Source organism: Cellvibrio polysaccharolyticus, from assembly GCF_015182315.1.
Classification (GTDB): Bacteria; Pseudomonadota; Gammaproteobacteria; order Pseudomonadales; family Cellvibrionaceae; genus Cellvibrio; species Cellvibrio polysaccharolyticus.
The window spans coordinates 1,381,501-1,496,843 of the sequence record NZ_PRDL01000001.1; the positions used below are offsets into that span (position 1 = coordinate 1,381,501).

Below are 115,343 nucleotides of genomic sequence, written 5' to 3' on the forward strand. Positions count from 1 at the left end.
AGCGCAATCACTGGTTTCATGTCAGTATCTCCCGGTGTGGGCCGGTGCAAACGGGTGGGGGCGGACGGTTCACAACATAACAGCTTGTTTATAAGGCAGCGAGCCTTAACCTGACCTGAATGATGCTGTGTTTTTGACCACCAAAATCCGGATCTGTGCCCCGCTTTTGCAAAGAAAGCCATTTCGCCTCCCGGGTCTGTATTGACTAATCACACATGCCCCTGATAATGGCGACCTTTCATTATTCCGGTTGTCAGCAGGTAATAAAGCATGGTGGATGTCAGTTTTCAGCTCAAAGGCAGTGCAATTTCAGTGGTTATTCTGGCCTTGCAAACGTATGACCCCGACCGGTTAATCGACGAGCTGAAAGAAAAAATTGATCAGGCGCCGCAATTTTTTGTGAACTCGCCAGTATTGATCAGTTTTGAAAAACTTGATAATCCGGCTGCTTGCACCAGACTGTTGGAGTCTTGCGAGCCGCTGCTGCAACAGGTTCGCTCACTGACGTTGCAGCCGATCGGTTTTACCGCCGTACCGGATGCGCTGCTCGCCTCGGTACAAGCGACCGGATTGGCGATTTTATCGCGCCCCGGTGAGCGGGCTTTAAAAATGCCGGCCGCCGAAGCGCCAGCACCCAAAGTGCAGGTTGAAACCGTTATTGAAGAGCGATTGATCCAGCGTACCAGCAAGGTGATTACGCGCCCGGTCAGATCCGGTCAGCAAATATATGCAGAAGGGGCTGATTTGATTGTGCTGGCGCAGGTTAGCGAAGGCGCTGAAGTGCTGGCTGATGGCCATATCCATGTTTATGGCGCTTTGCGCGGAAGAGCACTGGCCGGTGTGAGAGGCGATCAAAGCGCTCGCATTTTTTGCCAGAACATGGAAGCCGAACTGGTTTCCATTGCAGGAAATTTTTTACTGCGGGATTCATTTTCGGCAGATGTATTAAAAAAACCGGTACAAATTTCCCTGGACGGCGAAAGCGTCATTGTCGAAAAACTGGCCGGTTGATATTGTTGTCAATTGCTTAACAAAATCATTCTATTAACAATCAAGAGGGGAGCCAATTTTGGCCAGGATAATCGTTGTTACGTCTGGAAAGGGCGGTGTAGGTAAAACCACGAGCAGCGCTGCAATCAGTACCGGCCTGGCTCAGCGTGGACACAAAACCGTGGTTATCGATTTTGATGTCGGCCTGAGAAATCTTGATTTGATCATGGGCTGTGAACGCCGAGTGGTCTATGATTTTGTTAATGTCATTAAAGGTGAAGCGACCCTCAGCCAAACCCTGATTAAAGATAAACGTACCGAAGGCTTGTTCATTCTGCCAGCCTCGCAAACCCGTGATAAAGATGCGCTTACACCGGAAGGTGTTGAAGCGGTACTGAACGAGCTTGCCAAAGATTTTGAATATATCGTTTGCGACTCACCGGCCGGTATTGAAAAAGGTGCGCAAATGGCTCTTTATTTTGCCGACATCGCGGTAGTGGTAACCAACCCGGAAGTTTCCTCGGTGCGTGACTCGGATCGTATTCTGGGTATTTTGCAAAGCAAATCCCGTCGCGCTGAACGCGGTGAGGATGCGATCAAGGAACATCTGTTGTTGACTCGTTACAATCCGGACCGGGTCGAGAAAGGTGAAATGCTCAGCGTTGCTGATGTAGAAGAAATTCTGGCAATTCCGCTACTGGGTGTCATACCGGAATCCGAAGCGGTGCTGAAGGCCTCCAACCAGGGGCAGCCGGTTATTCTGGATGCAGAAACCCAGGCGGGGCAAGCTTACAGTGATGCTGTGGATCGTTTGCTGGGCAAGGATATTCCTCACCGTTTTCTCGAAGTGCAAAAGAAAAGTTTTCTCCAGCGTCTGTTGGGAGGTAAATAGAGCGTGAGCATTTTCGATTATTTGCGCAAGAAGCGCGCCCCATCGACGGCTTCTGTCGCCAAGGAGCGATTGCAGATTATTGTCGCGCACGAGCGCAACAAGCGTAATCAACCGGATTATCTGCCGCAAATGCAGCAGGAAATTATTGATGTGATTCGTAAGTACATCAATATCAATTCCGATCAGGTAGCGGTAAAGCTGGATGATTCGGAAAACTGTTCAGTGCTTGAGCTGAACATTACGCTGCCCGAATAACCTGTCTTTAACCCGGAGGGTTTCCTGGTAAACCCTCCGGCGCTTCCTTTTTTGCCTGGCGTTCCCTGACAATGATAACAACACGTCCTGCCAACTCTGTGGTCGTTTTTGACTTTGAAACCAGTGGCCTCTCACCCGCACAGGGGCACCGCACCATTGAGGTGGGCGCGGTGTTGCTGGAAAACGGCAGGATCACCGATCGTTTCCAGGCGCTGATGAACCCCGGTATTCGCATTGACAACTTCATCGAAAATTACACCGGCATCACCAACGCCATGCTGGCAGACGCCGAACCTGCGGCGGTAGTGATGTCGCGCTTCAGCGATTTTATTGAAGGGCACAATCTGGTTGCCCACAACGCCTCCTTTGACCAGCGTTTTTTGCAGGCAGAATTGCAACGCTTGCAGCGAACCAGCCGACATGCTTTTTCCTGCTCACTACTGGCCGCACGGCGCATCTACCAAACAGCACCCGGCCACAGCCTGGCGGCACTGGTGGCGTTCAAGCAGTTACCGCAAGAGGGCGACTTTCACCGGGCGCTGGGCGATGCGCAAATGACCGCCCACCTCTGGCTGGCGCTGCTGGACGATATTCATCGCGGTTACCAGTTCAGCGATATGACCTTTGCCACCATGCAACAACTCACCACCATTCCCAAGCGCTCGGTACTGCCTTTTTTTCAGGCACTTCGTCGTCAGAAAGAGGCACAATCGCTTCCGGCAGGATAGAATCCCAACGAAACTTCATAACCTCAGGAGCGCAGGTGTATGTCAGATCATCGGATATTGCTGGGAGGCTATCCCGACTGTCAGGTTTCACTTAACTTGCCCATGGCCAATCGCCATGGTTTGATTGCCGGAGCCACTGGTACCGGCAAAACGGTCACCCTGCAAATTCTCGCCGAAGGTTTTTCCCGCGAAGGTGTGCCGGTATTTATGGCCGACATCAAAGGCGATCTCTCCGGGCTGGCGCAGCCTGGCAAACCCCACCCGAAAGTCGATGAACGTATTGCTACGATTGGCGTGCAAGGCTATCGCAGCCGGGCATTTCCCTGTGTGTTCTGGGATGTGTACGGTGAGCAGGGGCACGCGGTGCGCGCCACCATTTCGGATTTCGGCCCCTTGTTGCTGGCCAACTTTCTTGAGCTGAATGAAACGCAAACCGGCGTGCTGCATGCCGCCTTTAAAATTGCCGATGATCAGGGCATGTTGCTGCTGGATTTGAAAGACCTGCAAGCCATGCTGAACCTGATGAAAGACCAACGTGCAGATCTTGAAGGTGAATACGGCGCGATGAGCGGCTCCAGCGTCGCGGCGATTCAGCGCCGTTTGATGATGCTGGAGCAACAGGGCGCGGATCAGTTTTTTGGTGAACCGGCATTGAATCTTCAACATCTGATGCAGACCACGCTCGATGGCGCTGGCGTGGTCAATATTTTTGATGCGACAAAACTCATTCATCAACCCCGGCTCTACGCCATCTTTTTGCTCTGGCTGATCTCTGAATTGTTTGAAAACTTGCCGGAGCAGGGCGATAGCGACAAACCGAAACTGGTTTTCTTTTTCGATGAAGCCCATTTGTTGTTTAACGGTGCCCCGAAAATTCTTGTCGAAAAAATCGAGCAAGTGGTAAGGCTGATTCGCTCCAAAGGTGTAGGTATTTATTTTATTACCCAAAGCCCGTCCGATGTGCCGGACAGTGTGCTGGGGCAATTGGGCAACCGGGTGCAGCATGCCCTGCGTGCGTTTACCCCGAAAGATCAAAAAGCGGTGAAAACCGCAGCACAAACCTTTCGCGCCAACCCGGCGTTTTCTACCGAAGAAGCCATTACCAACCTGGGTACCGGTGAAGCACTGGTATCGGTATTGAACCACGATGGATCTCCCACCCCGGTAGAACGGGTTTTGATTGTTCCTCCGGAATCCTGCATCGGGCCGTTAACGGTGGAGGAGCGTGCAGCAGTCATGGCGCGCTCGCCTTATCAGGGGCTTTATGCACAGGTGATTGACCGTGAATCGGCGTATGAAATTTTGAAAGCGCGAGCTGCAAAGCAACAGGCGGTCGTGGAAAATAAAAAAGCGGAGCCGCCTGCGCCTAAAGGTCGGCCTCGCCAGAGCACTATTGAAGCCATGACCAAAAGCGCTGCCCGCACTATCGGCAGTTCGCTGGGCCGGCAAATTGTGCGTGGTATTCTCGGCTCGTTATTTGGTGGAAAGCGTTAGGGTAGATGTGTGATCACTGCACTGTACGGTAAGTGCCATTCTGTCCGTTTGGCGTTGGGATGTTTGTTCCAAAAGCGCATGAATACATTCCCTGTAGCTCCGACGAGTCATCCCTGACTCGACGGTTTTGGAACAAACATCCCAACGCCAAACTCGTATTGTGCCGGTCGGTGAGTTGTCAGCAGTATGAGCTGTCACTCAGGGTCGGCTTTTTTGAAAAGGAAATCTGCAGGAGCATGCTATGAAGTGGCGAGTTGGCGCCGGATTGTTGTTGGTATTCATTCTTTTCTTCTGGTGGCGCCATGAGCGCTTGCTGCCGGAAGATCTTATAACCGGCCATGTTGAGGCCGGTAGTGTCTATTTCCCCGCCCAAAATTGGGATACAGCCACCCGGGAATTTATCGCCTTTACCTCGTTTGGTTCACGCATTCTGCCTTATCGCTGGTTTCTCGCCCTGGAACACGCCGACGGCCAACGCTTATTGCGTGATGATGACGTATTAAGCGAGCTGGGTTTTATTACCGCGCCGGCAAGCCCATTGAACCCGGACGCGCTGCCCATAGGATTCAGCCGTGACCTCGATAACCTTGACCCGCGCGAGTGGCTGGGCCTGACTTGCGCCGCCTGCCATACCGGGCAAATACAGGTGAACGGCAAGGATGTTCGCCTCGAAGGCGGACAGGCGCTGATAGATTACACTGCGTTTGAACAGGCATTACTGGCGTCACTGCAACTGACCGCAACAGATACTGCTCGCTTCAGCCGTTTTATCAGCCGACTGGGGATGGCCGATGTGGACACCCAACCCCTGCGTGATGAGTTGCAGCAACTGATCGCCTTTTTTGAAAAGCGCTATGCCATCAATGCCGTGGAGGTGCCTTACGGTGCCGGTCGCCTGGATGCCTTCGGGCAAATTTTCAATGCCATAGCGGTGGAAGCCTTGCAGCAGCCAGAGAATATTCGCGCCCCGGATGCGCCAACCAGTTTTCCGGTGCTGTGGGATGCATCGCATATGGACGTGGTGCAATGGAATGGTTCGGCGCCCAATATAGAACCGGGGCCGCTGTTTCAGAACGCCACCACGGCATTGGCAGTGTATGGCAAGGTCAGTGTAAACGCCCATGAGCGCTTTTATCCATCCAGCATCCGGCTGGATAACCTCGGCCGGATTCAGGCGCATTTGTACCAGCTGGCCTCGCCCTTGTGGCCGACATTTGCTGCCGGTGACCTGGATGCCGAGCGGGTAGGGCGCGGGGAAGCGCTTTATCAGCAGCATTGCCTGGAGTGCCACACGCTGGTGGACAGACGCAAAGCCAACCGGCAAATAAAAGCGGTATTAACCCCGCTGGATGACATCGGTACCGACCGGCGCATGGCCGAAAACTTCGTAAACGCCAGGGTGAAAACCGGCCCGCTGGCGGGCAAAAAGCAATGGGTGCTGGTAGGTAGTGCGATGCCGGAAGAGGCTGCCACGCTGGATGTGGTTATGCACGTAACTGTCGGTGCCTTGATGAAAAACCCCTGGCAGACGTTTAAAGCGATTTGGCAGGAGTTTGCCTTTAACGCCTTGCCGCCGAGCCATGACAATCGCGTTTATAAAGGGCGGCCATTGAACGGTATCTGGAGTTCTGCTCCGTACCTGCACAATGGTTCTGTGCCTACCCTTTACGACCTGTTGCTGCCACCACAAGAGCGCCCGGTGGAGTTTTATCTGGGTAATTGGGATATGGACGTTTTTCGGGTGGGGTTGAAGGTGGATAGCGGTTCGTTTTTGTTCGATACCCGCCTGGCCGGTAACAGCAATAGCGGCCATGAATATGGTATTGAGCTTGCGCACGCTGATCGGCTGGCGTTGCTGGAATACCTGAAAAGCCTCTAGCGGCTTCCGGGTTGGCGGGCAAACTGAATGAAATTCCGGTTGCGCATGAGTTTTTTGCGTGGAAGCGGCTTTGTTGAATGATGTACAATCCACGCCTATTTTTCTACCCGTTTCCGTTAACCAGGCAGGGCCTACACCATGTTTGACAAAAGCCAGACAATCGCAGCTTTCGATCCGGACATCTGGAATGCTATCCAGGATGAAGATCGTCGTCAGGAAGATCACATTGAGCTGATCGCATCCGAAAACTACACCAGCCCGCTGGTGATTGCTGCCCAGGGCACCCAGCTGACCAACAAGTACGCCGAAGGTTATCCGGGCAAGCGTTACTACGGTGGTTGTGAGCATGTAGACGTTATTGAATCGCTGGCAATCGAGCGTGCCAAGGCCCTGTTCGGCGCAGATTACGCCAACGTTCAACCACACGCCGGTTCCCAGGCCAACCAGGCGGTTTACGCAGCACTGTGTTCTCCGGGCGATACCATTCTGGGCATGAGCCTGGCGCACGGCGGTCACCTGACTCACGGTGCCAAGGTCAGCTCTTCCGGTAAATACTACAACGCTATCCAGTACGGTCTGAACCCGGAAACCGGTTTGATCGATTACGAAGAAGTAGAGCGTCTGGCCGTTGAGCACAAGCCAAAAGTGATCGTTGCCGGTTTCTCTGCCTACTCGCAAATCGTGGATTGGCAGCGTTTCCGCGACATCGCTGACAAAGTCGGTGCTTATCTGTTTGTCGACATGGCGCACGTTGCCGGTCTGGTTGCCGCTGGCCTGTACCCCAACCCGGTGCAAATTGCTGACGTAACCACCACCACCACTCACAAAACCTTGCGCGGTCCACGCGGTGGCTTGATTCTGGCCAAAGCCAACGAAGAACTTGAGAAAAAACTCAATTCTGCGGTATTCCCGGGTGGCCAGGGCGGTCCTTTGATGCACGTTATCGCTGCCAAAGCGATCTGCTTCAAAGAAGCCATGACCCCTGAATACAAAGAATACCAGGCGCAGGTTGCCAAAAACGCCAAAGCAATGGCTAAAACCTTTATCGCTCGTGGCATCAACATTGTTTCCGGCGGTACTGAAAACCACCTGATGCTGGTTGACCTGATTGGCAAGCCGTACAGCGGTAAAGACGCTGACGAAGCACTGGGTCGTGCGCACATTACCGTGAACAAAAACGCCGTACCTAACGACCCGCGTTCTCCGTTCGTAACCTCCGGTATTCGTGTAGGTACTCCGGCCATTACGACCCGTGGTTTCGGTGAAACCGAATCGGCTGACCTGGCTAACTGGATCTGCGATATCTTTGATGCGCTGGAAGCCGGTACCGCTGACGCCGTTATTGAAACCGTGAAGGGCAAAGTATCTGCTCTGTGCAAGCGCTTCCCGGTATACGGTTAATGACAGGCGGCTGGTCGCCGGGCTTTGTCCGGTTGTTAGCCGCTGCTGTTTTTCCGTAAACGGTTACATGAAACCCGGGCTTGCCCGGGTTTTTTGCTTTCTGCCTTCGGGGTGTTAATGGCACCAGTAATTGCTGATGTAACTCCTGTCTATTGTTTTTATAAAATACGTTATAGTGCCCTCAATCCAGCGCGTTTGAGGTATGCATGTCCCAGCAGTCTGATCCGGAGAGTCCTTCTCCATCCCTTGTTTCCTCATCCGAACGACACCAGGCGCCTCCGCTTGCAGATAAAAAGACACGTTTTATTACTTACGTGATTGATTGCCTGATGCTTGGAATCATGGACTATATTCTGATCTTGCTAGTGACAATAGTGGGTGGTACCGGAGCGGTCGAAAAACTGAATAATGTTCCCGGTCTGATACTCGGTATTGCTTTAACTTTGCTGTTTTATGTCACCCAGGAATCGCTGCTGGGTAGAACCGTCGGCAAAATTATTATGGGCACCCGCGTGGTGGACTATACGGGCCGACACCCGACCTTTTCCCGTATTCTGTTGCGTACCTTTTGTCGGTTTATTCCGTTTGAACAGTTTTCTTTTCTGTTTACTGACGGGCGTGGCTGGCATGATCGTTTTTCAGGGACTTACGTCATTAACACCCGGGCTTGACCCTCCTATATTTTAATAAAATGCATTTGCGGGGGTTCCCCTGTGTATAAAAAGTACAGTGTTCCAGGTTTGATCGGTTTGTTGTTGGCGGTCGGGTTTATCGGCACCAGCCTGTCCAGCTATCTGGTATCGAAAAGTCAGGTGCGGCACACCCTGGTTGAGCAGGGGTTACCGCAGACCGGCGATACCGTTTATTCGGAAATTCAAAAAGAAATTCTCCGACCTACCTTTATTGCCTCCATGATGGCTCGCGATACGTTTTTGCGCGAGTGGATGCTGGACGGCGAAACAGACGTTACGCGAATATCCCGCTACCTGCATGAAATTACAGAAAGCTACGGCATGGTCGCCAGCTTTCTGGTGTCGGTAAAAACCGCCCATTATTATTACCCCGAAGGAATTCTCAAACAGGTCTCGCCCAACGAACCGCGCGATGTCTGGTTTTACCGTTCGCAACTGATGGATAGCCCTTACGAAATCAATATTGATGTGGATCTTTCCAATCGCGATACCGTTACTTTTTTTGTGAATCACAAAGTTTTTGATTTTAATAACAAGTTGATTGGCGTGGCCGGTGTCGGTTTAACCCTCGACAGTTTTTCCCGATTAATTGACGATGCCCAACTGCGCTTCAATCGCACTATTTATTTTGTCAATGACGAGGGCGTGGTAACCGCTGCAGACCGGGGCGAAAAAAGTGGTCAATTATCCCTGAGCGATATGACCGGTGGTGCCGATATTCAGGCGGCTATTCGCTCGCGTTCTATTATGCCGGTGCAGTTAACTTATCAGCGCGACGGGCGAGAGGTTATCGTCAGCTCCCGTTACATTCCTGAATTGAATTGGTATCTGGTGGTCGAGCAGGATGACGCCCAAGACGTGTTGCCACTGCAGCGTATTTTTTATCTCAATCTGCTGATCAGTTTAATGATCATGATTGCGGTGATGAGCAGTATTTTTTACGTCATCAACCGCTTTCGTCGCCGTCTGGAAAATGCAGCGGCAACCGATCCCATGACCGGTTTATTGAATCGCCAGGCATTCGGATTGGTATTTCGCCAGGCCGTAGCCGAGCAGGCGCGGCAGGGCGGTGACATGGCGGTGATGCTGTTGGACATTGATCATTTCAAGCAGGTTAATGACTCCTTTGGTCACGCCAGCGGCGATCAGGTTATCGCTTTTGTGGTACAGCATCTGCGACAGACGGTGCGCGAGATGGACATGATTGCCCGTTGGGGCGGCGATGAGTTTTTTATTCTGCTCAAGCAATGCAACGTGGCCCAGGCAGAAAAATTGGCAGAGAAATTATGCCGTGCCGTGGAGCGGCATCCTTTGCAAATGGACGCCGGTGACTGCTCTGTCTCGGTCAGTATCGGCGTTGCCGACTATGTGCCAGGAGAAAGTTTATCGCTGGTATTTGCTCGCGCCGACAAAGGTTTGTATGCCGCCAAAGCGTCTGGCCGTAATTGCGTGATAACCGGTGAATAAGCGCTCTTCGTTCCGTCGTAGCATAGCGTGTGCAGCAGTGCTGTTGCTGATTGGCTGTTTTTTTAACGTCAGTCAGGTTGTTGCTGATGATGAAATTGAACTCACCTGGTTGATATCGCCCCTGGAGTCAGAGCCCTTTCAGGTGGTTATCTCGGACGACCCGGCTGCGCCGCGCGGCATCATTGCCGATATTTTGCATGAAGCTCTGGCATCCACCCCGCTTACCTTGAAATTAATCGAGCGCCCCTTCAAGCGCATTCGTCGGGAGTTGCTCGAAGGGCAGTATGACAACTGGATCAGTTATGGTTCGCCGGTATGGCAGTATCAGCCGCTGCTTGAAATTGGTGAGTATGTTCAGGTGCCGTTGCTGACCTCGGATTATTGGCTGATTTCCCGCACGCAGGATGCGCGTGATCCTCATGATGACAAGGCCTTTTTCCAGCGCAAAGTCATTGTGATTAATGGCTTTGATTACCATCCGGATTTTCACCGCTGGGTGAATGCGCAGCAAATCACCCTGATTGCTGCGCCGTCTCCCCGCCATGCGTTGGCCATGCTGGAGAAAAAGCGCGGCGATTTTTTCCTGGTCGAGAACTGGCGCTATCTCTGGCATGTAAAACGCTACACCGATAATCCCTCGGCGTTTGCCGGGGTAGACGTCTCGCATATCCACCCCTCAGCCACATTGTTTTTGCTGGTTGATCGTCGTTTGCCCGCAGCGGTCCGTCAGTTGTTATATGAGCAATTGGCAGCGATGCGCCAGCAAGGGCGTCTTGAGGCGATTCTCGAAGCCTACCGCTAGCTTTCCATTCCTTCAGTCAACTCGTCAGAAGCGCTTTTTATGGTAAGATGCGCGCAATTTTGCGGATGATGAGGCCCGTACATGCACTGTCCCTTTTGTAGTGCCGAAGATACCAAAGTGATCGACTCACGGCTGGTTGCCGAAGGTGATCAGGTGCGTCGGCGTCGGGAGTGTCTATCGTGCCACGAGCGCTTCACGACCTACGAAATTGCCGAATTGGTGATGCCGCGAATCATTAAACAGGATGGTACCCGCCAACCGTTTGATGAAGAAAAATTACGCGCCGGATTGTTGCGCGCCCTGGAAAAACGTCCGGTCAGCACCGAAGACATTGAATCTTCCATTATTCAGATCAAACACTTTTTGCAAGCTACCGGCGAGCGTGAAGTGAAGTCCCTGACGGTAGGCGAAAAAGTCATGGAGCAATTGCAAAAGCTCGATGAAGTCGCTTACGTCCGCTTTGCATCGGTGTATCGCCGCTTCAAAGATCTCAACGAATTTCGCAAGGAAATTGACCGGCTTGAGCAACAACCTGACAGTAAATAACAGCGCAACCAAACCGACCGCCGAAGATGCTGCCTTTATGGCGCAAGCCTTGCGGTTGGCCGAGCGCGGTTGGTTAACCACCATGCCGAACCCGCGGGTTGGTTGTGTGCTGGTGCGCGATGGCGACGTCATCGCGCAAGGGTGGCACTACCGTGCCGGTGAGGCCCACGCCGAAGTGCACGCTTTGCGTCAGGCCGGAGAGCAAGCTCGCGGTGCTACCGCTTATGTCACGTTGGAGCCTTGTAGTCATACCGGCAAAACCGGCCCCTGTTGCGAAGCGCTGGTCGCTGCTGGCGTTGCCCGTGTGGTTTTCGCTATGGAAGATCCCAACCCTTCTGTGGCTGGCCGTGGTATCGAGCATTTGCGCCAGGCCGGTATCGCCGTCAGTGGCCCTTTGCTGGAAGACGATGCCCGGGCGCTCAACCCCGGTTTTCTAAAACGTATGGAACGCGGCTTGCCCTGGGTGCGTTGCAAGCTGGCAATGAGCCTGGATGGACGCACAGCCATGGCTGACGGCCGTTCCAAATGGGTCACCAGCCGCAAATCCCGTGAAGATGTACAGCAGTTGCGCGCAGCTTCCTGTGCCATCATCAGCGGTATCGACACGGTGCTGCTGGATAATGCCGCGCTCACGGTTCGCGCTGCGGATTTGCGTGTAGACAATGCAATGGATGCTGCAGAGAAACAACCCTTGCGGGTTGTTCTTGATTCACGGTTGCGCCTTACCCGCGATGCGGAAATTCTGCGTCAAGCTACGCCCATCTGGCTGGTGCATAATGGCGAGCCTGACAATGCGCAGCGCCTTCACGATTGGCCTGCCCATGTGCAGGTTATCGCGCTGCCGGCAGCGGATGGTCGTATTGATTTACTGGCGCTGTTAAAAGCGTTGGCGCAACAGCAGTGCAACGAGGTGCTGGTAGAGGCCGGCGCTACCCTGGCGGGCAGCTTCCTGCGTCGCGGCCTGCTGGATGAAGTGATCGTTTATATGGCACCGAAATTGCTCGGCAGCAGCGCCCGACCGCTGTTTGATTTGCCACTGGATACCATGTCGGCAGCATTACCGCTGAAAATACGCGATATCCGGGCCGTCGGCGAAGATTGGCGCATTACGGCTGTGCCTGATATGGAACACTGAGTGTTCGTGCGCTGTTGCAAATACAGCAACCCCGGTCTGTCTTTCAGGAGTTCACATGTTTACCGGAATTATTGAAGCTGTAGGTAAAGTGGTTGCCGTCACCCCGGTGAATGGCGATATTCGCCTGCGGATTGACAGCGGCAATCTGGATCTTGCCGACGTTCAGCTGGGCGATTCCATTGCCACCAACGGGGTTTGCCTTACGGTGGTGGAGTTGACGGGTAAAGGTTACTGGGCCGATGTGTCTCGCGAAACCCTCGCCAATACCACCATTCCTGACTGGAAAATCGGTTTGCCGGTCAACCTCGAAAAAGCCCTGACACCGCGCACCCGTCTGGGTGGGCATATTGTCAGTGGTCATGTCGATGGCGTGGGCGAAGTGCTGCAACGCCATGCCGATGCCCGTTCCGAACGGTTTCGCTTGCGAGCGCCGGCAACCCTGGCGAAATATATTGCTCACAAAGGTTCCATCACTATTGATGGCACAAGCCTTACCGTGAATGCGGTAGACGGCGATGTTTTTGAATTGAATATTGTGCCGCATACCCTGCAGCACACCATAATGGGACATTACACCACTGGCTCCCGTGTGAATCTGGAGGTGGATGTTCTGGCGCGTTATCTCGAGCGTTTGCTGCTCGGCGATCGCGCTGCTGAAGGACAAGCCGGCAACGGCAACCAGGGGCTGACGCTGGAATTTCTGGCGCAGCACGGCTTCCATCGCTAACCTGTTTTATTAGGCTTTTAACCGGAATTTGCTATGCAACTCAATACCATTGATGAGCTGATTGAAGATATGCGTCAGGGCAAGATGATTGTTCTGATGGACGATGAAGACCGCGAGAATGAAGGCGATCTGATTATGATCGCCGAACTGGTGCGACCGGAAGACATCAACTTCATGGTCACCCACGCGCGCGGTCTGGTGTGTTTGCCGCTGACGCGGGAAATTTGCGAGCGACTGGCGTTGCCGTTGATGGTGTCGGACAACAAGTCCCAATATTCCACCAACTTCACCGTTTCCATCGAAGCGTCTGAAGGTGTTTCTACCGGTATTTCTGCTCAGGATCGGGCCCGCACTATTCTGGCTGCGGTGAATCCGGATGCGAAGCCGTCCGATCTGGCCCAGCCCGGTCATATTTTTCCGCTGATGTCCCAGCCGGGCGGCGTTATGAGCCGTGCCGGTCATACGGAAGCCGCTTGTGATCTCGCTCGTCTGGCCGGTTTCTCACCTGCCGGTGTATTGATCGAGATTATGAATGAAGACGGTTCCATGGCGCGCCGTCCGGATCTGGAGCGTTTTGCCCGTCAGCACAACTTGAAAATCGGCACTATTGCCGATCTGATTCATTACCGTGCGGTAAAAGAAAAAACTGTTGAGTGCATTAATACCCGCACCGTGGATACACTCTACGGCGAGTTTGAATTGCGCACTTACCGCGACCAGGCGCTGGGCAACCTGCACTTTGTGATGTCAAAGGGCGATATCAAGCCTGACGAGCCAACACTGGTGCGGGTGCATGTGATGGATATCGCCCACGATATTCTTTCGCTCAAGCGCCAATCCATTGCTGGCGGTGCCTCCTGGACCTACCAGAGCGCCCTGCAACGCGTCGCTGAAGAAGGCAAGGGCGTGGTGTTGCTGATTTGCTACGACGAAACCACCCGCGATATGGAAGAAAGTATTGACTGGCTGATCGCCGGCAAGCAACAGCGCCGCAGTAATGAAGTGCTCTACAAGCAAGTCGGCACCGGCTCGCAAATTCTGCGCGATCTCGGCATTGGCAAAATGCGTGTGATGTCGGCACCGATGCGCTTTTCGGCGCTGTCCGGTTTTGATCTGGAAGTGGTGGAATATGTCAGCCCGGACGATGCTCAGGGTTAATTGACGTTTTATCAGGTTATTTTTTGAAGAGATTGGATTATGAGCAATATTCAGGTAGTTGAAGGCACCTTTACCGCCAACAAAGGCAAGTACGCGTTGATCGTCAGCCGTTGGAACAGCTTCGTCGTAGAAAGCCTGAAAGACGGCGCGCTGGATACCCTGCGTCGTCACGGCATTCCGGATGAAAACATCGTTGTTTATTACGCACCGGGTGCTTTCGAGTTTCCGTTGGTCGCGCAACGCATTGCCGCCCGCAAGGAATTTGATGCCATCATCGCGCTGGGCGCGGTGATTCGCGGCGGTACACCGCACTTCGATTATGTTGCCGGTGAGTGCACCAAAGGTTTGGCGCAAGTATCGATGAACGAAAATATCCCGGTCACTTTCGGTGTATTGACCGTCGATTCCATCGAGCAGGCGATTGAGCGCTCCGGTACCAAGGCCGGTAACAAAGGCGTTGAAGCGGCTTCGACCGCACTGGAAATGGTTTCCCTGCTGGGTCATATCTGATTATTGCCGGCAGCGGGTCGAAAAAGTATTTGATCGCGCTGCTGCCAAACCGTCAGAATACGCATTTTGCTTCCCGGACCGGATGCCGATTACGGCCTCCGGTTGTTTTTTTATTTAAGTCCATGCTCTTTTCAGGTACGCGTTAATGAACAATCCACACCAGTCCTCTGCACCCAAAGCGCCTTCTGCTGCCACTCGCCGCATGGCTCGCCATTACGGGATGCAGGCGCTGTATCAATGGCAAATGGCCGGCTCCAGCCTGAATGCTATCGAGGCAGAATTTCGCACCGATAACGACATGAAGAATGTAGATGTCGACTATTTTCATGATCTTCTTCATGGTGTGCCTGAGCATCTGAGTGAAATTGAAGCGCTGTTTCAGCCGTATCTGGTTGAACGTGCGTTGGACGAGCTGGACCCGGTAACCGAGTCGCTGCTGCGTCTGGCTTGTTACGAACTGCGTTTCCGTATTGATGTGCCTTATAAAGTAGTCATCAATGAGGCCGTTTCACTGGCCAAAAAATTTGGTGCCGAAGACAGCCATAAATTTATCAATGGCGTGTTGGACAAGGTCTCCGCACAGGTGCGGGCGCCTGAATTCAATGCCAATCGCCAGCGTTAATGTCATTTTCGCCGGTGGCTGATCAGGGGAAGGTAATGGGCGAATTTGAACTGATAAGAAAGTTTTTTCAGCGCGAACAAGCCGAAAATCCAGCTCCCGGTGTCATTCAGGGGATTGGCGACGATTGCGCCATCCTCGCCTTGCCGACCGCGCAACATCTGGCCATTTCTGTCGATACCCTGGTAGAAGGGGTGCACTTTCCGGTGGGGGCAGATCCCGAGTTGCTTGCCGAACGTGCGCTGCGCACCAACCTCAGTGATCTGGCTGCCAGTGGTGCCAGCCCTTTGTGGTTTACCCTGGCGCTTACCTTGCCGACCGTTGAAGAAGACTGGTTGCGTTTGTTCAGTCGGGGTCTGTTTGCTGCAGCCAATGAATATGGTTGTGTGCTGGTAGGCGGCGATACCACCAAAGGCCCTCTGACCGTTACCGTGCAGATTATGGGCAGTGTTGAGCCGCATCTCGCGCTGCGTCGCGACGGTGCCAGCGCCGGTGATTTTGTGCTGGTCACCAATACCATTGGTGATGGCGCTGCAGCGCTGGCTGCTATTCAGGAGCGCATTGCGCTAACTGACGAGCATCGCGCCTGGTTGCAGGAAAAATTTTACCGGCCGGTGCCGCGTCTCAAGGAATCGGCATTATTACGGGGCATCGCCAGCGCCGCGCTGGATATTTCCGATGGCTTGCTGGCTGACCTTGGCCATATTTGTCATGCCAGTGATGTCGGGGCGGTGATTGATGTGGCCAGCCTGCCGTTCTCGGCCGCCATGCAATCACTCAACGATATTGAACAGGCACGCGCCTGGGCGCTGGGCGGCGGCGATGACTACGAACTTTGTTTTACGGTATCGCCGGATGCCATGCCGGACCTCGCGCTGTTGATCGCCCGGGGCGAACTGCAAGCGACCATCGTCGGTGAGCTGGTGCCCGGTGCCGGTGTGGTTTGCGAACTGGACGGCGAACTCTATCGACCCGCTCAACAAGGCTACCAGCATTTCTCATGAGTGATTCTTCAGTAAAACCCTCGGCGAAAACTGTTTTCAGTAACCCTGACCATTTTTTTGCGTTCGGTTTTGGCAGTGGCCTCGCGCCCAAAGCGCCAGGTACTTTTGGTACGCTTGCCGCTATCCCTATCTTTTTATTGATTCAGGATTTGAGCTGGCCGCTGTATGTATTCTGGTTGGTCATCACCTTTTGTGTGGGCGTTTACTGGTGTGACCGCAGCTCGCGTGCGCTGGGTGTGCATGATCACGGTGGTATTGTCTGGGATGAAATGGTGGGCTACTGGCTGACCATGTTTCTGGCTCCGGCCGGCTGGCAGTGGATGTTGGCCGGTTTTGTTTTGTTTCGTATTTTCGATATCGTCAAACCCTGGCCTATCAATGTGATTGATCGCAAAGTGGGTGGCGGTTTCGGCATCATGGTTGATGATGTGTTGGCGGCGGTTTATGCCTGGCTGGTATTGCAAGGCTTTGCCTGGTGGCTGCTGTAAAGGATTTTTTGCGGTCAGGAGATGGCCTATGTTGCGCTGGATGATGGCGGTTTGCGTTGTGGTTTTTTCATTACAGGCCAGTGCGGTTGATGTCCGGGTACTGATGTTATCGGAACAAAAAGCCCTGTTATCGATTGATGGCAAGCAACGCATGGTTCAGGAGGGCAGCAAAACGCCGGAAGGTGTACTGCTGGTTTCTGCCAACCAGCAACGAGCGGTGATCGAGTGGCAGGGCGAGCGTAAAACCTTGCAGTTGAACCGGCAAATTGCCAGCCGTTTTAACGGCGCCGAAAAATCGCAGGTCAGTATCGCTTCCAACAAAAGCGGGCACCATGTCACACCGGGGCGTATTAACGGTTTTCCGGTAGATTTTATGGTCGATACCGGCGCCACCCTGGTGTCAATGAATTATTTGACCGCCGAGCGCCTGGGTATTGATTACCGCGCTGGTCGACCGGTAAAAATTCACACCGCCAATGGTGTGGCCGATGCATTTCGGGTGGTGCTCAACCGTGTTGCGGTGGGCACCATCGAGTTAAATCAGATTGATGGCGTTGTCAGCACCACCTCATCGCCGGAAGTTATTTTGCTGGGCAACAGTTACCTCGGCAAAGTGGACTTGCGGGTAGAGGGTGGTGTTATGTTTCTGCAACAAAAATAGTGGAACAGGTTGCAGGCTGTTTTTGCTTCAACGGTCGCCAGACGGTTCGTGCTGTTGATTGTTTATTGTTAGAGGTTTGTCTGTGACTATTCGTTTTGTAGCGTCCTCGAAATTACCCACCGCGATGGGCATGTTCACCATGCACGGTTTCGCTGATGATGAAACCGATAAAGAGCATGTGGTGTTGACCATGGGCGATCTGTCGGGTGATGAGCCGGTGTTGGCGCGCGTGCACTCCGAGTGTTTGACCGGCGATGCGCTGTTCAGTTTGCGTTGCGATTGCGGCCCGCAGTTGCAGGCCGCTATGCATAAAATCGCGCTGGAAGGTCGTGGGGTGATTTTCTATTTGCGTCAGGAAGGTCGCGGCATTGGATTGTTGAATAAAATCCGTGCTTACCATTTGCAAGACAGTGGTGCCGACACCGTTGAAGCCAATGAAGAGTTGGGTTTCGGTGCTGACATGCGCGATTACTCCATCCTCAAGCCGATGCTGGAACATTTGCAGATCCACACCCTGAAACTGCTGACCAACAATCCGCGCAAGGTAAAAGCTTTGCAGGATATGGGCATTGCTATTGCCGAGCGCCTGCCGCACCAGACTGGCCGCAATCCGCACAATGCCCATTATCTGGAGACTAAAAAAGGTAAACTCGGACATATGTTCGAATTTGTAGAAAATAACCCGCAGGACGAAAAATAACCGTCATTGATGCGATAATGCGCCCCAGGGCCGTAGTGGAAACGTGTATGACTTTAAGAATTGCCATTGCCGGTGCAGCCGGTCGTATGGGAAAAGCCCTGATTGAAGCCACCCATGCGGCTTCATTTGCTTCACTAACCGCGGCGACGGTTCGCCCCGGAAGTTCGCTGACCGGCGCCGATGCGGGTGAGTTGGCCAGTGTTGGCAAGCTGAATGTATTTTTGGTTAACGATTTGGCCGCAGTTATTGACCAGTTCGATGTGTTGATTGATTTCAGCTCTACCTCGGCCACGCTGGCCAATCTGGCGTTGTGTGCTGAACACGGCAAGCCGGTGGTGATTGGTACGACCGGTTTTAATGAACAGGAAAAAGCCGAGGTGCTCGCCTGGCAGAGCCGCATTCCTTTGTGTTTGTCTGCCAACTACAGTACCGGCGTGAATCTTTGCTTCAAGTTGCTCGATATCGCCGCTCGCGTTATGGCAGAAGATGCCGACGTGGAAGTGTACGAAGCGCACCATCGCCACAAAGTGGATGCTCCGTCGGGAACCGCTTTGCGGATGGGCGAAGTACTGGCTAATGCGCTGGGCCGCGATTTGAATAAAGTGGCGGTGTATGGCCGTGAAGGTCAAACCGGTGCGCGCGACCGCGACACCATCGGTTTTGCTACCGTACGCGGTGGCGATGTCGTGGGTGATCACACCGTGATGTTCCTGTCGGAAGGCGAGCGCGTGGAAATTACCCACAAAGCCTCCAGCCGTCAGGCATTTGCCCGTGGTGCGGTACGCGCTGCGCAGTGGTTGTCTGAACAACAGCCAGGCTTGTTTGATATGCAGGACGTACTCGGTTTGCGCGAATAAGCGGGCGGCGCAGAGTTTGATTGGCCGCCAATGAACCATGCAAGGCTTTGGCGGTCAGTAAGGCAGTTCCGATTGACTCGAATAACGGTTCAGGTTCAGTGCATGAACACTGTTCCTCCAGACAGACAGAATCGCCGGTTGGCGACTACTTGGGAAAATGCTGCATGAATAAAGATTGTTTCTGGCGCTCATTGAATCGCAGCGCATTATTGGTGTCTCTGGTTGCCGGTTCATTGGTGCTCGCCGCATGCGGTGGTAGCAGCAGTAATAAATCCTCCTCTTCCAGTAGCAGCGTTGTCTCTTCATCGTCCAGTAGCTCATCCATTGTGCCTCCGGGCAGCGGTGTGTGGCCGGAACTGAATGTGACTTCGGCTAATCCTGGCAGCCTTACCATCAAGTGGTCTGCCGTCAGTGGCGCTACCCATTACAATCTGCTGAAAAATGCAGACGGTGGCAGTGGTTACGAAACCGTTGCCGAAAACCTCACCGAAACCACCGCTACCGATTTTATCAGTGTGCATTTGCATGACTGGGTTAACGCCAGCTATCTGGTTGAAGCTTGTAATGCAGGCTCCTGCCAAACATCCACACCGGCCTTTACCGCGTCGGCGATGCTGGATTCCATTGCTTATCTCAAAGCTTCCAACACCGATGCCAACGACTGGTTTGGCTGGAGTCTGGCGCTGTCTGACGATGGCTCTACGCTCGCTGTCGGTGCGCCGGCAGAAGATAGCCGCGCAACCGGTGTTAATGGCGACCAGGCGGATAACAGCAGCCGTGCTTCCGGCGCGGTGTATGTGTTTGTGAAAGAAAATGGTTTGTGGGCGCAGCAGGCTTACATTAAGGCTTCCAATACTGAACAACCGACCGAAGATGTCACCCAATATCTGCCAAACGACCGTTTTGGTTATCGCGTAGCTTTGTCTGCTGACGGTAATCGCCTGATCGTTTCAGCCTACAACGAAGACAGTGGCGCTGCCGGTGTCAACTGTGACCAGGGCAACTTCCTGACTACTGTGACTACCAGCAGCGAAAGCTCCAAGGTTGTTCATGCTGATATCAACACTGGTGCGGTTTATGTGTTTACCCGTACCGATAGCGAGTGGGAACAGGAGGCGTATATCAAGCCTTCAAATACCTGGGCCGGGCAGAATTTTGGCCACAGCCTGGCCATTTCCGGAGACGGTAATCTGCTGGCAGTTTCCATGCCGACTGAAGCGCTTAACCTGACTGGTGTGCAAGCTACCAGCAGCGAAAGCAGTGTTTGTGTGCCGGCCAACCAGGTACCAAGCAGCATCAGTTCTACTTCGAGTAGCTCCAGCTCTTCCAGCAGCGTATCTACCAGCAGTACATCCAGCTCGAGCAGTGCGATTTTTGCTGAAAATTCCGGTGCTGTTTATATCTACGAGCGTAGCGAAGACGGACAATGGACTCAGCAGTTTTATGTGAAAGCCTCCAACACTGGCGCTGGCGATGCGTTTGGCGCAAGTGTAGCGCTGGCTCGTGATGGCTCTACGTTGGCTGTGGGTGCTACCGGTGAAGACAGCTCTGCCACCGGTATTAATGGTGCGCAAACTGATAGCACATTTGCATACCGGGCGCCGAGCGCCTATTTCGCTTCTAATTATCCCTACAATGCCGGTGCTGTGTATGTGTTCCGTCGTGCTGATAGTGGCTGGGCACAGCAAGCTTATGTAAAACCGGGTAATGTCATGCCTAATCAGGCATTTGGTGTCAGTGTGTCGCTGTCTGATAACGGTGATCGTTTGGCGGTCGGTGCGCCAGGTGATGCCAGCAGGTCTACCGGTGTTAATGGCGATGCAGCAAATTATGAAATGGTAAACGCTGCACACGACGGCAGCTGGGCTGGAATTACCGGTTACGGGGCAGCCTATATTTTCGACTTTAACGGTAGCGCCTGGGCTCAGGCGGCCTACGTCAAAGCATCCAATGCCAACGCCGATGATAACTTCGGGATGAATGTTTCCTTGTCGGCGGATGGTTCCGCACTGGCTGTTGGCACCTCTGCCGAGCAAAGTCTGGCCAAAGGTATCAATGGTAACGAAACCGAAAGATCTGGCAGTACGGTAGGTGCGGTCTATGTCTACCGCTTGGATGCAGGCAATTGGGCGCAAACTTCCTATGTGAAACCGTCCAATACCCGCGCCGGTCATCGCTTCGGAACCAGTTTGTCTCTTTCTGAAGATGGCAAAGCTATGGCGGTTGGTACCCATCGTGATGCCTCTGCGGCAACCGGTACAGGTGGCGACCAGGAAGACACATCGGCCCCTTCAGCAGGTGCGGTCTACGTTTATTGATCCTCCCCAACGGCAGCCTTCGGGCTGCCGTTTTTCTTTCCCTCCCGTATTCCTGCTGATTACTCCACGCTCTGATAACGCTCAATTAAAGTTGTTTGCATTCGATGTTTTTTTACTTTGAATAATTATAATAAAGCGCTTTATAAAATAAAGTAATTGTCGTACATTGCTGTTGTTGCTGCAGAAAGATGGTGTTTCGATTGTTATTACGAGTCGAGAAAGGTGGGCAAGGAATACATTCAGTGGAGAAAAATATGGCAGATTTATCGCAATTAAAGGCTGATGTGGATTTTATGAAATCCATGGCCGTTGAAGGAGGGCAGGTGCCGTTGAACGGTGGCTGGCCGCTTTTCCTGGCTGGTTTGATCTTTGGCGCCGCAGCTTTGGTGCATTATGTGAGTGTGTCGTTTGAGACTATTTCCGGTCTAACGACGCTGGCTATCTGGGGCGGCGCCCTGTTGGTGTATGCACTGTTCGGGATTTTGTGGGGCATAAAAAATCGTGCTGTATTGAAAGTTCAGGGAAATAAAAATCGACTGGTCGGCGCGACCTGGGGTGGGGTTGGTTTCTCAATTTTTGTTTTCAGTGTAGCGCTGGCTATTTGTTCCTGGCGTTTGCAAAATTCGGGGCTGGGAACACTGATGATGCCAATGGTGTTGGTGCTGTACGGACTGGGCTGGATTATTACGGCTGAAGTGTCTGCGCAACGCTGGATGACCTGGGTGGGAGTGGGCTGTTTTATTATCACGCCGCTGATTGCCTGGCTGTCATTACAGCCGGAACAATTGCTGGTTTACGCGCTGGCACTGGTTTGCTCTGCATTGATACCCGGATGGATCCTGATGGCCAGAGAGAAGGCTCCGCGATGAGCGAGTTATTCTCACTCGACTCGGTTGATGACGTTATTCATGGTCGTTTACGGCTGGGAATTATGGCCTACCTGCTTGGCTCGGGCGACACTGACTTCGCACAACTGAAAGCCAAAACCGCAGCGACTGATGGCAATTTGTCCGTCCAATTGCGCAAGCTTGAAGAGGCTGGATACGTCGAGATTAGCAAAGGTTTTGTCGGCAAGAAAACGGTAACCGGCGTGACCTTGACGGAGCAGGGCAGGCAAGCGTTTATTCGTTATCTGGACAACATGCAAAACCTGATTAACGAAGCAACCGGTACAGTTTAGGTCATTGTGATGCATGATTCTTACTGGCTGATGCCGGATTTATGCCGCTTGCCTATTCAGGTGAGCGGCTTTTTTCAGTATTTGCGTTACAGCCTGTCCGGCTTGGAAAAATGTTGATTGGAAAGGCGTTGAGAAATCCCGCCAAAGCAGATAAATTAATGCATATTTATCTGATATATATGGTTAAAAAGTATGCAGGATTTTTCTGTTAATGAGCACCCGCATCGGCGTTTGAATCCGTTGACCGGTGAATGGCTGCTGGTGTCGCCCCATCGCACCAGGCGTCCCTGGCAAGGGCAGCAGGAAGCCAACGCCTGGCCAAACTCGCCATCGCATGATGCCGGTTGTTACTTGTGTCCGGGCAATGAGCGGGCGGACGGTTCTCGCAATCCGGTTTATAACAGTACCTTTGTATTCACCAATGACTTTGCCGCGTTAATGCCGGAAGTACCTTCGGCTGGGGTGGTGGACGATCCTCTGTTTACCATTCATGAAGAGTCCGGCACCAGCCGGGTAATCTGTTTTTCTCCCGACCATAGCAAAACCCTGCCGTTACTTTCGGATGAAGAAATTCAAGCGGTGGTCGCTACCTGGATTGAACAATCGCGCGAGCTGGGTGCGCTCTATCCGTCGGTGCAAATTTTCGAAAATAAAGGTGCGGTGATGGGCTGCTCCAACCCGCACCCGCATGGTCAGATCTGGGCGCAATCCAGTGTGCCTACGCTGATCAGCCGTGAAGACGAGGGGCAAAAAAACTACTTTCAGCGCACTGGCTCTCCCTTGCTGCTGGACTACGCCCAAAAAGAAATCGCCAGAGCAGAGCGCCTGGTTGTTGAGAATGAAGACTGGGTAGTGGTAGTGCCGTTTTGGGCCGCCTGGCCTTACGAAACCTTGCTGTTGCCCAAAGCGCATCGTCCGAGAATGACAGATCTGTCTGCCAGCGAACAAAAAAGCCTCGGCGATATTCTGCGTAACCTGACAGCACGCTACGACAATCTTTTTGAATGTTCTTTTCCCTATTCCATGGGTTGGCACGGCGCACCTTTTGCCGTGAAGGGGCAGGCAGACAATGCCGAATACTGGCAATTGCATGCTCATTTTTACCCGCCGTTGTTGCGTAGCGCCACGGTAAAAAAATTTATGGTGGGCTATGAAATGCTGGCTGAGCCACAACGGGACTTATCACCCGAGCAGGCGGCCGAGCGTTTGCGCGCACAACATCCTGTTCATTTCCGGTTGAGGTAACTCCCTTGAGCAAATTAGATCAGCAGGCCATTCAGGATCTGTTTACGGCATTTTATGGTCAACCACCGGAGCACACGGTCAGCGCTCCCGGGCGTGTCAATTTGATTGGCGAGCACACCGACTACAACGGCGGCTTTGTATTACCTGCTGCGATTAACTACCACACCTGGATTAGCGCTGCGGCCGAAAACAGCCGCCAACTGGAAGTGGTTGCCTGGAATTTTGATAATCAACGGGTATTGATTGATCTCGACCAGCCGATGGTGGCCGACCCGGATATTCTTTGGTCCAACTATGTTCGCGGTGTGATTCAGCAATTGTTAAAACACGGGCTGCGATTGACCGGTGGCAAGCTGTACATCGCCGGTGATGTTCCGGCGGGTGCCGGTTTGAGCAGCTCGGCGTCGCTGGAGATGGCGGTAATTCGCGCACTGACCGCAATGAGCGGTGAGACGATTGACCCCACTCAGGCCGCCCTGCTGGGACAGGCCGCTGAAAACCATTTTGTAGGCTGTAACTGCGGCATTATGGATCAGCTGATTTCTGCCTGCGGTGAAGAAAACCATGCGCTGTTGATTGATTGCCATGACTTATCAACCCGTGCGGTCTCCATTCCGCAAGACTGGGAAATTCTGATTGTTCACAGCGGCGTAAAACGCGGCCTGGTGGATAGCGAATACAATCAGCGCCGGCAGCAATGCGAAGCAGCCGCGGCGACTTTTGGCGCTACCAGTTTGCGTGACGTGTCTTTAACGCAGTTGCTGGAAAAACAAGCGGATATGGACCCCCTGGCATTTCGCCGCGCTCGCCATGTGCTGACCGAAAACGCCCGCACTCTGAAAGCGGCTGAAGCCCTGGCCGCTGCGGATATCGCTGCGCTGATGCCGGTAATGGCTGAATCCCATGCTTCCATGCGTGATGATTTCAACATCACGGTGCCTGCCATTGATACGCTGGTAGACATTCTCACCCGCGCCGGCAATGGCAAGGCGGGTGCCCGTATGACCGGTGGTGGCTTCGGCGGTTGTGTGGTGGCGATTGCTCCTGCGGTAGTCATTCCTGCATTGATGCAGGCGGTAAACACTGATTATCAACGGCTCACCGGTTGCGAACCTACCTTGATTCGCGCCAAAGCCAGCGGCGGTGCTTTTCAGTAAGCAGAACCCGGGCCATTATTCATGGCAATTTCAGGTTGCGGGAAGCATATGGCGTGCACAATCCGGGTTTGACGTTAGAGCAGTTGTTCCAAAACCGTCGAGTCATGGATGACTCGTCGGAGCTGCATGGATGCATTTATGTGTTTTTGGAACAACTGCTCTAACGTCAAACGGACAGAAGTGCACCGGGTCTTTCATCTAAAAAGGTGACGGTTGTGGGGCTTAAACTCTTTCCTGAGCAGGTCTGATGATTCCTGCATTGGCTTTCCTTGTTCCAGGTCAACAATCCTTCTGTCTTTCCGGTTAAAATACTCGCCTTTTTAATGCCCGATTCGTTGTATGGTGCAGATCCTATCTGACCCAGGAGCTACCCTATGAAGCCGGTTGAAACCGAAATTATCACCCTGCTAACCCGGGATTTGCAGCCCACTCATCTCGAAGTGATCAACGAAAGCCATATGCACAGTGTGCCACCCGGCTCCGAAAGCCACTTTAAAGTCGTGCTGGTTTCCGAGCTCTTTGAAGGAAAGCGTCAGGTGGCGCGCCACCAGGCTATTTATGCCGCGTTGCGCCCGGTGTTTGAAAATGGGCTGCACGCGCTGGCGTTGCACACCCACAGCCCTGCTGAGTGGCAACAATCAGGCGTTGTGCCTGATTCGCCATCCTGCATGGGTGGCAGCAAGCATGATCAGGCACGGCATCAGTGATTAAAAACGCACCCACCATCAGGCTGACAGGCATGGTGGGCACATTAATTGTTTAAATTTCGAACAGCATCTATATAATGCTCACCCGTTAAACTGACCGGATCAAGATTGCCATTATGAGTTCTACTGTTGTTGCCGCACTCTACAAATTTGTCGCACTGCCTGACTATCAGGACATTGCCCCTGTATTGAAAGCCCACTGCGATGCTATTGGCCTCAAAGGGACGCTGTTGCTGGCGCACGAAGGTATTAATGGCACGGTAGCGGGTACGCGTGAAGCGATTGATGCGCTGGTGGCCTGGTTCGCGAAGGACGCCCGTTTTGACCATATGAGCTTTAAAGAGTCTTTTTTTGAAGGCACGCCTTTCTATCGTATGAAGGTAAAGCTCAAGAAAGAAATCGTCACCATGGGTGTAGAAGACATTGATCCGCGCCAGATCGTTGGCACCTATGTAAAACCGCAAGACTGGAATGCCCTGATCAGCGACCCGGAAGTGGTGGTGGTTGATACGCGCAATTCCTACGAGTATTCCATTGGTACTTTTGAGCGGGCGATTGATCCGGTTACCGAGACTTTTCGCGAATTTCCGGCTTACGTGGCTGAAAATCTCGACCCTGCCAGGCATAAAAAAGTGGCTATGTTTTGCACCGGTGGTATTCGCTGCGAGAAGTCGACGGCCTATCTCAAACAACAAGGTTTTGAAGAGGTTTACCACCTTGAAGGCGGCATTCTGAAATACCTCGAAGAGGTGCCGGAAGAAGAAAGCTTGTGGCGCGGTCAGTGTTTCGTTTTTGATAACCGCGTGGCAGTCAATCACAGCCTGCAAAAAGGTGATTACGATCAGTGCCACGGTTGTCGCCACCCGATTACTGAAGATGACAAACTGGCCGCTGAATATGTACCGGGGGTCAGCTGCCCGAAATGTTTCGACAAGCTGACACCGGATCAAAAATTGCGTTTTAAAGAGCGTCAGAAGCAAATTGAGTTGGCAAAACAGCGCAATGAAGTGCATATTGGCGCTTTGCCGCCGGAGCGTCAGCAACGGGCAGAAAAACAGTCAGCCACAGGCTGATATTCACATAATTACAGCCCCGCTATCCTTAACAGTAGTGAATGGCGGGGTGTTACATCATTCGAGCAGGTTGTATGAACTTTGATGACTGGGTTGCGGATGTTGCAGCAGGTACTGCGACACATAGTAGTGGTTTTGTGCTCAGGGTAGAGGGTAATCCCGCTGATCCGAGTGCGGTTGAGCCAGGCAAGTTTCCCACGGATTTAAACTTTATTGATCAGGCTCGGCTGTTGCGTTGCGGGCTGGAATTTTTGGCCAAAGCCTCAAAAACCAACGGTTATTCCTCCGGCTACAGCACCCGCGCTGATGATCCGAAAATGGCTGCTATCCGCGAGCGGGAAGCCCAGGCAAAACGTTTTGCCGAGCGTGAAGACAAGCCGCAACGCAGCGTGTTGTCATTGAAAAAGAAAGCCCCCGCCAATTCTGACAGCACTTCGTAAATAAAAAAGGCATCCAGGGATGCCTTTTTTATTTTATAACAAACCGCGTAACTGCAAATCTGTGCGGTGGTGATCCAGTTGGCGGAACATTTGTTCAAACCGCTGCCTGGCAATTTCTGTCAGGGTCATGCTGTCTTCATTGGCGGACGCCGGGATACCTATCAAACGATTCAGTTCTTCCGATACCTGGCCAATGGTATGAAAGATTTGATCGCTGGTTTCCTTGCTGCGAAATAACCGCCCCTGCATGGTCAACGTCAGATACTGATCGCACTCGTTTAACCACTCCCGGCGTTGCTCCAGAAAATTGCGAATATTGCGAATGCCGCCGCGATGCGCGGTATTCAGTCGCTCATCGTGGTAATGCTGCAAACTCTTCCGCGCATTCAACAGAAAATCAATACTGGTATTTCGGCAGTACTGGCTGTCGAGATAGGTCGGGAATTTTATATTGTGGGTTTTCATCGCCTGCTCGCGTAAACAGCTTTCATCACATGCCAGAGCGGTAGCGGACAGACAGAATAGTGCCAATAACGTCATTATTTTTTTCATGGGGGCGCCAGTCAATTATTAGAGTTTATGGAAGTATCCAACACCTGGAGTGTGATATAGATCACTTCGTAACTGACGTCAATAGCGTGTTATGAAAAAGGTCTCGATAATAACTTTTAGAGATATAAGGGGAATTTTTATTCGGATAATCTATTAATGTGTGGCGAGACGCCACACATTAATAGAAACGGGCAGGTTACAACGGCATCGGGTTTTTGGTGATGGCAACGCTGACAATATAGATAAACACCAGCAGTGCAGCAACCCAGGCAGATTTACGCACGGCAGGGGAGCGATGTTTAAACGCTACGACACCGAGGCCAATGTAAACCACCAGGGCGATCATTTTGCTCAGCAGCCAGGGATGTTCTGACGGTTTGAAGCCCAGGTAAACCGCAACGGTTACACCGGTGATCAATAAAAAGGTGTCGATTACGTGAGGCAGAATTTTTACCAGTTTCTTTTGCAGGCAGGCCGAGCCTCGCCACATCCAGATTCCGCGGACAAAAAAGCTGATAAAAGTGAGTAATGCCAGTGTCATATGCAGGTGTTTCAGCATCAGGTACATCGGGTCTTCTCCATTGCGTGGCTATTTGTAAGTCTTATAAATGTTGGCAGCTCTGCGGCTGTTAAACGCGTGCCGCCGGGGTGAAGCCGGCGGTGAATATTTTTCAAAGGATTGGTTGCGCTGGCGGGGCCTTAATGTACCGGTTTGTCGCCCGGTGTCAGGGCTTTGCCAATCAACGTTAGCATTGCTTCGTCAAAAGGCAATTGCAGGGCTGCTTTATGGCCGTTTTCCGACATCTTGTTCCAGGTTTTGCGAATGATGTCGATCAGCTTGTCTTCAGCGTGTTTGTTGGCGAAATCGGCCAGATAAAACTCCAGAAAAACCAGGCAGGCAATATCTTCCAGCGTCTGGGCGTCATTATCGCGTTTGAGATTTCTCTTTAGCAGCAGGTCAGCCACGCGAGTAATGTCGTCTTCGGCGTAGCCGTGCTCGCTCATTAATTTTCCGGTGATTTCGCCATGCAGGCGTGCCAGATCAGTGCGCCAGCGTTTGTAGCCCTGGCGATCCATCGGGTAATCGCTGCGGGGAATTTTCCAGCGGCCAATATGTTGCGCGCGCACAGCAATTTGCAGCAGTTCGTCAGCGTCCGGACGGAAGGCGGCGAGTTGTGCGCTCATGCGCTGGCCGTAAAGCCATTCATTGGCTACCGGTTTGCCCTCTACCAGGGTGGTATTGGGGTCTTCATGATTGAGTTTATCAATGGCGGAAAAGACAAGCTGCAAGCGTTGGTCAGTGTTTACCACGGGTCAATGATTCTCGGTTGAAAGCGTAGTCAGGGCTGGCAAATCCAGAATAGTAATTTCTTTTTTATCCACGGCGAGAACGCCCTGTTTTTGCAAGCGTGAAAAAATCCGGCTGACCGTTTCAATGGTCAAACCTAAAAAGTTACCCATATCGGTACGGGACATGGGCAGGTGAAATTGTGTTGCCGACAATTGGCGGCGGCTGTTACGACTGGAAATGCTCAGCAGCAGGGCGGCGATACGGGTTTCTGCACTGCTTTTACTGAGCAGAGCAATGATGTGCTGATCCTGGGTAATTTCACGGCTCAGCAATTGGAAAAAGTGTCGCTGCAAGCTGGGAATTTGCAGGCTCAGGTCTTCCATGCGGCTGAAAGGGATTTCACAAACAGAAGACGTTTCCAGCGCGATAACCGAGTTGGTGTAGCGGTTATCGGCAATACCGTCCATGCCCACCACTTCGCCCGGCAGATAAAAGCCGGTGATTTGTTCGCTGCCGCTATCACTCAGCGTGAGGGCTTTTACCGCACCGGATCGAATTGCAAACACTGATTGGAACGTGTCGTTGGCGCGGTAGAGATATTCGCCTTTTTGTAGCGGCCGGCCGCGCTGGATAATGTCATTGAGGCGATCAATGTCATCCACATGAAAAGTAATGGGCAGGCAGATCGTGTTCAGGCGGCAGTTACCGCAGGATACCCGCTTGTCATGAGGGCAGGTGGCGTTGTTTTTGGCGGGAGTACTGGTCATGGCTAAACCTGTGACAAACCAAAAAGGCTTGCTTTGAGTGAGACTACTGAGGGGAATTGTTGCAGCTTTACAATCGGGGGTAAATAGTTGATTAGGATCAATTAACCGCTGGTATGGCTGTTTGCTGCGATTCACCACCTGTTCTGTGTAAAACAGGTGGTGAAGAGTGAGATGTTTACTGAGGGTGGTCGCTGTCCAGTTGCGCGGTCAGCCATGCAATGACGTCGGCATAGTTGTCGGGCAAATGGTTTTGCAGGGCAGACAACGAGGTTTTCAGGCCGGCGCTGTTGCCGCAAAAATTGATGTGGCCCACTTTGCGCCCCGGGCGCACTTCCTTGCCATACCAGATTTGCTCGGCGCCTTGTACGGCCAGCCAGGCGGTTTGTTGTTCGGTGCCGACCAGGTTAACCATCACATTGGTGCCTTTGATCACCGGCGAGCCCAGTGGCAAACCGCTGACGCCGCGCAAATGCAACTCAAACTGGTTAATGCTGGCGCCGGCCTGGGTCCAGTGGCCGCTGTTGTGTACGCGGGGTGCCAGCTCGTTGATCATCAGGTGATCGCCGGTGCGGAAACACTCCATGGCCATCACACCCACATAATTCAGCTTGTTGAGCAGGGCAGAAAGCATGTGTTCTGCCTGTGCCTGCAAGTGAGCAAGGCGGTTCAGGGGGGCAACAGAGCCGAGCAAAATACCGTTAACGTGCAGATTCAGCGTCAATGGATAGAAAACACAGTTACCTTGCGCATCACGGGCGCCAACCAGAGACACTTCTTCATCAAAAGCGATGGCCTGTTCGGCAATCGCCTGACCATACCAGTCGCTCGGGATGGTGTCCTGTTGCGGTTGACGCAGCCAGTGTTGTCCGCGGCCATCGTAGCCACCGGTGCGGCGTTTTAACAGTACGCGCTCACCCAGACGGGTGTGCAATGCTGCTTCGGTGGTGTTTGCTTCCACCGCTTGCCAGGGAGCCGTTGCCAGGTGCAGTTCATCAATCAGGGATTTTTGGGTTTTGCGGTCGGCCAGTAACCCGAAAACATCGCGGTTGACGAAACGGGCGTGTGCGGCCAGTGCGTCAGTCGCAATCGAGGCGGGCCATTGTTCGCGCTCGGCAGTGACCAGATCGTCCGGTTGCAGCGCCGGAGCGCTGGCCGATTCGATATCTACCGGGCGAACATCCAGATTCAGGGGACGACCAGCGGTTTGCAGCATGGCGCCCAGTTGTCCGGCGCCCAGCACCCAAATAGTAGAAGAACTGCTCATGGTTTACTCAACACTCGGATCGGGATTGTCCAGTACGGCCTGGGTTTGCGCATGTCTGAATGCTTCCAGACGCTCTGCCAGTGCCGGGTCGGTTACTGCCAGAATCTGGCTGGCCAGTAAACCGGCATTGAAAGCACCGGCAACACCGATGGCCAGCGTACCCACGGCAATACCTTTGGGCATTTGCACAATGGATAACAGGCTGTCCATACCGTTCAGCGCCTTGCTTTGTACCGGCACGCCCAAGACCGGCAAGCGGGTGTGAGCGGCGATCATGCCTGGCAAATGCGCAGCACCGCCAGCGCCGGCGATAATGACCGCATAGCCCTGGTCTACCGCCTGTTCAGCGAACTCGGTGAGTTTCTGCGGAGTGCGATGGGCGGAAACCACTTCAGTGTGGTAACTCACGCCCAGCTGCTGCAGAATTTCTACCGCAGACTGCATGGTGGACCAATCACTTTTGGAGCCCATGATCACAGCGACTTTATTGCTCATAACAGATTACCTGTATGTCGGCATATCAGAAAAAAGGCGCGCATCTTACCATAAGCATGGCGCTAACCCCAGTCTCTTGCCGGTTAACCGGAGGCCTTAAACAGCGGGCTCTTTTTCGCCACCAAACGCGTGTAATAGCGAGTTGATAAAGCTCTTCAATTCCAGCGTCATGATGGAAAAATCCGCGTCGAATTGTTCGGCGTAGCTTTCCGGGTTGCGGTCGTTGGCCTGGTCGTAAATCTTGTCGTCGAACTTGACCCGTTTAATGGCCAGCTCTTCATCAATAATGCAGTGGATAGCTTCGTTCCAGCTGATAGCGACCTTGTTGGCGAACATGCCTCCATCGAGGTGACGAATGATTTCTTCGGCTTGCAGATCCAGCTTCTTGCAGCGAATAACCCGTTCGTCCTTACTGGCTTTCAGCTCGCACTCGTCACCCAACTGGATGTCCTGAGGCAATTCATCCGAACGCAGCCAATGGGTCATAACCTGTGGCGGGGCGTTTTTGGTGGTCAGCGGCAGGGTGCGCAGGCTTCCCAGCGCTTCACGCAGGGCGCTTAACATATCTTCGGCGCGCTTGGCTGAAGACGCATTGACCACAATCAGGTCATCCTGCGGGGCGATGTAGGCAAAATCCTGAGAGGTGCGGGTAAATGCACGTGGCAACAGGGAAAAGATAATTTCATCTTTCAATTCCTGACGCTCTTTGCGGCCCACTTTGCGCGATTCTGCTTCGCTGAGTGCAACCACTTTTTGTTCCAGCTGCTCGTTGATAACCGAGGCTGGCAGGATTTTTTCCTGTTTTTGCGCGCAAATCATGATGTAGCCGTTAGTGACATGCACCAGCTCGCTGCCGTGGCGTCCCAGCGGCGCAACCCAGCCGTAGCGCATCGGGTCGAGGCTGCCACAAGGGTTGAAAATAAAAGGCTCAAGCGCGCTGTGCAACTCTTCAGGCGACAGGGTCCACTTTTCGGTAAGACGGTATAAACGCAGGTTTTTAAACCACATGGCAATAGTCCGAACAACAAACAGAAGGGAAGATAATATTCGGGAAGGCGATACCCGGCACATTACTGCGCCGGGTATCCGGCTTATCAGCCAACGATGTCGAGCAACTCAACATCAAAAATCAGGGTGGAGAAAGGGCCGATAGCGGCACCGGCGCCACGCTCACCGTAGGCGAGGTTGTAAGGAACGTACAAGCGCCACTTGGAACCAACCGGCATCAATTGCAGGGCTTCAGTCCAACCGGCAATCACGCCGTTAACCGCGAAATCAATTGGCTGACCACGGTCGTAGGAAGAATCGAATACCGTGCCGTCAATCAGGGTGCCGTGGTAATGGGTTTTTACGCGAGAGGTGGCGGTAGGTTTGGCACCTTCGCCCTCGGTAATAACTTCGTACTGCAAGCCGGATGCGGTGGTGGTAATACCCGCTTTTTTAGCATTCTCGGCCAGGAAGGCTTCACCGGCACCGGCCAGTTCTTTGGCTTTGGCAGCCTGTACTTCCTGCATGCGCTGGCTGATAACACCAAAAGCAGCTTCCAGGTCAGCACGGGAAACGGTGCTTTCCTTGCCTTCCAGCGCATCAATCAGGCCGGCGGCAACGGCGCTGTTAACAACGCCTTCAAATGGATTGGCGGCGAGTTGTTCGCCCATTTGACGACCAATGCCGTAGCTGGCTTTGGCTTCCGGAGTGAGATATTGCTCAGTCATGCGTTATGTCCATTGATGGTAAAAAAGGCCGGGAAGTGTAACAGAACCGTCCCCGGCTGTTGATTCGATTGCCTCGTAAAACCGCCAACCCGGCAAAATTGATACTGCTTGAAATGCAAAGCCCCGCATCAGGCGGGGCTTTGAACGCAGAGCCGGCTCGGGGTCAGATGGCGCCGGGCGGCGGCAGTGGCGGGCCGGCTTCTTCCGGGGCGGGTGCAGCGGGTTCCGGTTCTTTTCTCTGGAACTCGTGCATAAAAATACCCCAGAAAGCGATGAAGAGTGCCGCAATCACCGGCCCCATAACAAAGCCGCTGATGCCGAACAAGGCTATACCGCCCAAAGTGGTGAGCAGGATCAGGTAATCCGGCATGCGGGTGTCGCGGCCTACCAGAATCGGGCGCAGAATATTGTCAACCAGGCCGATAACGATCGCCCCGAAGGCGATAAGAATCAGACCATTAGTGACCTGATCGGTCGCCAATAAATAGACCGCGAAAGGAATCCATACCAGCGAGGCGCCCACTGCCGGCAGTAATGACAGAAAAGCCATCAACACCCCCCACAGGATAGCCGCCTGAATATTGAGCAGCCAGAAAATCAGGCCGCCGAGGCTGCCTTGCACAATGGCGACGACCAGGTTGCCTTTAATGGTGGCCCGGGTGACTTCGGCAAATTTGGTAAACAGTTGGCGTTCGCGTGCATCGCCCAGCGGCAGTGCGCGAATCAGCAGGTTAACCAGCTTGTCGCCATCGCGCAGGAAGAAGAACGTCATATACAGCATCAGCGCGATGTTGATTAAAAAGCTGAATGCATTCTGGCCGATGCTGAAGGTGTGTTGGGCAAGAAACTTACCGCTGGCAATGGCGGCATCGCCGGCCTGGTCGGTGAGGTTATCCAGCTCGATATTAAAGCGTTCGAGGGTTTGTTCCAGCAGGGGGAAGGCAGAGCGCACCTGTTCAATGTACACCGCCGGATTAACCTCGCCGGATTGCAGTTTTTCATAGAGCGAGACACCTTCGGCAACCACCGAAGAAACAATAAATATCACCGGTAATATCACCACCAGGATGCACAGTAACAAGGTTGCCAGTGCGGTAAGGTTGCGGCGACCTTTGAATTTTCTTAGCAACCGCTGGTTCAGTGGATGAAAAATAACCGTAATGGCGCAGGCCCAGAAAACCGCTCCGAAAAAAGGTTTGAGTACCCAGAAAAAAGCGATAGTGACGAGGACGAGAAAGAGTAAAAACGCTCGAATCTCCAGTTTGTCGTGCATGAAAGTAGTACCGTTATTAAAGTAGAGTGGTGGCCGTAGCGATTGACTATACGGTATGGCAGGAGTCCTGTTAAGGCGCGATCAAATAATCTTCTTATGCCTGGCTTACCGGCGGATCACCGGCATAGCTGCTGAAACTGCAACAACTGTGGAAAATATTTTCAGGAGGGTGAAACCGGTCAGATCACCAGGTTATCCTCCACGACAGGGTATTGTCGATTGGAGTATAGTTTCCTCCCTATCGGCACGGCATAAATTTTTTAACCGCTGCTTGTGTGGGTGCAATTGCCAGCGGGTAGCTGTTGCGGCAGACCGTATCGCCAAAGGGAGAGGAATGTGCGTTCAGGCAAACGCTTTATCGGCGTGTTGACAGTGTGGTTAATCAGTAACCTGGCTTGGGCGGCGGAGCCGCGTCAGGTGGTTATTGATATCCCTACCTTTGATAACTCCGAACCTCAAAACTACTATCTGGATTTGCTGCGTTTGGCCTTGGAAGAAAGTAAGGCGCCGGACGAGGAGATTGTTTTTCGCTATGCGCGCTGGCCTTATTCCCAGGCGCGCTGGGTCTATCTGTTACAACACGATACCGGCAATCAGGTGATCTGGACGATGACCAGCAAGCACCGGGAATCGCTGTTGCTGCCGGTGCGTATTCCTTTATTTCGCGGTTTGTTTGGCAAGCGGGTTTTTATCATCCGCAAGCAGGATCAGGCGCGCTTCGACAAGATCAATACGCTGGAAGATCTCAGCCAGCTGGTGGCAGGTCAGGGGATGCATTGGCCCGATGTTGATGTGCTGCAAGCCAACAACCTGCGCGTAACCACCGCCAATCGCTCCGGCTCACTGATCAAAATGTTGAAGGCAGAGCGGTTTGACTATTATCCGCGCGCTGTTACCGAAGCCTGGCACGAGCTGTCCAGTCTGGATGATGACGAGCTGGTCGTTGAGCGGGGTTTAATGCTCGAATATCCTACCGCCGTCTACTATTTTGTCAGCCCTAAAAATACCGCGCTGGCCGAGCGTATTGAAAGCGGGTTGGTGAGCCTGATAAAAGACGGCCGGTTTGATACATTTTTTAATGAACATCCGCGGGTCAAGCAGGGGTTGGCAGAGCTGAACGCCGGGCCCCGGCGATTGATCCAGCTTGAAAACCCCGGCTTGCCGGATGTCTGGCCACCGCCGGGTGCGCGCTACTGGATAGATAAAGATGGCCCTGTGGAAGCGCGCACTGATCGTGGCGGTGTATCAAGGTAAGCTGGCAGCCCGAGTGAGTCGGGGCCAGACAGCGTTGCAAAATGAACTCGTTAAACGACGTTTTGTCCTACTCTTCATCTTTGTGCTGTGTCTTATTGTGGCGTAGCGCAACTTGTCCAAATTCTACTGTGCAAGGAATTTTGTATGACCCGTGATTCCGGTGACCGTTCTGTCAAAACCATGCTGCTGCTGGTTGCTCTGGCAGCCCTGGGGGTGATGGCTTTTTTCTATCTCAATGGCCGTGGCGAGCAGGAGCAACCCGAATTTCAGTTGCTGCCTGTTGAGCCTGAGCAAACCGGTGTACTGCCGCCCCGTACCGATCCCGCCGTGACCAATGAAGAACCTCCGGTCTATGAGCCACCGGCGCCGGTAGTGCAGGCAGAGCCGTTGCCCGGGTTGAATGAAAGTGACACCAGTGTGCTGGCCGCATTGCAAAACCTCTCTGCCCAGACGTTGGCCTTTGTCGTGCCGCAGGAAATTATCCGCAAATTCGTAAGGGCGGTGAACGCGGTTGAAGAAGGCAAGGTGGTGCATGAGTACCGTCCTATCACCTCGCCGGCGTCCGGCTTCGTTACCGAGCGGGTTTCCACCGTGGGTGTGCAGCAGCCACGCTTTTTGATCAACGCTGAAAACTACCACCGTTACGATTCGCTGGTCACGCTGGTGGCATTGCTGGATACGGATGCGCTGGCAGCTTTCTATCAGCGCTTTTACCCCTTGCTCGAAGAAGCGCATGCCGAGATGGGCCTGAAGAAAGGTAACTTCCATACCGTACTGGTACGAGCGATTGATCATTTGCTGGCCGCCCCGGTTATTGAGCAACCGCTTGAGCTGGTGCAGCCCAAAGTGTTCTACCAATATGCTGATGAAGAAGTAGAAGCGCTGCCCTCCACGCACAAGCTGTTATTGCGCATGGGGCCGGAAAATACCCGCAGCCTGCAAAACAGCCTGAAAGCTCTGAAAGAGCGTATTACTGAATAAGTCTTTTTGCAGCCCCGGATACCGGGGCTGTTTTCCTCCGCTTTTCCCTTCTGTTTTTATCGCAATGTCCTGCTTGATAATGCAGCCTGGCCCGGCTTCTGGTGATGACGGTGGCGGTAAATTATTTGCCATCGGATGGTCAGCATGAAATATTGTTTGACAACGTTGTCTTTGCGGCGTAACTTTGATCCTGCGATGAGATGGCTGCTCTCTCCGGTGAGTGTCATTACATTGTTTGCTGCTTGTGAATTGCACAGTAGTCAAATGGTGCGCAGCAACTACCGGTTGTTATCTTTCTATCATGGATCTCCCTTGGTTGATGTCCGTTCGGGCATCAACATTTTTCGACAGAAAACGGAGCTCTGACAACCAGACCATTACCGCCGACAATCGCGAGCAGGTTAGCTGTGTTGCAACCGCGAAACCCGACATGTCGTGAGAGGTGTGTGTTATGAATCGCTGCAAACGCTTGGTGAGACGAGGTTAACTATGGCCACAGTGCCAACACACGATGACGTTTTTTTTCTTGGCATTGATGGCGGCGGCAGCAAATGCCGTGCATCAATTTACAACACCCGGGATCAGTTATTGGGTACAGGTATTGGAGGGCCAGCCAATCCTTTTCATGGGGTGCAACGCACGCTGGACTCTATTGTGGCTGCTACCGAATTGGCGCTTGCCGATGCCGGTTTGCCGATAGAGATGAAAAGCCGCCTGATAGCCGGTGTCGGCTTGGCGGGGGTAAATTTGCCCAGTCTGTTTTCAGTGATCAACAACTGGAAGCATCCTTTTTCAAACATGTATCTGACCACCGATTTACACATTGCCTGCCTCGGTGCACATAAACAAAATGAAGGTGCGGTGCTGGTTGCCGGTACCGGTTCCTGTGGTTATTCCTGGGTGAATGGGCAAGCAACTATTTTGGGCGCGCACGGCTTTCCGTTTGGCGATCAATGCAGCGGTGCATGGATGGGCCTTGAAGCGATCAAGGCTGTATTACTGGCTTCTGACGGGCTGGGGCCGGACACAATCATTCGCGAATGGATGGAAGAAACCCTGCAAGCCAAAGGCGTTATGATCGTCGACAAAATGGCCAACGCGAAATCCAGTGATTATGCGAAGTTCGCCATTCTGGTGCTCAACGGCGCAGAGCAGCAAGATGCTGTGGCGCTGCGTATTCTTGAAGAAGGTGCGGCTTATATGAGCGACATGGCAAACATGTTGTGGCAAACCGGTGTGACGAGAATGTCATTCATCGGTGGCTTATCGCATCGTCTGGTGCCATGGCTGGAAGCATCTGTTGCCAGTCGTCTGTCCGAACCTTTGGCGCAGCCGGAATATGGCGCCGTGTTTTATGCACGCCAGCAAAGCGGTTTGTGATGTAACTGTTTTGTTGGCGTTTTTTACAAATTTTTGTCAGCAGCTTGTTATAAGTGTTGTTGAGGTTGCTTTAAAACGATTGACGATTAAACCTATCATCGCTGGTGATTCAGATATCACCAGAGAACAAATAAAAAAGTTTTTGCCGGGAAAAAAATAATTGACAGACAACCGGATCACCGGTGTCGTGCTGACCAGAGTTGGTTGATGGTGTTCAGGTTTTTTGAATGCTGTGCATGACGCCTGTAATTCGATCACCCACAGGAAACAGGTTATGGATATGGCGGTGGAACAAAACACAACCAAAGCGCAGAGCAGTGTCATCCCCATGGCAATTATTGCCATTTTGTTCTTTATTCTCGGGTTCGCTACCTGGCTTAATGGCTCGCTCATGCCTTATCTGGAATTGGTGTTGTCATTAACACCGGTGCAGGCATCGTTTATTTTATTTTCTTTTTACATCGCCGTAACGGTATTTGCGATTCCGTCTGCCTGGGTGATTCGGCGCGTCGGTTATAAAAATGGTATGGCACTGGGTATGGCCGGTATGGCAGTGGCGGCATTTATGTTTATTCCCGCCGCCAAAACCCATATGTTCAGTTTGTTTTTACTGGCGCAATTTATGATGGGTGCCAGCCAGACCTTACTGCAAACTGCGGTAAACCCCTACGTCGTAAAAATCGGCCCGGAAGCCTCAGCCGCTGCCCGCATCAGTATTATGGGGATTTTGAATAAATCCGCTGGCGTTATTGCTCCTATGGTATTTGCCGCGCTGATTCTCGGCGGTATGAAAGATTTTTCCAGCGAAACACCGACGCAGGAAGATATTAATGCTCTGGCGGACAATCTGGTGATGCCCTATATCTGCATGGGGCTGTTTATCGGGTTGCTGGCGTTGGCTGTGAAATTTGCACCGCTGCCTAAATTGGCTCTTGAAACCGAAGAGCCCAAAGTGGATGCCCAAAAAGATTCGGCGTTTAACTACCCGCATCTGGTGCTGGGTGTTGTTGCCTTGTTTTTGTATGTGGGCGTGGAAGTGATTGCCGGTGACACCATTGGCTCTTACGGCCGCAGTCTGGGCTACGAAGGTTTTGCCACGCTGACCTCCTTCACCATGTCGTTTATGGTTATTGGCTACATTCTGGGTGTGATTACTATTCCCCGCTTTATCTCCCAGCAAAAAGCCTTGTTGGCTTCGGCGGTACTGGGTGTGGTATTGAGCCTGTCGATTGTTTTTGGCAGTAACGATTCAGCCTCGATGGCCAATATTTTTCTGGTACCACTCGGTTTTCCGGCGCTACCCAATACCGTTTTCTTTCTCGCCTTGTTGGGGTTGGCGAATGCGATTGTCTGGCCGGCAATTTGGCCAATGGCGTTGCGCGACCTGGGCAGTTTTACCAGTACCGGTTCGGCCTTGTTGATTATGGCTATATCCGGCGGTGCTATTTTGCCAGTGGTGATGAACGGATTCGCGATGGTTGATGGTGTAGGGCGGCAAACGGCTTATCTGGTGATGACACCTTGCTATTTATTTATGCTGTTTTATGCAATGAAAGGGCACACCTTGACACACTGGCGCTTTTCCAAATCCTAGCGTTGGCCTGGTCAGGTGATTTTTTACGGGCGCCTTAAAGCGTCCGTTTTTTTTGCTTTTATCGATAGACGAGGTAGGTATGGTGAAGCAACGTTTTATGGCGCTGGACGTAATGAGAGGGCTGACGCTACTGCTGATGATTCTGGTGAATACACCGGGATCCTGGAGTTATGTGTATGCACCGCTACTGCACGCCGATTGGCATGGTGCCACACCTACTGACTATGTATTTCCGTTCTTTTTGTTCATGGTTGGTGCGGCGATGGTGTTCTCCGGTCGGTCATTGCGTGACCTGACTTTTACGCAGCAATTTTCCAAGATTTTTCGGCGCAGCCTGCTGATTTTTTTGATCGGTTTATTCCTTAACGCCTTTCCGTTTTCCGTAGCCTTGCAAGAGTTGCGTATTCCCGGCGTGCTGCAGCGTATTGCGCTGGCCTATTTCTTTGCCATCTGGATAGTGCTTTATCTGCCGCTCACCGGACGGCTGATTGCGGCGCTGGTATTGCTGCTGGGATATTGGCTGATATTACAGTTGTCGGCAGATCCTTACAGTCTGGAGCACTCGGTGGTGCGTCAAATAGATTTGCTGCTGCTGGGGGAAAACCATGTCTGGCGCGGTAAAGGCATCGCCTTTGACCCGGAAGGTATTCTCAGTACCTTGCCGTCCATTGTTCAGGTGTTGATCGGTTTTGAAATTACCCGTTACCTGGTCGCTGCAGAAAATAAAAACCACGCGCAAAAAATGTTGCTGGTCGCGGGTGTTGCTATGGTTGCAATCGGGTTGATCTGGCATCCCTTTTTCCCGATCAATAAATATTTGTGGACCAGTTCTTTTGTGTTGTTAACCAGCGGTGTGGCGGTGATCGTGTTGCTGGCGTTGATCCGCCTGGAGAATATTGCCGCTTTCCGCGGTGTTTTGCATGCACTTACCTTGCCGGGCAAAAACCCGCTGTTTATTTACGCCTTGTCAATTCTCTGGGCGAAAACCATGTACCTGATTCCGGTTGGTGGCCAATCGTTTTATCAGTGGCTGTTTGCGCAGCTGAGCCTGGTGTTCTCACCATTGAATGCTTCTTTGTGTTTTGCTCTGTTGAATGTGGCACTCATGTGGCTGGTGGCCTGGTGGCTGGACAGAAAGAAAATTATTATTGCGTTGTAGCGGTAAATGCTCGTTTATCAGGCCTCTTTTTCAAGAGGCCTGATTTCAAGGAGGGGTAAATAAGAGGTAGAGTCGTGGAGAGAATAGGCGCCTTGTGTGCGCGCCTCGCGGTCAATCAGTTGGTGTTTTGCTTGCCGTTAATCCAGCTGCGTAACAAGTTGAGTTGGTCATCTACCAGAATCATACTGGCCACGTAACCTTTTTTAATGGCACCCAGGGTGTGTTGCAGTCCGATCATGGCGGCCGGGTATTCGGAAGCCATGCGTGCGGCTTCACCAATGCCGATATCCAGCAGGCGCGTGGTATTACGCACTGCACTCAGCATATCCAGATCAGAACCGGCCAGCGTGCCAGCGGCAGATGCGCAACGGCCATCCTTGCTGTAAATGGTTTCTCCGTTTAAAACAAACGATTTTTCAACCGCACCTACCGTTGGCATTGCATCGGTAACCAGCACCATTTTTCCGCGAGTTTTTGCCGCAACCGCAACTTTGAGTGAGGCCGGGTGGGCATGGTAACCATCAACAATAATACCGCACCAACTGTCGCGATCTTCCAGCGCGGCGCCTACCATGCCGGGTTCGCGGCTGGTGAGTGGCGTCATGGCATTGAACAGGTGCGTAAAGCTGTTCATGCCGGCGTCCAGAGCAAGGCGGGTTTCTTCGTAATTGGCCGCACTGTGGCCACCGGCAACCACTGCACCGGTAGCGCGCAGCTGCCGGATCATTGCCGGTGTCGTCAATTCCGGCGCGAGGGTAATCAGCGTTTTGCCATTCGCGAGGGACGTTAGCAAGCGCGCTGCGTCGTCGTCGAGAATGCGAAATTTTTCAGCGTTATGAATGCCTTTGCGCAACGGGTTGAGAAAGGGGCCTTCAAGGTGAATACCCAGCACGCCGGGAACCTCTTCCTCAATAGCTTGCGCTACCGCGGCGATGGCTTTTTCTACAACCTCAAGATCATCACTGATCAGCGTTGGCAAAAACCCGGTGGTACCATATTGGCGGTGGGCATCGCCCATAATTCTCAAGGTTTCAACGGTGGGGGCGTCATTAAAAAGTACACCGCCGCCGCCATTCACCTGGGTGTCAATCAAACCTGGCAACAAACGTTGTTGTTGCAGATCGATTTTTTCCGTAACCGACGCCGGCATTTCATTGATGTGGCATACCGCGGTAATCAGCTGCCCATCAACAATAACCGCGTGATCTGTCAGCCAATGTTCGCCGGTAAAAATAACGCCATTGATCAGGGCAGTGCTCATTACACGGTCTCCGTTACTTTGCGCAGGTGAGGGGGTTGGTCCGGATTGTAACCGCGTGCAATAGAGAGCGCATTGGCCATGCGATAAAAACTTTGTACCGCCAATAGCGGTGCGATAACAGGATCTGCCTGATCTACCACCGGCAATGCACCGGGGCCCTGATAGCCTTCACTGGCTACCATCAGTTTTGCATTACGCGCCTGGAAGTCATCAATCAAGGCATCGGTGCTGACGGTGGTTTGATCCTGCTGGGAAAAAATCAGCACCGGAAAACCTTCGCCGACAATTGCCATAGGGCCGTGTTTTACTTCGGCGGCACTGAAAGCTTCGGCATGCAAACCGCAGGTTTCTTTTAATTTCAGTGCTGCCTCCTGAGCGGCGCCAAAACCTATGCCACGACCAATGACAAATAAATTGCGGGCATCGCGCAGGGTGTCAACGGCGCTTTGCCAGTCGCATTGCCAGGCTTTGCCCAGCGCTTGCGGTAATGCTTGTACGGTTTGCTGCAAGGGCTGATCGTCGGACCAGACGGCAACCAATTGCAAAATGGCAGCCAGAGTGCCGAGGTAGGATTTGGTTGCCGCCACACTTTTTTCTGCACCGGCGCGCAACGGAATAACAATATCCACCAGCGCTGCAAGAGGAGAGTCTTCCACGTTAACGAAAGCCAGGGTTAGTGCGCCCGCTTCTTTTGCCTGGGTGACGCTGGCGAGCAGGTCAGGGCTTTTTCCGGACTGGGAGATCGCGATGTAGAGCGTGCCTTCCAGGCGTTGACGGGCGCTGTAAATGGATGTCACCGACGGTGCCGCCGACGAAGTTAACAAGCCCACACGGGTTTCAAACAGGTATTTGGCATAAGTGGCTGCATGGTCTGAACTGCCGCGAGCGCAGGTGACAATCGCGTTAGGTGCGAAGGCTTTTATTCGCTCTACGGCGGCTTTTAACAGCGGCGCATTTTCAGTCAGCTGGCGGGCAACCACCGCGGCTGCATCGGCGGCTTCCTGAAACATCAGGGTCGTTTCCGGCTGAATGGCGGTGGTATCGGGTGTCGAAGACATAAGCAAATTTGCCTCTGAAGGAAGTGGTTAAGACAACGTTGTCATTGTGGACTGCTTTCCGGGGGATGTAAAGCCTTGGCTGAAGGAGTTTTAATGGGGGATTGAAACAGGCAGTAAACGAGCAGAGGTTAAGGGCGGCAGTTTTCCGGAAGGGTTATTCTTCAACCCACTCCCAACGCAACGGTTGGCCAAAGTCGTCGAGAATAATTTTCTTCTTCGGGCGCGGTTTATGAGTAGGGCGATGCGGAGCCGGTTTTTTTCGGGATTCTATCGCGGCCACTACGTCTGACACCAGCGTGCGGTCTTCGCTGGGCGGCCCTATAAATACATGGCGAAGCGGCGCCGAAGTATCTTCCCGACCGCTAATACCGCGAGGTATTTCAGCCACAGCTCCCCCTTGATGCAAAAAGGCATCAATTTGTTCCTGTAGCTCATTGCGTATTTCACGCTTGGTTTTGGTTGGCTTCATAAAAGCAATATCGGTTGCGGTGAGTCGAACAAAACGGCCTTTCGACCCTTACGGAATGTGCCGATGCCATGGCTGTACTTTGACGTGACATAAGGCAGGCCTTAAACCCTTATGGTGGATCTGTTTATCGCTATGTCGGTCAAGGCTGCATCGGCGCGCATCGTGCAGCATATCAGTGCAGCGCTTTACCGGGCAAATGAAGCCCCGGGTTGTGGTCGCTTTTCTCGCAATCAACCGCCGCTTTGGTTAGACTGCGCGGCTGTTTCTCCTATACCGACCCTGAAGTCCGGCTTGCTATCTCATGACTGACGCAACACTCAAAATCACTGAAATTTTCTATTCCTTGCAGGGCGAATCCAACACCGTAGGGTTGCCCACGGTTTTTGTGCGCCTCACCGGGTGTCCGTTGCGTTGCGGCTATTGTGATTCCGAGTACGCCTTTTATGGCGGTACTCGTATGTCCCTCGATGCCATTTGTGATGAAGTTGCCAGCCACAATCCCCGCTACATTTGTGTCACCGGTGGCGAGCCCCTGGCGCAACGCGAATGTTTGACCTTGCTCACCCGCTTGTGTGATGCCGGTTATGACGTGTCGCTGGAAACCAGTGGTGCCTTGCCGATCGATAATGTTGACCCGCGCGTTAGCCGGGTGGTTGACCTGAAAACACCGGGGTCGGATGAGGTGGCGCGCAACCGTTATGAAAACATGGCGTTGTTGACCGCCCGCGATCAGGTCAAGTTTGTGATTTGCAGCCGGGAAGATTACGAATGGGCGCGCTTCAAGGTGGATGAATATGCCCTTGTGCAGCGCGCAGGCGAAGTCTTGTTTTCACCGGCATTCGGGCAAATAACGCCGCTCTCTTTGGCAGAGTGGATTCTGGCGGATAATTTGCCGGTGCGTTTCCAATTGCAATTGCACAAATTGCTATGGAATGACGCCCCCGGACACTAACAGCGTGGCAGTCAATAAGGCGAGGTGGATATGAGTCAAAAGAAAGCCGTTATTCTGGTTTCCGGTGGTCTGGATTCCACCACGGTGCTGGCCATCGCCCGAAGCCAGGGCTATGCCTGTTACACCATCAGTTTTGATTATGGGCAGCGGCACAGGGCTGAATTGCTGGCCGCCAGTCGTACTGCCACCTTGTTGGGCAGCGTGCAGCATAAGGTGGTCACTCTGGATTTGCGCAGCATTGGCGGTTCGGCGTTAACCGATGACAGCCTCGCCGTACCGGAAGAAGAAACCGCCGGCATTCCGGTCACTTATGTACCCGCCCGTAATACGGTGTTTTTATCCATCGCGCTGGGTTGGGCCGAAGTGCTGGGCGCCAACGACATTTTTATTGGTGTTAACGCGGTAGATTTTTCCGGCTACCCGGATTGTCGCCCGGAATATATTCAGGCCTATGAAACCATGGCCAATCTGGCCACCCGTGCCGGCGTAGAAGGGCAGGCGTTACGGATACAGGCGCCGCTGATGAACATGAGCAAAGCTGAAATCGTTAAGCTGGGTTTAACGCTGGGCATTGACTATGGAACTACCGTCTCCTGCTATCAGGCGACGGAAGAGGGGCTTGCATGCGGTGTCTGTGACAGTTGCCGGTTGCGGCGTATCGGTTTTGAGCAGGCGGGTATTAAAGATCCAACCCGTTATCAGTCCGGTGCATAAGCTCGCGCTGCTCTTATGGTTTTATTTTGCTAACCAACTGTCGTCAGGCATCAAAACAGTTATTTAATAGCTGCTTTAAAAGGTAACGGACGACAGGCGGGGTAAGCTTTCTTCCTGCCGTTGTACGGGGTTTAACGCATCAGGCATTGCACCGGTGCGCTGCCGGTTGAATAGCAATTCAGGCAATTTCGACGGGCGAACAAAAAATATTCAGCTAAAAGTTTTTTTAATTTTTTTTATTCAAGCGCTTGTTTTCCTCAGAAAAATCATTAATATACGCGCCTCACTCAGGGTCGTTAGCTCAGTCGGTAGAGCAGTTGGCTTTTAACCAATTGGTCGCTGGTTCGAATCCAGCACGACCCACCACTTTTAAAAATCTTTGCCAGCAACACCCGGCGAAGACAGATTGTAGAAAAACCGGTTTACCCGGGTCGTTAGCTCAGTCGGTAGAGCAGTTGGCTTTTAACCAATTGGTCGCTGGTTCGAATCCAGCACGACCCACCACCTTCTAAAAAGGGATGCCCATGGCATCCCTTTTTTATTGCTCGTTATTTTGCAGTTGACGTCCTTCGGGCGGCCGCGCAGGCGGCATTTAAATGGCTCCCGGCTATTTTTTTATTACGCCATTCCGGCATCAAATTTTTTTGCTATACCCTGAGAATGAATCGAAGCAGTCGGCTCATGGTAGACTGTCTGCTCACAGCACGTGGTGGTGAAATCTATGGCGGCAAATAAAGTCAGTCTTGCAGACAATAATGTTGATGCAGCAGCCGAGCTGGTTCGTCAGCATCTGGCCCATGCATGGGATACCCCGGCACATACGCCGGAAGAGGAAGAAGCGCTTAAAAATCAAATCAAAGCGCTGTTAAAAAAACACAATGCGGTGTTGGTTGCGCATTACTACACCGATCCGGTGATTCAGGCGCTGGCCGAAGAAACCGGTGGCTGCGTTTCCGACTCGCTGGAGATGGCGCGCTTCGGTAAAAACCATCCCGCCGAAACGCTGGTGGTTGCCGGCGTAAAATTTATGGGCGAAACGGCAAAAATCCTCACCCCTGAAAAGCGCGTGTTGATGCCAACCCTGGAGGCGACCTGTTCGCTGGACCTGGGTTGCCCGATTGAAGAGTTCTCGGCATTTTGCGATCAACACCCTGACCGCGAAGTGGTGGTCTATGCCAACACCTCGGCTGCCGTAAAAGCGCGCGCTGATTGGGTGGTAACCTCCAGCATTGCGCTGGATGTGGTCGACTATCTGGATCGCCAGGGTAAAAAAATTCTCTGGGCGCCGGACAAGCACCTGGGCAGTTACGTGCAGCAAAAAACCGGCGCGGATGTTCTACTGTGGGACGGCGCCTGTATTGTGCATGAAGAGTTCAAGGCAAAAGGGGTGTACGACCTCAAATTGCTGTACCCGGATGCCGCAGTACTGGTGCACCCCGAGTCACCCAAAGCGGTGGTGGATCTGGCGGATGTGGTTGGTTCTACCTCGCAGCTGATCAACGCCGCGACGACCCTGCCGAACAAGGATTTTATCGTTGCCACCGATCAGGGCATTTTCTACAAGATGCAGCAGCGCAATCCGGACAAAACTTTCCATATCGCGCCCACTGCCGGTAATGGAGCAACTTGTCGCAGCTGCGCCAATTGCCCGTGGATGGCGATGAATGTACTGGAGAATCTGGTCAACGTATTTGAGCGCACCGACAACGAGATTCACGTTGATCCGGAGCTGGCGCGCCAGGCGATGATCCCGCTGCAACGCATGCTCGACTTCAAAAAGTAACTACTGTCCCGCTTCTGACTGGTGTCGCGCTTGTTTCCCGCGTCGCCTGTCAGTACCATTGCGCTTCTGTTCGTTAGAACCATTCTCTTTGCCCTTTTCCTGTCTGATGGAGTGCTCAATGATTCAAGGCAGTATGGTTGCCCTGGTAACCCCGATGAACGCCGATAATTCGCTTGATTGGAACAGTCTCCACAAGCTGGTGGATTGGCACCTTGAGCAGGGCACACATGCAATCGTTGCCGTAGGTACCACCGGTGAATCGGCAACCCTGGACGTGGATGAGCACCTTGCTGTAATCAAGCGCGTGGTTGATCAGGTTAATGGCCGCATCCCGGTTATTGCCGGTACCGGCGCCAACTCCACCAGCGAAGCGGTAGAACTCACAGAAGCCGCTAAAAATGCCGGCGCCGACGCCTGCCTGCTGGTTACTCCCTATTACAACAAGCCGACCCAGGAAGGCTTGTTTCTGCATCATCAGCACATTGCCAAAGCCGTTGCCATTCCCCAGATTCTTTACAACGTACCGGGTAGAACCGGTGTCGACATGCTGCCAGAGACTATTTTGCGTCTTGCGGCGGTGCCCAACATCGTGGCTGTTAAAGAAGCAACCGGTAAGCTGGACCGGGCACGTTTGCTGGTTGAGCAGGCACCGGAAGGCTTCGGTATTATCTCCGGTGACGATGCAACCGCCGTGGAATTGATTCTTTTAGGGGGGCATGGGGATATTTCTGTCACCGCGAATGTCGTACCACGAGCCATTGCACAGATGTGTGAGCTGGCACTGGCTGGAAAGGCGGATGAGGCACGGGCTATCAACGATAAGTTGCTGCCCCTTCATGACGCTATGTTTGTTGAGTCCAACCCGATTCCTGTCAAATGGGCGGTTGAGCAATTGGGCTTGATTCAAGCCGGTATACGCCTGCCTCTGACTCCCTTGTCAGCGCAGTATCATTCACAGGTTAAATCTGCCCTGCAGGCTGCCGGGCTGCTTTAGAGACTATTCATGACAATAATGACTGCCATAAGAAAGCCGGCGTTTTACGCCACGCTGGGATTGTTGAGTTTTTCCATGTCCGGGTGCGGTATGTTTTTCGGCGAAGAAGGCTGGTTCCGCAATCGCGGTGGTGACTACCAGAAAGCCGATAATATTGCGCCGTTAAAACTGGATGAAAATCTGGACAAGCGTGCAATGGGCGATTTGTACCCGATTCCTCCTATCAAACAATCGGACTTTGACGAAACCGGCCTGGCTTACGATGTACCCCGTCCGTTGCCAATTTCCTCCAACTTGCTGGAAGAAAGCGTAAAAATTCAGCGTCTTGGCAGTCAGACCTGGATTTTGATGAACGTTTCACCCGGCGAAGTCTGGCCGCGAGTGCGCAGTTTTCTCAATATTAACGGCCTGACCGTTAACACCGCAGATATTGGCAGCGGTGTGATTGAAACCGACTGGATTCAATTTAAAACCGACCTGACTACTCACGATCGCTATCGCATCCAGATTGATCAGGGTGTTCAGCCGGAAACCAGCGAAATTCATATTTTGCACATGAGCATCCCTAACGACGCCAAGCAGACTGCCGGTTTATCATGGCCTGCAGCATCGAGCAATCCGGAGCGTGAAAAGTGGCTGCTGGATGAACTTTCTGCAACCCTGGCAAGTGATGTTACTGAAGGCGGCACCTCGCTGCTGGCACAGACCATTGGCGGTTCAGCCAAGGCCGGTCTGGTAACGGTGCGTAACGAGCCTGTGTTAAACCTGCGTCTTGACCGCGCCCGTGCGCTGGGTACTTTGGCGCATGCGGTAAAACAGGATGGTTTTACACCTTACGAAAACAACTCGGAAACCGGTATTTTCTACGTGCAATACCGTAAGCCGGATGCTGATGGCCCTGGCTGGTTCGCCCGTAAATGGGCCGGGTTGCGCAATTCCAAAGTGGTTAGCGCCATTGCCGGTGTTTCTGAAGAAGAGCAGGTGAAAATCAGCAGCCCTTACACCCTGGAAGAAATTACGCAAAATCTGCCAACCGGTGAAGCGCTCGACGGCGCGCCTTACTCCAAGCGTGACGCTGAAAAACAACTGCCCAAAGCACCGGGTTACCTGTTGCTGGTTAGCGGTGTTGACGGCGACCTGACCGTGCGTTTGCGAGATCCTTACGGCAAGCGTATTGATCCGCGACAGGCACGTGACATGTTGACGGCTATTCGTAAAAACCTGATCTGATTTTCGCGCTATGCGCTTCGCATCTCTGGGCAGTGGCAGCCGCGGTAATGCCACATTGGTGGAATGGCCGGGTGGCACACTGCTCATAGATTGCGGTTTCAGCGTTCGCGAGGCCGAGTCGCGCTTGCAGCGCCTTGGCCAATCTCCTGCCTCACTTTCTGCCATTCTGGTAACCCACGAGCACATTGATCACATCAAAGGTGTGGCGGCATTTGCCCGTCGCTACCAACTGCCGGTGTACATGACGCCCGGCACTTGGCAAAGCCGCGATTTTGGTGTGCTGCCCGACTTGCGTCTGCTCGAAACCACCGCGCCTTTTATGATTGGCGATCTGCTGATTACGCCCATTGCTGTTCCCCATGATGCCCGTGAGCCTGTGCAGTTCATCCTTCAGCACGAGCAGCGTCGCCTTGGTCTGTTAACGGACCTCGGCAGTATTCCTCCTCACGTCGAATCTGCCTATCAAACCTGCCATGCGCTGATCCTGGAGGCGAATCACGATTCCACCATGCTCGCCTCGGGGCCTTACCCGGCATCACTCAAACGCCGTGTGGGTGGTCAGTGGGGGCATTTGAACAATCAGCAGGCAGTGGGGTTTTTACAGCGCCTGGATATCTCTCTGTTACAGCATCTGGTTATTGCGCATATCAGCCAAAAGAACAACTCGCCGGATCTGGTGCGCCAGGCGTTTTCGGGCGTAGTGGCGGCTATTGCCGAAGTCACTTACGCCTGTCAGGACGAAGGCTTTGGTTGGCTTGTGGTGCGTTAATAGCCATAATCAGTTTTTCCGCACTTAATGCCAGATTGTAGCTATATTAATAGCGGATAGGGTCGCGGTTACTGATACCATCCGCGAGCAGTGGTTTGGTGTAACAGAAGGAGAGATCAAGTGATTGAGCGTCGGCAGTACGAGCGTACCTCTGCTACGGTCAGAGTTGAAATGAGTCACCCGGGCTTTGGCACTATTGTTGGTTTTACCAAGGATATATCCGAGGGCGGGGCGCAAGTACAGGTTGAAAATCAGTACAGCCCGCCGGTTGGAACAGAGGTTCTGGTGCGTTTCAAAAAAAACATCGGCCCGATTAATCAGGAGCCGGTAAAAATGCGCGTGGTGCGCCAGTTGCGCAACACGCTGGGTTTAATGTTTCTCCGATAACCGGGCCGCTGCTTATTAGCGGCGCGTTTATTAGCTGCATTGTTTATTAATTGCGCTGTTTATTAACTGCACTGTTTGTTAACTGCACTGTTTGTTAACTGCACTGTTTGTTAACTGCACTGGGCCGGCTTTTTAAGTGCCAATGTCTGGCCTGCATAATTGCGTTGCAATTGCGTCAGGTCATTACAGGTGAGAGCCGGGTTTTCGCTTACATCAAGCTGCTCGAGTTTCAGCAGCGACAATAAAGGCGCTGCCGACTGCAAACGGTTGTTGCTCAGCAACACTATTTTCAACTGACTTAATGAAGCCAGTGCCTTCACATCGGTCAGGTCATTGCTGGTCAGATTCAGCGCCTCAATGCCGGTAAATACCTCAAGCCCCGCCAACGACTGAATGCCGGCATTACTGCAATTCAATTGCTTCAGCCCCGATGCCTGGGTGACTTGCTGATCAATAACGGATTGCTCCACACATTTGTGCAGCAATGTGTCGGCCAATTTATAATCAGTGAATAACGATGCCGGTGTATACACCACGCGTTCATTCACACTCACTGCGTAGCCGCAACCGAACAGCAAGGTTGTTAATCCTGCCGCCATCAGGCTTCCGAGCACTTTTACCGTCATAATAATTCCCGTTTTTCTGTCTGTCTGAATGAGGCAAGTATCCGTTTAATGGCATTAAATAGCCAGTAGTTGCTCGGATTGTGTACAAAAGAAAGCACGCCAATATCTACCAATTTCAGTGAAAGCTGCTTAACTTCACAATAAGCGATGGAATGTTTGTCTTTGGTCGAAAATTTTATTTTATTCAGCCAATGTTCAGCCAGCAAAACTAGAATTCGTATTTGAGTGACCTATCACCAATCGGCACTATTCCGGGTAATTTTGCACAGTGATGACACCTATAGTGTCGTTTTGGCAGTAAAATACGGTTTATTCCAGCGGCAGTAGACCCTTGGTGCCTTAGATACAAATAACGGGAGTTTTTTATGAAATTAATAATCGCATTTTTAATGAGCTTTGCTTTGATTGGTTGTACGTCGATGGACCCATACAGCGGAGATCAAAAAACCAGCAACACCACCAAAGGCGCCGGTATTGGTGCGGTCGCCGGTGCGGTAGTTGGCGCAGCGTCTTCCAGCAAGAAAGACCGCGGCAGAGGTGCTTTGACGGGCGCTTTGGTTGGTGGTGCAATTGGTGGTGGTGTAGGTAACTACATGGACCGCCAGGAAACTGCACTGCGCAATCGCTTGCAGGGTTCCGGTGTGCAGGTGCGCCGTGAAGGCAACAACCTGTATTTGATTATGCCAGGCAACATTACTTTTGCTACCGGCCGTGCAGAAATCCGTTCTGACTTCTACGAAGTATTGAACTCGGTGGGTCTGGTGTTGAAAGAGTTTAATCAAACCGCTATTCGCGTTACCGGCCACACCGACTCTACCGGTAGTGCATCTCTGAACCAGACGCTGAGTGAGCAACGTGCAGGTAGCGTAAGTTCTTATCTGATTTCCCAGGGCGTTGCCAGCAACCGTGTACAGAGCTACGGTGAAGGCCCACGTTACCCGATTGCCAGCAACGATACCGACAGTGGCCGTCAGGCAAACCGTCGTGTTGAACTGGAACTGATTCCAATCCAGTAAGGTTGCTCATCAGTAGCGATATAAAAATCGCAAACCTGAAAGCCGGTTGTGCAAGCAACCGGTTTTTTTGTGCTTGAAAAAGCGGTTTCGTTCTGTCGAAATACACGCTGTGGTAGTTCGAAAAAATTCAGGAAGTCGGCAGTATGTTTTTACCGGTTATATGTAACAGTGCAGCAGATGAATCGCTTGCGGCGGCCATTGCCGAACGTTTGCAGCAACCGCTGCATTCGCAAGTATCACTGGCAGAGTGGGCTGAAAGTGCGTTTGTATTACTGGTGGATGAAGCCGGCGTGGCCTTGCAACAAACCGGACGAAAAGCGCCGGGGCCGGTGCGCGTTGAATTTACCGAAGGTGCGGTTGATCACCGCCGAAAATTCGGTGGCGGTAAAGGGCAGATGATTGCCAAAGCGGTGGGTTTGAAGGCTGGTGTATTTCCCCATGTTCTCGATGCCACCGCCGGACTGGGGCGCGATGCCTTTGTATTGGCTTCACTGGGTTGCCCGGTTACTTTGTTGGAGCGCTCGCCGGTTGTGCAGCAGCTGTTGCTCAACGGCTTTGCTCGCGCCCGTCAATTTGCGCACATCAACGACCCGCAATTACTGGATATTCTGAGCCGGATGCGTTTGATAGAACAGGACTCCGGTATTTATTTGCAGCAGCCGGTGAGCGCACAGCAGCCCGATGTGGTGTATCTCGACCCGATGTTTCCGCAGCGCGAAAAAACGGCCGATGTGAAAAAAGAAATGAAAGTTTTTCATGACATAGTCGGTGCCGATGAAGATTCCGATGCACTGCTGGGACCCGCCTTGCAGCAAGCGCGCTGCCGGGTGGTGGTGAAACGCCCGCGCAAAGCGCCTTTTCTCGCCGGTCGTACTCCGTCTTACCAGTTGGAAGGAAAGTCCAGCCGTTACGATATTTACTCTTTGCAAAAACTGCCCGAGCGATTACCGGCGATTGTCTTCGAAAGTTGAGTGGGGAAGGTGTCACATCCTTGTGGCACCTGGGGGGAAATGGTGCAGTTTCCAGCAGGGTTACCGCACCATGGAGAAGTTGGCAGGTTAAATAATTTTCGAGTAACGAATTTCGGTAGACGGTTGTTGCAGGTAGCGATCGAAGACCATACAAATTCTGCGCACCAGCAAACGCCCGCTGTTATTCACTTGCAACCCCCTGGATGACAGCGTGATCAGCCCGTCGTCTACCATCGGCGTCAACGCAAAAAGTTCGTTGGTGAAATACAGCATGGTGTTGATATCAAAACGTTGATCAATCGCCGCAAAATCCAGCTCGCCGTGACAAATAATCTGGTTAATCACATAGCGACGCAGTTGATCGTCATCGGTCAGCTGGCAGCTTTTTTCTATGGGCAGATGGCCTTCATTAACGTGCTGCTGGTAGGCCGCCAGATCTTTGGTATTTTGAAAATACACATCATGCAGCGCACTGATGGATGAAACACCGAAAGCAAGCAGGTCGCATTCACCATGGGTTGAGTAACCCTGGAAATTGCGTTGCAGGCTGCGATCTTCCAATGCTTTGCCAAGACTGTCGCCGGGTTTGGCAAAATGATCCATCCCCAAATACAAATAGCCAGCCTCTTGTAGCAACTCGGTAGACCGGTGAAAAATCGCCAGTTTTTCCTGGGAGGATGGCAAATCTGCCTGGCGAATCATTCGCTGACTTTTAAATTTATCTGGCAAGTGTGCGTAGTTAAACAGCGACAGGCGATCCGGTGATAACTCAATAACACGGTGCAAGGTTTCCGAAAAAGACCGGGTGTTCTGAAAGGGCAGGCCGTAAATCAAATCCATAGCGATGGATTGAAATTGCTGGCGGCGCAAATCGGCTACCAGCCGGGTAACATCCTGCAGCGAATTAAAGCGGTTAACCGCTTGCTGCACTTTCAGGTCAAAATCCTGAATGCCCATGCTGACCCGATTGAAGCCCAGGTTGCGCAAATGCTGCATAGTGCTGGCACTCACCTGGCCCGGGTGAATCTCGATGCCGTACTCACCTTCGTCATTATCCAGCAGCTGAAAATACTGCCGGGTTGCCTGCATCAACAGCGTCATTTCTTCGGTGCTGATATACGTCGGTGTGCCGCCGCCCCAATGCAACTGCTTTACCGGGCGGGAGCGATCAATGTAGCGGCTTTGAATTTCCATCTCGCGAATAACGCCCTGAATATAAGGCAAGGCACGACTTTTAAGGCGGGTAACGGTCTTGTGGCAACCGCAGTAGTAACAAAGCGTGTCGCAAAAAGGAATGTGGGTGTACAGAGAAAGCGGGCGGGCTGCGGCATTACTCTGCTGCAACAGCCGTTTGATATCATCTGACGTCAGACTGCCTTTGAACTGCGGCGCTGTGGGGTAAGAGGTATAACGCGGACCGGCGAGGTCGTAACGTTTCAGTAAATCGGTATCCCACACGAGGGGGGACGATGCCAGAGATAAGGACATAAGAGTATGCAAGGTTGCTCACGGGACTGGTGAGCATCATGGCCGAATACGCCGCGGCCATTCTTGACTTGTGTCAAAAAGCCGGGTATCGGAAGGCAGCGGGTAAACAATCAGTGAAGAGATACGCCGGGTGCCATTTTTAGTGGCGCGGGCATGATGCACATGGTGCCTGGCGAGGATTTGTAGTAAATTTCGCACCGCTCTCCTTTCCTTCCCGAGTATCCTTTTTGGACATCATTACAGACGATTTCGAAGCCTTGCTGGACGATCTGGCAGAGGCGCTGGTGCGTGACGGTTACCGCATTCTGCCACTGCATTTGCCCTCCGGACTGACCGATCGGCTTTGGCAGGAGCTGCAGGATCTGCCCGACAACGAATTGAAAGTGGCCGGTATTGGCCGGCAGGATGACTTTCAGCTGAACCGGGATATTCGCCGTGACAAAATCCATTGGTTTACCGGCGAAACCGCAACCCAGCAAGATTTTCTGGACTGGATGGAACAGCTGCGTGCCGGGTTGAACCGCCGCCTGTTTTTGGGCTTGTTTGATTACGAAAGCCATTTTGCCAGCTATGGCCCGGGCGCTTTTTATAAGAAGCATCTGGATGCTTTTAAAAATCTTTCCAGCCCGCTGCAGGCCAATCGGGTGTTATCCACCGTGCTCTATCTCAACCGCGATTGGCAGCCTGGCGATGGCGGTGAACTGCTGTTATTCAATGATGACGATACCTGCTTGCTGGAAACGGTTACACCGGATTACGGCAAACTGATTATTTTTCTCAGTGAACGCTTTCCGCACGAAGTAGCGGTTGCTCGCCGTGAGCGCCAAAGCATTGCCGGCTGGTTCCGCACGCAGGGCGCGCTCTGAGTACGCTGCTACTGCGGTTGCACGGCGTCTGCTGACATCCTGGTTCCCCTTGCCTTTTTCTGAACAGTGCTTGCCCGAAAGCGGGCAGGCGCCGGGGCTGTGCTGCACCAAAATAATTCATTTGCGGCGCAGATAGCGTCTAAACTTTCTTCACATTCGGAATCTGTTACCGGTTCCCCATCCGTTCCTGCTGAATTCTTTCCTGACGTTACGCGATGGCACGTTTGTTTTTGCGCGTTATGCAATTGTGCGCTGCTGCACATATTGGCAGGCAGGCGCCTTGGCAGGCGCTTTGCAAGTAATACTACACAGAGGGAAACATCAGGGAACTCTTATGCAAATAGATTGGCAGACTTACGCGCCGGGTAATTTTTATGATGAGCTGATCAGCTCACCCGGTTATCCTCGAAAAGTGGCCAGACAGCTCGCACGCCATTTGGCGGGTCTGAGTGGCGAAGAATTGCAGGAGCGCAAACACGCTGCCGAAGTTGCCATCAAAACCATGGGCATTTCGTTTACCGTTTATAGCGATGCCGGCAATATTGACCGCGCCTGGCCATTTGACATTATTCCCCGCGTTATCTCGCAAAGCGAATGGACTAAAACCTGTAACGGGCTGGTGCAGCGGCTGACTGCATTGAACTGTTTTATCAACGATATTTACAACGACCGAAAAATTATTCGCGACAAAGTTATACCGGCAGAGCTGCTGGCCGACTCGGTCAATTTTCGCCCCGAGTGCGTGGGCATGAAACCGGCGTTCGGTGTCTGGGCACATATTTGCGGTAGCGATTTGATTCGTGACAACCGCGGTGACTTTTACGTTCTTGAAGATAATTTGCGCGTGCCCTCCGGCGTTTCTTATATGCTTGAAAACCGCAAGGTTACCAAGCGCGTGTTCCCCGAGTTATTTGAAAACTACAACATCGCCCCGGTCACCGAATACCCCAATCAATTATTCGACACGCTGGTGGCTTTATCTCCCCGTGATATCGACCGGCCGGAAGTGGTGGTGCTGACGCCAGGTATTTTCAATTCGGCTTACTTTGAGCACTCTTACCTGGCCCAGCAAATGGGAGTTGAATTGGTAGAAGGGCGCGATCTGGTGGTAGAAAATGATTGCGTTTATATGCGCACTATTCACGGTTTATCGCGGGTGGATGTGATTTACCGCCGCATTGACGATTTATTTCTCGACCCGGAAATGTTCAACAAGGATTCATTAATTGGCGTGCCGGGTTTGATGCGCGCCTGGCTGAAAGGCAATGTCGCGCTGGCCAATGCACCCGGTGCCGGGGTTGCCGATGACAAGGTGATTTATACCTTTGTGCCGCAGATGATTCGTTATTATTTAGGCGAAGAACCGCTGCTGCCCAATGTGCCGAGTTATCTTTGTATTGATAAAAAGCAATGTGACCATGTGCTGGCCAACCTCGACAAACTGGTGGTTAAACCGGCCAACGAATCGGGCGGTTACGGCATGTTGATGGGGCCACAGGCCAGCAAAAAAGAGCGCGAGGAATTCGCCCGCCGTATTAAAGCCAACCCGCGCAATTACATGGCGCAACCATTAATTTCATTATCGACTGCGCCGATTGTTACCTCGAAAAATGTTGAGCCACGGCATATTGATTTGCGGCCGTTTGTATTGCAAGGCAAGGAGCATTATGTAACGCCGGGTGGCTTGACCCGTGTTGCAATGGTGAAAGGTTCTTATATCGTGAATTCGTCCCAGGGCGGTGGCAGTAAAGATACCTGGATTGTGCAGGAAGGAGACAAGTAATGTTATCCCGTGTTGCAGAGCGTATTTACTGGCTGGGGCGTTACATGGAGCGCGGCGAAAATGTGGCGCGCCTGGTTAACGTAAATTCCAATTTATTGCTCGACCTGCCGCGCGGCACCCGGCTGGGTTGGGGCGCCTTGATTGATATCAGTGGTACAGGCGAATACTTCAATCGTGACACTGACCTTGCCGACGAACGTACTGTGGTGCGTTTTATGTTGATGGACAAGGACAACCCTTCATCACTGCTGAATTCGCTCAGCTGGGCGCGGGAAAATGCGCGCATCACCCGCGAAATTATTCCCATGGAAGCCTGGGAGCTGGTGAATGATTTATACCACTTCATTAAAGATAAAAGCGCGGCGGTACTGAACCGGCGGGAGCGCTCTGCCATTCTGTTGCAAATTATCAGTCAGGTGCAGCAGTTTACCGGTTTGCTCACCGGTTGTATGACGCACAATGATGCTTACGATTTTATTCGCATCGGGCGCAATCTTGAGCGCGCCGATATGACCACGCGCATTGTAGATGCCGGCCTCGTGCACCTGCTGCCCAAAGCATCCGAGGCGGGTAGTAGTGACGATGAAATATCGCCCTACAATAATGTGATGTGGATGAGCGTGCTGCGTTCATTGAGCGGCTATCAAATGTACCGTCAGCATGTGCGCGATCGGGTGAATGCGAAAGATGTGGTGAAGTTTTTACTGCAGAATGAAAATTTCCCGCGCGCCGCCGCTCACTCCCTGCGCGAGCTTGAACAGTGTTTGAAAAAACTGCCGATGCATAAATCGGCCTTGTTGGTCGCCACGCAGGTTCATAAAAAAATGGGTGAGGCCGATGTCGGGGAGTTACTGACGAGCTCGGGCCTGCATGATTATATTGATGAAATACAAGAGGCAATTGGTCGGGTGCATGAGTGCATTACCGAAACCTGGTTTTTGCCACTGGTGCATACACCGTCGGCAGAACCCCGCCTGGCGGTGGTTTGAGCGGTTAATCCCGAATTAACTGTACATCCACTGAGACATTCAAGGTGTGCCCGTCACCACCGCCGAAAATAATACCTTTGAGGGGCGTCACATCGGTGTAATCGCGCCCCCAGGCGGTGGTGATGTGGTGGTCTCCCGCCGAGGCATTATTGGTGGGGTCAAAATCAAACCAGCCTTCACCCGGTACGTATACCGAAAACCAGGCATGCGATGCGTCGGCGCCGATAAGTTTGGCTTCGCCGGGTGGCGGCCTGGTTTCAAGATAGCCGCTCACATAGGCAGCAGCAAAGCCCGAGGCGCGCAAGCAGGCGATGGCAAGGTGGGCGAAATCCTGACAGACACCCCGGCGATGTTTCATCACGTCGGTAAGTGGCGTGGCAACATCGGAAAAGGTGGCATCGTAGGTGAAATCGCGAAATATTTTTTCTGTCAGGGCCATCACTGACGATAAAAACGGACGGCTCTCTTCCTTGTAACCCACCCCGGAATCACTTGTCGCAAAACAATCCGCTGCATAATCGGCGTATTCACTCTGAATGGGCACCATGGGCGATGCCAGCATAAATTCGCGCGCGTTCAGGTTGTCGTAATCCTGATACGTGTTCAGCCGCTGTTTGACTTGCGCGCCGGTGCTGCCGAAATCCAGCAGGTGAGACGTAGGGCGGGGCAAAATTTCAATTTTGCTGACCACCGTAATGTCCAGTTCAAGGTGTTCTTCTTCAATTGAAAACTGAATCAACCGGTTGCCGAAATAATCTTCTCGGATGCGTTGTGTGGCAATGGCCGGCGTGGTTTCTATGCTATTTTCCAACAGCGTCTGCCGGGAGGTGTTACGCGGTAGCAGGTAGGCGATGTTGTGACACTGGCTGACCGGTTGTTGATAAATATAACGGGTGCTGTGGCGAATAATGTATTTCACAAAAGCTCCTGCCATTCGCTTTGGTTAACCAGCATTTGCGGCGATGCCGAGTGATCAAAGTATTGCCGGGCAATTTCTTCTGCAATCGCGGTGATCAGAAGGTGCAATTTTTTTAGCAAGGCATCCAGCTCAGCTCGCTCGGCAAGGTTGCCGTCATCGGTAGCGGCCAACGCGGCAATATCCACCAGCTGCAAACAGGTGGAGGCTTCCAGCAGTAATTTTTTCTCCCGGGTGCGGTTGGCTGACGCGGGGAATTGCGCGAAATACAGTGAGAGCTGGGTAAATTGGTACATCAATGAACGCGGGTTATCGCCGTTCAGTAATAATAATTCCAAACAGCAGTCAGTACGCAGTCCTTCCTGTGCCATGCGCCGATACAGCGCGTGCGATTCTGCCCATTGCAGTGCAGGCTCCAGCAGCACGTCTTCGAAGCTGGTATCGGGTACTTTAACCAGCAGCGAGCGCAATACACTGATTAACTGCAAGCTTCGTTCAATACAGCGACCGGTTTGAATAAAGTACCAGTCATAACCGCGAATCATATTGTCATGCATCCAGCCGCTCAGCGCGAGCAGGCTGCTGATTAATGGCCCCAGCGCGGTGTCAGCGGCAGAAAAGGTGCCGGGCAACAAATTCCGGTTCAAATTGCCCAGCTCGTCGTGCACCGCGTTAATTACCCGGATGGCATCGCTGGAAAATTGCTCGCGCGCTTGTTCGGCGGCGTCGGTCATGGCGTGCAAATTAAACGCGATGCTGCCAATACGCTGCTGATCATTTAACAGCGAAACAATTTCCTGCTCGGCTTGCTGGCGGCCCTGAATGCTGTGATCGGTAAAACCTGGCCAGGTGCAAGTGACATGCGTGAGGGCGGACATCAGCGTGCGGTATAGCGGATCGGGCAGGGTTTCGCTGCGATTCAGTTGCAAAAAAAGCGCGCGTAACAAACGCAGGCCAGACTCTGCCCGTTCGGTATAACGCCCCAGCCAAAACAGATTTTCCAGCACCCGGCTGGGAATTTCGTGGCGGTGTTCTATCGGCGCCTGTTGAGTGCGGGTTGCCCGGGCCGCTGTTTTTTCCGGCTCGGAGGCGAGTATCCAGGTGTCTTTGGAAACCGCGCCGCGCTGGTTGGAAACCACCGGATCATTGGCGTCCAGGTTTACCCGTGTCAGGCCACCGGCCATCACCGCATAAGCATTTTCACTGGCGATGGCAAAGGTACGCAGTACGGTGGCGCGGGGTTGTATACGGCCTTCGAGCCAGGTGGGCGTGTGGGTGCAAGCAAGATATTGCTGGGCGACAAAACCGGCCGGGTTTTTCAGGATGCGGTTTTTCCAGGCTTGCAAACGCGTTGCGTCCAGCTCGGCGCCGTAGACTTCATAAAGACCCGGGCGGCGGTAGGTGGGTTTTATAAATAAGGTTTCAAGATTGTCACACATGTAGGCGAGGTCATCGGCGTTGCCACCCCACCAGGTGCGCACCGAACCCATACGCAATTCGCGGCCGAGAAAATGCCGGGCAATCGCCGGTAAATAACGCATCCAGGCGGGGTTTTCCAGCACATTGGCACCCAGCGGATTGACAATGGCCACCCGCCCCTGACGGGCCACGTCAAGCAAGCCGGGGGTGCCCAGATGGGAGCTGCCATTCAATTCAACCGGGTCGCAATAGTGATCATCAACCCGCCGCAAAATCACGTCGACCCGCTTCAGCCCCTCCAGCGATTTCAACCACACATAACCCTGTTTCACCACCAGGTCATTGCCTTGCACCAGGTTTAAACCCAGGTGATTGGCGATGAAGGCGTGTTCAAAATAGGTTTCGTTGTAGGCGCCAGGTGTTAACACCACAATGCGGGCAGGGCCGTCATTCGGGTTGAGCTCCAGCAATTTTTGGCGCAGCCGGGTGAAGAACAGCGAAATACGGTGCACATGGCTATCGCGAAACAGGCTCGGGAAAACCCGGCTCATGACGATCCTGTTTTCCAGGGCATAACCGGCGCCGGAGGGCGCCTGGGTGCGGTCGGAAAGCACCGTCATTTTGCCATCGTGATCGCGCACCAGATCGCAGCTGTGAATAATCAACTGGTGCATGCCACGGAGTTTGACCTGATCGCAGGGGCGCAGGAAGCCGGGATGGCTGAAGAGTAATTCCGGCGGAATAATGCCCTGATGAATCAAATCGCGGTTGCCGTAAATATCATCAAGAATGAAATTGAACAGCTCTGCACGCTCGATTAAGGCAGTTTCTGTTTCACTCCATTGTTCGCTGTTGATCAGTAAGGGAACCGGGTTGAGTTGCCAGGTGGCATCGGTGTCTGGCGTGTTGTAGCGCTGGTAGGTGGCACCGTCGTCGCGCAATATGCGCTGCGCTTTTTCCTGGCGTTCCTGCAGGGTGGTTTTACCCAGCGCTGTCAGGCCATCCAGCAGGTAGCGCCAGTGCGGGTGGATGGTGCCATCGGCAGCAAATGCCTCATCAGGGGCGGTGCCAACGTGCATCCGGAAGGTATCGGGCTGTAGCAGAATGTCAGAATCGTTCATAACCGGACTCATAACCAGACAAAGTCGCCGCCAGGATCAGGATAAAGCTTGGCATTTTACGCTGTTTGTTCCAGTTTTGGGGCGACAATCTCGGGTGATGCGAGCTGGTTTATGACGAGTCGGCCTTCGCCACAGACGGGTTACTTGTTTGTCTGCTCGGCCTTCCAGCTTACCGCAGGCAACTTTTGAAAGGCTTCGGCAATACGGGCATCCCAGGCGCGTTTCAGGTCGCGCAGGTATTCATCGTCTTTTTCAAAGCGGTTGTAGCGCCACTCATCCTTTGAACTCTGGTAGGTCATCAGCTCAATCGGTGGGCCAACGGTAAGGTTGGAGCGCATGGTGGAGTCCATGGAAACCAGGGCGCAGAGCGCGGCGGTATCCAGCGAGGTTTCCGGGTGCAGAATTCTGTCCAGAATCGGCTTGCCGTATTTGCTCTCGCCAATCTGTAAGTAAGGGGTGTCACTGGAGGTGGTAATGTAATTGCCTTGCGGGTAGATCATCATGATCTGCGGTTTTTCGTCGGGTAATTGGCCGCCCAGAATAAAACTGGCTTCAAAAGTGGAGGCGTTACCCTGATTGTGTTTTTGTTGTTCATTGCGGTTGAGTTCACCCAGGTACTCAGCCGCTTCGTGCAAGGTCGTCACCTGATTCAAACCGGTGGCTTGCGCTTCCTGCAGGTCTTTTTTAACTTTGGCGATCACTGCCTGGGTGGTGGCGAGGTTGCCTGCGGAAAGCACGACGAAACGCTGTTGCTGACGGTTGGTGAGTTGAAACATTTTGCTGTAAGTGCTGATCTGGTCAACACCGGCATTGGTGCGTGAATCCGAGCAAAATACCAGACCGTCATCAAGGGCAATAGCAACACAATAAGTCATCAGGCAGTACATCCGGCAACAAAAGAGGCTCAAGGGTAAAAGCTGGTTGTAGCAGGCGTCAAGGTATGAAACACGTCTTTCTGTGATGAAGATGCAAATACCGGGTATTGACAGGGCAACGGGGCTTTCGCGGCCCCGGCTTTTCCGGTATAACGCGACGCGCGTTAACAGCGCCTGAATGTGCTGAACCATCAACACGTTGTTATATTTGTTATCCGACGCAGGATCTTAACAAGGAAATCTCATGAAAAAACTGGCAGGAATTCTCATCGCTGTAGTGCTCTACACTGCGGCCTCCTGGTATGTGGGTGTCATCGGCGAAGAAAAATTTCGTCAGCAGCTGGCTGAAGCCGATGCTGTTAATCAGCTCAATGGACTGGCACTGAATATTCGCGAATACGATCGGGGCATCTTCTTTAGTAACATTAATGTCACTATGGATTATATCTATGGTGGCAGCGCAGACGGTGCGGCTTTCCATATCGACAGCCACAGCAAAGTGCAGCACGGGCCAATCCTGTTCTTGCGCGGTTTGGGAGTAGGTCTGTTTTCGTCTGCGTCCACCATTCAGGTGGTAACGCCGGATGATGATATCAACCAGTCGCTGACCAAACTCTTTGGCGAAACTATTGGTGAAGTTGTCACCCGTGGCTATTTCAACAACACCTACCGCAGTACCTGGAAAGTTGATCCGGTTAATTATGATGATGCCGAAAGTGGCGCGTCTATCAAGCTGGATGGCATGTCCTTGTCGGTAAGCGGCCGTTACACCGATCGCAACCTGGAAGCCGGGCTGGCGCTTGGCGAGTTCACCATGACTGAAAATGGCGCGCCGCTGGTGCGTGTCAGCCCGATGAACGGCCAGTTCAATGTTGAATACCTGACGGATGTGGTGTCTATTGGTAGCGGTGATTTTTCCATCGAGCAGGTTGATTTCACCGTATCCGGCGTACCGGGAACCATCGAAGGTTTCAGCATCGTTCAGAAGCAGCAAGTGGTGAATAACAAAATTGACACCAGTGTGCAGTTCTCCATTGCCCGTATTGCCGGCCCGGTAGAAATTACCGGTTTTGAATACAACATTGATATGAACCGCCTTGACCCGCAAGTGGTTGAACAATGGATGCAAATCTCCAACAGCCTGAGCACTGACGCTAACGGTGATCTGGAAGCCTGGGCCGCTAATAATGAGCAGGTGTTTTACAGCATTCTTCGTCAGGCCAAAGCCGATAACACCGATCTTGATGTTGTTATTCGTGCCAATTATCTCAACAACCTGGTTGAAGCTACCCTGGCGGTAACGCCCAACGAACTGCAAGACGGTGCACTGTTCACCCCGGAAGGCACCGTGAACTGGTTGCCGCTGTTTAACAGCACTTTGCGCGTCACGGCACCAGCGGCGGTGGTTGAGCAGTCCATGTTGATTCTGATGGTTTCCCAGTACATGGGCACCTACATTCAGAAGGAAGGCGACAATTATGTTTTCAACGCCCGTGTTGCAGACAGTCGTGTATTTGTGGGCGCTGAAGAAATTCCGCAGGAAATTGTTACGGCGTTACTGGCTGCACAAGCGGCGGGTGAAGAAGAGTACGAAGACGGTGATCACGACCACCATCACGGAGAAGATCACGATCATCAGCATGATGACGATGAAAGCTATTAATTCTGTGGTGGATATGCCGGGTAAATAACCCGGTTAATAAAAAACGGCCTGCATTGACAGGCCGTTCAGACTGCTGACAAACCCTGGATAGGCACAATGCAAGTTTGGCGTTAGGGCAGTTGTTCCAAAACTGTCGAGTCAGGGATGACTCGTCAGAGCTACAGGGAATGTATTCATGCGTTTTTGGAACAACTGCTCTAATGGCAAACGGACAGAATGGCACCTGCGGTATAGTTTTGAGAACAACGAAATTTGTCAACGATCTGGACGGCCTGCATTGCAGGCCGTTTTTTTTGGTGGGGAATTTTATATCAGCGTGCGGGCAGTTCTTCTTCGTCATCCGCTTCGAGCCTGGAGGAATCTTTCCCGGTGGTTGGCGGCTTGCCTGGCAAAGGCTGGTTCCAATGTATATCCATTTGCGGGAAGGGAATGGATATGCCGCCTTCATCGAAAGCGACTTTGATTTTTTCGGTAAGGTCAAATTTTACCGGCCAGAAATCTTCGGTTTTTACCCAGGGGCGAACTACCAGATTCACACTGTTGGCAGCCAGCTCGGACACCGCAATCACCGTAGCCGGTTGTTTTAAAACACGGGGGTCTGCAGCGATTTGATGGGCGATAATATCGCGCGCGTTTTTGATGTTGTCGTTGTAGCCAATGCTGAACACCATATCAATACGGCGAGTGGGTCGGGCATTGTAATTGGTGATATTGCCGCTGTAGATAACGCCGTTGGGCACAATCACTACCTTGTTGTCACCGGTGCGCAGCATGGTGGAGAAAATATTGATTTTTTCCACGGTACCCGAAGTGCCACCGGCTTCGACAAAATCGCCAGCTTTGAAAGGGCGGAAGATCAATAACATAAACCCGGCGGCAAAATTTTGTAATGAGTTCTGTAGCGCGAGGCCAATCGCCAGGCCTGCGGCACCCAGCATGGCAACCAGTGAGGTGGTGTTAACGCCCAGTTGATCCAGTGCTGCCACAATAACAATCAGCAGCAAAAACACTTGCAGGATAGATTGCAAAAAGCCGGTCAGGGTTGCGTCCAGACGGGTGCGCCCCAGTGCCTTGCCTACGGCTTGCGATATCCATTTGGCGGCGAGACGCCCCACCAGAAAAATCAGCAGCGCAATCAGTATGTGAATTCCCCAGGGAATAACATACTGATTGATGACATGGTTTAAACGTTCTTCCAGCAGCATAGTGACCTCAACCGTAAAAAGTCAGATGTTCAGGCAATGTTGCCTGTACTGCGCACCCGCTTGCTGCCTTTCACCGGTGAAGGCTGCTGGCGTAACCGGCGTTCGCGGATACTATTATCAATAATATTTTTCAGGGCGATTAAAAAGGCAGTCACAATAAAAGCACCCGGCGGCAAAATAGCCAGCAAAAAGCCCGGGTAATCTGCACCAAATATCTGAATTTCCCAGTGCCTTGCACTTTCACCAAACAACAAATGCATATCGGCAAACAGCGTGCCGCTGCCCAGCAATTCCCGCAGCGCACCAATCACCACCAGCACCAGACCAAAACCCAGCCCCATGCTGAAACCGTCGGCCATGGATGGCAGTAACGGGTTTTTGCTGGCGAAGGCGTCGGCTCTGCCGAGTACCGTACAGTTGGTAACAATCAGCGGGATAAAAATGCCCAGCACCTGAAACAGGTCATAAGTATAGGCACGCATCAGCAACTCGATAAAAGTGCCCATGGCGGCGATGATCATGACAAAAGCCGGTAAGCGAATCGCATCGCTGACTTGCCTGCGGATTAACGAAATAGCGGCGTTGGAGCAGGTGAGTACCAGTAGCGTAGCAATCGCCAGCCCGAGCGCATTCACTACCGAGCCACTGACTGCCAGCAGCGGACACAAGCCCAGCAATTGCACCAGTGCCGGGTTGTTATCCCACAGGCCGTGTTTGGCGATCGCCGGGTAAGTTGGCGATGGGGAAGCGGTTGGTGGCGTATCCGATGCGCTCATGGTTGTTGCCCGGTCAGAGAAGGGGGGGGGGCAGGGCTGAAAAGCAATTCCTGATATTGCTCAACAAACTCCAACACCCGTTTTACCTGATTTACCACCGCACGCGGGGTAATGGTGGCGCCGGTAAATTGATCAAACACGCCACCGTCTTTGGTAACGCCCCAGCGTTCAGTCGCCGGGTTGAGCAAGGACTTTCCATCAAAGGATAGAATCCAGTTGCCTTTTTTCAATTCAAATTTATCGCCCAGACCGGGCGTTTCATTGTGCGCAACAATCCGTACGCCAGCCACGCTCAAATCGCGATTAATACCGACGATGAGATTGATATTGCCGCTGTAACCGTCCGGCGCGATGGCCGGAATAATAATCGCAACCACCTCGCCCTGGTAGCGGGCAATATGCATATCACCGCCTTGTTTGAGCCCAAGCTGTGGCCAGGCGGATGCCGGTATCGGGCGGGTGTCGGTGAGTAAGTCGTTATCGTGCAAATGCCGGGGGATAATTTCAAACAGTGCGCTTTGGCGGGCTGCCCGTTCGGCGGCTTCGATATGATCGCGGGTACCGGCGTAGGTTAATGCCAGGCCGACAGCAATCACCAGCGCAAAAAGGCCGAGCAACACACTGTTTTTGCTGATTGATCGCAGCAGCATTAGTCTTCTTTCCTCGTTGCCGGGGTCGATTTTTTATGGCCGTAGGTGCGCGGCACTGTGTAGTAATCAATAAAAGGCGCGGCAAAGTTCATCAGCAACACTGCAAAGGCTATCGCGTCCGGGTAGTTGCCCCAGCTGCGAATGACATACACCAGCACGCCGACAGAGGCGCCGAAAATAATTCGGCCTTTATTACTTACCGCTGAGCTGACCGGGTCGGTCACGATAAAGAATGCGCCGAGCATGGTAGCGCCGGAAAACAAATGAAATAGCGGCGAGCCGTGACTCTGCGAGCTGCCGCCATCGTTGAAAAGTGCCGACATCACCACCAGGGCCAGCAACATGCTGATAGGCGCATGCCAGCGAATAATGCGCAGTGCCAGTAATAAAAAACCGCCCAGTAAAAATGCCGCATTTACCCATTCCCAACCGGCAGCTGCCCAGCTTCCCTGATTAAACACCGCTTCCTGCTGATACAGGTCATTCATCAGTAACCCGGTGTTTTGTTTCATGATGTCCAGCGGTGTGGCGGCGGTGTAACCATCCACCAGGTTGCCGCCCCATATTTGGCCAAGGCTGGCAACAATGCCTGGCACATTGGCGGCTTCGGCGAGCGGCGCGGGGGCGGCCCAACGGGTCATCTCAACCGGAAAGGAAATCAGCAAAATAACGTAAGCAACCATCGCCGGATTGAACGGGTTAAAACCCATGCCGCCGTACAGTTGTTTGGCGAGGATGATGGCGAAGAAGCAGCCGCTGAGCACCAGCCACCAGGGGCTGAGCGGTGGCAATGACAAGCCCAGCAACAAACCGGTTACCGCCGCGCTGTAGTCGGTCAAATAAAAGCGCACCGGGCGTTTGCGTAACGCCATCGCCAGCGCTTCAAAAGCGAGGCAACCGGCAATGGCCAGTAACACGTTAAGAATAACCCCGACCCCGAAAAACCAGCTTTGCACCAGTAAGCCGGGTACTGCGGCCAGCATGACCCATTGCATGACCTGCCGGGTGCTGCGCCCTTTGTGGCTGTGGGGTGATGAAATATTCAGGAGCGCCATGGTGTTAAGTCCCGTGTGGCTGATTTCAGTCGTCTGACTGTAATGTGTTCAATTTTTCTTGCAACCGCTGCAGGCTGGCTGCCAGTGCTGTTACGGTCGGCGCGCCTTTGGCCTCTGCATCCTGTAACAGGACACGGGTTTTTTCCAGACGAACGGTCAGCGTTTGTCGTTGTTCTGCGCGAATATCCGCCGGACTTTTTTCCGCCTTCTCGGCAAGGCGCTGCCGTGCTTTTTCAATCGCAGTTTCTGTAGCTTGCTGTTCTTCTATGGTGGCAACGGCATTAACACTATCGGCAGGCAGCGCTGCCAGATCTTCCCGGGTGGTAGCTATTTTTTGCTGCAACACGGCAACGCCCCGTTCAAAAGCGTCAGCGGTCGGCTCGCCGTTGGCGCGGGCGGTTGCGGCGCGCTCCTGCGCTTTTAGCAATTGCTTTTGCAGGGTTTCCAAACCGGCTTCGAGTTTTTCACGGGGGTTTCTCGCCATTTTGGCGCGCGCCCGTTCAATCGCGTCATCTGCCGGTGAAACAACGGCTTGTGCGGTTGCACCTTGCTGGCTGGCCATAAAATCAGCCAGTTTTTTTTCTGCCTCGCTCACTTTTAACGCCGCCTGTTTAATACGGGCTTGCTGCTTTTCCAATTTTTCGGCAGAAATTTCCTCGCCATACACATGCGGCACCAACGGTTTTTGTGCATGTTCGAGGGTGTTGTGCGCGGCAGCGAGAATACGTTCAAGGCGCGCGCGCTGGTCAACGCCGTTATCTGCCGCAGCCTTTGTCGAGGTGGCGGTGATAACCGGGTTGGCAGGCTCAGTCGTGTTGGTATGCAGTTCCGCTTTTTGTGCCAGTTTGAGGCGCGCTTCATCGGCGGCCTGCTTACGGGCGAGGCGTTTGGCTTCTTTGGCTGCTTCTTCCTGCTCCATACGCTGCTGGCGAAATTCAAAGCGGCGGCGCGAACGCTCGGCTTTTTCTTTCTCGGTTTCGGCTTGAATAATGCTGCCTTTGGCGGCGCGATAATATTGCACCAGCGGAATAGTGCTGGGGCAAACCCAGGAGCAGGCACCGCATTCAATGCAGTCAAATAAATGGTGCGACTTCAAACGGTCGTGATCTTCTGCCTGTGCGTACCAGAAAAGTTGCTGGGGCAACAAACTGGCCGGGCAGACATCCGCACAATAACCACAGCGAATACAGGCTTGCGCCGGTGGCGGTAAGGGCAATTCTTTTTTGCCGGCGGCGATCAGGCAGTTGGTAGTTTTGGTGACCGGTGCGCGGGTATCGGTAAGGGTAAAGCCCATCATCGGGCCGCCCACCACCAGGCGCGACAGTTGCTTCGGTTGTAATCCCTGGTGCTGCAGCAAGGTGTCTATCGGCGTGCCGATTAACACCTCGACGTTGCGCGACTGTGCCAGTGCATCGCCGGCCAGGGTTGTAATACGCGATATCAGCGGTTCATCAAAGCGCACCGCGCGCCAGGCGGCCGCTACGGTTGCCACGTTCAAACAAATTACCCCGGCATCCGCCGAGTGATGGCCGTGGGGAATTTCCCGCCCGGTTAATATCCAGGTCAGTTGTTTGGCACCGCCGGAGGGATATTTGGTGGGAAACCCGACGACCTCTACCGGCGTACCGGCGGCGGCTTTTTGCAAGGCGGCAATCGCTTCGGGTTTGTTGTCTTCTACCCCGATCACCAGCCTCGCCGGATTGTGCAGCACATAACCCAGCATCAGGGTGCCGGCAATCACCTCGTCAGCGCGCTCGCGCATCAACACATCATCCGCGGTGATGTAAGGCTCGCATTCGGCGCCATTAATTATCAGCGTATCAATCGGCGCGGTTGAACGCGGGTTGAGTTTAATGGCGGTAGGAAAACCCGCACCACCCAGCCCGGCAATACCGGCCTTGCGAATCCGTTCCAGCAAATCGGCAGGGGCCAGCGATGCGTAATCGGTAATGGGATGCCGCTCCACCCACTCATCCTGACCATCGGTTTCCAGCAGGATACAAGGCGCCAACAAACCGGACGGGTGTGCTTGCGGATAATCCTCAATCGAGCGGATATAACCTGACGTGGGCGCATGAATGTTCACGCTGAATACGCCATCGGCTTCTGCAATCAACTGGCCTTTCAGTACGCGCTGATCGGGGTTTACCAGCGCCTTGGCCGGTGCACCCATATGCTGCGCCAGCGCAATATAAAGGTAAGGCGGTAACGGCAGCTGGCCGATAGGCTCTTGCACCGAAGCCGATTTATGCTCCGGCGGGTGAATACCGCCGGGTAAGGTAAACAACGGAATGTTCATGATCAGGCGGCCTTATCATTGGTTGCGGCCGGATGACTTTTGTCCGAAGCAATCAGGGGAGCGCCGTTAGCCGGCAACTGCCAATGCCAGCTATTCAGCGTCGGTGCTACCGGAATCATATCAATACAATCTACCGGGCAAGGTTCTACACACAGATCGCAACCGGTGCATTCATCGGCAATCACGGTATGCATCTGTTTGGCCGCCCCGAGGATAGCGTCCATCGGGCAGGCCTGAATGCACTTGGTACAACCAATGCACTCGTCTTCGCGAATAAACGCGACTTTTTTAACCTCGGAAACTTCGCCGTGCTCGGCATCCAGCGGGGTGGCCGGTACGCCCAATAAATCGGCCAATGCCTGAATCGTACTCTGGCCTCCGGGCGGGCATTTATTAATGCTCTCGCCACCGGCAATCGCCTGGGCGTAAGGCTTACAACCCGGGTGACCACACTGGCCACACTGGGTTTGCGGTAGCAAACTATCAATTTGCTCCACCAAGGGGCTGCTCTCAACCCGAAAGCGCACCGACGCGAAACCGAGAATGGCACCAAATACCAGCGACAAGCCGACGAGGGTAACGAGGGCGGCCAGCAGCGGATTTTGCAAAATAAGATCGGGCATGGATAACTCTGCCGGTGATTACACCAGCCCTCCGAAACCCATAAAAGCCAGCGACATCAACCCGGCGGTGATCATACCGATGGCTGCGCCTTTAAATGGCTGTGGCACATCGGCGATGGCCAGCCGCTCGCGCATCGCTGAAAACAGCACCAGCACCACTGCAAAACCCACCGCACCCCCGAAACCGTACAAGGTCGCGTGCCAGAAGCTGTGGCTCTTATTGATGTTCAACAAGGCTACACCCAATACCGCACAGTTAACGGTGATCAACGGCAAAAACACCCCGAGAATGCGATACAGCAGCGGGCTGGTTTTCTCCATAAACATCTTGGTGAACTGCACCACGGCGGCGATCACCAGAATAAAAGAAATAGTACGCAGGTAATCCAATCCCAGCGGAATCAACAGCCAGTGGTACACCATCCAGGTTGAGATAGAAGCCAGTGTCATCACAAAGGTAGTCGCGCCCGCCATGCCAATGGCCGACTCCAGCTTGTTGGAGACGCCCATAAAAGGACACAAGCCAAGAAACTGAACGAGGACGAAGTTATTAACCAGCACACTTGCCAGCAGGATTACACCAAATTCGGTCATGCCACCTAATTACCTGAAAAAGCTGCTTTTGCGTCAAAAGCGCTGTATTTGGCTCGGAAAATCATTGAAACACACTTCGACAGCAAGATGGTGCAAAGCGTGAGCAGCGTTGAGGGGAGGGCATTATCCCGAACCGGCGGATTTGGATCAACTCCGCTGGATTTGGTAGAAGAATATGGGTGGGGTTTGCGCCCTATAAATGGCTCTGAAAGCAGGATTCTGGTGGGTTAGCTGGAGCAATGTCTGAGAAGCATGCACCTTCTGGACGTAAGCTAAAGACTTGGCGCTAAACCAGTCCAACCAACGCATCCGCTATTGAAAAAGAGATGAATACCCATAGTTGCTCCGATCTGTTCCTAATGAGTGCTCAGATAGCAAAACATTTCCAACTGGCACAATGCGAGTTTGACGTTAGGTCCTGTATTCCAAAACCGTCGAGTCAGGGACGCCTCGTCGGAGCTACAGGGAACGTATGCATGCGTTTTTGGAATACAGGACCTAACGTCAAACGGACATACGAACGCTAAGTTTGTCTTCCATCCAAAAGGAGGGCAGCGCAAAGTAGCAGAGAAGCTCGATTTTTTGTTCAAACAAGCACCCGGTAAAGAGGCTTTTTGGTTCCAGGCCTCAACCCGCCTTTATATAACGCAAAGCAACCGCCGCTGCCGAGGTACGATTCTCCACCCCGAGCTTGCGGAAAATTTGCTCCAGATGCTTATTCACCGTACGCGGGCTCATCTCCAGAATCTGGCCGATCTCCCGGTTGGTCTTGCCGTGGGCAATCCACAACAACACATCTGCCTCACGTACTGTCACCGCAAACTGATGCTTCAGCGTATCCGTCGCACCCGCAACCGCCAGGCTCTCGCTGGCGCGAAATAAATGCTCCCTCTCATCCGGAAAAGCCAAATACTCCAACTTCAACGCAATACCCTGATGCCGCAAATCAAGCTGCTGACCAAAAGCCGGCAAATGCGTCAACCACTGCCGTAAGGCCGCCTCCAACACCGTCAACTCGGTACCGGTTTGTTGCAACAGGTTATACACCTGAGGCGTAGCCCACTGCATCGCGCCGCTATCATCGGTCGCCAATAAATACTGGCCCGCGGTATCCAACGCATCTCTAATACGTTTTGCCTGGTGGGCATTGTCGAGATGCACCCGCATACGGGCAATCAACTCTTCCGGGTTAATGGGTTTGGGCATGTAATCCACACCGCCCGCTTGCAAGCCCGCAACAATATGGCCGGTATCGGTCAGGCCGGTCATAAAAATCACCGGCACATCGGCCACCGTCGGGTTTTGTTTCAACTTGCGGCAGGTTTCAAAACCATCCATGTGCGGCATGATCGCATCCAGCAAAATAATATCCGGGCGAATATTACGGGCAATCATCAACGCCTGGTTGCCCTCCAGCGCCACCAGCACCGTAAAACCCGACTCCTCCAAAACATCGTTCAACATATGAATGCTTTCGATGGCGTCATCCACAATCAGCACTACCGGTTTTTTTTGTCGGGATGTATTCATCAGAAAAGGCTCTCTTTCACTGCGTAATTTTTAATAGGGCCAGCCGGATGGGTGGGGGTGTTGGAAATCGTGTTTAACCATTGCATCAGGGTTTCAAAACAAAAACCGTTGGCCATATCGCGACAGTGCGCAATAAACGCGGCAGAGGCGACTTGGTCCGCCTCCAGTTGATCGAGGTAATCGGTCAATCCTTTTTTATGGCCAATGCTGGCCAGGGCGCGCAGTTGCACAAGAATGTCCTGATCAGGAATTTCCATGGCATCAATACAGGCAATGCCTGGCGGTGCTGGGGTGGCTGCTACCGGTTCATAGCACCAGCTCAGCTCCAGCAGGCGGCCCACTGTGTCCAGCAGCAATGGCAAGCGAACCGGTTTAACCATGTAGGCATCGTGCCATTGGGGCGGTTGGTCATCGTGATAGTGAAGATGATTATGGCCTTCGCTGGCATCTGCCGAGATCATTAAAATGGGGGACGAAAAACCGGCGAGGCGCAATTGCTCGGCACACTGCCAGCCATTGATATCGGGCATGGAAACATCCAGCAACAACAAATCCGGCCAACTGCTTTTGTCGCGGGTAAATGTTTCCAGCATCGCCAGAGGGTTGTCGGTATCTTCTATGACAAAACCGAGCGGTTCGAGCATCTCCCGCATTAACTGGCGGTGCGTTGCATCATCATCCACCGTCATAATACGGCGGCGCACGCCTTCGTAGTTATGGACGGTGCGCGTGTCGGTTGTAATCAGCGAGGGTTTACGGGGGTGCATAATGCTCGACAGCATCAATGAAACTTTAAACAAACTGCCCTTGCCCGGTTGGCTGCTGACATTGATATCGCCACCCATAATATCGGTGAGCAAGCGGGTAATCGTCAGGCCAAGGCCGGTGCCGGTTGCTGATGAGCGCGATGAAGTTACCCGCTCAAAAGGGCGGAAAATACGCTCCATATTTTCACTGGCAATGCCTTCGCCGGTATCGCGGATGGAAAATTCCGCTACCTGATTGCGGTAATGAATATTGAATTCAATACCACCCTGGGCGGTGTACTTAATAGCATTGGATAACAGGTTGATAAGAATTTGCCGCAAGCGCTTCTCATCGGTGTAAACCGATTCCGGTAAAAAATCGCTGCACTGAAATTTGAAATACAAGCCCTTGGCTTCAGCTTGCAGGCGAAACATATGCACCAGTTGATCCATCAGTACGCGAATTTGTACTTCATCGCGGTGCAAGTCCAGCCGTCCGGCTTCAATTTTTGAAATATCCAACAACCCTTCAATCAGGTCCGCCAGGTGTTCGCCGCTGCGCCGAATAACACCCAGGGCATTTTTCCGGTGCGGCGGGATGTCCGGGTCTTTTTCCAGTAACTGGGCGTAGCCCAGCACCGCGTTTAAGGGTGAACGTAACTCATGGCTGATGCCGGTCAGGTAGCGGCTTTTTGCCAGGTTGGCAGCTTCGGCTTCTTCTTTGGCGGTTTGCAGTGCACGGTCGGTTTGTTCGTGCGCCGCTATCTCTTCCGAGAGCAAGCGGTTTTGCCGCAGCGATTCTTCCTGGGCGACTACACGGCTTTCGTGTGCCAGCACAAACAGCCAGATAATAATGCCGGTGATAATAATCAGTAGAAAAAATACCTTCCACAAAGTGCCTGCCAGTAGCAAGGCACTGTCCGGGGCGCTGGTAACTGACTGAAAATAAATTAATGAAAGGAGCCCGCCGGAAATGCTGTTGATTAAAAACAGCAGCACCAGAAAATGGCCAATGCGTGAATTGAAATCCGGCTGTAACCATTGTGGCAACAGATAGTGGATCGCCCCTTTCAATTGCTCGGTATAACGCGCGCCGGGTTTGCAAAAATCCTTGCAGCGCGCATCCAGCGAACAACACAGTGAACAGATCGGGCCGTTGTAGGCCGGGCAGTGGGTAATGTCTTCCGACTCAAAGGTGTGTTCACAAATGCAGCAGGTTTGGGTTGCCGGTGCATTGGCATCATTAATCGGACGAGCCAGGTAATATTTGCCATCGGTTTTCCAGGCGATTAAGGGCGCAAACACCAGCGCAGAAAACAGCGTAATGAAGTGCGCAAATGCTTGCGCTATTTCACCCCAGGCGCCGCTATAGCAAACCAGACCGCACAACGAGGCTAATACCATAGAGCCAATACCAACCGGGTTGATATCGTATAAATGTGCGCGCCGGAACTCGATGTGTTTGGGGCTAAAACCGAGCGGTTTGTTAATCACCAGGTCGGCCACCAGCGTGCCTAGCCAGGCGACGGCAATAATGGCGTAGGTACTCAGCGTTTGTTCCAGCGCCTGGTAAACGCCAAGTTCCATTAACAGCAATGCAATGGCTACGTTAAACACCAGCCAGACTACCCGCCCGGGGTGGCTGTGGGTTAAGCGCGAGAAAAAATTGGACCAGGCGATGGAGCCGGCATAGGCATTGGTCACATTGATTTTCAGTTGGCAGAGGATGACAAAAATACCGGCCAGCGCCAGCGCCGACTCGGGCGATTGACTAACGTAGCCAAAAGCAATTTGATACATGCGCGTGGGGTCGGTAGCTTCATCGGCGGGCACACCATGATTAATAGCCAGCACCATCAAAAACGAGCCCGCGAGAATTTTCAACATGCCGGGGATAATCCAGCCTGGCCCGCCACATAAAAGTGCTATCCACCAGCGGCCTTTTTTTCCGGGTTGGGCGGGCGGTAAAAACCGTAAAAAATCGACCTGTTCGCCAATCTGGGCAATTAACGAAAATAAGACGGCGGCGGCTGCACCAAAAAACATCAACGAAAAGCCGGGTTGTTGTTTTTGTTCGGTGCCGGTAAACGATGTCCAGTCATCGACGCTGCTGATATCGCAATACAAAATGTAAGCGAAGGGCGCCAGTTGCAATACCAGCCAGAAGGGCTGTGTCCACAATTGAAAACGGGTGATAAAGGTAATGCCGTGAGTGACCAGCGGGATAACCAGCACAGAGCACAACAAGTAGCCGTACACCAAGGGCAGGTCGAACATCCATTGCAATGCCAGCGCCATAATCGCCGCTTCGAGCGCGAAAAAAATAAAGGTGAACGAGGCATAAATCAGCGAAGTGACGGTAGAACCGATGTAGCCAAAACCGGCGCCCCGGGTTAGCAGGTCAATGTCTACCCCGTAACGGGCGGCATAGTAACTGATGGGAATAGCGCTGATAAAAATCAGTAATCCCACGGCAAGAATAGCCACTACCGCATTAATGAATCCGTAATGCAAGGTGATGGACGCACCAATCGCTTCCAATGCCAAAAAAGAAATCGCCCCGGCCAACGCCGTAAACGCCACCTGGCTTGCTGACCAGCGTCGGCCGCTTTTTGCAGTAAAACGCAGCGCGTAGTCTTCCAGGGTTTCGTTAACCACCCATTGGTTGTAATTACGTCTGACCCGGAAAATAGTTTGTCTGGCTGACATGGGAAAAATCCAAAAGCAAAAGCGTTCGCAGGCATCACCTTTCCGGACAAACAGGCACCCGCTACACAACAACACTTGCCACTTGCTGTGTCATTTTGGGGCGAGTGCATCGGACGCTTGTCAGTTTGTGGTGCGCATTATTTTCCTTATGGGTTTTTCAGCTGCATCCGGCATTACGCGCCTGCGTGTAGTCAAGTTCAAATCAATCTTCGTGCCATCCCGAAATTTTTCTGCTTATGCGTTAAATGACGTAGTGGCATGGGCCATTTGTCGAATGGTTGCGCTTGCCCGGTCTGGTCAAAATGAAAACCGTGGGCACACCGGTGTCTGACGGGGAAGAGGAATCGATATAACGATCCTGCTTTTTGAATAATCCATGAGGGTAGGTTATGAGCACATCAACGATCAAACGATCCGGGCACAGCAAACTGACCAAACGATGGTTAAGCAGTTTGTGCAGCCTGGCGGCGTCCTGCGCACTGTCAGTAACGGCGATGGCTGCCGAAGTGAACACCACCGGTCTTGCGGTAACAGATACCACGGTCAAGGTAGGTATTCTGCACTCTGTTACCGGCACCATGGCGATCAGCGAAACCGGCTCGGTACAAGCGGAAAAACTGGCCATTGAACAAATCAATGCCATGGGCGGTGTGTTGGGCAGAAAGATTGAATTTATTCAGGAAGACGGCGCCAGCGATTGGCCCACCTTCGCCGAAAAATCCCGCAAGCTGTTGGTGAACGACAAGGTTGCTGCGGTGTTCGGTTGCTGGACATCTGCCTCGCGTAAAGCGGTACTGCCAATTTTTGAACAATACAACGGCATGCTTTACTACCCCACCTTCTACGAAGGTTTGGAACAATCGCCCAATGTTATCTACACCGGTCAGGAAGCTACCCAGCAAATTATTGCCGGTATTGACTGGGTGGTAAAAAACAAGGATGCGAAGACATTCTACCTGCTCGGGTCCGATTACATCTGGCCGCGAACCTCCAACAAAATTGCACGTAAACACATTGAAAAATTGGGCTTGAAAGTAGTGGGTGAAGAATATTATCCACTCGGCCATACCCAGTTCAACTCGGTCATTAACAAAATCAAACTGCGCAAGCCGGATGTGATTTACGCGATTGTGGTAGGCGGTTCCAACGTAGCCTTCTACAAACAATTGAAAGCAGCCGGTATTGATATGACCAAAGAAAGCCCGCTGGTATTGACCATCTCGGTAACCGAAGACGAAATTCTTGGCATCGGTGGCGAGAACATGGTGGGTGCTTATGCGGCGATGAAATACTTCCAGAGCCTGCCAAATGCTAATAACGAAGCGTTCGTAAAAGCCTTTAAAGAGCGTTGGGGTAACGACATCGTGATCGGCGATGTAACCCAGGCCGCTTACCTTGGCCCCTGGTTGTGGAAAGCCGCTGTTGAAAAAGCCGGCTCGTTTGATATCGACAAAGTTCGCGCAGCATCACCGGGTATTGAATTGACTACCGCACCGGAAGGCTACGTGAAAGTTCATGAAAATCATCACCTCTGGTCAAAAACCCGTATTGGTCATGCTCAGGCTGACGGTCAATACAAAGTGGTTTACGAAACAGAAGAGCTGATTGAGCCGGATCCGTTCCCAGCTGGTTATCAATAAGTTCGCTACCGGCCTTCAGATCCCTTGAAGGCCGGTGTTTTTTCTGAGTTGAAATCGCATTGTAAAGACGCATCAAGGCACGTGTTACAGGCAGCTGCACCGGGCATTGGATGTATTCGCTGATGTGCCGCTGACAGATTATTTTTTTGCAGGAGTATCCGGGATGTTTGCTGAATACAGTTCGTCGGAATTAATGTCCATTTTTGCCATGCAGGGTTTTGCCGGATTAATCCTGTTTTCTGTGTTTGTACTGATGGCGCTGGGGCTGGCCATTATTTTTGGACAAATGGGCGTTATTAACATGGCACATGGAGAATTTATGATTCTCGGTGCTTACATTACCTATCTGGTTTCCAACCTTTTCTCGCAACATTTTCCCGAGTTGTTCAGTTACTACTTTTTCATCGCCATGATTCTCGCCTTTTTTGCCACCGCGCTACTCGGCGCCCTGGTGGAATGGGGCATGATCCGTTTTTTATACCACCGCCCTTTGGACACCTTATTGGCCACCTGGGGTTTAAGCCTGATTTTGCAGCAAATTTATCGCAGTGTTTTTGGCGCGCGCGAAGTGGGCGTTACCTTGCCTGACTGGTTAATGGGCTCTTATCAATTAAGTGAAACGATTGAAATTCCGGTCAACGGTTTGTTCGTTATGTCGCTGGCCATTGCTATCTCACTGGCGGTTGCCGTGCTGATGTATCGCTCGCGCTGGGGCATTCAGGTGCGGGCAGTGGTGCAAAACCGCCCGATGGCCGGTGCGGTGGGGATTAATACGGCAAAAGTAGACCGTATGACCTTTGCCCTGGGCTGCGGTATCGCCGGTATTGCCGGTAGCGCCTTCACCATGATTGGTTCAACCGGGCCAACCTCGGGGCAGCTTTATATTGTGGATACCTTTCTGGTGGTGGTATTCGGCGGTGCAACCAGTTTGCTCGGCACTATCGCGTCTGCTTTTGGTATTTCGCAAGCGCAGTCCACCATGGAATTTTTTATCAGTGGTTCGATGGCCAAAGTATTAACGCTGTTGTTTGTGGTTATGGTGCTGATGATCAGACCGCAAGGCCTGTTCAATCTCAAAGTGCGTCGCTAGGAGGAAAGTCTGATGTTACAGCAACATTTACGTACGCTGATGGGTGGCAAAGAGTGGGTCGGCTTTTTGATTCTCGCTGTTTTGCTCATCGTGGTTCTTCCTCTGACGCTGGATATTTTCCGTCTTAATCTGGTCGGCAAATATCTTACCTGGGCTTTTGTGGCGATCGGGCTGGTGTTGTGTTGGGGTTATGGTGGCATTCTCAGTTTGGGGCAAGGCATTTTCTTCGGCATTGGCGGTTACGTCATGGCGATGTTTCTCAAACTGGAATCGTCTGATCCGGAAAGCACAAAAATTCAATCTACGCCGGGCATCCCCGACTTTATGGATTGGAACCAGCTCACCGAATTGCCCTGGTTCTGGCAACCGTTTGACAGTTTTCTGTTCACCATCATCGCCATTTTGATATTGCCTGCGTTGTTGGCTTACATCATCGGTGCCGCCATGTTCAAACGCCGCGTAGGCGGGGTGTATTTCGCCATCATCACCCAGGCCATCGCCGCCATTGCCACCATTCTTATTATTGGTCAGCAAGGTTATACCGGCGGTGTGAACGGCATTACTGATTTACGCACCTTGATGGGCATGGATATTCGTACCGATAGCGCGCGATATTTCTTTTACTTTGTATGTGTTGCCTTGCTGTTTGTGAGTCTGTTTGTTGCGCAATACATCCGTAAAAGTAAATTGGGCCGCTTGCTGGTTGCCATGCGTGATAAGGAAGACCGGGTACGTTTTTCCGGTTACGACGTTGCCAGTTTCAAAATCTTTGTGTTCTGTATGGGCGCGGTATTTGCCTCGGTGGGTGGTGCCATGTTCACCCTGCAGGTAGGTTTTATGTCGCCCACACTGGTCGGTATTGTGCCTTCCATTGAAATGGTCATCTTCTGTGCGGTTGGCGGTCGCCTCTCTATTATCGGTGCTGTATACGGTGCGCTGATTGTTAACTGGGCCAAAACCGCACTGTCAGAAAGCTTCCCGGAATTGTGGCTGCTGGCCATGGGCGCACTGTTTATTGGTGTGGTCATGGCTTTCCCTAACGGGCTGGCCGGTTTGTACAGCGCCCACATTGAACCGCGACTGCTCAAACTCTTGCCAAAGAAAAATACACCTGCTGCACCTATAGCATCACCGGTTAAAGAGGGCACTTCATCATGATGACGACTAACACCGACTTCGTATTGGCGGTTGAAGGGTTAACGGTTTCTTTTGATGGTTTCAAAGCGGTGAGCGATCTCAGTTTTTATGTCGATGAAAATGAAATTCGCGTAATTATCGGCCCCAATGGGGCTGGTAAAACCACTGTGCTGGATTTGATTTGCGGTCGTACCCGTGCCACGGAAGGCTCTATAAAATTCAAAAACCGCGAACTGACCAAACTCAAAGAGCATGACATCGTTAAAGCCGGCGTTGGCCGTAAATTTCAAAATCCATCTATCTACGGCGATTTAACCGTATTTGAAAACCTGGAGATTTCTTTTCCGCGTGGGCGCTCGGTGTGGGGTGCTTTGACTTTTAATCGCGATGCAGAAGTTATTAACAAAATCCATGAAATTGCCGAGATGATTTTTCTCAAGGATCTTCTCCATCACCAGGCCGACCTGCTCAGCCATGGACAAAAGCAGTGGCTTGAAATTGGCATGCTGCTGATTCAGGACCCGCAATTGCTGATGCTGGATGAGCCGGTGGCGGGTATGTCGGTAGGTGAGCGCCAACAAACGGCGGAGTTACTGCGCAAAATTACCAAGGGGCGCTCGGTTATTGTTATCGAGCACGATATGCAATTCGTGGCACAAATCGCTGACAAGGTAACGGTATTGCATCAGGGAAAAATTCTTGCAGAAGGTTCGGCAGAAAAAGTTAAACAAGACCCGAAGGTCATTGATGTGTACCTGGGTCATTGATTCAATAAATTGGGGCGGAACCAGTTAACCTGGAGAGGAAACCTTATTATGCTGGATGTTGCTGATTACCGTGTTGCTTACGGGCAAAGCGAAGTGATTCACGGGTTGAATTTTTCTTTAAAGCCCAACGAGATTGTGGCCATTCTCGGCCGTAATGGTATGGGAAAAACCACACTGATGAAGTCCCTGATGGGCGTTATTCCTTCCTCATCGGGTAGCGTTAAACTGGATGGTGCCGAAGTCAGTTCCATGAAAAGTTATCAACGGGTTAAGAAAGGTTTTGGGTTTGTTCCTCAGGGGCGCATGATTTTTTCCAGTATGACGGTAAAAGAAAATATCGAAACCGGCTTGACGACTACCGGTCGGCGGAATGTTCCTCGTGATCTTTACGATATGTTTCCGGTGTTACTGGAAATGCGTAATCGGCGCGGCGGTAACCTTTCCGGCGGTCAACAACAGCAGTTGGCGATTGCCCGTGCACTGGCGAGTGATCCCAAGGTGTTGTTGCTGGATGAGCCTACCGAAGGTATTCAACCGTCGATTATTCGTGAGATGGGACGAACGCTTAAACAGATTCGCGACCAGCGGGGTTTGTCGATTATCGTTTCCGAGCAGGTGTTAAGTTTTGCGCTGGATATTGCCGATCGGATTCTGGTAATCGAGAAAGGCAATATCGTTTTCGAAGAAACCCGCGATAAAGTAGACGAAGCCAAAGTGGCCTCATACCTGTCGGTATAAGAACGCTTTTGCCTTTAAATTTTCCCACCCGCAAGTTCTTTCCTGTCAGGGGGGCCAACTACACCATCAGGACCGTCTGCCGCATGGATGCGGCAGTCGAGCCCCCAGGGAAGGGTTTACGGCGAGTCCTGATGGTGTAGGTGGTTCTCTGACAATTCCCCCTTGTCACATGCTCAATGCGCTCTTGAGTATTTAGCGCATTTGAAGAAGTTTTCTTCCACCTATGTATAGCTTGTTACAGTATGAATATTACCGTGACAAGCAGACGATCCCCCAAACCATTGGACTCGCCGTGAATGCATCCATGCAGGCTCGACTGCCGCATCCCTGCGGCAGACGGTCCAATGGTTTGGGCGATCATCTGCTTACAAACATTAGTTTTCTGTGTGGAGAATAAAAGCATTTGCACTACGTCATTTAACGTAGTCACCGGGATAATTGTCGTATTGTTGCACCCCTGTCATGACCGGATACTGTGTTCCGAAGCGCTGCGATTTCTTACATCGAAAGCCAACCTCCAACCATTGCCAAAGGGTAATCAGCATGACAGAGACAATTATCAAGATTGACTTAAAAAAATCCCCTTACGAAAACGCTCAAATACACAACCGCTGGCATCCGGATATTCCCATGGCGGCAATGGTAAAACCGGGTGATGATTTTATTATTGAATGTCACGACTGGACCGGCGGGCAAATTAAAAATGATGACAGCGCCGATGACGTGCGTGATGTGGACCTCACTCAGGTTCACTTTCTTTCCGGCCCGGTAGGCGTGGAAGGCGCAGAACCTGGCGATTTGCTGGTTGTGGATATTCTGGATATCGGTACTTTTGAAGACAGCCAATGGGGCTTTAACGGTTTCTTTTCCAAAAATAACGGCGGCGGTTTTCTGACAGAACATTTTCCCAATGCGCAAAAAACCGTGTGGGATTTTAAAGGCATGTTCACCAGCTCGCGTCATATTCCCAATGTGGAATTTGCGGGCTTGATTCACCCCGGGTTGATTGGTTGTTTGCCTTCCAAAGAAATGCTGCTGGAGTGGAACAAGCGCGAGAAAGAACTTTACGACACCAATCCCGAGCGCGTACCTGCCTTGGCAACTTTGCCCTTCGCGAAAACGGCCCATATGGGAGCAATGCCGAGCGAGGCGGCGAAGGCAGCGGCGGAAGAGGGCGCGCGTACCGTGCCACCCAGAGAGCACGGCGGTAACTGCGATATTAAGGATCTGTCACGCGGTTCGAAAATCTACTTCCCGGTGTACGTGAAAGATGGTGGCCTGTCCGTTGGCGATTTGCACTTCAGCCAGGGCGATGGCGAGATTACCTTTTGCGGTGCCATCGAGATGGCCGGTTGGATTCATCTGCGTGTGAATCTGATCAAAGACGGCATGGCAAAATATGCGATTAAAAACCCGATCTTCAAACCCAGCCCGATTGCGCCGAAATATGATGATTATTTGATCTTCGAAGGCATTTCGGTGGATGAGTACGGCGAGCAGCATTATTTAGATGTTCATGTCGCCTATCGTCAGGCGTGTCTCAATGCCATCGAGTACATGACCAAATTCGGTTATACCAAAGATCAGGCCTATTCGCTGTTGGGCTGTGCGCCGGTGCAGGGGCATATCAGTGGCGTGGTGGATATCCCCAATGCCTGTGCGACCTTGTGGCTGCCCACCGATATCTTTGATTTTGATATCAACCCGTCAGCCGAGGGGCCGACTAAAAAGGTGACCAGCCAGGTTAAAGTCCCGTTGTCTTACGATAAGGAGTAAATCATCGTGCCTGTTTATGACTATAAATGTGCTGAACACGGGTTGTTTTATGAATTGGCTCCGGTCGCCGAGGCGTCGCAACCTTGTGCCTGTCCTGTTTGCGGCACCTTATCGGCAAGGATAATCATCATGGCGCCGTTCATGAATGACATGAGCGAAACCAATCGCAAGGCCCATACGCAGAATGAGAAGAGTCGACATCAGCCTGTGTTCTCAAGTACAGAAATCCGTCAGGAACAGGCCGATCGTAATAAACATGACAAGCAGGGGCGGGGTTGTTCCTGCCACGGTGACAAGCCTATTCGTAAATCGGCACTGTTTTATACGGCAGACGGCAACAAAATGTTTCCCTCAATGCGGCCATGGATGATTAGTCACTGAATAAAAAGTTCATTTTTTTGAGAATTCGGGCGCGTTTTCAGCGCCCGTTTTTTTGTGCGACCGGCATCCCAAATTTTTATTTTAGTTATAAGCAAAAAAGAATAATGCGCCAATGTGACGTTTAAAGTGCGCTTTTATATGAATTGTTTACTTGATTATTTATTTTTATTACTGTTTATATGGGTTTTATAGTTTTATTTAGCGTTATTCTATTTTTTTATAATAATTAAACGATCTACCTTTTTTCTTGTTAAATAACCTTCCTTTGCTAGCCTTCCATTTGATTATGCGTTTTTTCGAAAACGAAATCGTATCAGGGGTGTGTCATTTTATGACCTGAAGAGTTAACGCACGCACAAGGATTGATTGCTTTATCTATGATCGGCGTGTTGATCAGCTACCTGGCGCGGTACACAGTTGCGCCCTGACCGATAGCATGTCGGCTTTGATTAACGATTGGAAGGAAAAATATTATGAAGAAAGTTACTGGTGTAAAACACATATTGAGCAGTTTGGTCGCGATGAGTGTATTGGGGTCTGCGGCCGCATGGGCTGCTGAAGATCCATATCGTGGCAGTTATTTCGGTGCGCGCGCCGGTTACTCCTACAACGACAATTCCTGCGATAGCAGCGCAATCAAGTGCGATAAGGAAGAAGAGGCTTACGGCCTGTTCTACGGCTACGACTTTAGCCGTTATGTAGCACTGGAGTTGTCTGCCAACGATATCGGCGATACCCGTGCCACCTATCCGGGTGACCTGAGACTGCGTGGCGACCTGTTTGCTTCCGACCTGTCGGTGAAATTCTCCAAGCCCATCTCCGAGCGTACCCGCTTGTACGCCAAATTCGGTGCGGCTTACTGGCGTGCAGAGCTGCTTGGCGGCCCGACTAAACTTAAAGATTCAGGCTATCGTCCGTTGGCCGGTGTGGGTGTTGAGTTCCCGCTCTCCGACCGTCTGGCTGGCCGTTTTGAATATCAGTACATTGATAAAGTCGGTAACAACGACATTGGCTATGCCGACCCGCATTATGTAGGTTTGGCACTGGTCTGGAACTTCTCTTCCCGTGCAGCTCGCCCGGCACCAGAGCCGGTAGCACGTGTTGAGCCTACTCCGCAGCCGGTAGCCGAGCCACCCAGAGAAACCCGTATCGTGGTTGATGAGAACCGTCATGGTCCTCTGTTCGCCTTCGACAAGTCAGAGGTTGCCAACACTGCGTCTATTGACCCGGTTGTCGATATGCTGAAAAAGGGTCCGGAATTGCGTGTCCACGTAATCGGCCACACCGACTCGGTAGGTTCTGACACCTATAACCAGGGTCTGTCAGAGCGTCGCGCCCAGGCGGTTGCCCGTTATCTGGAAAGAAACGGCATTGCTAACAACCGTATTACGGTTTCCGGTAAAGGTGAATCCGAGCCGGTAGCAGATAACAGCACTAACGACGGCCGTGCACAAAACCGTCGTGTAGAGTTTGTTATCACCGGTGTGAAGGTTGTTGTTCAGTAAGCGGTGAGTTCAGAGTTTTTTTGATCTCAATAGAAAGCGGGCCGTGGGTCATCCACCGGCCCGCTTTTTATAAAAACAGTTATGCCGTTAGAACCAAAAATGAAAAGCAGCAATTTTTTGCGTAGAAATGGAAATTGACACGCCACCCCTTAACAAAACTTTGCAAATAGCTAAAAGCAAGTTGTAAATAGAGGCAGGCGCACAAACGGGAATTTTTTCGAATAAGAATATTTTTTATCAAGTTGCAGCCCCTTGTAAACTCAGGGCTTTTGCAGCATTAAAACACGGTTGTCTGAGGGCCAATAATGGCTTTAAGGTTAAAATATGATCGTTTTGGCGCGTAAAATTAAATATACCTGAGCCAATAATAGTATTGGACACTGCGCCATTGATTGATCTAGTATTAAACCAAGCATCAACATCATCTTGTTTGATGTGGATCAAATGGGTATCAGTAATGCGTAAGGCTCTGCTGTTAATCAAGGTTGTTTTACTGCTGACTGCGTTCATGGGTCTCAGTAATATTCATGCCGCCGAGTTCGGTAGCAAGAGCTTCCTTGCGACCTCCATTTGTGACCTCAATGCTAATACCTCCAATCAGCAATCCGGCAATGACGATGAGGAACTCACCTCGAGTGAATCCCATTTTCTGACTACCCGTTCTGCCGCGATAATTGCCGGTGACTATGCATTTGCCACCTACGGTGCAGTTGCAACACGTCCCTTCGCTCGTGCCCCACCTTCAACCCTCTGAATATCTGTTGCTTCAACCAGGTGTATTAACTTGATCAGAAGCCGGGGCTATCGCTCGTGCAGCCCAGTTTTCTATCACCCTGGTTTCACCGCTGCTGATAATTTGCAGTAGCAATTAAGACCAAAAACGCCCCGATTACGGCGTATTGGCAACATTCAGAGGTGTATTATGAAAAATTTAAACGTATTTTCTGTTGATGCAATCGATCACCTGGTTCAACCGGACGAGTTTGATGATGTAACAGCTGAGTCGTCTGCTTTGACTATTCTGACCGACTTCAGAAGCCACAGACCGCACGTTGTTGAAGCGCACATTTCTGCTTCCGAAGCTGTTGAATCCATGCTGCAGGAAAACGTAAGCCTGAAGCTGGTGGTGGATACCCACGGCGAATTTATCGGTCTGGTCAGCTACGAAGACCTGTCTGACCAAAGTATTGTGTTGATGCAAAGTGCCAACCGGGTGCGTCGTCAGGAAGTGCTGGTTGCTGACCTGATGCATTCCCGTGAATCTATCCATGCCATCAACTACGAAGATTTCAAACGTGCCAGCGTGGCCGACATCATCTACACGCTGCAACGTCATGGTCACCAGTACTATTTGGTGGTTGACCGCAATGAGCACCATATCCGTGGTGTCGTGTCTTCTGCGGAAATTTCCCGTCGTTTGCACAAACCGGTACTGGTTGAAAAAATCCCTACCGTTGTTGATATTCTGAGCGCTGTCAGAGGCTAATCGCTTATCTCCTTCTTTATTGTTTTTATCGGCGAACCCGGACGGGTTCGCCACGCCAGTTAAGTCTATCCGCTTTTTAAACCCACCCGCTCCACTCTTTAGGATGCGGGTTTTTTTGTTTTTGTACCCCGGAAAAGCACCCGCCTGATGATGAAACTTGAGGCGCCAGCGCCGCAGATTCAGCGGTTTGTCATGGTAAGGCGTGAATATAATCCGGTGGCGTTATATCGGTTATTTACGCACAGGTGTCGGCAGCAGAGATTCCTGCCAACTTGGTGTATACTTCGCCCACATTTTGTACAACAGGTAGGATATTTTGATAGGTAAATTCATTAACAAGCTTATCGGGCAAAAGCAGGAGAGCGTTCAGCCCGCCGAGCAAAAGCAGCAAAACCGGCAGGAAAACCGTTCCCGCAATAATAGACGCGGGCCAAAACCCCGTCACGAGAAAGCGGAAACCACCAGTCCTGAAGTCACCGGTGATGCGGCAAAGCCGGCTAATCGTCAGCCTCGGCCTGCCAGCAGTCGTCCGAAAGCAGCGCCAAAACCGGTTACTCCCTGGGATATTTCGATGTTTCCTGTCGAGCCGGAAGCCGGAAAAACCCGCTTTCACGATTTTGACCTTGAGCTGCCCTTAATGCAGGGTATTGCCGATCTTGGCTTTCGCTATTGCTCGCCGATTCAGGCGCAATCCTTGCCGCATGCGTTGAAAGGACGTGATGTGGTGGGTAAAGCACAAACCGGTACGGGCAAAACAGCCGCATTTTTAACGGCCATCATCGACGATTTGCTGAAAAATCCCATCACCGAGAAGCGTTATGCCGGTGAAGCCCGCGCCCTGATTATTGCGCCGACCCGCGAACTGGTTATTCAAATCGCGGAAGATGCCAAATTATTGTGCAAACACACCGGATTGGAAATTCATACGCTGGTAGGTGGTATGGATTACGCCAAGCAGCAGCGTCGCTTGCATGACAAGTATGTGGATATTCTGGTCGCTACCCCGGGCCGTTTGCTGGATTTCTGCGGCAATAAAGACGTTTATCTGGATCAACTGGAAATTCTGGTTATCGACGAAGCTGACCGTATGCTGGACATGGGCTTTATCCCCCAGGTTCGCCAGATTGTCCGCCAGGCGCCGCACAGGGAAGAACGTCAAACCCTGTTCTTCTCGGCCACCTTTACCGATGATGTTCATAACCTGGTATCGCAGTGGACTTACAACCCGATTACCGTTGAAATTCAGCCGGACAGCGTTGCAACCGATACCGTAGAGCAACATGTTTATCTGGTTTCCACCGAAGAAAAATACACGCTGCTGTATAACCTGATCCAACAGGAGCATGCCGAGAGCATGATCGTGTTTGCCAACCGCCGCGATGAGTGCCGCGATTTGCAGGAAAAACTGCAGCGCCATGGTATTGAAGCCGGTTTGTTATCCGGTGAAATTACCCAGAGCAAGCGCGTTTCCACCCTGGATGCCTTCAAGCGTGGCGATATGAAAGTGCTGGTGGCTACCGATGTGGCTGGCCGTGGTATTCATATCAGCGGTATCAGCCACGTGGTGAACTTTACCTTGCCGGAAGAACCGGAAGACTATGTTCACCGTATTGGTCGTACCGGTCGTGCCGGAAAAAGTGGTACCTCGATCAGCTTTGCCTGTGAAGACGATGCTTTCCGTCTTGAGCCGTTGGCCAAGTTGCTGGGCAAGCCGATCAAGTACGAACAGCCGCCCGAGCATTTGCTGTTGTCGCCACCGGAATTGCCGCCGGCGCCGCGCCGTCAAACCTCGCGGGGCTCCGGTGGGCCGAACAACCGGGGCAGAGGTGGCAGCCGCCCCCATTCGCGCCGTACACCGCAACGCTAGACCCGAAAAACCGCTGAAATTCAGCGGTTTTTTTTCGCCTGATGGTTGGGCCAGCCGCCTTTTATTGCAACAATTATCCCGCTTGTCCGAAATCCGGCAGGGACCTTTCGGGCATCATCTATAACTAATGATTTACACGACAATGCTGCTACACTACAGGGATTGGCCCAGTGCTCAGGAGAATGTATATGCCAGCGAACAAACGGATTCTGATTGTCGAAGACAGCGAAATGGTCTCGAAAATATTACGTCATTTGATGTTGCATCAACCCGGTTTTGATGCGGTTTTCGCCTATTCTCTCGCTGAAGCCCGCGCCTTTTGTGAAGCGGCAGAAACGCCTTTCTTCGCCGCACTGGTTGACCTCAATTTGCCCGATGCGCCCCAGGGCGAAATTGTTGATTATGTATTAGGGCAGAAAATTCCCACCATTGTTCTCACCGGCAGCTACGACGAAAAGCGCCGCGAACAATTGTTCAATAAAGGTATCGTCGATTACGTTACCAAAGAGGGTCGCTACGCCTACGCCAAGGCGGTGGGCATGCTCGAACGTCTGGTGAAAAACCAGTCGATACGTGTGCTGGTGGTGGATGATTCCGACCTTGCGCGCAAGCATTTGGCCAATTTGTTGCGCCGCCATTTATTCCCTGTAGAAGAAGCTTCGGATGCAAAAGAAGCGATTGGTATTTTGTTGGCCAACAATGACATTCGCCTGTTGGTGACGGATTACAACATGCCCGGTATGGATGGCTTTGAGCTGGTCAGAAATCTGCGCTATCAGTACGAAAAAAATGATTTGATCATGATTGGTATTTCCGGAGACAGTAATGAAGCGCTGTCGGCCAAGTTTATCAAGCATGGCGCCAATGATTTTCTGCGCAAACCCTTTCACCCGGAAGAATTCTATTGCCGGATTACCCACAACGTTGAATCATTGGAAATGATGGAGCGCATCGCATCAACGGCGCAGCGCGATCATTTAACCGGTCTTTTTCACCGCTACCATTTCTTCAATGTGGCTCGGGAAAAACACCGCATCGCCCGCGAGCAACAATCGCCGCTCACGGCAGTAGCTTTGGATATTGATAATTTCAGTGAGATTAACCGCGTGTACGGCAATGATTGCGGTGATGCGTTGTTGCAGTCATTTGCGCAATTACTGGAGCAATTTCTCGGCCGCTTTCTTCTCGCGCGCGCCGATGGTGATGCCTTTTATGCGTTATTTCCCGGGGTGGGGCGCGATAAAACGATCGCATTGATCTCCGGTATCAAACAGCGCATGCAGCAGGAACCTTTTATTTTTGATGATAAAGCAATCGCCTTTACCTTCAGTGTCGGGGTTACTGACCAACTGTTGCAAGGTGTAGAAGCTCAAATGAGCCGTGCGGTTACTTTGTCCGAGTATGCGCTCGACGCTGGCGGCGATATGACCGTGGACGACGAATCAGAGAATTGATGGCGTTGTGGCAGCGCCTTTTTGGTGGTGGTCCAGCCAGTAAAGGGTGCTGGCTGCCACCGCGACCGGCATCATAAAAATATTCAGCACCGGAACAATACTGCCCAAAATAATCAAACCGCCGAGACTGAAACTGCTCAATGGTTTTTGCCGCAACCTCGCTCGCATATCCTTAAAGGCAACCTGATGGTTGTCTGCACTGTAGTCGGTGTATTGAACGGTCATGCACCAGGCCGACCACAAGCTACTGATCAACAAGCCGCCGAAACTGCCGATCAGGGGAATAAAAAATAACGCAATAATCGCAATAAAAATCAACACACCGCGGCTGATAAAATACCAGAGTTTGACCAACTCCCGTTTGAAGGTGCGCACGATGAGGCTGGCAAGTGGTTCAGCGGGGGCGCTGTTGCCGGTTACGCGTTGTTCAATTTTTTCTGCCAGAAACCCGTAAAAGGGTGCTGCTATCAGGGTGGTTAACAGATTAAATGTATAACCGTAGACCAGCAGCGCAATCAATCCTGCGAACAACCAGAACAATAAAATCAACCAGGCTAACCAGTCGTTTTGCTCAACAGCGCTGCTGTAATAATCACTGAAGGTATTAACCGCCCAGGTGGTAAGCAAAATAAAAACAACCAGGTTGATCAGTAACGGGATAATGACGAAGCGTTTTAACCCCGGTTGTAGCAAGAGCTTTGCGCCGGAAACAAGGTACTGGAATACTTTCGCTGGATTATCCTGAAACATACATCCCCGCAGTTGCTTGATAGGTTGATGGCATTCTGCTGAGTATAAGACATTATAAAGAGGGTGAATTTTTTTGTATTCACCGAAGACGGGCGCACTGCTATTTGAAAGGCGGCGGTGTTAACGCAGGGGATTCAGTAAAGCCGGCCTGCTGGCAGTGAGTGCCAGCAGACGGATAGAACAATCAATTCACATCAAAACGGAAGCGGCCATCAACCACTTGCGGCGCCTGGCGGCGGTCACTGCCTGGCAGTTCAGCAACAAAAATACCGTCAATATAATCAATGCGCTTGTCGGCCAGTAACTCAATCGTGGTTAATTGAATGCGGCATTGACCACCGTTCGCGGATGAATATTTATCGCTGCCGACAACCTCAAGAGTGATGTGCGTAGTGGCGTTACAAGGGTAATCCACATTGGTCTGCAAATTATTGGTGTCAATAACAAGGGTCCAGCTGTCGCCTGACTGGTTGTTGCCGTTAAAAAACAAACCACGTTCATCAGCATACACGGAGGTTTCCGTGGGTGTGTGATAAAGCAAAAACAGCTGGTTATTTAACGTTCCGGCAATACCGTTATTGATTAAGGTATTGGGATTTTGTACCCAGCCTGGCAGCGACGCCCGGCTTGTCAGGTTTACACCGGTGCGGTTCCCGCGTTGAACATATTCGATATCCCGCACACTGCCATCGGCCCGGGTGAATAAAATAACGGATGCAAGGGGATGCTCTGCGCGCGGTTGTATGATCAGCTTGCCGGGTTCCCGGGTAATGGTGTCAATGCTGTCTGCAATTAGTGACAACCCGGTATTCTGTGCAAATTGAATGTCGCCATTCGGTGAAATTATCAGTTGTGACCAGTCAATTGAATCGCCCTGGTATTGCGCTGCGGGCGTGTAAGAACCTTGAAGGCAACCAATTTGAGACGCGCCAGTGGTATTTTCACAATCGTTTGCAGATGAACTTGAGGCGCTACTGACAACAGATGAACTGCTGAACAAACTACTGCTGGAACTGGAACTGGAACTGGAACTGGAACTGGAACTGGAACTGGAACTGGAACTGGAGGCAGGCGCCGGTATTGATGATTGATTGTTGCTGCCACCACCGCTACCGCCGCCGCAAGCGGTGAGCAGCAGTGTTGCTAATACCAATGTTGCAGAACCCGAAGAAGAGAAAGACATAATCAGTTACCGTTAAGCGATGAAAGTGATTGAGTAAAAGGCGTCCAGGCAAAGTGAGTGGCTACCGCTTCGTCGTAGGCCTGTTGCAAAAGTAATAAGGTCGTGCTGTCGAGTTTGTCGGCTTGCGCCAGCACGGATAAAAAAGTGCGCTCGTAATGTTCGCGAGGTTTTACCAGAACCTGAATTTCAATCCGGTCATCGGCGTTTGGCTGTGCCGGTAATAACCCCTTGATAAATCGCGTTTCACCGGCAGCAATACGGGTATCAAAACTTTCTTCCTGCAGTGATACATCCACTTGCCAGCCGATCACATCTTCCGACAATTTTTGCCGGTGGCCGGTACGGCTTACCAGCCAGAGTTCGATGTAAACCTTGGGCACCATGTAAGTCGGAAAGTGATGCCCGGCCCCGCTATTGGTAATTGCAGCCGTCACCTGGTTTTCATCGCGACTTACCTTGAATGAAAGCGCTGTGCGCACCATGTCGGGCGAATGGATGCCTTGCCATTGATGTTTGCGATCCGGCATATGGCAAGACTGGCAATGTTGTTGCTGCGACGGATATTGGCTGGCCTGCCATTGTGTCAAAGTGTCTTCGCGCAATTTACCGGCAGTACGCGGGCCATCTTCCGGAAACTGATGGCAAGTCGCACAAAAACGGCTGTCTTCAAATGCTGCTGAAACGGTAAAGCCGTTGTGGAGCAGGTTGCTGTCGGGCAACTCGTTACGCGGTTGCGGGCCAAAGCGTTGATGTTCCCGCACATGGCAAGCGGCGCATACCAGCCCCTCGTGGCCTAATTGCGGCGGTACATAAGCCGGTGGTGACGAAGCCGGCGCATTGGGCCACTGGTGTTCTATGGCCAGTAAGGCTTTTTGTTCTGCCAGGGGGGCGTGACAGTTTAAACAGCCGTTGGCTTGCTCCTGTGGCATTAACCGTAATTGCCATAGAATCCCCGGCCCCATGGTCTGGCTGTGCAAACTGTTTTTCCAGTCGGCGTATTGTTCTGTATGGCAAGCACCGCACACTTGCGGCGCGAGGGAGGCTTCAATCTCTGAAAAATGTGCTGGCGGGTTTCCTTGCGGTGGTAAAGGATGGTGCCAATGCTTTTGCAAAAACTGATCGACCGCATCACCAATGGGTGGCAGTGGTGCCGGGTGGTTAAGCGAAGGTGCCACAGGGGCGGGTGCCGGTTTTTGTACCAGCACTGCACCTGCCGCGATAGCGCCAATAATAATTAGCACACTGATGACCAGACCTGTTTTCAATATCAGGCCCGGCGTATTTTCCAGGTGAAAGTACCGCCGTCTTCCTGACGATCCAACAGCGTGTCGCCGTTAGCGGTGCACAGGTAAGTAATCGATTCCCCGGAAGACGGGTTATCAAAAACCAGTGTCAGTTCGTTGCCGCTGGTCAGCTTTTTCAAGGCTTTTTCTGCATAAATTTGCACATGCGGACAACCGTAACCTTTTACGTCCAGCAACCAGTTGTTATCGGATTGTTGTTCAAATTTGACCGTTTCTTTCAGTTTAATTGCCATAATTGTTTACCACTTTTTAAACTCAAAAATCAAAACCGCTGCGAGCCAGGCGCCAGTCAATCCAGGCTTTGATGCCTTTTACCGCAATATAGCCACCCACAATCATGCCTGCCAGGAAAATCCAGCCGCTGATATCACCGTTGGTGACGGTGGCAAAAAAGGCGCCGATATTACAGCCCATGCCAATGCGTGAACCTATCCCCATCAGTGCGCCACCCACCAGTGCCAATATTACGGTTTCGTTGTTGGGCCATTTCCATTTAAATTCGCCGGTGATATTGGCCAGGATAGCGGCGCCCAGAATAATACCGATAGACATCATCCCCGGTGCGTTTAACAACGGATTGGGTAAGCCGTTGTCGAGGCCAAAGAAAATGTTGTCCATCATTTCAACACCGAGCAATTGTAAAAACCAGCCGCCCCATTGTGCTTCCTGGGTGGTGATGTACCAGTAACCCGGGTCAAAAACGCTGTCCTGAATCGAAAGCCCGTCCAGGTAATCCATCTGCGCCAGTAATTCACCGAAGTTGAAAATATTGTAGTGATCGCGCAATTCACCGGTCACAAGCATCTGCAAACCGGCAAAAATACCCAGCCCCAAACCGGCGATTGCGGTGTTGCGCGATTGGGTAAACATGGACCATACGCCGCGTAATTCATAACCCAAACCGCTTTCATTGGTGCGGTTACGGATATAAATTTTGCGGTAATTGAAGGTGTACAGCAGCAGCAAAATAACCAGCGCCGGTAAAATCGCCACTACCAGCGCATTACCAAAAAGATAGCTCCAGAGATTGGCTGGCAGTGCGAAAAAATCTACCAGCGTAGTGCCGCTTAATTCCCACAAATAACCCGCAGTAAACTGGTCAAACCAGCCATCGGTTACGCTCAGCTCTTCCGGCATTTGCGCCTGAGCGGCGGTTTCTGTCCAGCTCGCGGGTACCAGATGGTTCAACCAGCCACCGGCGCTGGCAAGCCACGCCTGCGAAAAAGAAATGGAGAACAACACCAGTACTGACCCCAGATTACCTTCGCCGGTTTTATACAGCGAACTGGAGGCGCAGCCACCTGCAAACACCATCCCCAAACCAAACAGCAAACCGCCAATAATGATATGCCAGCCAAGCGGATGCGCATGGAAAGTATTAAAACCGGCTTGCTGAATCAGTGCAGAAATAATGGCGTAAAGTATTACCGCAATGAGTACGCCTACCGCCATGCGCGGCACACCCACCGCAAACAGATCCCGCACCGCGGACGCCATACAAAAGCGACCGTATTGTAAAAATACGCCATAGATGACACCAAACCAGGTGTAAACCAGCAAATAAACGAAGCGCTGATCTATCGAAAGATAAATCAGCGAGGTAATCACAACCAGCGTTGCAATTACCGCAGCAATTAAAAATCCCCGGCGACGGGAGGGGTGTTTGGTCGCCGGGTTAATAGCAGCCTGAGCGGGCATTGGACAAACCTTTCAATTACAAAATGAACTGGAGACCCAGGGTCGTTTGATAATTATCTTGCAGTACCGGTGTAGACGGATGCGGGTTGGCATAGTCGTATTCGCGGTGTTCAAGGGTAATTTTCAAACTCTGTCCGTTGATGTAATAGTTGGCACCAAAGGCGTTAACGCGGCGATCCAGTAATCCGCCGGGCAGCTGGTATTCAGAGCCATCGTGGCGGGCGAAAAACTGCAAACGACCAGGGCCGACCGGGTTGGGTAACAAGTAACCGGCTTTTACGTAAAAGCCTTCCAGCTCGGTGGTGGTGGGCAGCAGCGGGTCAGGGGATTTGTTGATCGCGTTACCCAGACCATAATCGAAATATGCGGCCGACAAGGTGTAGGTACCACTTTTAAAGGGGTACTCAAAAAACGCATCGGCGGTCCAGGCTTTGTAATCCTGAATGCCGGTTTTTTGATCGTAATCATCATAGGCCGCATCGGCCTGGAAATCGTAAGCAACACCAAAGGTGAGAATTTTACGAGTACCCAGATACGTGCCGCGATAACCGTAATCGTATTCCGGATCCAATGCGCTCCAGTGCAAACGGGTCGTCACGCGGGGTGATTTTTTCGGTACTACCTCGCCTTCACGGCCATCGGCAACCAATACCCGGTATTGGAATGCTGCATCGCTCAGGTTGCCCCAAATGGCGAGGCCGGTATCACGCGAGCCGGCAAAGGGGGTGTAAGAGGCATCGCCACGATCCAGTGATAAGGGCTCAAGACAGGCTTCGAGATTTTCACGGGAAAAGGTATTTTTAAAACGGCCAACAATGAAACGCAGTTCATCGGTGTAATCCAGTGTTATATAAGCATCGCGGTAATAAATTTCGCGATCGTCATTACCGGCCTTGCTGTCGTTACCGGATTCCAGCTGTGCATAAAAACCGATGTAATCATTGTACTGGCCACTGAAGGTAAGCCGGTTGCGACGCAAATAAACGTCGGTGCTGGAACCATCATGCGTGGCGGATGTGTAACTGCTGTTGGTTGCCCAGACTTGCAGTGCGTAGTTAATTTGCAGAGAGCTGTTTTCACCGAACTCAATAATCGGGCCCGCTTGACTTACAGCAGGTAACACCGCTGCCGCCGCCAAACCGGCCAGCAAGGAACGGCGAAATGAACGTGTATGTTTTTTTTTCACTTGAAAAATACCTTTATTCCAGATGTTCGAATAAACGTGGGCTGATAGTGCGCCACGTATCGGCAAGATCTTTTACTTCGCCGGCGGCGTGACAACTGCCACAGGTTTTCTCCGGCACGGTTAATGGGTTAACCACGAGATTTTTGTGAGCAATTTCCTGCTTGAGAATGCGCGGGTTACCCTGGTGACAACCGGTACAGGAATAATTCACCTTGGCGTGTTGGTGGTGCCAGGGTGCGATATCCGGCGTGCTCTCGGGCAGCGCAGCACGTTTGCCGTTGTGGCAACGAAAGCAGCTGGAGGCACCCAGGCCGCAAGCATTGGCCAGCGCTACCGGCGAAAATTGTTGCGCCTGGCTTTTTACGATATCAATGGCTTCAACGCCCCACCCGCTGTGTGCTGCGACCAGTTCATTCACCGCGTCGGACGCGGCTGTATCCGGTTGCGTGGTCGCTTGCAATAACAGCGAGCTGATGCCGATAACCGAGGTGACGGTAACCACCGCCAACCAGCCGGTTGCACTGATCAATGTCAGCTTGCCGGCATTTTTAAGATGTCGGTTTAAAATGTTAATAAGTGCTTTCACGGTTATATGCCTTAATTTTTTTGCAGAGCTTCAAGTTTTTTTGAATTGCGTTTCTGGCTCGCCATGATGTCGTTTTCAGTCAGGCCGTCTGCGCACATGCACACCGGACCGTCGCGAAAACGCAAGCGACTGCCTTTTTTCTTCGCTGGCTGATCGTCTGCTTTTTCTGCGTCCTGCTGTACCGGTTGTGCTTGTGCAGTTGTCGATGACGCAGCGTTTTCTGTTTCTGCAAAAACAGGGGCAGCCAATCCAAAAAACAGTACAACCGACATCAAACGAAGAGAGAAACACATCGTGAATGGTGGGTGATACATACTTGCCTCCGTAGCGAAGAGGGTGACGAAGCACCCTCCGTTAACGATTAACCGCCGCAGGGGTTAGGTGGCAGAACCACGCCGCCGCCATTACCGGCACTGCTGCTACTGCTACTGCTACTGGAGCCGCCGCCATTACCGGTATCCGGTGTGGTGGCTGGCGTGATGTAGGCTTTGTCTTCCGCAATAATGGCGTTGGTGTTATCGCCGTAGGGGTCAATAATACGCGGTGCGGTGTTGGTGAAATCTGCACCACGCGCGTTGATCAGCTCCGGCTTGTTGGGGAAGTAAGGGCCTGAGAGTTCATCGGTTCTCCAGGGCGAGTCAGCGGGCAAAACGGGGTTGCCATTTTTATCGAGCGCACCACCGGTCAGTGAATTCCACTCAATCATTGCCGCATCGTACAAACGGGTTGGCAGGCCGAGAATCACCGCACTGGCTACCTGGGAAACCGCAGCGCGAGCAGAGGTTTCACACCACAAATACACCAGGTCGCCATTTTGATAGGCGTTGCCAAAACCGAGACGCTGGTAGGTGCCGTCAACAAAGCCACGGCCAAAGGCGTCGGCACCACCGGTGATGTAATTGCGCAAATCTGCTTTGCTCTTGTACAGGCCGGTTGAGGTGTCAATCAGGTTGGTCCAGTTCAACTGCACCGAACCACGTGGATGGCCCTGACGGCTGCCACCATTCTGGAAGCTGCTGTAGCGTTGTTCCTGAGTCAGGGTTTGCCCCGATTCGGTAGCTTCGCCAGCGCTGTACTGATCCAGGCTACGGCCATCCCACAGGAATACGCCGTCCTGAGTGTCGTTTTCATCGCGCAGTGGCAGCACGTTAATAACGTCTTCCAGCGTGGCTTGCAGAACGGTGTTATCCACTAACAGATCGCGAATGCTGGAAACCTGCTTGTTGATAATCGGGCTTGGCTGTACCGCAACCGCACTGGAGAAAGGTTGTGCGGTAAAGTCAGCGGCTGTCCAGTTGCTGCCAAGGTGATTGTTGCCACCGTTCAGTACCGCGAGATTTTTTTGATCAACGCCCCAGTAACGGAAGGTGTACCAGCAGCGACCCTGATCCATCGCGGCGTTGCCGCCGGTGCCTTGGGCACAAACAATCAAATCGTTTTTAACATCAATGCCGTAACGACGAATCAACTTATCGGTCGTGGGGCCGGAGATAACAATGCCGGCAATTTCGGTTACGCCATTAACGCGCGGTTCTCTCCAGTTACTTTCCAGATAAGTGAAAACCTTTTTGTTATCCGGTTTGATAAATTCATAACCGACCGGCCCACGGGTTGCCTGAATAATAACCAGCTTGCCGGTGATGCCGGCCGGGCGTTGGTTTTCCCAATCGTTAATCCAGCGCTTGAGCGTGGCACCGGTAACAAGGCCATTGACGTTATCGTCGTAGTTTTCTGCCGATTCCTGCGCGATATCCGCCGGTGTATTTACCAGCAAGGTGGGCTTTGGCTCAGGTGTAACCACCGGTGTGGTGTCTTTACTGCGTTCACCGCCACAACCGATTACTGACAGGCTCAAAGCAATGGCCAATAAGGTGGCCGATTTGCCGGGGCCGTTTTTTCCAATCAAATTTTTCATCGTGTGTGTGTTTTCCTGTTACGAATGTCTTGATGGTATGAGGAGAGCCGTAATAGAACTGCAAGCCATTCGGAGAGGGCGTTGAGCTATAAGGGTGATGTATTACGGTTGCCAATCTGACGTTTTACGGAATGAGGGGTGTTGCGGATTTTCCTTCTCTCTGCAAAAGGCGTTAATAGCTTTTGCAACTCACTCGCTCGTATTTCAACTGCATCGTTCCTGTTTTTTGTCATCGTCCTGATTTTTGTGCAGGTGTCAGTGAGCAGGTTTTTGCAGCATCTGTGCCAGAAAAGTTTTTTGTGAGCGAATGCACGGTTTTTAAAGCATATTACGCGACTTGAAGAAAATATTTTCTTTCAGAAAAAAATCATAATGTGTTGAATAAGCAGCATGAGTTGCTGCCTGGTGGTCAGTTGTTGATTAATCAACATACCTCTTGCTGAATAATAAACAATGCAGCTATAAGCTAATAACCCGAAGTTAATTACCTTCGGTTGCTGCATTTGATATATTGCATGTAGACGCAGTCAGTGAAAGATATTTTCTATCTTCACCAAAGCACTGTTCGGTGAACAAGCAGTTTGATTTTCAAACGCATTCACTCCCTTCCGGAACGGAGTCCCTGATACTGACTTTATCGAGCTCACCTTGCCACTGCTTACCAACCCTGATGATAAATCTGTCGATGCCAGAACGCTGGTTCGCGAACGCGCTACCGCGTTGGTGTTTGAAGACCCAACCTCCTGTGAGTTGCTGGCCCGCATAGAGCGACTTGCGCCCAGCGAAGCCAGTGTATTAATTACCGGCGAAACTGGCACCGGTAAAGAATTGGTGGCGAGGCATGTGCATCAATTAAGCCGCCGATCGCAGCGCCCCTTTGTGGCATTAAACTGCGGTGCGCTCACTGAATCCCTGATTGAAAGCGAGCTGTTTGGTTACGAAAAAGGCGCTTTTACCGGTGCCTTGACATCGCGCCCGGGCTGGTTTGAAGAAGCCCATGGCGGTACGCTGTTTTTGGACGAAATTGGTGATTTACCCTTTTCCATGCAAGTAAAATTATTGCGTGTGCTTCAGGAAAAAGAAGTGGTGCGGCTGGGGTCGCGGGTCAGCCATCCGGTGGATGTAAGAATTATCGCGGCAACCAACATCAATTTATTTGACGCAGTCGCTGCCGGTCACTTTCGTGCAGACCTGTTCTACCGCATCAATGTTGCTACGCTCAATCTGTTGCCCTTGCGAAAACGTCGCGGCGATATTATGCCGCTGGCACGACATTTCGTGACGCAATATTGCAAACGACTGGGGCATAACAGCGCGCAGATCAGTGAAGCCGCAGAAACCGCCCTCATGGCTCACCTATGGCCTGGCAATATTCGTGAATTGGAAAATGTCATTCATTACGGCCTGCTGGTGTGCCGGCAGGGGCGTATTCAGGCGGGTGATTTGCATCTGTCGCGCTTGCAGGTTCCTGCAGAAAATTCCATTGCCTTCGGTGCAACAGAAAGCCCTTCTATCGAATCCCGCATGGCGTCATTGCTGGCAGAATTGTTTGAAGAGCAGCGAACCGGTTTATACGATTCCCTTGAGGAAATGCTTGTAAAAACAGCCTGGCAATATTGTCATGGCAACCAGAGCCGGGCGGCAAGATTGTTGGGTATCAGCCGCAATATCTTCCGCGCCCGTCTGGCGCGCGCCGGTGTTATTGGAGTTTCCGATTCGACCAGTGAAGAAGCCTGGTTACCCAATGCGCTTTAGTGACTCAACAAATAGCTTTGAATAGCCGTTGTTTAACTGGCTTTTATTGACACTATTATTTATTCAGGACAGATGGATTATGAGTCTTTTCCCTTTATTACTACAGCCGGCAGAGTTGGCTGGCCGTTTGAACGAACCGCGATTGCTGATTCTTGATGTAGGTAAAGAAGCTATCTATCAACAAGCGCACCTGCCAGGCGCTATTTTTCTGGATTACCGGCGACTGCAAAAAGGCGTACCTCCAGCACCAGGTTTGTTGCCGGAGGCCGAAGCTATTGCGCAATTATTTTCCGATATCGGCTTGCAGGCAGATACTCACGTAGTGGCTTATGACGATGAGGGCGGCACCCGCGCTGCGCGTTTATTGTGGTTGCTGGATGCCGCCGGGCATCAGCATTACAGTTGGTTGAACGGCGGTATTCACGCGTGGCTGGATGAAGATTTGCCGATCGAAACCGAAGCGGTTTATGCCATCCCTTCGCAGGTTACTGCTGCCCAACTGGATTTGAAGCCACAAGTCGATCTTGAATATCTGCTGGCGCATTACCAGGATGAGAACCTGGTTATATGGGATGCGCGCACGGCGGAAGAATTTGCCGGAAGCCGTGTGATGGCTGCGCGTGGCGGACACATTCCGGGGGCGGTCAATTATGATTGGTCGTTGTTAATTGATCCTGCGCGAAACAATCGTCTGCTGCCGCTGGAAACTATTCAGAAACAACTGTCGGCGTTGGGTATCGACTCATCAAAAACGGTAATCACCCACTGCCAGACGCACCATCGCTCAAGTTTCAGTTGGCTGGCCGGAAAAATTCTCGGATTCAAACAAATTTTCGGCTATCCGGGTGCCTGGTCAGAGTGGGGTAATAACCCGGATACACCGGTAGCGGTAGGCAAGGATTGACTCAGCGCACTTGCCGCTGTATCCACAGTAATATCAGCCCGGCAAAAGTACCTGCAACGGCGCCCCACAGGTGCGCGTCTACCGCCACGGGTACCGGTAGCAATGCGTGTTGCGGATCGAACCAGGGGGTGTGTTCGTAAATAACCTTGCCCCAAATCACCAGCAATGCCAGCGCATTAATGGTTGGAGTTTGTGGCAGGGTTAACAGCAACCCGGCAATAATCAGTCCGTGCAGGGTGCCTGACAGACCCGCATAAAAAAACAGCTCGGGATCAAAAAACCATAAGCCGATTCCGGTTACTGCAAGGCAGGTGATCAAGGTGGCCAGGTAATGTTTCACTGCAGCATCGCGCCACAGTGCGGCATTAATGATGACCAGCGCCGCTGCATTCATCAGCAGATGATAAACCCCGTAATGAATGAACTGACTGGAGATCAATCGCCACCATTCGCCTTGGGCAATGGCATTGCGATCAAATTGTAGCAGGGGTTCGGTAATGGTTTGGAAGAGCCCGGCGAGAGCGAGCAGGGCGACCAGCAGGAGCGTCAGAATATCCATCCGGTTTAAAGTAAAAGCTGGCATGGAACATCCTGAATTTTTGTGGTCCGACTTGAAGTTTTATCAGATTTAAAATTAATCACAGTTTATTGAGAAACTCCCCTGTTTTTTCGAGGCTGTACGGTAAGCGCCTTCTGTCCGTTTGCCATCAGGATGTTTGTTCCAAAACCGCATTATGCCGGTAGGGGGGCAGCAGTCTGAGATTAAAAATCAATCAGTGGTTTATGCAAAGAGTTGCAGGGATTGCCACAGAAGGAACTGATTGATCTTGCTGGCTGCACCGTTCGAGTTTGTCATCAGGTGCCTTGCTCCAAAACCGTCGAGTCAGGGATGACTCGTCGGAGCTACAGGGATGTATTTATGCATTTTTGGAGCAAGGCACCTGATGACAAACGTACAGATGGCACCTGCTAAATATTCGGAAAAAACAAGCGAAGTTGTAAACAATCCGCATGCCGAATCGACAGATTGTTTATTCGAGGCAGGTCACTGAGCCCCGGCAGCTTCCAACGCTTGCACATAGTCATCCGACAGGCGGTGCGTTTTAATCGTTTGCAACAAGGTTTTTCCTTCCGGCCCAACCGCATTCAAATCGCGGCCAGCTTCTTTGAAAAACGTAATAAAGGTGGCGAAATTTTCACTGCGCATACCGCGGTAAGCGCGCTCCAGTAAATGGTAATCGGCGGTAATACCTTTTACCGGACCTGTATATTGCAGAAAGGTTTTGATGCGCTCGTCATCAAAATGCTCTCCCAGTACTTTCTCTTTGTCTTTACGTGTGCTCATGGATAACCGGTTCCTGTTTCTGTAGTAGCAAGCCCGCCTTTACAGGCGGGCTGTTGCACTTATCCGTTCAGCTTTTTCAGCAGAATCTCGTTCAATGTTTGCGGGTTGGCCTGGCCTTTACTGGCCTTCATTACCTGACCAACAAAGAAGCCAATCATCTTGCCGCGTTTACTCTCGTCGGCTGCGCGGTAACCTTCTACCTGCGCGGCATTATTGGCAAGCACTTCGTCAACCAGCTTTTCAATGGCACCGGTGTCGGAAACCTGTTTCAAACCTTTGGTTTCAATAATGGTATCGGCATCACCTTCGCCATTGCTGATAGCTTCGAAAACCTGCTTGGCAATCTTGCTCGACAAGGTGCCATCTTTAATGCGCACCACCAGACCTGCCAGCAATTCCGGGGTTACGGTTGATTGGCCAATGCGCTGCTCGGTGCGATTGAGGAATGCAGACAAATCAGCCATTACCCAGTTGGCAGCGAGCTTGGCTTCACCACTGATTGTTGCGGTTTTTTCAAAAAACTCAGCGGTAGCGCGATCTACTGTCAGCTGGCCAGCATCGTACTCGCTCAAACCGTAATCGCTAACAAAGCGGGCGCGTTTGGCTTCTGGCAGCTCCGGCATTTGTTGACGAACCTGTTCAATATATTCGTCATCAATAATAACCGGCAACAAGTCGGGGCAGGGGAAGTAACGGTAATCGTTGGAATCTTCCTTGCTGCGCATGGAGCGGGCTTTTTTGGTGTCCCCATTGTACAGGCGGGTTTCCTGTACGATTTTTCCGCCGCTTTCCAGCACGTCAATTTGACGCTCAACTTCCAGCTCAATGGCCTCTTCCATAAAACGGAAGCTGTTGAGGTTTTTGGTTTCGGTGCGGGTGCCCAATACTTCGGAGCCGCGTGGACGAATGGAAATATTCACGTCGAAACGCATGGAGCCCTGCGACATTTCGCCATCACAAATTTCCAGCGATGTCACAATGGAATGCAGTTTTTTAGCGAAGGCAACGGCTTCTTCGGCGCTGCGCATATCCGGTTCGGTTACCACTTCAATCAGCGGCGTGCCTGCGCGGTTCAGATCAATGCCACTCATGCCGGCAAAATCTTCGTGCAGGGATTTTCCGGCATCTTCTTCCAAATGCGCGTGGTGAATGCGAACGCGTTTGGTGCGGCCGCCTTCCAGTTCCAAATCTACATGGCCGGGACCGACAATCGGTTCTGCCAGCTGTGTGGTCTGGTAGCCTTTTGGCAAATCCGGATAGAAATAATTTTTACGCTCAAACACAGAGCGCTTGCCAATTTCTGCATTCACCGCCAAGCCAAACATGGTGGCAAAGCGAAATGCTTCGGCATTGGCAACGGGCAATGTGCCCGGCAGCGCCAAATCAATGGCGCAAGCCTGGGTGTTGGGGGCGGCACCGAAGGCAGTGCTGGCGCCGGAGAAAATTTTGGTTTTGGTGGCGAGCTGTACGTGTACTTCCAGCCCGATAACGGTTTCCCATTGCATGCTTGAATCCTCTTACTCGATACCGGGTGCTGTCAGTTGATGGAAGTTGGTCGCTTGCTGGAATTGATGGGCTGCATTCAGCAACAGGCCTTCAGCAAAATCGTTTCCAATCAATTGCAGGCCGACCGGTTTGTTATCCACCAGGCCGCAAGGAATGGACAGACCTGGCAGGCCGGCGAGGTTGGTTGCAATGGTGTAAATATCTTCAAGGTACATCGCCACCGGATCTTTGGTTTTGGAACCGAAGGCGAAGGCCGGGGATGGCGATGTCGGGCCGAGGATCACATCAACTTGCTTGAAGGCATCGACGAAGTCCTGACGAATCAGGCGGCGAACTTTTTGTGCTTTGCTGTAATAGGCATCGTAATAGCCTGCGGACAGCGCGTAGGAGCCTACCAGAATGCGGCGTTTTACTTCATCACCAAAAGCTTCCGTGCGGGAGCGCTTGTAAAGGTCGGCGAGGTCGGTCGGGTTTTCGCAGCGATAGCCGTAACGCACGCCATCAAAACGGGACAGGTTGGCAGAACACTCGGCCGGTGCGATTACATAATAAGCCGGTACCGCCAAATGGGTGTGCGGCAGGCTGACTTCGTGAATGCTGGCGCCCAGGCTTTCGTATACCTTGATGGCATCCTGCACGCGAGCCGCGGTGTCTGCATTCAGGCCTTCACCGAAATATTCACGCGGTACACCGATTTTCAAGCCTTTCAGGCTGTTATTCAGCGTGGCGGTGTAGTCGGGCACGTCGCGTTCAATGCAGGTGGAATCTTTTGCATCGTAGCTGGCCATGGTGTTCAGCAGCAGCGCGGCGTCTTCAGCGGTGCGCGTCAGCAATCCGGCCTGATCGAGGCTGGAGGCAAAAGCAATCATGCCCCAGCGGGATACGCGGCCATAAGTTGGCTTGATGCCGGTAAGGCCACACAGCGCTGCCGGCTGGCGAATAGAGCCGCCAGTATCCGAGGCAGTCGCAGCCGGTGCCAGGTGTGCAGCCACCGCAGCAGCCGAGCCACCGGAAGAACCGCCGGGCACGCAATCGGTTGCCCAGGGGTTTTTCACCGGGCCATAAAAACTGGTTTCGTTGGAGGAGCCCATGGCGAACTCGTCCATATTGGTTTTGCCGAGAGTAATGACGCCATCCGCCAGATAATTTTCAACGATAGTGGCGTTGTAAGGGGCGATGAAGTTGTCGAGCATCTTCGAGGCGCAACTGGTGCGAATACCATCGGTACAAAAAATATCCTTGTGCGCAATCGGTACGCCGCACAGCAGCGGAGCGTTACCGGCAGCAAGGCGGCGATCTGCCTCGGCGGCCTGTTGCAAGGCCAGTTCCGGGGTCGGGGTAATAAAGCTGTTGTACACCGGGTCAAGGCGCGCAATGCGGTCGAGATAATGGCGGGTCAGCTCGGTGCTGGAAAAGTCCTTGTTGCGCAGGCCTTTTACCAGTTCGGCAATAGTGAGTTGATGCATTACAAATATTCCTGGGTCATTGTCACTCCGGACGTCACAAGCGGCCGGTCGGGGTGCCGTATCGAGGGTAGTCAGTCAATAACTTGCGGGACCAGATAAAGTCCATCCTGGGTGGCCGGGGCGATGGCCTGGAAGCGCTCGCGCTGATCCGGCTCGGTGACCACATCGGCACGCAGGCGCTGGATGGCATCAAGCGGATGCGCCATCGGCGCAACGCCATCGGTATTCACGGCTTGCAGTTGATCTACCAGGGCCAGTACATCGGAGATACTCCTGGCTACTTCATCAGCAGTATTTTCTGAGATGGCGAGGCGTGCCAGCTCGGCCAGTTTTGCAATATCGGAACGATCTACAGCCATTGTCGGGTTTACTCCAAAAAAACATCGACCCCCAAACAGGTGTTAAACAGGTCGAATAACGTAAGAAAAAATCGAATCTTGCCAAATCGGGCGCTAAAGTTATCACATTTGCGCCTTGCCCTAAATCCCTCTCGTTGATAGAGTGCCAGCACCCGTGAGCGCTTCGTGAATACCTCCTCTCCAGCTGGAAAAAACAGCATGGTGAGGCACTGATATTCCAGCGGCTCCCCAGGAGAAATTTTCAGGATTTGCTGGTCGAATATGCCTGATCAGGCAACGCCCGCGACCGGCAAGTCGTAACCATATCGCTGCGTGATGATAAATCGGACGCACCGCCGTTAGTGGCGGTAGCGGTTTCTATTTTGAAAACAGCAGAAAAACAGAATATTTAAGGTCTCGTCAACATCATGTTAAAACACCTGCGTGGAGCTTTTTCCAACGACCTATCGATTGATCTCGGTACCGCCAACACCCTCATTTATGTCCGCGGCCGCGGCATTGTTCTGAACGAACCCTCTGTTGTTGCCATCCGTCATCACAATGGTCACAAAATTGTTGAGGCGGTAGGCACTGAAGCCAAGCGAATGCTGGGGCGAACGCCAGGTAACATTACCGCGATCCGCCCACTGAAAGACGGTGTTATTGCCGACTTCCAGGTGACCGAAAAAATGCTGCAACACTTTATCCGCAAAGTTCATGAAAACAGCTGGTTCAGCCCCAGCCCCCGCGTTCTGATCAGTGTTCCCTGTCTCTCTACCGAAGTTGAAAAACGTGCAATCCGTGAATCGGCCTTGGGTGCCGGTGCTCGTGAAGTGCGTTTGATTGAAGAACCCATGGCCGCGGCTATTGGCGCTGGCCTTAAAGTGGCAGAAGCCAGCGGTTCCATGGTGGTAGACATCGGTGGTGGTACCACGGAAATTGCCGTCATCTCCCTCAACGGCGTGGTTTACTCCGATTCCGTGCGTATTGGTGGTGACCGTTTTGATGAGGCGATTGTTAACTACGTGCGTCGCAACTACGGCAGCGTGATTGGTGATGCAACCGCAGAGCGTATCAAACAGGAAATCGGCTGTGCCTTTGCTGGCAGCGAAATGCGCGAAATTGATGTGCGTGGCCGTAACCTGGCAGAAGGCGTACCGCGCAGTTTTACCCTGAACAGCGACGAAATTCTGGAAGCCTTGCAAGATCCATTGGCTGGGATTGTTCAGGCGGTAAAAAGCGCGCTGGAACAATCACCGCCGGAACTGGCTTCAGACATCGCCGAAACCGGTGTGGTATTGACCGGTGGTGGCGCCCTGTTGCGCGACATTGACCGTTTGTTGTCTACCGAAACCGGTCTGCCGTTTATTGTTGCCGAAGACCCGTTGACCTGCGTAGCGCGTGGCGGCGGCATTGCGCTGGAGATGAACGACAAGCGCAATATCGATTTATTGTCATCCTGATGATAGGTTGCAGGCGCGTTTGCTGGCGCGCCTGCCACTTCTGCGGGAGTAGCCACTATTAAACCCCTGTTTACCAAAGGCGCTGCGGCTTCTTCGCGGGCGTTTTTTTTCATTCTGGTCATGATTGGCCTGATCTTTACCAGTCTGTACACCGACTGGCTTCAGCCCGTGCGCGCCACAATGAAAGAGGCGGTTGCACCTTTCTACGTGATTACCGACATCCCCCGCCAGATCAATGAATGGCGGCAAAATACCTTTTCCAGCCGTAGCGACTTGTTAATCGAGAACGAAGCGCTGCGTACCGAACTGCTGATTCATCAACGCAAACTGCAACAAATGGCTGCGCTGGCCGCTGAAAACGTGCGTCTGCGGCAGTTGATGAACGCCACCGATATGTTGCAGGACAAGGTGCTGATCGCCGAGTTGATTGGTGTATCACCCAACCCGCTCAGCCATACCGTGTGGATTAACCGCGGTCATCAACAAGGCGTATATGAAGGTCAGCCTTTGCTCGACGCCTTCGGTTTGATGGGGCAGGTGATTGAGGTTCAGGACAATACCAGCCAGGTATTGTTGATTTCCGATGTGACTCACGCGTTGCCGGTGCAGGTAAATCGCAATGGCGTGCGTGCTATTGCGGAAGGCACCGGTGACCTTAACCGTCTGCGTTTACGCCATGTTTCCAACACCACCGATATTCGCGTCGGCGATCTGGTGGTCAGCTCCGGTTTGGGCGAGCGCTTTCCGACCGGTTATCCGGTGGGCGAAGTTGACTCCATTATTCGCGATCCGGGTCAGCCCTTTGCTACGGTGATTGTTCGCCCTATGGCAAGGCTGGATCGCAGCCGTCATGTGCTACTGGTGTTTGACTCCAGGGAGGCCGGGCATTGAGTGCGGGTCGTCCCTGGGTTACCTGGGCAGTCATCGCCAGCACCTTTCTGGTGGCGATGCTGCTGAGTGTCTATCCCTTGCCGATTGGCTGGCGCTGGTGGCGCCCCGAGTTTGTGCTGATGGTGGCGATTTACTGGATTTTTGCGCAACCCTTGCGCATGTCGCTGGTGGCTTTATGTTTGCTGGGCGTGTTTCAGGATGTGCTTGAAGGCACGCCGCTCGGGCAACATGGTCTGGCACTGGTCATTGTCGCCTATATTTGTTTGCTTTCCTGGCAGCGGGTTCGGAACTATTCCTTGTGGCAACAATCTTGCTGGGTATTCGTATTAATTGCGATTTCGCAGCTTACTGACAGTTGGGTGCAGGCAATCAGCGGCATGGCGATATCCGGCCCGGAGTTTTTAATCCCGGCTTTTGCCAGCGCCTGTTTCTGGCCAGTGTGTTATCTGATCCTCGAATTTGTTCGTCGTCGTTATCAGATCATTCAATAGCCGGTCCGTTTATAAAACCGCGTAATAATCCTACGTGCAACAACAATAACTAACCTGTTCGCCTGCAGCGAAGAGTGAGGAGAGCCCGCGGTGAGTGTTGCCGTTCAGCCTGATCTTTATCTTGCATCACAATCGCCCCGCCGCAGCCAGCTGTTGGCGCAAATCGGTGTTCGCCATCAGGTCATTAGCGTCGATGTACCGGAACAGCCGGAAGCCGGTGAATCTGCTGCCGCCTATGTTGAACGGCTCGCCTTGTCCAAAGCCCGTGCAGGTTTTTCACGCGTGCAGGAAGAGTCGCTGGCGGTTTGCCCGGTAATGGGTGCAGATACCATTGTGGTCTGTGATGGCGACATCCTTGAAAAACCCCGCAATCAGCAACATGGCGCAGCCATGCTGGCCAATTTGTCCGGTCGTGTGCATCAGGTTTTTACCGCAGTTGCTTTGTGCGCGCCCGGTCAACAACAGGTCGAACGCAACATTACCGAGGTACGGTTTCGCATTTTGAGCAATGAGGAAATAACAACCTACTGGCTTACCGGGGAACCCCGTGATAAGGCCGGTGGTTATGCTATACAGGGACTGGGTGCTGTTTTTGTTGAAGAAATTCGTGGTAGCTACACCAATGTCGTCGGTCTGCCGCTGGAAACCACTCGTCAATTGTTACAAGCCTTCCGGGTGCCCTGGTGGCAAACGAATCATTGAGAATTATCCATGAGTGAAGAAATCCTCATCAACGTGTCTCCGGTAGAGACGCGGGTTGCCCTGGTGGAAAACGGGGTGGCGCAAGAGTTGTATATTGAGCGTAGCTACGGCAAAGGTTATGTGGGCAATATCTACAAGGGCAAAGTGGTGCGGGTTTTACCCGGCATGCAAGCTGCGTTTGTCGAAATTGGCCTGGAGCGCACCGGCTTTATTCACGTTGCCGATATGCTGCCGGAGTCGGTTGAAGGCGAATCCCGCCGTCACGATTTACCCGACATTCGCACCCTGGTTCGCGAAGGGCAAACCTTGCTGGTGCAGGTTGCCAAAGACCCTATCAGCACCAAAGGCGCCCGTTTAACGACTCACCTCACGCTGTCGTCACGCTATCTGGTTTACATGCCTAACAGCCTGCACATCGGTGTGTCTGCTCGTATCGAAGAAGAGCAGGAGCGCGAACGGCTGCGCCATACCCTTGAAACCGCTATTGCCGAGCAGGGCATCAAAGGCGGTTTTATCGTCAGAACCGTTGCTGAAGGCGTGAGTACCGAAGAGATTGTTGCTGATATTCCTTTCCTGCAAAAGCTCTGGTCAGACCTGAGTGCCAAGGTACCGGAAGTGGGTGTACCTTCCGTGATTCACCAGGATATGCCGCTTTACCTGCGAGCATTGCGCGATCTGGCGCGGGCTCCTATTGATAAAATCCGTGTGGATTCCCGCCTTACCTGGAAGTTGATGCAGGACTTTGCCAATAGTTACTACCCGCAGCTGGTCGAGTTGATTGATTGCTATACCGGCGAGCGTCCGTTGATGGATCTGTACGGTGTAGAGGAGGAAATCCGGCGCGCGCTGGATACCCGCGTACCGCTGAAATCCAACGGCTATTTGATCATCGAGCAAACCGAGGCGATGACCACGGTGGATGTGAATACCGGCGCTTTTGTCGGCCATCGCAACCTCGAAGAAACCATTTTTAAAACCAACATGGAAGCGGCGACCGCGATCGCCCGCCAGCTGCGCCTGCGCAATCTGGGCGGCATTATTATTCTCGACTTTATTGACATGCAGGACCCGGAGCACCAGCGCCAGGTGTTGCGTACACTGGAAAAAGCGCTGGAAAAAGACCACGCCAAAACCCGTATTACCGGTGTGTCGGAACTCGGGCTGGTAGAGATGGCTCGCAAGCGTACGCGGGAATCGCTGGGGCAAATGTTGTGCGAACCTTGCCCGGTGTGTCGCGGTCGCGGTCAGGTCAAATCTGCCGAAACCGTCTGCTACGAAATTTTCCGGGAAATTCTCCGCGAATCGCGTACCTACAACAACGACAAATTTCTGGTGCTGGCATCGCCGGTGGTGGTGGATCGTTTACTGGATGAAGAGGCAGCTTACGTGGCTGACCTGGAAGCGTTCATCGGGCGAACCATTGAATTTCAGGTGGACAATCTGTTTACCCAGGAGCAATACGACATTGTTCTGGTCTAAGCCTGCATGATTCGCACGTTCCGCTATGTGCTGCGCAAATTTTATTTTGCCAGCGCGTTATTACTGATCACTCTCGCCGCTGTGGTGCAGAGTGGTCGTATGCTCGCGCCGCTGGTCAGTGATTATCGCGATCAGCTGGCAGATTACATCGGGCAGCGGCTCAACGCCCGTGTGGTGCTGCAGGATTTGCAACTGCAATGGGACGGCATGAAACCGGTGGTCAGTCTGGCGGGATTGTCGGTCACCAGTTTTACGGACGAGTCGATAGTCGCGGTTGACGAGGCTTACTTCCGGCTGGATTTACTGCGTTCCCTGAGCCGCTGGCAACTGGCCTGGGGCAATGTAGATCTCAATGGTACCCGGCTGGTCTTTCAGCAGACCCGTGAGGGCTTCTGGCATATTCCAGGGCTCGACAGCGGCAACACCAGCGCGCAGCCGGAAAAAGCCCGCAGCGGCTTTTTGCTGGACATGCTGCTGCTGGTGGATCGCATGGAGTTCCGCCACACCCATCTTGCTTTTCATTTCTACAACGGCCAGCAGGTCGCTCTGGATTCTCCTTCACTGCTCCTCGAAAACGAACAGCAATTCCACCGTATCGAGTTGAAGGTGGATGTGGAGGGGCGGGGCGAGGCGGTGCATCTGGTTCTGGAAAGTGAGGGCGATCCCCGTGATCAGTCACGTTTTGCCCTGAACGGTTATCTGGCATTGCATGATTTTCCTACTTCCGAACCGTTTATTGCAGCCGGTGGTTTGCTGCTGGGTGATGTGACACTGGGGCGTGTCACCAGCGAAGGCGGCTTGAATGCAAAGCTGTGGTTTAACAGCCGGGCTGGCAACGAAGGTTACGACGTTCACGGCCAGTTGGATTTGCAAACGCTCTCGGTGCCTTTTTTCGACAAACACTATCGGCTTGATCATTTCAGTACCGGCATAAATGGTTACTGGTTGCGCTCGGGCGCCTGGCAAATGATGTTGCCCAATCTCAATGCGCGTTTGCAGGATACCCGTATTGAAGGGGTCAACCTGGCGATGTCCGCTGCCGGGCAGCAAGCACCGATGGTGGTGCAGCTGGATCAGTTTCCCTTGCAGGATGCGCTGGCCGGGGTTAATGAGTCAGGGCTGCTGAAAGATTCCGGTGTGCTGCAAGTGCTGAACACGCTCAACCCGCAGGGCTACCTTGATCGTATCCGTTTTGAATTGCCCCTGCGTGATCCGGCGGCCTGGCGGGTAGAGGCGATGGCAAATAATGTCAGCGTCAGTGCCTGGAACGGAGTGCCGGCACTGACTGGTGTCAATGGCTACGTGCAGGCACATCAGCGGGGCGGTTTTATCAATCTGACCGGCCGCGATGATTTCAGCATGCACTATGTGCCGACCTACAGCGAGGCGATGCATTACCAGCAGGCGCAAGGGCAAATTGCCTGGTGGTTGCAACCGGAAAACAAACAAATTTACGTTAACAGCGGTGCCATTCATCTGCGCAGTGAGCATGAAGAAGCGACCGGTTATTTATGGCTGGCCATTCCCTGGCACAATCCGGGCGCCGATCTGGATTTGTATTTGCACATAGGGGCAAAGCACCTGGCAGCAGCCGAGTATAAAAAATACGTACCGGCAACGGTGCCGCCCAACCTCAGCGAGTGGTTACAAGCCAGTATTGGTGGCGATAACCCGGGCGTTGCTAACGAAGCGGGTTTCGTGTTTCGGGGCACCTTGAACACGCCGGAAAATAACGCGCGCAGTTATCAACTTTATCTGGATCTGGAAAATGCCTCGCTCGACTACCACACCGACTGGCCGGCGCTGACCGCGCTGAAGGGCCGTTTGCTGGTTGACGATGAAACGATTGATGCCAGTGTTTTCAGCGGCAAGCTTTACGAAAGTGATCTCTCCGGCGTACACATAGCGACTCGCCCCAACCCTCACGACGAAGGCGCCTTGTTGACGGTAACGGGTGACGTTGCCGGTATCGCCAGCGATGGTTTGCGCGTGCTGCGCGAGGGTTACATGCGCGAGTTGATCGGCAGCAATATGGACAGCTGGTATTTTCAGGGCACTCACCGCACCCGGGTAGACATCGCCGTGCCTTTGCTGGCCGAAGCCAAAGGTTCCTCGCAGCAGGTGGATGTCAGTTTCGACATGCCGTTGGTGGGCATGGAAAACCTGTCGCTCTACTTGCGAGATGTGGATGGCCAAATTCGCTACAGCAGCGAAGAAGGACTTCGCAGCGATCGCCTCACCGCGTTGCTTTTTGACCAACCGGTGACCGCCACGCTGGAAACCCGGAAAGAAGACAATGCGCAGTCAACGCTTATCCATCTGGATGGCCGGGTGGATGCGGATGATCTGGCTGGTTGGGCCAGCCGTCCGGAAATTCTCTTTTTCAAAGGGCTGGTGCCTTATCAGGCCACGGTTGCTATTGCCCATCAGGGCGATGCCGCCGATTCTGATTCCGATAACCGCACGCTGGTCAGCGTCATTGCCAAAAGTAACCTTGCGGGAGCGCTGGTAGATTTACCGGAACCCTTTGCCAAACCGGTTGAGGGCGAGCGGGATTTCAGCGTTCAGCTGGATATCGGCAGCCAGCAAACGGAAGCGTTTATCGACTACCGGCTGGATGAAGTTACGCCGCTGGTACAAGCCCGTTTTATGGCCAGCAGCGGTGAAGACACCCAACTGCTGAATGCTGATGTCACTATCGCCGGAGAGGCGGTTTTGCAAGCGGAACCGCAATTCCGTGTCAGTGGTTTTGTTGAATCGGTAGATATCAATGCCTGGTTGCAGGTGCGTGATCGCTACGAAGTCTATCAACGACAAATTCAGGAGCAGCCCGGCTCCGTCACCGAAGAATTTACTGCTCTGAGCGATGCCCCCGGCATGGTCGTCGGTTTGCCTTTGCATATTGACGTGTTGCTGGGGCAGCAGGCACTTGGCCCGCTGGCGCTGGAAAATATTGCCCTCAATGCCTGGCGTCAATCCGATGCCTGGCAACTGACGTTTAATAACCCCGTTCTTAAAGGCAGTGTGCGCTTGCCGGATGCGCGCAGCATTCCTATGGCCATTGCGATTGACGAGCTGCACCTTACCCGGGAACTATTGGGCGATAGCAACCCGGCCAGTGAAGACGAGCAAGCCCCCACCATCGCCGCATCGCTGACCGACACCGCCTCACAATTTGACCCGCGCAGCTTGCCCCGTGCTGATGTGGCGGTGCAGGCGCTGTACCTTGAAGGGCATAATTACGGTGATTGGAGTTTGCAGGTTCGCCCGGACAACAGCGGTGTGATGTTCAACCGTATTCGCGGCAACCTTCGCGGTATTGCGGTTAGCGGTGTGCCCGCTACCGAGACTGCCAACATTGTTGATAGCTCGCCTTTGTCCGGGGCGCAAATTTACTGGTCTACCGGCGATGAAGGGCACCGCACCCGCTTTGTCGGCGTGCTCACGGCCACCGACATGGCGGAAGTCATGCGCGAATGGGAAAAGCCCGACATTCTCGAGTCCAGCAATGCGGTTTATCAGGTGGATCTGGAATGGCCGGGCGCACCGGGTCAGTTTTCCCTGAAAACCCTGCGTGGTGATATTGATCTGGCGTTGGAAGAAGGGCGTTTTAATCGCAGCACCGGTGCTGGCGAAGGGGTTTTGCGGTTACTGTCGCTGGTCAATTTCGATACGCTGGCACGTCGCCTGCGGCTCGATTTTTCCGATCTCTACAAAACCGGTCTGGCCTTTGACAGCATTCAGGGGCGCATCCATTTTGATAACGGCCAGTTGCAACTAACCGAACCGCTGCTGGTGGAAGGGCCGTCCAGCCGCTTGCAGTTGGCTGGCACCATTGATTTGCAGCAGGAAACTATTGATGCCCGCCTGGTAGCGGCGTTGCCGGTAGCGGGTAATCTGACTTTTCTGGCCGCACTGGCGACCGGTTTACCGGCGGCAGCGGGTATCTATCTGGTGAGTAAAATTTTTAGAAAGCAGGTGAATCAGGCGACCAGTGTTTCCTATACCATCCGTGGCAACTGGGATGATCCGGTGATGAAATTTGATCGCCTGTTCGAGAGCGAGGAAAGTCTTCGTCAGAACGTCAGTAACCGCCGTGAAGAAGAAGCCGAAGCGAGTAATAACGACTAGGCGTTATTACTCCTCACCATCC

112 protein-coding genes and 2 tRNA genes (2 of these 114 only partly in view) are annotated in these 115,343 nt (G+C 52.4%); 71 read left to right on the plus strand and 43 right to left on the minus strand.

The genetic code is table 11. The annotated features are described in order from the left end of the window. Positions 1-20 carry the beginning of a DUF3300 domain-containing protein gene (locus C4F51_RS05825; protein ID WP_193908024.1) on the minus strand. It extends 1,396 nt beyond the left edge of the window, so the window shows 20 of its 1,416 coding nt (coding positions 1-20); the start codon lies at positions 18-20; its stop codon lies beyond the left edge, outside the window. A gap of 250 nt (positions 21-270) precedes the next feature. Here C4F51_RS05825 and minC point away from each other — a divergent pair, with 250 nt between their 5' ends. From minC to C4F51_RS05970, 29 genes are all read left to right on the plus strand, one after another. Next, the gene (gene minC / locus C4F51_RS05830; protein ID WP_193908025.1) at positions 271-1,011 is read left to right on the plus strand and encodes a septum site-determining protein MinC; all 741 of its coding nucleotides are present in this window, start codon (positions 271-273) and stop codon (positions 1,009-1,011) included. Positions 1,012-1,069: 58 nt separating this feature from the next. Next, the gene (gene minD, locus C4F51_RS05835) at positions 1,070-1,882 is read left to right on the plus strand and encodes a septum site-determining protein MinD (RefSeq protein WP_193908027.1); all 813 of its coding nucleotides are present in this window, start codon (positions 1,070-1,072) and stop codon (positions 1,880-1,882) included. A gap of 3 nt (positions 1,883-1,885) precedes the next feature. Beyond that, the gene (gene minE, locus C4F51_RS05840; RefSeq protein WP_193908029.1) at positions 1,886-2,137 is read left to right on the plus strand and encodes a cell division topological specificity factor MinE; all 252 of its coding nucleotides are present in this window, start codon (positions 1,886-1,888) and stop codon (positions 2,135-2,137) included. Positions 2,138-2,208: 71 nt separating this feature from the next. Then, positions 2,209-2,865, plus strand: coding sequence for a 3'-5' exonuclease (locus tag C4F51_RS05845; RefSeq protein ID WP_202987627.1), 657 nt, complete (start codon positions 2,209-2,211; stop codon positions 2,863-2,865). Positions 2,866-2,904: 39 nt separating this feature from the next. Continuing rightward, on the plus strand, positions 2,905-4,359 hold the full coding sequence (locus C4F51_RS05850) for a helicase HerA-like domain-containing protein (RefSeq protein WP_193908031.1): 1,455 nt from the start codon (positions 2,905-2,907) through the stop codon (positions 4,357-4,359). Between the two features lie 241 nt (positions 4,360-4,600). Beyond that, on the plus strand, positions 4,601-6,238 hold the full coding sequence (locus C4F51_RS05855; protein ID WP_193908033.1) for a c-type cytochrome: 1,638 nt from the start codon (positions 4,601-4,603) through the stop codon (positions 6,236-6,238). A 138-nt stretch (positions 6,239-6,376) separates the two neighbouring features. Continuing rightward, complete coding sequence (gene glyA, locus C4F51_RS05860) at positions 6,377-7,639, plus strand: serine hydroxymethyltransferase (protein WP_193908035.1); 1,263 nt, start codon at positions 6,377-6,379, stop codon at positions 7,637-7,639. A gap of 206 nt (positions 7,640-7,845) precedes the next feature. After that, complete coding sequence (locus tag C4F51_RS05865) at positions 7,846-8,310, plus strand: RDD family protein (RefSeq protein ID WP_193908037.1); 465 nt, start codon at positions 7,846-7,848, stop codon at positions 8,308-8,310. A gap of 42 nt (positions 8,311-8,352) precedes the next feature. Further along, entirely contained in the window at positions 8,353-9,798 is a 1,446-nt protein-coding gene (locus C4F51_RS18310) for a sensor domain-containing diguanylate cyclase (protein ID WP_193908038.1), read from the plus strand. Further along, on the plus strand, positions 9,791-10,600 hold the full coding sequence (locus C4F51_RS05875) for a type 2 periplasmic-binding domain-containing protein (RefSeq protein WP_193908040.1): 810 nt from the start codon (positions 9,791-9,793) through the stop codon (positions 10,598-10,600). Before C4F51_RS18310 ends, C4F51_RS05875 begins: the two co-directional genes overlap by 8 nt. A gap of 81 nt (positions 10,601-10,681) precedes the next feature. Next, positions 10,682-11,146 carry a transcriptional regulator NrdR gene (gene nrdR, locus C4F51_RS05880; protein ID WP_193908042.1) on the plus strand — a complete coding sequence of 155 codons (465 nt, stop codon included), beginning with the start codon at positions 10,682-10,684 and terminating at the stop codon, positions 11,144-11,146. Between the two features lie 37 nt (positions 11,147-11,183). Beyond that, complete coding sequence (ribD, locus tag C4F51_RS05885; protein ID WP_193912385.1) at positions 11,184-12,281, plus strand: bifunctional diaminohydroxyphosphoribosylaminopyrimidine deaminase/5-amino-6-(5-phosphoribosylamino)uracil reductase RibD; 1,098 nt, start codon at positions 11,184-11,186, stop codon at positions 12,279-12,281. Between the two features lie 55 nt (positions 12,282-12,336). Further along, positions 12,337-13,008, plus strand: coding sequence for a riboflavin synthase (locus C4F51_RS05890; RefSeq protein WP_193908044.1), 672 nt, complete (start codon positions 12,337-12,339; stop codon positions 13,006-13,008). A gap of 33 nt (positions 13,009-13,041) precedes the next feature. Then, complete coding sequence (gene ribBA / locus C4F51_RS05895; RefSeq protein ID WP_193908046.1) at positions 13,042-14,166, plus strand: bifunctional 3,4-dihydroxy-2-butanone-4-phosphate synthase/GTP cyclohydrolase II; 1,125 nt, start codon at positions 13,042-13,044, stop codon at positions 14,164-14,166. A gap of 39 nt (positions 14,167-14,205) precedes the next feature. After that, positions 14,206-14,676 (plus strand): 6,7-dimethyl-8-ribityllumazine synthase, encoded by a 471-nt coding sequence (gene ribH, locus C4F51_RS05900; protein ID WP_193908048.1) that lies wholly within the window; start codon positions 14,206-14,208, stop codon positions 14,674-14,676. A 145-nt stretch (positions 14,677-14,821) separates the two neighbouring features. Beyond that, positions 14,822-15,298 carry a transcription antitermination factor NusB gene (nusB, locus tag C4F51_RS05905; RefSeq protein ID WP_193908050.1) on the plus strand — a complete coding sequence of 159 codons (477 nt, stop codon included), beginning with the start codon at positions 14,822-14,824 and terminating at the stop codon, positions 15,296-15,298. Between the two features lie 35 nt (positions 15,299-15,333). Further along, a complete protein-coding gene (gene thiL / locus C4F51_RS05910) occupies positions 15,334-16,299 on the plus strand; it encodes a thiamine-phosphate kinase (RefSeq protein ID WP_193908052.1) in 966 nt (321 codons plus the stop codon). Beyond that, positions 16,296-16,787: a phosphatidylglycerophosphatase A family protein gene (locus C4F51_RS05915; RefSeq protein ID WP_193908055.1), complete on the plus strand. Its 492-nt coding sequence runs from the start codon at positions 16,296-16,298 to the stop codon at positions 16,785-16,787. The genes thiL and C4F51_RS05915 overlap by 4 nt, the downstream gene beginning before the upstream one ends. 28 nt (positions 16,788-16,815) lie before the next feature. Beyond that, positions 16,816-17,448 (plus strand): retropepsin-like aspartic protease family protein, encoded by a 633-nt coding sequence (locus C4F51_RS05920; protein ID WP_193908057.1) that lies wholly within the window; start codon positions 16,816-16,818, stop codon positions 17,446-17,448. A gap of 82 nt (positions 17,449-17,530) precedes the next feature. Then, on the plus strand, positions 17,531-18,148 hold the full coding sequence (gene ribA, locus C4F51_RS05925) for a GTP cyclohydrolase II (protein ID WP_193908058.1): 618 nt from the start codon (positions 17,531-17,533) through the stop codon (positions 18,146-18,148). A 47-nt stretch (positions 18,149-18,195) separates the two neighbouring features. Beyond that, entirely contained in the window at positions 18,196-19,005 is an 810-nt protein-coding gene (dapB, locus tag C4F51_RS05930; protein WP_193908060.1) for a 4-hydroxy-tetrahydrodipicolinate reductase, read from the plus strand. A 164-nt stretch (positions 19,006-19,169) separates the two neighbouring features. Continuing rightward, positions 19,170-21,323 (plus strand): FG-GAP repeat protein, encoded by a 2,154-nt coding sequence (locus C4F51_RS05935; RefSeq protein ID WP_193908062.1) that lies wholly within the window; start codon positions 19,170-19,172, stop codon positions 21,321-21,323. A gap of 254 nt (positions 21,324-21,577) precedes the next feature. Continuing rightward, on the plus strand, positions 21,578-22,192 hold the full coding sequence (locus tag C4F51_RS05940) for a hypothetical protein (RefSeq protein WP_193908064.1): 615 nt from the start codon (positions 21,578-21,580) through the stop codon (positions 22,190-22,192). Next, positions 22,189-22,503 (plus strand): winged helix-turn-helix domain-containing protein, encoded by a 315-nt coding sequence (locus C4F51_RS05945; RefSeq protein WP_193908066.1) that lies wholly within the window; start codon positions 22,189-22,191, stop codon positions 22,501-22,503. The genes C4F51_RS05940 and C4F51_RS05945 overlap by 4 nt, the downstream gene beginning before the upstream one ends. A 192-nt stretch (positions 22,504-22,695) precedes the next feature. Beyond that, the gene (locus C4F51_RS05950; RefSeq protein ID WP_193908068.1) at positions 22,696-23,748 is read left to right on the plus strand and encodes a UDP-glucose--hexose-1-phosphate uridylyltransferase; all 1,053 of its coding nucleotides are present in this window, start codon (positions 22,696-22,698) and stop codon (positions 23,746-23,748) included. 5 nt (positions 23,749-23,753) lie between these two features. Beyond that, positions 23,754-24,905, plus strand: a complete 1,152-nt coding sequence (gene galK, locus C4F51_RS05955; RefSeq protein WP_202987629.1) for a galactokinase — start codon at positions 23,754-23,756, stop codon at positions 24,903-24,905. A 374-nt stretch (positions 24,906-25,279) separates the two neighbouring features. Further along, the gene (locus C4F51_RS05960) at positions 25,280-25,612 is read left to right on the plus strand and encodes a BolA family protein (protein WP_193908070.1); all 333 of its coding nucleotides are present in this window, start codon (positions 25,280-25,282) and stop codon (positions 25,610-25,612) included. A gap of 116 nt (positions 25,613-25,728) precedes the next feature. Beyond that, entirely contained in the window at positions 25,729-26,685 is a 957-nt protein-coding gene (gene trhO / locus C4F51_RS05965) for an oxygen-dependent tRNA uridine(34) hydroxylase TrhO (protein WP_193908072.1), read from the plus strand. Positions 26,686-26,759: 74 nt separating this feature from the next. Further along, positions 26,760-27,125 (plus strand): hypothetical protein, encoded by a 366-nt coding sequence (locus C4F51_RS05970; RefSeq protein ID WP_193908074.1) that lies wholly within the window; start codon positions 26,760-26,762, stop codon positions 27,123-27,125. 33 nt (positions 27,126-27,158) lie between these two features. Here C4F51_RS05970 and C4F51_RS05975 read toward each other — a convergent pair whose 3' ends face one another. From C4F51_RS05975 to C4F51_RS06015, 9 genes are all read right to left on the minus strand, one after another. After that, positions 27,159-27,677, minus strand: a complete 519-nt coding sequence (locus tag C4F51_RS05975) for a hypothetical protein (protein WP_193908076.1) — start codon at positions 27,675-27,677, stop codon at positions 27,159-27,161. 196 nt (positions 27,678-27,873) lie between these two features. Next, a complete protein-coding gene (locus tag C4F51_RS05980; RefSeq protein WP_193908078.1) occupies positions 27,874-28,245 on the minus strand; it encodes a SirB2 family protein in 372 nt (123 codons plus the stop codon). Positions 28,246-28,376: 131 nt separating this feature from the next. Continuing rightward, the gene (locus tag C4F51_RS05985; protein ID WP_193908080.1) at positions 28,377-28,988 is read right to left on the minus strand and encodes a DUF4202 domain-containing protein; all 612 of its coding nucleotides are present in this window, start codon (positions 28,986-28,988) and stop codon (positions 28,377-28,379) included. Positions 28,989-28,991: 3 nt separating this feature from the next. Then, the gene (gene fnr / locus C4F51_RS05990; protein WP_193908082.1) at positions 28,992-29,735 is read right to left on the minus strand and encodes a fumarate/nitrate reduction transcriptional regulator Fnr; all 744 of its coding nucleotides are present in this window, start codon (positions 29,733-29,735) and stop codon (positions 28,992-28,994) included. A 175-nt stretch (positions 29,736-29,910) separates the two neighbouring features. Then, positions 29,911-30,999, minus strand: a complete 1,089-nt coding sequence (purK, locus tag C4F51_RS05995; protein WP_193908084.1) for a 5-(carboxyamino)imidazole ribonucleotide synthase — start codon at positions 30,997-30,999, stop codon at positions 29,911-29,913. A 3-nt stretch (positions 31,000-31,002) separates the two neighbouring features. Continuing rightward, positions 31,003-31,494 carry a 5-(carboxyamino)imidazole ribonucleotide mutase gene (gene purE / locus C4F51_RS06000; protein ID WP_193908086.1) on the minus strand — a complete coding sequence of 164 codons (492 nt, stop codon included), beginning with the start codon at positions 31,492-31,494 and terminating at the stop codon, positions 31,003-31,005. A gap of 96 nt (positions 31,495-31,590) precedes the next feature. After that, positions 31,591-32,502 carry a recombination-associated protein RdgC gene (gene rdgC, locus C4F51_RS06005; RefSeq protein WP_193908087.1) on the minus strand — a complete coding sequence of 304 codons (912 nt, stop codon included), beginning with the start codon at positions 32,500-32,502 and terminating at the stop codon, positions 31,591-31,593. 86 nt (positions 32,503-32,588) lie between these two features. Continuing rightward, positions 32,589-33,209, minus strand: coding sequence for an FKBP-type peptidyl-prolyl cis-trans isomerase (locus C4F51_RS06010; protein ID WP_193908088.1), 621 nt, complete (start codon positions 33,207-33,209; stop codon positions 32,589-32,591). Positions 33,210-33,372: 163 nt separating this feature from the next. Then, positions 33,373-34,482 (minus strand): AI-2E family transporter, encoded by a 1,110-nt coding sequence (locus C4F51_RS06015; RefSeq protein WP_193908089.1) that lies wholly within the window; start codon positions 34,480-34,482, stop codon positions 33,373-33,375. A 336-nt stretch (positions 34,483-34,818) separates the two neighbouring features. Here C4F51_RS06015 and C4F51_RS06020 point away from each other — a divergent pair, with 336 nt between their 5' ends. The 6 genes from C4F51_RS06020 to C4F51_RS06045 all read left to right on the plus strand — a co-directional run bounded on the left by C4F51_RS06020 (position 34,819) and on the right by C4F51_RS06045 (position 40,850). Beyond that, positions 34,819-35,736, plus strand: a complete 918-nt coding sequence (locus tag C4F51_RS06020; RefSeq protein ID WP_193908090.1) for a type 2 periplasmic-binding domain-containing protein — start codon at positions 34,819-34,821, stop codon at positions 35,734-35,736. 144 nt (positions 35,737-35,880) lie between these two features. Then, positions 35,881-36,717, plus strand: coding sequence for a DUF3014 domain-containing protein (locus C4F51_RS06025; protein WP_193908091.1), 837 nt, complete (start codon positions 35,881-35,883; stop codon positions 36,715-36,717). Positions 36,718-37,206: 489 nt separating this feature from the next. Further along, positions 37,207-38,097, plus strand: coding sequence for an N-acetylglucosamine kinase (gene nagK / locus C4F51_RS06030; RefSeq protein WP_193908092.1), 891 nt, complete (start codon positions 37,207-37,209; stop codon positions 38,095-38,097). Beyond that, positions 38,072-38,257: a hypothetical protein gene (locus C4F51_RS06035; RefSeq protein WP_193908094.1), complete on the plus strand. Its 186-nt coding sequence runs from the start codon at positions 38,072-38,074 to the stop codon at positions 38,255-38,257. Before nagK ends, C4F51_RS06035 begins: the two co-directional genes overlap by 26 nt. Before the next feature lie 120 nt (positions 38,258-38,377). Beyond that, positions 38,378-39,691: an N-acetylglucosamine MFS transporter NagP gene (gene nagP, locus C4F51_RS06040; protein WP_193912389.1), complete on the plus strand. Its 1,314-nt coding sequence runs from the start codon at positions 38,378-38,380 to the stop codon at positions 39,689-39,691. Positions 39,692-39,770: 79 nt separating this feature from the next. Continuing rightward, positions 39,771-40,850 carry an acyltransferase family protein gene (locus tag C4F51_RS06045; RefSeq protein WP_202987630.1) on the plus strand — a complete coding sequence of 360 codons (1,080 nt, stop codon included), beginning with the start codon at positions 39,771-39,773 and terminating at the stop codon, positions 40,848-40,850. A 115-nt stretch (positions 40,851-40,965) separates the two neighbouring features. On the opposite strand, the gene nagA is transcribed toward C4F51_RS06045, so the two are convergent. From nagA to C4F51_RS06060, 3 genes are all read right to left on the minus strand, one after another. Continuing rightward, a complete protein-coding gene (gene nagA, locus C4F51_RS06050; RefSeq protein ID WP_193908096.1) occupies positions 40,966-42,111 on the minus strand; it encodes an N-acetylglucosamine-6-phosphate deacetylase in 1,146 nt (381 codons plus the stop codon). Further along, positions 42,111-43,169 (minus strand): SIS domain-containing protein, encoded by a 1,059-nt coding sequence (locus C4F51_RS06055; protein WP_193908098.1) that lies wholly within the window; start codon positions 43,167-43,169, stop codon positions 42,111-42,113. Before C4F51_RS06055 ends, nagA begins: the two co-directional genes overlap by 1 nt. A 154-nt stretch (positions 43,170-43,323) precedes the next feature. Beyond that, complete coding sequence (locus C4F51_RS06060) at positions 43,324-43,638, minus strand: hypothetical protein (protein WP_193908099.1); 315 nt, start codon at positions 43,636-43,638, stop codon at positions 43,324-43,326. A gap of 301 nt (positions 43,639-43,939) precedes the next feature. On the opposite strand from C4F51_RS06060, the gene queE reads away from it, so the two are divergent. The 9 genes from queE to C4F51_RS06105 all read left to right on the plus strand — a co-directional run bounded on the left by queE (position 43,940) and on the right by C4F51_RS06105 (position 50,467). Next, complete coding sequence (gene queE / locus C4F51_RS06065) at positions 43,940-44,590, plus strand: 7-carboxy-7-deazaguanine synthase QueE (protein WP_193908100.1); 651 nt, start codon at positions 43,940-43,942, stop codon at positions 44,588-44,590. Positions 44,591-44,620: 30 nt separating this feature from the next. Further along, on the plus strand, positions 44,621-45,304 hold the full coding sequence (gene queC / locus C4F51_RS06070; protein ID WP_193908101.1) for a 7-cyano-7-deazaguanine synthase QueC: 684 nt from the start codon (positions 44,621-44,623) through the stop codon (positions 45,302-45,304). Between the two features lie 290 nt (positions 45,305-45,594). Continuing rightward, positions 45,595-45,670, plus strand: a tRNA-Lys gene (locus C4F51_RS06075). 62 nt (positions 45,671-45,732) lie between these two features. Then, positions 45,733-45,808: transfer RNA gene (locus tag C4F51_RS06080), tRNA-Lys, on the plus strand. A gap of 217 nt (positions 45,809-46,025) precedes the next feature. After that, a complete protein-coding gene (gene nadA, locus C4F51_RS06085; protein WP_193908102.1) occupies positions 46,026-47,087 on the plus strand; it encodes a quinolinate synthase NadA in 1,062 nt (353 codons plus the stop codon). Positions 47,088-47,205: 118 nt separating this feature from the next. Beyond that, positions 47,206-48,081: a 4-hydroxy-tetrahydrodipicolinate synthase gene (gene dapA / locus C4F51_RS06090; protein ID WP_193908103.1), complete on the plus strand. Its 876-nt coding sequence runs from the start codon at positions 47,206-47,208 to the stop codon at positions 48,079-48,081. A gap of 9 nt (positions 48,082-48,090) precedes the next feature. Next, on the plus strand, positions 48,091-49,311 hold the full coding sequence (gene bamC / locus C4F51_RS06095; RefSeq protein ID WP_193908104.1) for an outer membrane protein assembly factor BamC: 1,221 nt from the start codon (positions 48,091-48,093) through the stop codon (positions 49,309-49,311). Positions 49,312-49,321: 10 nt separating this feature from the next. Next, positions 49,322-50,080 (plus strand): MBL fold metallo-hydrolase, encoded by a 759-nt coding sequence (locus tag C4F51_RS06100; RefSeq protein ID WP_193908106.1) that lies wholly within the window; start codon positions 49,322-49,324, stop codon positions 50,078-50,080. A gap of 120 nt (positions 50,081-50,200) precedes the next feature. Next, the gene (locus C4F51_RS06105; protein ID WP_193908108.1) at positions 50,201-50,467 is read left to right on the plus strand and encodes a PilZ domain-containing protein; all 267 of its coding nucleotides are present in this window, start codon (positions 50,201-50,203) and stop codon (positions 50,465-50,467) included. Between the two features lie 110 nt (positions 50,468-50,577). On the opposite strand, the gene C4F51_RS06110 is transcribed toward C4F51_RS06105, so the two are convergent. Next, on the minus strand, positions 50,578-51,093 hold the full coding sequence (locus C4F51_RS06110) for a leucine-rich repeat domain-containing protein (RefSeq protein WP_235992286.1): 516 nt from the start codon (positions 51,091-51,093) through the stop codon (positions 50,578-50,580). Positions 51,094-51,458: 365 nt separating this feature from the next. Here C4F51_RS06110 and C4F51_RS06115 point away from each other — a divergent pair, with 365 nt between their 5' ends. Together C4F51_RS06115 and C4F51_RS06120 are read left to right on the plus strand one after the other, a co-directional pair. Further along, entirely contained in the window at positions 51,459-52,109 is a 651-nt protein-coding gene (locus C4F51_RS06115; protein ID WP_193908110.1) for an OmpA family protein, read from the plus strand. Between the two features lie 143 nt (positions 52,110-52,252). Continuing rightward, the gene (locus C4F51_RS06120) at positions 52,253-53,080 is read left to right on the plus strand and encodes a class I SAM-dependent methyltransferase (RefSeq protein WP_193908112.1); all 828 of its coding nucleotides are present in this window, start codon (positions 52,253-52,255) and stop codon (positions 53,078-53,080) included. Positions 53,081-53,167: 87 nt separating this feature from the next. Here the strand turns inward: C4F51_RS06120 and hemN are convergent, their stop codons facing one another. Further along, positions 53,168-54,568, minus strand: coding sequence for an oxygen-independent coproporphyrinogen III oxidase (gene hemN, locus C4F51_RS06125; RefSeq protein ID WP_193908114.1), 1,401 nt, complete (start codon positions 54,566-54,568; stop codon positions 53,168-53,170). Positions 54,569-54,795: 227 nt separating this feature from the next. Between hemN and C4F51_RS06130 the strand changes: the two genes are divergently transcribed. From C4F51_RS06130 to C4F51_RS06140, 3 genes are all read left to right on the plus strand, one after another. After that, positions 54,796-55,434, plus strand: coding sequence for a 2OG-Fe(II) oxygenase (locus C4F51_RS06130; RefSeq protein ID WP_202987631.1), 639 nt, complete (start codon positions 54,796-54,798; stop codon positions 55,432-55,434). Between the two features lie 334 nt (positions 55,435-55,768). Further along, entirely contained in the window at positions 55,769-57,217 is a 1,449-nt protein-coding gene (locus C4F51_RS06135; protein ID WP_193908116.1) for a circularly permuted type 2 ATP-grasp protein, read from the plus strand. Continuing rightward, positions 57,217-58,206, plus strand: a complete 990-nt coding sequence (locus C4F51_RS06140) for an alpha-E domain-containing protein (RefSeq protein ID WP_193908118.1) — start codon at positions 57,217-57,219, stop codon at positions 58,204-58,206. Before C4F51_RS06135 ends, C4F51_RS06140 begins: the two co-directional genes overlap by 1 nt. Before the next feature lie 4 nt (positions 58,207-58,210). Here C4F51_RS06140 and C4F51_RS06145 read toward each other — a convergent pair whose 3' ends face one another. The 3 genes from C4F51_RS06145 to C4F51_RS06155 form a co-directional block, all read right to left on the minus strand. After that, positions 58,211-59,125, minus strand: coding sequence for a transglutaminase family protein (locus C4F51_RS06145; protein WP_193908120.1), 915 nt, complete (start codon positions 59,123-59,125; stop codon positions 58,211-58,213). Further along, a complete protein-coding gene (locus C4F51_RS06150) occupies positions 59,122-61,662 on the minus strand; it encodes a circularly permuted type 2 ATP-grasp protein (RefSeq protein WP_193908122.1) in 2,541 nt (846 codons plus the stop codon). The genes C4F51_RS06145 and C4F51_RS06150 overlap by 4 nt, the downstream gene beginning before the upstream one ends. A 140-nt stretch (positions 61,663-61,802) precedes the next feature. Beyond that, the gene (locus C4F51_RS06155) at positions 61,803-62,537 is read right to left on the minus strand and encodes a peptidase (protein WP_193908124.1); all 735 of its coding nucleotides are present in this window, start codon (positions 62,535-62,537) and stop codon (positions 61,803-61,805) included. A 244-nt stretch (positions 62,538-62,781) separates the two neighbouring features. Between C4F51_RS06155 and C4F51_RS06160 the strand changes: the two genes are divergently transcribed. Beyond that, on the plus strand, positions 62,782-64,200 hold the full coding sequence (locus C4F51_RS06160) for a DUF945 family protein (RefSeq protein ID WP_193908126.1): 1,419 nt from the start codon (positions 62,782-62,784) through the stop codon (positions 64,198-64,200). Positions 64,201-64,511: 311 nt separating this feature from the next. Here the strand turns inward: C4F51_RS06160 and C4F51_RS06165 are convergent, their stop codons facing one another. From C4F51_RS06165 to C4F51_RS06205, 9 genes are all read right to left on the minus strand, one after another. Next, positions 64,512-65,405 carry a mechanosensitive ion channel family protein gene (locus tag C4F51_RS06165; RefSeq protein ID WP_193908128.1) on the minus strand — a complete coding sequence of 298 codons (894 nt, stop codon included), beginning with the start codon at positions 65,403-65,405 and terminating at the stop codon, positions 64,512-64,514. A gap of 29 nt (positions 65,406-65,434) precedes the next feature. Further along, positions 65,435-66,181: an electron transport complex subunit E gene (locus tag C4F51_RS06170; protein WP_193908130.1), complete on the minus strand. Its 747-nt coding sequence runs from the start codon at positions 66,179-66,181 to the stop codon at positions 65,435-65,437. Continuing rightward, positions 66,178-66,831 (minus strand): electron transport complex subunit RsxG, encoded by a 654-nt coding sequence (gene rsxG / locus C4F51_RS06175; protein WP_193908132.1) that lies wholly within the window; start codon positions 66,829-66,831, stop codon positions 66,178-66,180. The genes C4F51_RS06170 and rsxG overlap by 4 nt, the downstream gene beginning before the upstream one ends. Next, a complete protein-coding gene (gene rsxD / locus C4F51_RS06180) occupies positions 66,831-67,886 on the minus strand; it encodes an electron transport complex subunit RsxD (RefSeq protein ID WP_193908134.1) in 1,056 nt (351 codons plus the stop codon). The genes rsxG and rsxD overlap by 1 nt, the downstream gene beginning before the upstream one ends. Positions 67,887-67,911: 25 nt before the next feature. Then, positions 67,912-70,185 carry an electron transport complex subunit RsxC gene (gene rsxC, locus C4F51_RS06185; protein ID WP_193908136.1) on the minus strand — a complete coding sequence of 758 codons (2,274 nt, stop codon included), beginning with the start codon at positions 70,183-70,185 and terminating at the stop codon, positions 67,912-67,914. A 2-nt stretch (positions 70,186-70,187) separates the two neighbouring features. After that, positions 70,188-70,808: an electron transport complex subunit RsxB gene (gene rsxB, locus C4F51_RS06190; RefSeq protein ID WP_193908138.1), complete on the minus strand. Its 621-nt coding sequence runs from the start codon at positions 70,806-70,808 to the stop codon at positions 70,188-70,190. Positions 70,809-70,826: 18 nt separating this feature from the next. Further along, a complete protein-coding gene (gene rsxA, locus C4F51_RS06195) occupies positions 70,827-71,402 on the minus strand; it encodes an electron transport complex subunit RsxA (RefSeq protein ID WP_193908140.1) in 576 nt (191 codons plus the stop codon). Positions 71,403-72,029: 627 nt separating this feature from the next. Then, positions 72,030-72,932, minus strand: a complete 903-nt coding sequence (locus C4F51_RS06200) for a response regulator transcription factor (protein ID WP_193908142.1) — start codon at positions 72,930-72,932, stop codon at positions 72,030-72,032. After that, positions 72,932-76,387, minus strand: coding sequence for a hybrid sensor histidine kinase/response regulator (locus C4F51_RS06205; RefSeq protein WP_193908144.1), 3,456 nt, complete (start codon positions 76,385-76,387; stop codon positions 72,932-72,934). The genes C4F51_RS06200 and C4F51_RS06205 overlap by 1 nt, the downstream gene beginning before the upstream one ends. Positions 76,388-76,791: 404 nt before the next feature. On the opposite strand from C4F51_RS06205, the gene urtA reads away from it, so the two are divergent. The 8 genes from urtA to C4F51_RS18125 all read left to right on the plus strand — a co-directional run bounded on the left by urtA (position 76,792) and on the right by C4F51_RS18125 (position 85,421). Continuing rightward, positions 76,792-78,027 (plus strand): urea ABC transporter substrate-binding protein, encoded by a 1,236-nt coding sequence (gene urtA, locus C4F51_RS06210; protein ID WP_407926931.1) that lies wholly within the window; start codon positions 76,792-76,794, stop codon positions 78,025-78,027. Positions 78,028-78,190: 163 nt separating this feature from the next. Beyond that, positions 78,191-79,117, plus strand: coding sequence for an urea ABC transporter permease subunit UrtB (urtB, locus tag C4F51_RS06215; RefSeq protein WP_193908146.1), 927 nt, complete (start codon positions 78,191-78,193; stop codon positions 79,115-79,117). A 12-nt stretch (positions 79,118-79,129) separates the two neighbouring features. Further along, positions 79,130-80,275 (plus strand): urea ABC transporter permease subunit UrtC, encoded by a 1,146-nt coding sequence (gene urtC / locus C4F51_RS06220; protein WP_193908147.1) that lies wholly within the window; start codon positions 79,130-79,132, stop codon positions 80,273-80,275. Next, a complete protein-coding gene (urtD, locus tag C4F51_RS06225) occupies positions 80,275-81,021 on the plus strand; it encodes an urea ABC transporter ATP-binding protein UrtD (protein WP_407926932.1) in 747 nt (248 codons plus the stop codon). The genes urtC and urtD overlap by 1 nt, the downstream gene beginning before the upstream one ends. A 48-nt stretch (positions 81,022-81,069) precedes the next feature. Next, the gene (gene urtE, locus C4F51_RS06230; RefSeq protein WP_193908151.1) at positions 81,070-81,759 is read left to right on the plus strand and encodes an urea ABC transporter ATP-binding subunit UrtE; all 690 of its coding nucleotides are present in this window, start codon (positions 81,070-81,072) and stop codon (positions 81,757-81,759) included. 543 nt (positions 81,760-82,302) lie between these two features. Further along, positions 82,303-83,535, plus strand: a complete 1,233-nt coding sequence (fmdA, locus tag C4F51_RS06235) for a formamidase (protein ID WP_193908153.1) — start codon at positions 82,303-82,305, stop codon at positions 83,533-83,535. 6 nt (positions 83,536-83,541) lie between these two features. Then, complete coding sequence (locus C4F51_RS06240; protein ID WP_193908155.1) at positions 83,542-83,916, plus strand: FmdB family zinc ribbon protein; 375 nt, start codon at positions 83,542-83,544, stop codon at positions 83,914-83,916. Positions 83,917-84,389: 473 nt separating this feature from the next. After that, complete coding sequence (locus C4F51_RS18125; protein WP_193908157.1) at positions 84,390-85,421, plus strand: OmpA family protein; 1,032 nt, start codon at positions 84,390-84,392, stop codon at positions 85,419-85,421. 237 nt (positions 85,422-85,658) lie between these two features. On the opposite strand, the gene C4F51_RS06250 is transcribed toward C4F51_RS18125, so the two are convergent. Then, the gene (locus C4F51_RS06250; protein WP_193908165.1) at positions 85,659-85,931 is read right to left on the minus strand and encodes a hypothetical protein; all 273 of its coding nucleotides are present in this window, start codon (positions 85,929-85,931) and stop codon (positions 85,659-85,661) included. On the opposite strand from C4F51_RS06250, the gene C4F51_RS06255 reads away from it, so the two are divergent. The 4 genes from C4F51_RS06255 to C4F51_RS06270 all read left to right on the plus strand — a co-directional run bounded on the left by C4F51_RS06255 (position 85,930) and on the right by C4F51_RS06270 (position 90,228). After that, positions 85,930-86,175, plus strand: a complete 246-nt coding sequence (locus C4F51_RS06255) for a hypothetical protein (protein ID WP_193908167.1) — start codon at positions 85,930-85,932, stop codon at positions 86,173-86,175. The two genes, C4F51_RS06250 and C4F51_RS06255, sit on opposite strands and share 2 nt — an antisense overlap. 168 nt (positions 86,176-86,343) lie before the next feature. Continuing rightward, positions 86,344-86,907, plus strand: coding sequence for a CBS domain-containing protein (locus tag C4F51_RS06260; protein WP_193908175.1), 564 nt, complete (start codon positions 86,344-86,346; stop codon positions 86,905-86,907). A gap of 571 nt (positions 86,908-87,478) precedes the next feature. Next, on the plus strand, positions 87,479-88,774 hold the full coding sequence (gene rhlB / locus C4F51_RS06265) for an ATP-dependent RNA helicase RhlB (RefSeq protein WP_268905082.1): 1,296 nt from the start codon (positions 87,479-87,481) through the stop codon (positions 88,772-88,774). A 188-nt stretch (positions 88,775-88,962) separates the two neighbouring features. Next, positions 88,963-90,228: a response regulator gene (locus tag C4F51_RS06270; RefSeq protein WP_193908177.1), complete on the plus strand. Its 1,266-nt coding sequence runs from the start codon at positions 88,963-88,965 to the stop codon at positions 90,226-90,228. Here the strand turns inward: C4F51_RS06270 and cysZ are convergent. Beyond that, positions 90,217-90,978 carry a sulfate transporter CysZ gene (cysZ, locus tag C4F51_RS06275; protein ID WP_193908179.1) on the minus strand — a complete coding sequence of 254 codons (762 nt, stop codon included), beginning with the start codon at positions 90,976-90,978 and terminating at the stop codon, positions 90,217-90,219. The two genes, C4F51_RS06270 and cysZ, sit on opposite strands and share 12 nt — an antisense overlap. A 184-nt stretch (positions 90,979-91,162) precedes the next feature. After that, on the minus strand, positions 91,163-91,780 hold the full coding sequence (locus C4F51_RS06280) for a hypothetical protein (protein WP_193908181.1): 618 nt from the start codon (positions 91,778-91,780) through the stop codon (positions 91,163-91,165). Between the two features lie 130 nt (positions 91,781-91,910). On the opposite strand from C4F51_RS06280, the gene C4F51_RS06285 reads away from it, so the two are divergent. Next, complete coding sequence (locus C4F51_RS06285; RefSeq protein ID WP_193908183.1) at positions 91,911-92,069, plus strand: hypothetical protein; 159 nt, start codon at positions 91,911-91,913, stop codon at positions 92,067-92,069. Between the two features lie 94 nt (positions 92,070-92,163). Here C4F51_RS06285 and C4F51_RS06290 read toward each other — a convergent pair whose 3' ends face one another. Genes C4F51_RS06290 through C4F51_RS06320 form a run of 7 tightly spaced genes read right to left on the minus strand, consistent with a single transcriptional unit; the run spans position 92,164 to position 98,850 of the window. Next, positions 92,164-93,402, minus strand: a complete 1,239-nt coding sequence (locus C4F51_RS06290; protein ID WP_202987634.1) for a multiheme c-type cytochrome — start codon at positions 93,400-93,402, stop codon at positions 92,164-92,166. Between the two features lie 26 nt (positions 93,403-93,428). After that, complete coding sequence (locus C4F51_RS06295) at positions 93,429-93,698, minus strand: sulfurtransferase TusA family protein (protein WP_193908185.1); 270 nt, start codon at positions 93,696-93,698, stop codon at positions 93,429-93,431. 22 nt (positions 93,699-93,720) lie between these two features. After that, positions 93,721-95,163 carry a YeeE/YedE family protein gene (locus tag C4F51_RS06300; protein ID WP_193908187.1) on the minus strand — a complete coding sequence of 481 codons (1,443 nt, stop codon included), beginning with the start codon at positions 95,161-95,163 and terminating at the stop codon, positions 93,721-93,723. Between the two features lie 16 nt (positions 95,164-95,179). Then, the gene (gene extI / locus C4F51_RS06305; RefSeq protein WP_202987635.1) at positions 95,180-96,349 is read right to left on the minus strand and encodes a selenite/tellurite reduction operon porin ExtI; all 1,170 of its coding nucleotides are present in this window, start codon (positions 96,347-96,349) and stop codon (positions 95,180-95,182) included. Between the two features lie 13 nt (positions 96,350-96,362). Beyond that, complete coding sequence (locus C4F51_RS06310) at positions 96,363-96,935, minus strand: cytochrome c3 family protein (RefSeq protein ID WP_193908189.1); 573 nt, start codon at positions 96,933-96,935, stop codon at positions 96,363-96,365. Between the two features lie 11 nt (positions 96,936-96,946). Further along, positions 96,947-97,249, minus strand: coding sequence for a hypothetical protein (locus C4F51_RS06315; protein WP_193908191.1), 303 nt, complete (start codon positions 97,247-97,249; stop codon positions 96,947-96,949). Between the two features lie 47 nt (positions 97,250-97,296). Further along, positions 97,297-98,850 (minus strand): sulfurtransferase, encoded by a 1,554-nt coding sequence (locus tag C4F51_RS06320; RefSeq protein WP_193908193.1) that lies wholly within the window; start codon positions 98,848-98,850, stop codon positions 97,297-97,299. 648 nt (positions 98,851-99,498) lie between these two features. On the opposite strand from C4F51_RS06320, the gene C4F51_RS06325 reads away from it, so the two are divergent. Together C4F51_RS06325 and C4F51_RS06330 are read left to right on the plus strand one after the other, a co-directional pair. Next, entirely contained in the window at positions 99,499-100,605 is a 1,107-nt protein-coding gene (locus C4F51_RS06325) for a sigma-54 interaction domain-containing protein (protein ID WP_193908195.1), read from the plus strand. Positions 100,606-100,684: 79 nt separating this feature from the next. After that, entirely contained in the window at positions 100,685-101,509 is an 825-nt protein-coding gene (locus tag C4F51_RS06330) for a sulfurtransferase (protein ID WP_193908197.1), read from the plus strand. A gap of 1 nt (position 101,510) precedes the next feature. On the opposite strand, the gene rrtA is transcribed toward C4F51_RS06330, so the two are convergent. From rrtA to gatC, 5 genes are all read right to left on the minus strand, one after another. Next, complete coding sequence (gene rrtA, locus C4F51_RS06335) at positions 101,511-102,092, minus strand: rhombosortase (RefSeq protein ID WP_193908198.1); 582 nt, start codon at positions 102,090-102,092, stop codon at positions 101,511-101,513. A gap of 462 nt (positions 102,093-102,554) precedes the next feature. Next, the gene (locus C4F51_RS06340) at positions 102,555-102,854 is read right to left on the minus strand and encodes a PA4642 family protein (protein ID WP_193908200.1); all 300 of its coding nucleotides are present in this window, start codon (positions 102,852-102,854) and stop codon (positions 102,555-102,557) included. Positions 102,855-102,913: 59 nt separating this feature from the next. Continuing rightward, positions 102,914-104,359, minus strand: coding sequence for an Asp-tRNA(Asn)/Glu-tRNA(Gln) amidotransferase subunit GatB (gene gatB / locus C4F51_RS06345; protein ID WP_193908202.1), 1,446 nt, complete (start codon positions 104,357-104,359; stop codon positions 102,914-102,916). Positions 104,360-104,371: 12 nt separating this feature from the next. Beyond that, a complete protein-coding gene (gene gatA / locus C4F51_RS06350; RefSeq protein WP_193908204.1) occupies positions 104,372-105,826 on the minus strand; it encodes an Asp-tRNA(Asn)/Glu-tRNA(Gln) amidotransferase subunit GatA in 1,455 nt (484 codons plus the stop codon). A 71-nt stretch (positions 105,827-105,897) separates the two neighbouring features. Continuing rightward, entirely contained in the window at positions 105,898-106,185 is a 288-nt protein-coding gene (gene gatC, locus C4F51_RS06355) for an Asp-tRNA(Asn)/Glu-tRNA(Gln) amidotransferase subunit GatC (RefSeq protein ID WP_193908206.1), read from the minus strand. A gap of 407 nt (positions 106,186-106,592) precedes the next feature. Between gatC and C4F51_RS06360 the strand changes: the two genes are divergently transcribed. The 6 genes from C4F51_RS06360 (at position 106,593) to C4F51_RS06385 (ending at position 115,321) form a co-directional block, all read left to right on the plus strand. After that, positions 106,593-107,627 carry a rod shape-determining protein gene (locus C4F51_RS06360; protein WP_193908208.1) on the plus strand — a complete coding sequence of 345 codons (1,035 nt, stop codon included), beginning with the start codon at positions 106,593-106,595 and terminating at the stop codon, positions 107,625-107,627. A gap of 66 nt (positions 107,628-107,693) precedes the next feature. Beyond that, positions 107,694-108,518, plus strand: a complete 825-nt coding sequence (mreC, locus tag C4F51_RS06365; protein WP_202987764.1) for a rod shape-determining protein MreC — start codon at positions 107,694-107,696, stop codon at positions 108,516-108,518. Further along, a complete protein-coding gene (gene mreD, locus C4F51_RS06370) occupies positions 108,515-109,009 on the plus strand; it encodes a rod shape-determining protein MreD (protein ID WP_235992288.1) in 495 nt (164 codons plus the stop codon). The genes mreC and mreD overlap by 4 nt, the downstream gene beginning before the upstream one ends. A 90-nt stretch (positions 109,010-109,099) precedes the next feature. Next, positions 109,100-109,711, plus strand: coding sequence for a Maf family protein (locus tag C4F51_RS06375; protein ID WP_193908210.1), 612 nt, complete (start codon positions 109,100-109,102; stop codon positions 109,709-109,711). Positions 109,712-109,720: 9 nt separating this feature from the next. Next, a complete protein-coding gene (gene rng, locus C4F51_RS06380; RefSeq protein WP_193908212.1) occupies positions 109,721-111,190 on the plus strand; it encodes a ribonuclease G in 1,470 nt (489 codons plus the stop codon). Between the two features lie 6 nt (positions 111,191-111,196). After that, on the plus strand, positions 111,197-115,321 hold the full coding sequence (locus C4F51_RS06385) for a YhdP family protein (protein WP_193908214.1): 4,125 nt from the start codon (positions 111,197-111,199) through the stop codon (positions 115,319-115,321). A gap of 6 nt (positions 115,322-115,327) precedes the next feature. Here the strand turns inward: C4F51_RS06385 and yjgA are convergent, their stop codons facing one another. Further along, positions 115,328-115,343, minus strand: the 3' portion of a protein-coding gene (yjgA, locus tag C4F51_RS06390) for a ribosome biogenesis factor YjgA (protein WP_193908216.1). It continues 512 nt past the right edge of the window; 16 of the gene's 528 nt are visible here — the last part of the coding sequence; the start codon falls outside the window, past its right edge — the gene reads right to left on this strand; its stop codon occupies positions 115,328-115,330.

Bases quoted from the DNA above. Each gene is read 5' to 3' on its own strand.
- C4F51_RS05890 (WP_193908044.1), top strand. From the start codon at position 12,337: ATGTTTACCGGAATTATTGAAGCTGTAGGTAAAGTGGTTGCCGTCACC.
- C4F51_RS06120 (WP_193908112.1), top strand. From the start codon at position 52,253: ATGTTTTTACCGGTTATATGTAACAGTGCAGCAGATGAATCGCTTGCG.
- C4F51_RS06170 (WP_193908130.1), bottom strand. From the start codon at position 66,181: ATGAGCGCATCGGATACGCCACCAACCGCTTCCCCATCGCCAACTTAC.
- C4F51_RS05980 (WP_193908078.1), bottom strand. From the start codon at position 28,245: ATGTACCTGATGCTGAAACACCTGCATATGACACTGGCATTACTCACT.
- C4F51_RS06055 (WP_193908098.1), bottom strand. From the start codon at position 43,169: ATGTCTTCGACACCCGATACCACCGCCATTCAGCCGGAAACGACCCTG.
- C4F51_RS06140 (WP_193908118.1), top strand. From the start codon at position 57,217: ATGTTATCCCGTGTTGCAGAGCGTATTTACTGGCTGGGGCGTTACATG.
- C4F51_RS06010 (WP_193908088.1), bottom strand. From the start codon at position 33,209: ATGACTGAGCAATATCTCACTCCGGAAGCCAAAGCCAGCTACGGCATT.
- C4F51_RS05975 (WP_193908076.1), bottom strand. From the start codon at position 27,677: ATGAAAAAAATAATGACGTTATTGGCACTATTCTGTCTGTCCGCTACC.
- rng (WP_193908212.1), top strand. From the start codon at position 109,721: ATGAGTGAAGAAATCCTCATCAACGTGTCTCCGGTAGAGACGCGGGTT.
- C4F51_RS06200 (WP_193908142.1), bottom strand. From the start codon at position 72,932: ATGAATACATCCCGACAAAAAAAACCGGTAGTGCTGATTGTGGATGAC.
- rsxD (WP_193908134.1), bottom strand. From the start codon at position 67,886: ATGGCGCTCCTGAATATTTCATCACCCCACAGCCACAAAGGGCGCAGC.
- purE (WP_193908086.1), bottom strand. From the start codon at position 31,494: ATGAGCAATAAAGTCGCTGTGATCATGGGCTCCAAAAGTGATTGGTCC.
- rsxA (WP_193908140.1), bottom strand. From the start codon at position 71,402: ATGACCGAATTTGGTGTAATCCTGCTGGCAAGTGTGCTGGTTAATAAC.
- rrtA (WP_193908198.1), bottom strand. From the start codon at position 102,092: ATGCCAGCTTTTACTTTAAACCGGATGGATATTCTGACGCTCCTGCTG.
- C4F51_RS06270 (WP_193908177.1), top strand. From the start codon at position 88,963: ATGCCAGCGAACAAACGGATTCTGATTGTCGAAGACAGCGAAATGGTC.
- rsxG (WP_193908132.1), bottom strand. From the start codon at position 66,831: ATGCTGCTGCGATCAATCAGCAAAAACAGTGTGTTGCTCGGCCTTTTT.
- cysZ (WP_193908179.1), bottom strand. From the start codon at position 90,978: ATGTTTCAGGATAATCCAGCGAAAGTATTCCAGTACCTTGTTTCCGGC.
- rhlB (WP_268905082.1), top strand. From the start codon at position 87,479: ATGTTTCCTGTCGAGCCGGAAGCCGGAAAAACCCGCTTTCACGATTTT.
- C4F51_RS05865 (WP_193908037.1), top strand. From the start codon at position 7,846: ATGTCCCAGCAGTCTGATCCGGAGAGTCCTTCTCCATCCCTTGTTTCC.
- C4F51_RS06315 (WP_193908191.1), bottom strand. From the start codon at position 97,249: ATGTATCACCCACCATTCACGATGTGTTTCTCTCTTCGTTTGATGTCG.
- nadA (WP_193908102.1), top strand. From the start codon at position 46,026: ATGGCGGCAAATAAAGTCAGTCTTGCAGACAATAATGTTGATGCAGCA.
- C4F51_RS06330 (WP_193908197.1), top strand. From the start codon at position 100,685: ATGAGTCTTTTCCCTTTATTACTACAGCCGGCAGAGTTGGCTGGCCGT.
- C4F51_RS05845 (WP_202987627.1), top strand. From the start codon at position 2,209: ATGATAACAACACGTCCTGCCAACTCTGTGGTCGTTTTTGACTTTGAA.
- C4F51_RS05915 (WP_193908055.1), top strand. From the start codon at position 16,296: ATGAGTGATTCTTCAGTAAAACCCTCGGCGAAAACTGTTTTCAGTAAC.
- dapA (WP_193908103.1), top strand. From the start codon at position 47,206: ATGATTCAAGGCAGTATGGTTGCCCTGGTAACCCCGATGAACGCCGAT.
- C4F51_RS06160 (WP_193908126.1), top strand. From the start codon at position 62,782: ATGAAAAAACTGGCAGGAATTCTCATCGCTGTAGTGCTCTACACTGCG.
- C4F51_RS06300 (WP_193908187.1), bottom strand. From the start codon at position 95,163: ATGCCCGCTCAGGCTGCTATTAACCCGGCGACCAAACACCCCTCCCGT.
- trhO (WP_193908072.1), top strand. From the start codon at position 25,729: ATGAGTTCTACTGTTGTTGCCGCACTCTACAAATTTGTCGCACTGCCT.
- thiL (WP_193908052.1), top strand. From the start codon at position 15,334: ATGGGCGAATTTGAACTGATAAGAAAGTTTTTTCAGCGCGAACAAGCC.
- C4F51_RS06155 (WP_193908124.1), bottom strand. From the start codon at position 62,537: ATGACTTATTGTGTTGCTATTGCCCTTGATGACGGTCTGGTATTTTGC.
- fmdA (WP_193908153.1), top strand. From the start codon at position 82,303: ATGACAGAGACAATTATCAAGATTGACTTAAAAAAATCCCCTTACGAA.
- C4F51_RS06205 (WP_193908144.1), bottom strand. From the start codon at position 76,387: ATGTCAGCCAGACAAACTATTTTCCGGGTCAGACGTAATTACAACCAA.
- C4F51_RS05945 (WP_193908066.1), top strand. From the start codon at position 22,189: ATGAGCGAGTTATTCTCACTCGACTCGGTTGATGACGTTATTCATGGT.
- C4F51_RS06115 (WP_193908110.1), top strand. From the start codon at position 51,459: ATGAAATTAATAATCGCATTTTTAATGAGCTTTGCTTTGATTGGTTGT.
- C4F51_RS06360 (WP_193908208.1), top strand. From the start codon at position 106,593: ATGTTAAAACACCTGCGTGGAGCTTTTTCCAACGACCTATCGATTGAT.
- nagA (WP_193908096.1), bottom strand. From the start codon at position 42,111: ATGAGCACTGCCCTGATCAATGGCGTTATTTTTACCGGCGAACATTGG.
- C4F51_RS05850 (WP_193908031.1), top strand. From the start codon at position 2,905: ATGTCAGATCATCGGATATTGCTGGGAGGCTATCCCGACTGTCAGGTT.
- rsxC (WP_193908136.1), bottom strand. From the start codon at position 70,185: ATGAACATTCCGTTGTTTACCTTACCCGGCGGTATTCACCCGCCGGAG.
- queC (WP_193908101.1), top strand. From the start codon at position 44,621: ATGAGTCAAAAGAAAGCCGTTATTCTGGTTTCCGGTGGTCTGGATTCC.
- ribD (WP_193912385.1), top strand. From the start codon at position 11,184: ATGGCGCAAGCCTTGCGGTTGGCCGAGCGCGGTTGGTTAACCACCATG.
- C4F51_RS06295 (WP_193908185.1), bottom strand. From the start codon at position 93,698: ATGGCAATTAAACTGAAAGAAACGGTCAAATTTGAACAACAATCCGAT.
- C4F51_RS06165 (WP_193908128.1), bottom strand. From the start codon at position 65,405: ATGCTGCTGGAAGAACGTTTAAACCATGTCATCAATCAGTATGTTATT.
- urtB (WP_193908146.1), top strand. From the start codon at position 78,191: ATGTTTGCTGAATACAGTTCGTCGGAATTAATGTCCATTTTTGCCATG.
- C4F51_RS05960 (WP_193908070.1), top strand. From the start codon at position 25,280: ATGAAGCCGGTTGAAACCGAAATTATCACCCTGCTAACCCGGGATTTG.
- C4F51_RS06250 (WP_193908165.1), bottom strand. From the start codon at position 85,931: ATGAACGCAGTCAGCAGTAAAACAACCTTGATTAACAGCAGAGCCTTA.
- C4F51_RS05935 (WP_193908062.1), top strand. From the start codon at position 19,170: ATGAATAAAGATTGTTTCTGGCGCTCATTGAATCGCAGCGCATTATTG.
- queE (WP_193908100.1), top strand. From the start codon at position 43,940: ATGACTGACGCAACACTCAAAATCACTGAAATTTTCTATTCCTTGCAG.
- urtC (WP_193908147.1), top strand. From the start codon at position 79,130: ATGTTACAGCAACATTTACGTACGCTGATGGGTGGCAAAGAGTGGGTC.
- urtD (WP_407926932.1), top strand. From the start codon at position 80,275: ATGACGACTAACACCGACTTCGTATTGGCGGTTGAAGGGTTAACGGTT.
- gatA (WP_193908204.1), bottom strand. From the start codon at position 105,826: ATGCATCAACTCACTATTGCCGAACTGGTAAAAGGCCTGCGCAACAAG.
- C4F51_RS06135 (WP_193908116.1), top strand. From the start codon at position 55,769: ATGCAAATAGATTGGCAGACTTACGCGCCGGGTAATTTTTATGATGAG.
- ribH (WP_193908048.1), top strand. From the start codon at position 14,206: ATGAGCAATATTCAGGTAGTTGAAGGCACCTTTACCGCCAACAAAGGC.
- bamC (WP_193908104.1), top strand. From the start codon at position 48,091: ATGACAATAATGACTGCCATAAGAAAGCCGGCGTTTTACGCCACGCTG.
- nagP (WP_193912389.1), top strand. From the start codon at position 38,378: ATGGCGGTGGAACAAAACACAACCAAAGCGCAGAGCAGTGTCATCCCC.
- C4F51_RS05950 (WP_193908068.1), top strand. From the start codon at position 22,696: ATGCAGGATTTTTCTGTTAATGAGCACCCGCATCGGCGTTTGAATCCG.
- C4F51_RS05855 (WP_193908033.1), top strand. From the start codon at position 4,601: ATGAAGTGGCGAGTTGGCGCCGGATTGTTGTTGGTATTCATTCTTTTC.
- dapB (WP_193908060.1), top strand. From the start codon at position 18,196: ATGACTTTAAGAATTGCCATTGCCGGTGCAGCCGGTCGTATGGGAAAA.
- C4F51_RS06025 (WP_193908091.1), top strand. From the start codon at position 35,881: ATGACCCGTGATTCCGGTGACCGTTCTGTCAAAACCATGCTGCTGCTG.
- fnr (WP_193908082.1), bottom strand. From the start codon at position 29,735: ATGACCAGTACTCCCGCCAAAAACAACGCCACCTGCCCTCATGACAAG.
- C4F51_RS06255 (WP_193908167.1), top strand. From the start codon at position 85,930: ATGGGTCTCAGTAATATTCATGCCGCCGAGTTCGGTAGCAAGAGCTTC.
- C4F51_RS18125 (WP_193908157.1), top strand. From the start codon at position 84,390: ATGAAGAAAGTTACTGGTGTAAAACACATATTGAGCAGTTTGGTCGCG.
- C4F51_RS06320 (WP_193908193.1), bottom strand. From the start codon at position 98,850: ATGAAAAATTTGATTGGAAAAAACGGCCCCGGCAAATCGGCCACCTTA.
- gatB (WP_193908202.1), bottom strand. From the start codon at position 104,359: ATGCAATGGGAAACCGTTATCGGGCTGGAAGTACACGTACAGCTCGCC.
- minC (WP_193908025.1), top strand. From the start codon at position 271: ATGGTGGATGTCAGTTTTCAGCTCAAAGGCAGTGCAATTTCAGTGGTT.
- C4F51_RS06060 (WP_193908099.1), bottom strand. From the start codon at position 43,638: ATGAAGCCAACCAAAACCAAGCGTGAAATACGCAATGAGCTACAGGAA.
- C4F51_RS06150 (WP_193908122.1), bottom strand. From the start codon at position 61,662: ATGAACGATTCTGACATTCTGCTACAGCCCGATACCTTCCGGATGCAC.
- hemN (WP_193908114.1), bottom strand. From the start codon at position 54,568: ATGTCCTTATCTCTGGCATCGTCCCCCCTCGTGTGGGATACCGATTTA.
- C4F51_RS06015 (WP_193908089.1), bottom strand. From the start codon at position 34,482: ATGCACGACAAACTGGAGATTCGAGCGTTTTTACTCTTTCTCGTCCTC.
- rdgC (WP_193908087.1), bottom strand. From the start codon at position 32,502: ATGTGGTTTAAAAACCTGCGTTTATACCGTCTTACCGAAAAGTGGACC.
- C4F51_RS06385 (WP_193908214.1), top strand. From the start codon at position 111,197: ATGATTCGCACGTTCCGCTATGTGCTGCGCAAATTTTATTTTGCCAGC.
- rsxB (WP_193908138.1), bottom strand. From the start codon at position 70,808: ATGCCCGATCTTATTTTGCAAAATCCGCTGCTGGCCGCCCTCGTTACC.
- nagK (WP_193908092.1), top strand. From the start codon at position 37,207: ATGGCCACAGTGCCAACACACGATGACGTTTTTTTTCTTGGCATTGAT.
- ribBA (WP_193908046.1), top strand. From the start codon at position 13,042: ATGCAACTCAATACCATTGATGAGCTGATTGAAGATATGCGTCAGGGC.
- C4F51_RS05920 (WP_193908057.1), top strand. From the start codon at position 16,816: ATGTTGCGCTGGATGATGGCGGTTTGCGTTGTGGTTTTTTCATTACAG.
- C4F51_RS05970 (WP_193908074.1), top strand. From the start codon at position 26,760: ATGAACTTTGATGACTGGGTTGCGGATGTTGCAGCAGGTACTGCGACA.
- C4F51_RS06045 (WP_202987630.1), top strand. From the start codon at position 39,771: ATGGTGAAGCAACGTTTTATGGCGCTGGACGTAATGAGAGGGCTGACG.
- glyA (WP_193908035.1), top strand. From the start codon at position 6,377: ATGTTTGACAAAAGCCAGACAATCGCAGCTTTCGATCCGGACATCTGG.
- purK (WP_193908084.1), bottom strand. From the start codon at position 30,999: ATGAGCAGTTCTTCTACTATTTGGGTGCTGGGCGCCGGACAACTGGGC.
- gatC (WP_193908206.1), bottom strand. From the start codon at position 106,185: ATGGCTGTAGATCGTTCCGATATTGCAAAACTGGCCGAGCTGGCACGC.
- C4F51_RS06110 (WP_235992286.1), bottom strand. From the start codon at position 51,093: ATGACGGTAAAAGTGCTCGGAAGCCTGATGGCGGCAGGATTAACAACC.
- nusB (WP_193908050.1), top strand. From the start codon at position 14,822: ATGAACAATCCACACCAGTCCTCTGCACCCAAAGCGCCTTCTGCTGCC.
- C4F51_RS05940 (WP_193908064.1), top strand. From the start codon at position 21,578: ATGGCAGATTTATCGCAATTAAAGGCTGATGTGGATTTTATGAAATCC.
- C4F51_RS06260 (WP_193908175.1), top strand. From the start codon at position 86,344: ATGAAAAATTTAAACGTATTTTCTGTTGATGCAATCGATCACCTGGTT.
- C4F51_RS06035 (WP_193908094.1), top strand. From the start codon at position 38,072: ATGCACGCCAGCAAAGCGGTTTGTGATGTAACTGTTTTGTTGGCGTTT.
- C4F51_RS06340 (WP_193908200.1), bottom strand. From the start codon at position 102,854: ATGAGCACACGTAAAGACAAAGAGAAAGTACTGGGAGAGCATTTTGAT.
- nrdR (WP_193908042.1), top strand. From the start codon at position 10,682: ATGCACTGTCCCTTTTGTAGTGCCGAAGATACCAAAGTGATCGACTCA.
- urtE (WP_193908151.1), top strand. From the start codon at position 81,070: ATGCTGGATGTTGCTGATTACCGTGTTGCTTACGGGCAAAGCGAAGTG.
- C4F51_RS06100 (WP_193908106.1), top strand. From the start codon at position 49,322: ATGCGCTTCGCATCTCTGGGCAGTGGCAGCCGCGGTAATGCCACATTG.